The sequence below is a fragment of the Hymenobacter aranciens genome (assembly GCF_030580865.1).
Classification (GTDB): Bacteria; Bacteroidota; Bacteroidia; order Cytophagales; family Hymenobacteraceae; genus Hymenobacter; species Hymenobacter aranciens.
The window spans coordinates 229,951-344,298 of record NZ_JAUQSY010000006.1 but is presented as its reverse complement, the minus strand read 5'-3'; the positions used below and the strand labels follow the sequence as shown (position 1 = coordinate 344,298).

The 114,348-nt window shown below is 62.9% G+C and carries 93 protein-coding genes (2 of these 93 cut by a window edge); 37 read left to right on the top strand and 56 right to left on the bottom strand.

Annotation, left to right across the window (positions count from 1 at the left end; genetic code table 11):
• Positions 1-3,918 carry the 5' portion of a T9SS type A sorting domain-containing protein gene (locus Q5H93_RS11115; protein ID WP_305006603.1) on the bottom strand. It extends 1,416 nt beyond the left edge of the window, so the window shows 3,918 of its 5,334 coding nt (coding positions 1-3,918); it begins with the start codon at positions 3,916-3,918; the stop codon falls past the left edge of the window.
• Between the two features lie 132 nt (positions 3,919-4,050).
• Positions 4,051-4,683, bottom strand: a complete 633-nt coding sequence (locus Q5H93_RS11110; RefSeq protein WP_305006602.1) for a hypothetical protein — start codon at positions 4,681-4,683, stop codon at positions 4,051-4,053.
• A gap of 315 nt (positions 4,684-4,998) precedes the next feature.
• Between Q5H93_RS11110 and Q5H93_RS11105 the strand changes: the two genes are divergently transcribed.
• Together Q5H93_RS11105 and Q5H93_RS11100 are read left to right on the top strand one after the other, a co-directional pair.
• Positions 4,999-5,250, top strand: a complete 252-nt coding sequence (locus Q5H93_RS11105) for a hypothetical protein (RefSeq protein ID WP_305006601.1) — start codon at positions 4,999-5,001, stop codon at positions 5,248-5,250.
• A gap of 147 nt (positions 5,251-5,397) precedes the next feature.
• On the top strand, positions 5,398-7,716 hold the full coding sequence (locus Q5H93_RS11100) for a T9SS type A sorting domain-containing protein (RefSeq protein WP_305006600.1): 2,319 nt from the start codon (positions 5,398-5,400) through the stop codon (positions 7,714-7,716).
• Between the two features lie 126 nt (positions 7,717-7,842).
• Here Q5H93_RS11100 and Q5H93_RS11095 read toward each other — a convergent pair whose 3' ends face one another.
• The 6 genes from Q5H93_RS11095 to Q5H93_RS11070 form a co-directional block, all read right to left on the bottom strand.
• Positions 7,843-9,642, bottom strand: coding sequence for a T9SS type A sorting domain-containing protein (locus tag Q5H93_RS11095; protein WP_305006599.1), 1,800 nt, complete (start codon positions 9,640-9,642; stop codon positions 7,843-7,845).
• Between the two features lie 196 nt (positions 9,643-9,838).
• The gene (locus tag Q5H93_RS11090; RefSeq protein WP_305006598.1) at positions 9,839-11,545 is read right to left on the bottom strand and encodes an Ig-like domain-containing domain; all 1,707 of its coding nucleotides are present in this window, start codon (positions 11,543-11,545) and stop codon (positions 9,839-9,841) included.
• A gap of 144 nt (positions 11,546-11,689) precedes the next feature.
• Positions 11,690-14,281: a DUF8693 domain-containing protein gene (locus tag Q5H93_RS11085; RefSeq protein WP_305006597.1), complete on the bottom strand. Its 2,592-nt coding sequence runs from the start codon at positions 14,279-14,281 to the stop codon at positions 11,690-11,692.
• 30 nt (positions 14,282-14,311) lie between these two features.
• Positions 14,312-14,986: a helix-turn-helix domain-containing protein gene (locus tag Q5H93_RS11080; RefSeq protein WP_305006596.1), complete on the bottom strand. Its 675-nt coding sequence runs from the start codon at positions 14,984-14,986 to the stop codon at positions 14,312-14,314.
• Between the two features lie 206 nt (positions 14,987-15,192).
• Positions 15,193-17,175, bottom strand: coding sequence for an FG-GAP-like repeat-containing protein (locus tag Q5H93_RS11075; protein WP_305006595.1), 1,983 nt, complete (start codon positions 17,173-17,175; stop codon positions 15,193-15,195).
• A 63-nt stretch (positions 17,176-17,238) separates the two neighbouring features.
• Positions 17,239-19,791 carry an excinuclease ABC subunit UvrA gene (locus Q5H93_RS11070; RefSeq protein WP_305006594.1) on the bottom strand — a complete coding sequence of 851 codons (2,553 nt, stop codon included), beginning with the start codon at positions 19,789-19,791 and terminating at the stop codon, positions 17,239-17,241.
• Positions 19,792-19,872: 81 nt separating this feature from the next.
• Between Q5H93_RS11070 and Q5H93_RS11065 the strand changes: the two genes are divergently transcribed.
• On the top strand, positions 19,873-20,460 hold the full coding sequence (locus tag Q5H93_RS11065) for a Crp/Fnr family transcriptional regulator (RefSeq protein ID WP_305006593.1): 588 nt from the start codon (positions 19,873-19,875) through the stop codon (positions 20,458-20,460).
• Between the two features lie 69 nt (positions 20,461-20,529).
• Complete coding sequence (locus tag Q5H93_RS11060) at positions 20,530-21,432, top strand: alpha/beta fold hydrolase (protein WP_305006592.1); 903 nt, start codon at positions 20,530-20,532, stop codon at positions 21,430-21,432.
• On the opposite strand, the gene Q5H93_RS11055 is transcribed toward Q5H93_RS11060, so the two are convergent.
• Entirely contained in the window at positions 21,421-22,899 is a 1,479-nt protein-coding gene (locus Q5H93_RS11055; RefSeq protein ID WP_305006591.1) for an NCS1 family nucleobase:cation symporter-1, read from the bottom strand. The two genes, Q5H93_RS11060 and Q5H93_RS11055, sit on opposite strands and share 12 nt — an antisense overlap.
• A 125-nt stretch (positions 22,900-23,024) precedes the next feature.
• Positions 23,025-23,426, bottom strand: a complete 402-nt coding sequence (locus tag Q5H93_RS11050; protein WP_305006590.1) for a hypothetical protein — start codon at positions 23,424-23,426, stop codon at positions 23,025-23,027.
• 217 nt (positions 23,427-23,643) lie between these two features.
• On the opposite strand from Q5H93_RS11050, the gene Q5H93_RS11045 reads away from it, so the two are divergent.
• Complete coding sequence (locus Q5H93_RS11045; protein ID WP_305006589.1) at positions 23,644-24,141, top strand: DUF421 domain-containing protein; 498 nt, start codon at positions 23,644-23,646, stop codon at positions 24,139-24,141.
• 18 nt (positions 24,142-24,159) lie between these two features.
• On the opposite strand, the gene Q5H93_RS11040 is transcribed toward Q5H93_RS11045, so the two are convergent.
• From Q5H93_RS11040 to Q5H93_RS11025, 4 genes are all read right to left on the bottom strand, one after another.
• Positions 24,160-24,597: a nucleotidyltransferase family protein gene (locus tag Q5H93_RS11040; protein ID WP_305006588.1), complete on the bottom strand. Its 438-nt coding sequence runs from the start codon at positions 24,595-24,597 to the stop codon at positions 24,160-24,162.
• Between the two features lie 174 nt (positions 24,598-24,771).
• The gene (gene uvrB, locus Q5H93_RS11035; protein WP_305006587.1) at positions 24,772-26,814 is read right to left on the bottom strand and encodes an excinuclease ABC subunit UvrB; all 2,043 of its coding nucleotides are present in this window, start codon (positions 26,812-26,814) and stop codon (positions 24,772-24,774) included.
• Positions 26,815-26,933: 119 nt separating this feature from the next.
• Positions 26,934-28,700: a hypothetical protein gene (locus Q5H93_RS11030; protein ID WP_305006586.1), complete on the bottom strand. Its 1,767-nt coding sequence runs from the start codon at positions 28,698-28,700 to the stop codon at positions 26,934-26,936.
• Positions 28,690-29,337: an RNA polymerase sigma factor gene (locus Q5H93_RS11025; protein ID WP_305006585.1), complete on the bottom strand. Its 648-nt coding sequence runs from the start codon at positions 29,335-29,337 to the stop codon at positions 28,690-28,692. Before Q5H93_RS11025 ends, Q5H93_RS11030 begins: the two co-directional genes overlap by 11 nt.
• A gap of 402 nt (positions 29,338-29,739) precedes the next feature.
• Between Q5H93_RS11025 and Q5H93_RS11020 the strand changes: the two genes are divergently transcribed.
• Positions 29,740-32,157: a TonB-dependent receptor gene (locus tag Q5H93_RS11020; RefSeq protein WP_305006584.1), complete on the top strand. Its 2,418-nt coding sequence runs from the start codon at positions 29,740-29,742 to the stop codon at positions 32,155-32,157.
• A gap of 33 nt (positions 32,158-32,190) precedes the next feature.
• Here the strand turns inward: Q5H93_RS11020 and Q5H93_RS11015 are convergent, their stop codons facing one another.
• Together Q5H93_RS11015 and Q5H93_RS11010 are read right to left on the bottom strand one after the other, a co-directional pair.
• Positions 32,191-32,931 carry a shikimate dehydrogenase family protein gene (locus tag Q5H93_RS11015; RefSeq protein WP_305006583.1) on the bottom strand — a complete coding sequence of 247 codons (741 nt, stop codon included), beginning with the start codon at positions 32,929-32,931 and terminating at the stop codon, positions 32,191-32,193.
• A gap of 96 nt (positions 32,932-33,027) precedes the next feature.
• Positions 33,028-33,723 (bottom strand): DedA family protein, encoded by a 696-nt coding sequence (locus Q5H93_RS11010; protein WP_305006582.1) that lies wholly within the window; start codon positions 33,721-33,723, stop codon positions 33,028-33,030.
• A 128-nt stretch (positions 33,724-33,851) separates the two neighbouring features.
• Here Q5H93_RS11010 and Q5H93_RS11005 point away from each other — a divergent pair, with 128 nt between their 5' ends.
• From Q5H93_RS11005 to Q5H93_RS10995, 3 genes are all read left to right on the top strand, one after another.
• The gene (locus Q5H93_RS11005) at positions 33,852-34,775 is read left to right on the top strand and encodes a bestrophin family protein (protein WP_305006581.1); all 924 of its coding nucleotides are present in this window, start codon (positions 33,852-33,854) and stop codon (positions 34,773-34,775) included.
• 297 nt (positions 34,776-35,072) lie between these two features.
• Positions 35,073-37,418: a T9SS type A sorting domain-containing protein gene (locus Q5H93_RS11000; protein ID WP_305006580.1), complete on the top strand. Its 2,346-nt coding sequence runs from the start codon at positions 35,073-35,075 to the stop codon at positions 37,416-37,418.
• Between the two features lie 211 nt (positions 37,419-37,629).
• Positions 37,630-42,132: a beta strand repeat-containing protein gene (locus tag Q5H93_RS10995; RefSeq protein WP_501991643.1), complete on the top strand. Its 4,503-nt coding sequence runs from the start codon at positions 37,630-37,632 to the stop codon at positions 42,130-42,132.
• 113 nt (positions 42,133-42,245) lie between these two features.
• Here the strand turns inward: Q5H93_RS10995 and Q5H93_RS10990 are convergent, their stop codons facing one another.
• The 6 genes from Q5H93_RS10990 to Q5H93_RS10965 form a co-directional block, all read right to left on the bottom strand.
• A complete protein-coding gene (locus Q5H93_RS10990; protein WP_305006578.1) occupies positions 42,246-43,076 on the bottom strand; it encodes a phosphosulfolactate synthase in 831 nt (276 codons plus the stop codon).
• A 142-nt stretch (positions 43,077-43,218) separates the two neighbouring features.
• The gene (locus Q5H93_RS10985; protein WP_305006577.1) at positions 43,219-44,616 is read right to left on the bottom strand and encodes a tetratricopeptide repeat protein; all 1,398 of its coding nucleotides are present in this window, start codon (positions 44,614-44,616) and stop codon (positions 43,219-43,221) included.
• Positions 44,617-44,793: 177 nt separating this feature from the next.
• Positions 44,794-45,813, bottom strand: coding sequence for an NAD-dependent epimerase/dehydratase family protein (locus Q5H93_RS10980; protein WP_305006576.1), 1,020 nt, complete (start codon positions 45,811-45,813; stop codon positions 44,794-44,796).
• 76 nt (positions 45,814-45,889) lie between these two features.
• On the bottom strand, positions 45,890-46,675 hold the full coding sequence (locus Q5H93_RS10975) for a tyrosine-protein phosphatase (protein WP_305006575.1): 786 nt from the start codon (positions 46,673-46,675) through the stop codon (positions 45,890-45,892).
• 15 nt (positions 46,676-46,690) lie between these two features.
• A complete protein-coding gene (locus Q5H93_RS10970; RefSeq protein WP_305006574.1) occupies positions 46,691-49,204 on the bottom strand; it encodes a polysaccharide biosynthesis tyrosine autokinase in 2,514 nt (837 codons plus the stop codon).
• 58 nt (positions 49,205-49,262) lie between these two features.
• On the bottom strand, positions 49,263-50,165 hold the full coding sequence (locus Q5H93_RS10965; RefSeq protein ID WP_305006573.1) for a polysaccharide biosynthesis/export family protein: 903 nt from the start codon (positions 50,163-50,165) through the stop codon (positions 49,263-49,265).
• Between the two features lie 301 nt (positions 50,166-50,466).
• Here Q5H93_RS10965 and Q5H93_RS10960 point away from each other — a divergent pair, with 301 nt between their 5' ends.
• The 4 genes from Q5H93_RS10960 to hpf all read left to right on the top strand — a co-directional run bounded on the left by Q5H93_RS10960 (position 50,467) and on the right by hpf (position 53,380).
• Positions 50,467-51,606, top strand: a complete 1,140-nt coding sequence (locus Q5H93_RS10960) for an acyl-CoA dehydrogenase family protein (protein WP_305006572.1) — start codon at positions 50,467-50,469, stop codon at positions 51,604-51,606.
• Between the two features lie 111 nt (positions 51,607-51,717).
• Positions 51,718-51,912, top strand: coding sequence for a 30S ribosomal protein S21 (gene rpsU, locus Q5H93_RS10955; protein WP_190924805.1), 195 nt, complete (start codon positions 51,718-51,720; stop codon positions 51,910-51,912).
• Positions 51,913-52,082: 170 nt separating this feature from the next.
• Positions 52,083-52,964 carry a tyrosine-type recombinase/integrase gene (locus Q5H93_RS10950; RefSeq protein ID WP_305006571.1) on the top strand — a complete coding sequence of 294 codons (882 nt, stop codon included), beginning with the start codon at positions 52,083-52,085 and terminating at the stop codon, positions 52,962-52,964.
• Positions 52,965-53,080: 116 nt separating this feature from the next.
• A complete protein-coding gene (gene hpf / locus Q5H93_RS10945) occupies positions 53,081-53,380 on the top strand; it encodes a ribosome hibernation-promoting factor, HPF/YfiA family (RefSeq protein WP_305006570.1) in 300 nt (99 codons plus the stop codon).
• 141 nt (positions 53,381-53,521) lie between these two features.
• On the opposite strand, the gene metK is transcribed toward hpf, so the two are convergent.
• The 3 genes from metK to Q5H93_RS10930 form a co-directional block, all read right to left on the bottom strand.
• Complete coding sequence (metK, locus tag Q5H93_RS10940; protein ID WP_305006569.1) at positions 53,522-54,787, bottom strand: methionine adenosyltransferase; 1,266 nt, start codon at positions 54,785-54,787, stop codon at positions 53,522-53,524.
• A 180-nt stretch (positions 54,788-54,967) separates the two neighbouring features.
• Positions 54,968-56,173, bottom strand: a complete 1,206-nt coding sequence (locus tag Q5H93_RS10935; RefSeq protein WP_305006568.1) for a class I SAM-dependent methyltransferase — start codon at positions 56,171-56,173, stop codon at positions 54,968-54,970.
• Between the two features lie 29 nt (positions 56,174-56,202).
• Positions 56,203-56,757: a hypothetical protein gene (locus Q5H93_RS10930; RefSeq protein WP_305006567.1), complete on the bottom strand. Its 555-nt coding sequence runs from the start codon at positions 56,755-56,757 to the stop codon at positions 56,203-56,205.
• Between the two features lie 204 nt (positions 56,758-56,961).
• Here Q5H93_RS10930 and Q5H93_RS10925 point away from each other — a divergent pair, with 204 nt between their 5' ends.
• Together Q5H93_RS10925 and ahcY are read left to right on the top strand one after the other, a co-directional pair.
• Positions 56,962-57,726 carry a DUF4397 domain-containing protein gene (locus Q5H93_RS10925; protein WP_305006566.1) on the top strand — a complete coding sequence of 255 codons (765 nt, stop codon included), beginning with the start codon at positions 56,962-56,964 and terminating at the stop codon, positions 57,724-57,726.
• Between the two features lie 125 nt (positions 57,727-57,851).
• Complete coding sequence (gene ahcY, locus Q5H93_RS10920) at positions 57,852-59,168, top strand: adenosylhomocysteinase (RefSeq protein WP_305006565.1); 1,317 nt, start codon at positions 57,852-57,854, stop codon at positions 59,166-59,168.
• A gap of 70 nt (positions 59,169-59,238) precedes the next feature.
• Here ahcY and Q5H93_RS10915 read toward each other — a convergent pair whose 3' ends face one another.
• Both Q5H93_RS10915 and Q5H93_RS10910 read right to left on the bottom strand, forming a co-directional pair.
• Complete coding sequence (locus Q5H93_RS10915; RefSeq protein WP_305006564.1) at positions 59,239-59,907, bottom strand: T9SS type A sorting domain-containing protein; 669 nt, start codon at positions 59,905-59,907, stop codon at positions 59,239-59,241.
• Between the two features lie 75 nt (positions 59,908-59,982).
• Positions 59,983-61,026: an LLM class flavin-dependent oxidoreductase gene (locus tag Q5H93_RS10910; protein WP_305006563.1), complete on the bottom strand. Its 1,044-nt coding sequence runs from the start codon at positions 61,024-61,026 to the stop codon at positions 59,983-59,985.
• Between the two features lie 256 nt (positions 61,027-61,282).
• Between Q5H93_RS10910 and Q5H93_RS10905 the strand changes: the two genes are divergently transcribed.
• Positions 61,283-61,768, top strand: a complete 486-nt coding sequence (locus Q5H93_RS10905) for a hypothetical protein (protein ID WP_305006562.1) — start codon at positions 61,283-61,285, stop codon at positions 61,766-61,768.
• 334 nt (positions 61,769-62,102) lie between these two features.
• Here the strand turns inward: Q5H93_RS10905 and tnpA are convergent, their stop codons facing one another.
• The 4 genes from tnpA to Q5H93_RS10885 all read right to left on the bottom strand — a co-directional run bounded on the left by tnpA (position 62,103) and on the right by Q5H93_RS10885 (position 67,332).
• On the bottom strand, positions 62,103-62,564 hold the full coding sequence (tnpA, locus tag Q5H93_RS10900; protein ID WP_305006561.1) for an IS200/IS605 family transposase: 462 nt from the start codon (positions 62,562-62,564) through the stop codon (positions 62,103-62,105).
• Between the two features lie 304 nt (positions 62,565-62,868).
• Positions 62,869-65,088, bottom strand: coding sequence for a prolyl oligopeptidase family serine peptidase (locus Q5H93_RS10895; protein WP_305006560.1), 2,220 nt, complete (start codon positions 65,086-65,088; stop codon positions 62,869-62,871).
• A 75-nt stretch (positions 65,089-65,163) separates the two neighbouring features.
• Positions 65,164-66,267 carry a hypothetical protein gene (locus Q5H93_RS10890; RefSeq protein WP_305006559.1) on the bottom strand — a complete coding sequence of 368 codons (1,104 nt, stop codon included), beginning with the start codon at positions 66,265-66,267 and terminating at the stop codon, positions 65,164-65,166.
• Between the two features lie 60 nt (positions 66,268-66,327).
• Positions 66,328-67,332, bottom strand: coding sequence for a sugar phosphate nucleotidyltransferase (locus Q5H93_RS10885; protein ID WP_305006558.1), 1,005 nt, complete (start codon positions 67,330-67,332; stop codon positions 66,328-66,330).
• Positions 67,333-67,531: 199 nt separating this feature from the next.
• Here Q5H93_RS10885 and Q5H93_RS10880 point away from each other — a divergent pair, with 199 nt between their 5' ends.
• The 3 genes from Q5H93_RS10880 to Q5H93_RS10870 all read left to right on the top strand — a co-directional run bounded on the left by Q5H93_RS10880 (position 67,532) and on the right by Q5H93_RS10870 (position 69,669).
• Positions 67,532-68,110: a LemA family protein gene (locus Q5H93_RS10880; protein WP_305006557.1), complete on the top strand. Its 579-nt coding sequence runs from the start codon at positions 67,532-67,534 to the stop codon at positions 68,108-68,110.
• Between the two features lie 128 nt (positions 68,111-68,238).
• Entirely contained in the window at positions 68,239-68,688 is a 450-nt protein-coding gene (locus tag Q5H93_RS10875) for a TPM domain-containing protein (RefSeq protein ID WP_305006556.1), read from the top strand.
• Between the two features lie 147 nt (positions 68,689-68,835).
• Entirely contained in the window at positions 68,836-69,669 is an 834-nt protein-coding gene (locus Q5H93_RS10870; RefSeq protein ID WP_305006555.1) for a TPM domain-containing protein, read from the top strand.
• Between the two features lie 71 nt (positions 69,670-69,740).
• Here Q5H93_RS10870 and Q5H93_RS10865 read toward each other — a convergent pair whose 3' ends face one another.
• Positions 69,741-70,373 carry a DUF1684 domain-containing protein gene (locus Q5H93_RS10865; RefSeq protein WP_305006554.1) on the bottom strand — a complete coding sequence of 211 codons (633 nt, stop codon included), beginning with the start codon at positions 70,371-70,373 and terminating at the stop codon, positions 69,741-69,743.
• Positions 70,374-70,529: 156 nt separating this feature from the next.
• Here Q5H93_RS10865 and Q5H93_RS10860 point away from each other — a divergent pair, with 156 nt between their 5' ends.
• Positions 70,530-70,712, top strand: a complete 183-nt coding sequence (locus Q5H93_RS10860) for a hypothetical protein (RefSeq protein WP_305006553.1) — start codon at positions 70,530-70,532, stop codon at positions 70,710-70,712.
• 76 nt (positions 70,713-70,788) lie between these two features.
• Here the strand turns inward: Q5H93_RS10860 and Q5H93_RS10855 are convergent, their stop codons facing one another.
• From Q5H93_RS10855 to Q5H93_RS10835, 5 genes are all read right to left on the bottom strand, one after another.
• The gene (locus tag Q5H93_RS10855; protein WP_305006552.1) at positions 70,789-71,481 is read right to left on the bottom strand and encodes a sterol desaturase family protein; all 693 of its coding nucleotides are present in this window, start codon (positions 71,479-71,481) and stop codon (positions 70,789-70,791) included.
• Positions 71,482-71,538: 57 nt separating this feature from the next.
• Complete coding sequence (locus Q5H93_RS10850) at positions 71,539-72,072, bottom strand: shikimate kinase (RefSeq protein WP_305006551.1); 534 nt, start codon at positions 72,070-72,072, stop codon at positions 71,539-71,541.
• On the bottom strand, positions 72,069-73,127 hold the full coding sequence (locus Q5H93_RS10845; protein ID WP_305006550.1) for an ABC transporter permease: 1,059 nt from the start codon (positions 73,125-73,127) through the stop codon (positions 72,069-72,071). The genes Q5H93_RS10850 and Q5H93_RS10845 overlap by 4 nt, the downstream gene beginning before the upstream one ends.
• A gap of 104 nt (positions 73,128-73,231) precedes the next feature.
• Positions 73,232-74,404: a BT_3928 family protein gene (locus tag Q5H93_RS10840; RefSeq protein ID WP_305006549.1), complete on the bottom strand. Its 1,173-nt coding sequence runs from the start codon at positions 74,402-74,404 to the stop codon at positions 73,232-73,234.
• A gap of 259 nt (positions 74,405-74,663) precedes the next feature.
• On the bottom strand, positions 74,664-75,194 hold the full coding sequence (locus Q5H93_RS10835; protein ID WP_305006548.1) for a DUF1599 domain-containing protein: 531 nt from the start codon (positions 75,192-75,194) through the stop codon (positions 74,664-74,666).
• Between the two features lie 106 nt (positions 75,195-75,300).
• Between Q5H93_RS10835 and folP the strand changes: the two genes are divergently transcribed.
• The 3 genes from folP (at position 75,301) to Q5H93_RS10820 (ending at position 79,717) form a co-directional block, all read left to right on the top strand.
• The gene (folP, locus tag Q5H93_RS10830) at positions 75,301-76,176 is read left to right on the top strand and encodes a dihydropteroate synthase (RefSeq protein ID WP_305006547.1); all 876 of its coding nucleotides are present in this window, start codon (positions 75,301-75,303) and stop codon (positions 76,174-76,176) included.
• Between the two features lie 320 nt (positions 76,177-76,496).
• The gene (cdaA, locus tag Q5H93_RS10825; protein ID WP_305006546.1) at positions 76,497-77,306 is read left to right on the top strand and encodes a diadenylate cyclase CdaA; all 810 of its coding nucleotides are present in this window, start codon (positions 76,497-76,499) and stop codon (positions 77,304-77,306) included.
• A gap of 86 nt (positions 77,307-77,392) precedes the next feature.
• Positions 77,393-79,717: an ankyrin repeat domain-containing protein gene (locus tag Q5H93_RS10820; RefSeq protein ID WP_305006545.1), complete on the top strand. Its 2,325-nt coding sequence runs from the start codon at positions 77,393-77,395 to the stop codon at positions 79,715-79,717.
• 78 nt (positions 79,718-79,795) lie between these two features.
• On the opposite strand, the gene Q5H93_RS10815 is transcribed toward Q5H93_RS10820, so the two are convergent.
• The 3 genes from Q5H93_RS10815 to Q5H93_RS10805 form a co-directional block, all read right to left on the bottom strand.
• Entirely contained in the window at positions 79,796-80,731 is a 936-nt protein-coding gene (locus Q5H93_RS10815; RefSeq protein ID WP_305006544.1) for an SGNH/GDSL hydrolase family protein, read from the bottom strand.
• A 78-nt stretch (positions 80,732-80,809) separates the two neighbouring features.
• On the bottom strand, positions 80,810-82,009 hold the full coding sequence (gene kbl, locus Q5H93_RS10810; protein ID WP_305006543.1) for a glycine C-acetyltransferase: 1,200 nt from the start codon (positions 82,007-82,009) through the stop codon (positions 80,810-80,812).
• Positions 82,010-82,216: 207 nt separating this feature from the next.
• Positions 82,217-83,293, bottom strand: coding sequence for a patatin-like phospholipase family protein (locus Q5H93_RS10805; RefSeq protein WP_305006542.1), 1,077 nt, complete (start codon positions 83,291-83,293; stop codon positions 82,217-82,219).
• Between the two features lie 130 nt (positions 83,294-83,423).
• Here Q5H93_RS10805 and Q5H93_RS10800 point away from each other — a divergent pair, with 130 nt between their 5' ends.
• Positions 83,424-84,419 (top strand): NAD-dependent epimerase/dehydratase family protein, encoded by a 996-nt coding sequence (locus tag Q5H93_RS10800; RefSeq protein ID WP_305006541.1) that lies wholly within the window; start codon positions 83,424-83,426, stop codon positions 84,417-84,419.
• A gap of 53 nt (positions 84,420-84,472) precedes the next feature.
• Here the strand turns inward: Q5H93_RS10800 and Q5H93_RS10795 are convergent, their stop codons facing one another.
• The 4 genes from Q5H93_RS10795 to Q5H93_RS10780 form a co-directional block, all read right to left on the bottom strand.
• A complete protein-coding gene (locus Q5H93_RS10795) occupies positions 84,473-85,231 on the bottom strand; it encodes a TerC family protein (protein WP_305006540.1) in 759 nt (252 codons plus the stop codon).
• A gap of 71 nt (positions 85,232-85,302) precedes the next feature.
• Positions 85,303-85,848 carry a hypothetical protein gene (locus Q5H93_RS10790; protein ID WP_305006539.1) on the bottom strand — a complete coding sequence of 182 codons (546 nt, stop codon included), beginning with the start codon at positions 85,846-85,848 and terminating at the stop codon, positions 85,303-85,305.
• Positions 85,849-85,920: 72 nt separating this feature from the next.
• Positions 85,921-86,394, bottom strand: a complete 474-nt coding sequence (locus Q5H93_RS10785; protein ID WP_305006538.1) for a T9SS type A sorting domain-containing protein — start codon at positions 86,392-86,394, stop codon at positions 85,921-85,923.
• A gap of 53 nt (positions 86,395-86,447) precedes the next feature.
• On the bottom strand, positions 86,448-87,581 hold the full coding sequence (locus Q5H93_RS10780; RefSeq protein WP_305006537.1) for a hypothetical protein: 1,134 nt from the start codon (positions 87,579-87,581) through the stop codon (positions 86,448-86,450).
• A gap of 88 nt (positions 87,582-87,669) precedes the next feature.
• Between Q5H93_RS10780 and Q5H93_RS10775 the strand changes: the two genes are divergently transcribed.
• The 4 genes from Q5H93_RS10775 to Q5H93_RS10760 all read left to right on the top strand — a co-directional run bounded on the left by Q5H93_RS10775 (position 87,670) and on the right by Q5H93_RS10760 (position 91,898).
• Entirely contained in the window at positions 87,670-88,407 is a 738-nt protein-coding gene (locus Q5H93_RS10775; protein WP_305006536.1) for a DUF3891 family protein, read from the top strand.
• Positions 88,408-88,685: 278 nt separating this feature from the next.
• Entirely contained in the window at positions 88,686-89,657 is a 972-nt protein-coding gene (locus tag Q5H93_RS10770) for a YihY/virulence factor BrkB family protein (protein ID WP_305006535.1), read from the top strand.
• A gap of 90 nt (positions 89,658-89,747) precedes the next feature.
• Positions 89,748-91,058, top strand: coding sequence for a hypothetical protein (locus Q5H93_RS10765; protein ID WP_305006534.1), 1,311 nt, complete (start codon positions 89,748-89,750; stop codon positions 91,056-91,058).
• A gap of 3 nt (positions 91,059-91,061) precedes the next feature.
• Entirely contained in the window at positions 91,062-91,898 is an 837-nt protein-coding gene (locus Q5H93_RS10760) for a hypothetical protein (RefSeq protein WP_305006533.1), read from the top strand.
• Positions 91,899-91,916: 18 nt separating this feature from the next.
• Here Q5H93_RS10760 and rlmN read toward each other — a convergent pair whose 3' ends face one another.
• Positions 91,917-92,996 carry a dual-specificity RNA methyltransferase RlmN gene (gene rlmN / locus Q5H93_RS10755; RefSeq protein ID WP_305006532.1) on the bottom strand — a complete coding sequence of 360 codons (1,080 nt, stop codon included), beginning with the start codon at positions 92,994-92,996 and terminating at the stop codon, positions 91,917-91,919.
• Between the two features lie 112 nt (positions 92,997-93,108).
• On the opposite strand from rlmN, the gene Q5H93_RS10750 reads away from it, so the two are divergent.
• A complete protein-coding gene (locus Q5H93_RS10750; protein WP_305006531.1) occupies positions 93,109-93,669 on the top strand; it encodes a hypothetical protein in 561 nt (186 codons plus the stop codon).
• On the opposite strand, the gene Q5H93_RS10745 is transcribed toward Q5H93_RS10750, so the two are convergent.
• Positions 93,661-94,080: a thioesterase family protein gene (locus Q5H93_RS10745; RefSeq protein WP_305006530.1), complete on the bottom strand. Its 420-nt coding sequence runs from the start codon at positions 94,078-94,080 to the stop codon at positions 93,661-93,663. The two genes, Q5H93_RS10750 and Q5H93_RS10745, sit on opposite strands and share 9 nt — an antisense overlap.
• A gap of 19 nt (positions 94,081-94,099) precedes the next feature.
• On the opposite strand from Q5H93_RS10745, the gene mnmC2 reads away from it, so the two are divergent.
• The 3 genes from mnmC2 to Q5H93_RS10730 all read left to right on the top strand — a co-directional run bounded on the left by mnmC2 (position 94,100) and on the right by Q5H93_RS10730 (position 96,920).
• On the top strand, positions 94,100-94,834 hold the full coding sequence (gene mnmC2, locus Q5H93_RS10740) for a tRNA (5-methylaminomethyl-2-thiouridine)(34)-methyltransferase MnmC2 (protein ID WP_305006529.1): 735 nt from the start codon (positions 94,100-94,102) through the stop codon (positions 94,832-94,834).
• A gap of 234 nt (positions 94,835-95,068) precedes the next feature.
• Complete coding sequence (locus tag Q5H93_RS10735; RefSeq protein WP_305006528.1) at positions 95,069-96,328, top strand: DUF2157 domain-containing protein; 1,260 nt, start codon at positions 95,069-95,071, stop codon at positions 96,326-96,328.
• Between the two features lie 10 nt (positions 96,329-96,338).
• The gene (locus Q5H93_RS10730) at positions 96,339-96,920 is read left to right on the top strand and encodes a GDYXXLXY domain-containing protein (RefSeq protein WP_305006527.1); all 582 of its coding nucleotides are present in this window, start codon (positions 96,339-96,341) and stop codon (positions 96,918-96,920) included.
• A 46-nt stretch (positions 96,921-96,966) separates the two neighbouring features.
• Here Q5H93_RS10730 and Q5H93_RS10725 read toward each other — a convergent pair whose 3' ends face one another.
• The 7 genes from Q5H93_RS10725 to pheS all read right to left on the bottom strand — a co-directional run bounded on the left by Q5H93_RS10725 (position 96,967) and on the right by pheS (position 104,030).
• A complete protein-coding gene (locus Q5H93_RS10725; protein ID WP_305006526.1) occupies positions 96,967-97,809 on the bottom strand; it encodes an energy transducer TonB in 843 nt (280 codons plus the stop codon).
• Positions 97,806-98,348, bottom strand: coding sequence for an ExbD/TolR family protein (locus tag Q5H93_RS10720; RefSeq protein WP_305006525.1), 543 nt, complete (start codon positions 98,346-98,348; stop codon positions 97,806-97,808). The genes Q5H93_RS10725 and Q5H93_RS10720 overlap by 4 nt, the downstream gene beginning before the upstream one ends.
• 135 nt (positions 98,349-98,483) lie before the next feature.
• Complete coding sequence (locus tag Q5H93_RS10715; protein ID WP_305006524.1) at positions 98,484-99,068, bottom strand: 5-formyltetrahydrofolate cyclo-ligase; 585 nt, start codon at positions 99,066-99,068, stop codon at positions 98,484-98,486.
• Positions 99,069-99,072: 4 nt separating this feature from the next.
• Entirely contained in the window at positions 99,073-100,668 is a 1,596-nt protein-coding gene (gene bshC / locus Q5H93_RS10710; protein ID WP_305006523.1) for a bacillithiol biosynthesis cysteine-adding enzyme BshC, read from the bottom strand.
• Between the two features lie 89 nt (positions 100,669-100,757).
• On the bottom strand, positions 100,758-101,567 hold the full coding sequence (locus Q5H93_RS10705; RefSeq protein WP_305006522.1) for a phytanoyl-CoA dioxygenase family protein: 810 nt from the start codon (positions 101,565-101,567) through the stop codon (positions 100,758-100,760).
• A 6-nt stretch (positions 101,568-101,573) separates the two neighbouring features.
• Positions 101,574-102,890 (bottom strand): 30S ribosomal protein S12 methylthiotransferase RimO, encoded by a 1,317-nt coding sequence (rimO, locus tag Q5H93_RS10700; protein WP_305006521.1) that lies wholly within the window; start codon positions 102,888-102,890, stop codon positions 101,574-101,576.
• Positions 102,891-102,956: 66 nt separating this feature from the next.
• Positions 102,957-104,030: a phenylalanine--tRNA ligase subunit alpha gene (pheS, locus tag Q5H93_RS10695; RefSeq protein ID WP_305006520.1), complete on the bottom strand. Its 1,074-nt coding sequence runs from the start codon at positions 104,028-104,030 to the stop codon at positions 102,957-102,959.
• 134 nt (positions 104,031-104,164) lie between these two features.
• Here pheS and Q5H93_RS10690 point away from each other — a divergent pair, with 134 nt between their 5' ends.
• The 3 genes from Q5H93_RS10690 to Q5H93_RS10680 all read left to right on the top strand — a co-directional run bounded on the left by Q5H93_RS10690 (position 104,165) and on the right by Q5H93_RS10680 (position 105,929).
• Positions 104,165-104,584: a hypothetical protein gene (locus Q5H93_RS10690; RefSeq protein WP_305006519.1), complete on the top strand. Its 420-nt coding sequence runs from the start codon at positions 104,165-104,167 to the stop codon at positions 104,582-104,584.
• Positions 104,585-104,740: 156 nt separating this feature from the next.
• The gene (locus Q5H93_RS10685) at positions 104,741-105,154 is read left to right on the top strand and encodes a hypothetical protein (RefSeq protein ID WP_305006518.1); all 414 of its coding nucleotides are present in this window, start codon (positions 104,741-104,743) and stop codon (positions 105,152-105,154) included.
• 118 nt (positions 105,155-105,272) lie between these two features.
• Positions 105,273-105,929, top strand: coding sequence for a hypothetical protein (locus Q5H93_RS10680; protein WP_305006517.1), 657 nt, complete (start codon positions 105,273-105,275; stop codon positions 105,927-105,929).
• A gap of 153 nt (positions 105,930-106,082) precedes the next feature.
• On the opposite strand, the gene Q5H93_RS10675 is transcribed toward Q5H93_RS10680, so the two are convergent.
• The 3 genes from Q5H93_RS10675 to Q5H93_RS10665 form a co-directional block, all read right to left on the bottom strand.
• Positions 106,083-107,324 carry a M16 family metallopeptidase gene (locus Q5H93_RS10675; protein WP_305006516.1) on the bottom strand — a complete coding sequence of 414 codons (1,242 nt, stop codon included), beginning with the start codon at positions 107,322-107,324 and terminating at the stop codon, positions 106,083-106,085.
• A gap of 134 nt (positions 107,325-107,458) precedes the next feature.
• Positions 107,459-110,230 (bottom strand): TonB-dependent receptor plug domain-containing protein, encoded by a 2,772-nt coding sequence (locus Q5H93_RS10670; protein ID WP_305006515.1) that lies wholly within the window; start codon positions 110,228-110,230, stop codon positions 107,459-107,461.
• Positions 110,231-110,287: 57 nt separating this feature from the next.
• On the bottom strand, positions 110,288-111,730 hold the full coding sequence (locus Q5H93_RS10665) for a T9SS type A sorting domain-containing protein (RefSeq protein ID WP_305006514.1): 1,443 nt from the start codon (positions 111,728-111,730) through the stop codon (positions 110,288-110,290).
• Between the two features lie 323 nt (positions 111,731-112,053).
• Between Q5H93_RS10665 and Q5H93_RS10660 the strand changes: the two genes are divergently transcribed.
• Positions 112,054-112,746, top strand: a complete 693-nt coding sequence (locus tag Q5H93_RS10660) for a hypothetical protein (RefSeq protein WP_305006513.1) — start codon at positions 112,054-112,056, stop codon at positions 112,744-112,746.
• 406 nt (positions 112,747-113,152) lie between these two features.
• Positions 113,153-114,348 carry the 5' end (the start) of a fibronectin type III domain-containing protein gene (locus Q5H93_RS10655; RefSeq protein ID WP_305006512.1) on the top strand. Its footprint extends 2,671 nt past the window's final position, so 1,196 of the gene's 3,867 nt are visible here — the first part of the coding sequence; the start codon lies at positions 113,153-113,155; its stop codon lies off the right edge, out of view.

Below are 114,348 nucleotides of genomic sequence, written 5' to 3'. Positions count from 1 at the left end.
GCCGGTGACCGCCGCGTCCGATTCCAGCACGAAGTCGTTGCCGTTGGTCGTCAGGTTGGCCGTGAGCGTGAGCAGGCGGCGCACCGAGGTGCCGGCCGAGGTGCTCACCTGCGCGCCGTTGGCGCCCACCGTCAGGTTCCAGAAGCGCACGCGCGACGAACCCAGCATGTTGCTCAGGGTGGTGCCGCCCAGCCCTACCGTGCCGCCGGTGGGCGCGAAGGTGCCGTTGTTGGTCACGTTGCCGGCCACGTTGAGCGTGCCAGTACCTTGGGTCAGGGTAGCCCCCGAGTTGATGGTCAGGTTGCGCACCGAAGCCGTGCCGGCCGTGATGGCTGGCGAGTTGGGGCGGCCATTGGGGATGGTGGCGTTCAGCGTAGCGGTGGGCACAAGGGCAGGTGTCCAGTTGGCGGCCGTAAACCAGTTGGTGCTGGTATTGCCGTTCCAGGTCACGCTGGTTACCAAATAAGTCAGCGAGTAGGTGGCGGCGGCGGTGTTGCCGTTGCCGGCCGCATCCTGCACCACGTTGGCGGCAATGCTTACCGTGGTGGCGGTGCCGGGCGTGGTGGGCGTCACCTGGAAAGTATAGGTGGTGCCGCTGCCCGTCGGGCCGCTGGTCACCGTGCCATTGGTCACCGTGATATGGCCGGCCGCCAGGCCCGTCACACTTTCGCTAAACGTGGCTGTGAAGCTCAGCGGCGAGGTCGTGGTGGTGCCGCCCGAAGCGGTGCCGCTGCTCAGCGTCACCGTCGGGGCGGCCGTGTCGATGGTGAAGCCGTTGGTGTTGCTGACGGGGCTCACAAGCTCGCCGCTGGTTTGGGCCGTGGCGTTCACGGTGTGGGTGCCGTCGGCCAGGGCCGTGGGCTGCGTCAGGCTCCAGGTGCCGCCGGCCGTGGCCGTGGTGTTGCCGATGGCCGCGCCGTCCACGCGCACCGTCACCGTCGAGCTGGCGGGGGCCGTGCCCTCGTAGGTGGGAGTGTTGTCGTTGCTCAGGCTCACGTGGGCCGGAGCGGTTACCACCGGCGCGGCCGTCTGCGGCTGGGCGTAGGTGATGCTGAAGGGCGTGGCGGCCGTGTTACCGTTGCCGGCCGCGTCCTGGGCCACGTTGGCGGCCACGTTCACCGTCACGGGGCTGCCGCTGCTGGTCGGCGTCACTTGGATGGTGTAGGTGCTGGGGCTTAGTACTGTCAGACTGCCCGGCACGATGCTGCCGCCGGTCACCGTCACATCTCCCTGCCCGAAGCCCGTCACGCTTTCCGAGAAGGTGACCGTGAAGGGAAGGGGTGTGGTGCTGGTGCTGCCATTGTTGGCCCCGGCTGAGCTGCTGATGCTCACCGTAGGGCGCGTGTCGTCCACGTCAGTCAGGTTCACCGTGATGGTGGCGGTGGCGGGCGTGGTGCCGTCCGTCACCTGCACGGTGAGGGCGAAGCTGGGGGTGGTTTCGTAATCGAGGGCGGCGGCATTGGCCACGGTGAGGGCGCCGGTGCTGCTGTTGATGGCGAAGGCCCCGCCGGTGTTGCCGGCCGTGAGGCTGTAGCTGAGGCTGCTGCCGGTGGCCTGCACGGTGCCCACGGCGGTGCCATTGGCGCTGTTTTCAGGCAGGGTAAAGGCTTGGGCGGCGATGGTGGGGGCAACGGCATTAAAATCATAGGCACCGAAGAAAGCCATGGCCTTGCTGCCGTCGCCGACTGCCGTAAAGCGGCCACCCACGTACAGGCCATTGCTGCCGTTTAGCTGCAGCGCGTAGATAATCTCATTGGTTCCGGTACCTGCTACGGCGCTCCAGGTAGTGCCGTTCCAGCGCGCTATCCGGTTGGCCGGGACGCCCCCGGCTGTGGTGAAGCCTCCCACGACGTACAGGTTGCCTGCACTATCAAACCGCAGGTCTGTTGCACCATTATTAAGGCCCGTGCCCAGTGTGCTCCAGGTAGTGCCATTCCAGCGCGCTATCCGGTTGGCCGGGGCGCTGCCAGCCGTCGTGAAGCCCCCCGCGACGTACAGGTTGTTACTGGCATCAAATAGCAAGGCATTGACGAAATTATTGACGCCCGAGCCCAGGGCGCTCCAGGCACGGCCATTCCAGCGGGCTACCCGGTTAGCGGTTTGACCCCCGGCCGTCGTGAATTCGCCCCCAGCATACAAGTTGCCGCTGTTGTCCATGGCCAAGGCCAGGATAGGAGCATTCGTGCCGTTGGTATACCCCAGGCCCAGCGCGCTCCAGGAAGTGCCATCCCAGCGGGCTACGTGGTTAGCCGAAGCTCCATTAGCCATCGTGAAGCTGCCTCCGGCATAAATAGTATTGCCAGCGATGAGAATAGTAGCCACGGTGCCAGCCAAGCCCGTGCCTACCTCGCTCCAAGTGCTGCCATTCCAGCGGGCTATGCAGTACGCAGGACTACCACCGGCTTCGGTGAATCTTCCTCCCACATACAAGTTGCCACTGGCATCCAGAGCCATACCGACCACATCATCGTTCACGCCCAGGCCCAGCGCACTCCAAGCGGTGCCGTTCCAGCGCGCTACGTGACTAGCCGCAATGCCGCCCACAGTAGTGAATTCGCCGCCGATGTACACGCCCCCAGTGCCGTCGAGCACCATCATCCGCACCTGGCTGCTGACGCCCGGCCCGACCGGCCCCCAGGTGGTTCCATTCCAGCGGGCAAGAAACGGCAGGTAGATATTTCGGTCAGAGTAGGGGTTTTGAATGCTTCTCATTTCGCCCCCGGCATACAGGTTGCCACTGGCGTCCAAGGCCAGCGCCTTAATATCGTTAAGGGCATTTCCGCCTCGAAGGCTCCAGCTGGTGCCGTTCCAACGGCCAACCTGCGCGGAAGCATTGAAGCCACTTGAGAGTCCGGTTGAGAACCCAGCGCCTCCCACATACACGTTGTTATTTCCATCCACCGTCAGGGCATACACGACACCGCTCGCATTACCCAGCGCACTCCAGCTCGTGCCATTCCAGCTGGCTATTGCGGCGGCGGTGGTGCCCCCGGCGGTTGAGAAGAAACCGCCGGCGTACAAGGTGCCGTTGCTCGTAACAGCTAGGGTATAGATGGAACACAAGGGGTCATTGTAGTAAGAAAAGCCGCTCCCCAGCGTGCTCCAGGTGGTGCCATTCCAGCTGGCTATCCGGTTGGCGGTGGCCCCACCGGCCGTGGTAAACTCGCCCCCGGCATAGAGCAGGCCGCTACTGTTCACTGCCAAGGCGCGCACACTACCATTCATGCCCGTGCCCAAGGAGTTCCAGGTGGTCCCATTCCAGCTGGCTATCTGGCTGGCGGCGGTGCCACCAGCCGTAGCAAAGCTGCCGCCGGCATACAGCGTGCCGCCGCTGCTGGCCACGGCATACACGGGGCCGTCGACCCCGCTTCCCAGTGTGCTCCAGGCTGTGCCGTTCCAGCTGGCAATACGGTTAGCCGCCGTGCCCCCGGCGGTAGTGAACTCGCCCCCGGCATACAAGTTGCCGGTGCTTCCCACGGCCAGCGCGTGCACCGTGCCGTTGAAGCCAGTGCCCAGCGTGCCCCAGGCCGTACCATCCCAGCGGGCAATGCGGTTGGCAACCACATTGCCCGCAATGGTGAAGTCACCGCCCAAGTATAACACCGAGCCCACCCGAACCATGGCTCGAATGATGCCATTAGTACCCGGTAGGTCAAACCCATTTCGCCACTTCTCGTCGCCCGCGCCCTGCGTGCGCTTGGCACTCACGGGCCGGAACTGCGGCTGCCGGCTCCCGGCCACGTCCACCAGCTCATACCCCTTGGGGTCGAACGACCCGGCCATCCCGGGTTTCAGGGTGCCGTCGGCGTTCAGGGCCTCGGCCAGGGGGCGGCCGGCGGTGGGCGGGGTACTGGCCCAGACGGGGCGGCCAATTAATAACAAGACCAGCAGGGCCAGCAGGTGTAGCGGATTTCTCATCGGCGAAAAATTGAAAGAAAATAAGGTGTGAGTGATAAGGCGACAAAAGTAAGCAGGCCAGTCGCTGGGTAAGCTACTGGCCTGCGTCTTTTTCTCTTGGTTTTGTTGCCGGGCGCTAAACCCCGCCGCGCCCTACTGCCCGGGCCGCGAGCCCACCACCACGCTCACCGTGGCGCTCTGCTCGCCCACCTGCTGGTCCTTGTCCACAAACACGGCGTAGTAGTCGCGCTGCTCGGGCTGGCCGGGCACCCGGTTGGGGCGGCGGTCCTCGATGCGGTTGAGGCTAAAGCGGTCGATTTTGGTAAACTCGGTTTCGCCGGTGCGGCAGCCGTAGAGGTCGAGCATCTGGTGGCCGTGCTTGACGTACTTCAGCACCACCAGGCCCAACTCTACCGTCACTTTGAGCACTGGGGCCTGGGCGGCGGCGCGCTCCTGCGGGGCCTCGCCGCTACTGGTCAGTTCCAGGCTGGTCAGCACCTTGGTGGGCACGTTGATGATGCTCTTGATTTGCTTGGCGGCCGCCCGAATGGCTTTCTCGGTCAGGGGCGCCTGCGTCAGGCAGGCTTCCTGCGCGTCGTTGAGCACTTTTTGGGCGTCGCGGCGCACGATGTAGCAGTCCAGCCAGTTTTGGGCGGCTTCTTTGGCCACTGCAAACGTGCTGGCCGGCAGCTTGAGGGCGTCGGTGGCCGCGTCGATGTTGGCCACAAAGTTGGTGTAGAACGCAAACAGCTTTGCATCCTGAGAGGGTAACCAGTCCTGGTTCATGTAAAAAAGAAGTTAAGATGAAGGGTTGCCCGGCAGCTATCAAGCGCTGTGCCAGTTAGCTGCTTTAGAGGGCGCGTAACGGTCGAAAACCCCCTTCCTGCTGGCGCCAGCGAGGCTGGGCCCCTGAAAAAAGTTTTTCAACCCTGGCAAAAGGCCGTTTCTACGGTAGTTATCCGGCTCATTATGGGAAAATTGTCCCAATGCTGGAAAAATAGGAATAAGGCTGTCAGGGCCAGCCCTGGCGCCCCTTTCACCGGTCTTGGCCCGGGCAATGTGCAATTCGGTGACTGCAAGCCGGGCTGTAGCCGTCCCGAAATGAGAATCCGCACCACGCCGATACTCCTCCCGCTGCTGCCCAACGTGTATGGTAAGCACTGCGCGGGCAGTTGCGACGGAAGTGCAAGTTTTAGCACCGGCGGCGCGGGATTTCGCGCCGTCGCCGCGAAGCCCCGCGCCGCCACCGCGAAGTCCCGCGCCGCCACCGCGAAGCTCCGCGCCATTGCCGCTGAAACTCGCCTGAATGCTGCCAATGCCCGCCGGCAAACTGCTGCCAACGGCGCAAGGTAGGCGGCCGCTCCGGCCGTTAGCGCAGGGCTGCTATTCCAGTATTTTGGGCTTCTGCGTACTGGAAACGCCATTTTGCGCTACCTTGCCGGCTTTTACACTGGCTAAGTCAACCGGCAAACGGCCATTTTTTTCTTTCCTTCTGCTACTATGATTACTCGTTTACTTTCTGCGGGGCGCACCCGGGGCTGGGCCCTGGCCCTCGGCCTGCTGGGTGGGCTGGGCGCCGCTCCGGCGGCCCAGGCCCAGGCCTGGAACTACTACCCGGCACAGGCCACCAACACGGCCGGCTTTTACGCCTCCATCAGCGGCGGCACCGTCATCAGCACCAGCAACACCGACAACGCCAACTCGGCCCCGCAGAACATTGGGTTCCCGTTTTTCTACAACGGCACCACGTTCACGCAGTTTGTGCTGAACACCAACGGCATTATGCGCCTCGGCAGCAGCGCGCCCTCGGTGGCCAACCTCTACCCCACGTTCGAGGTGCAGCGCGCGGGCGTCGACCCCATCACCAGCCTCAGCCCGGACGATGTGAACCTGCTGGCCCCCTTCAACTTCGACCTGCAGGCCAGCACCGCCACCAACGCCGTGCCGCCCGAATACCGGGTGGCTACCACCGGCACGGCCCCCAACCGCGTCTGCACCGTGCAGTGGAAAAACGTGACCGACCGCCCGGGCGCCACCAACCAAAGCCAGTTCGGCAGCTTCGAGTTTCAGGTGCGCCTCTACGAAACCAGCAACGCCATCGAGTTTGCCTACAGCTTCGCTTCCTACACCAACAACCCGCCGGCCTCGCGCCCGGCGGTGGTGGGCATCAAGGGCCTGAGCAGCAACGAAGACATCCTGGCCCGCAAGTTTCTCATCAACGACCCCTGGAGCAGCGCGGTGTTTTTCCAGGGCACGTACAGCGGCACCAATTTCAACTTCCGCCTGGGCTACGGCCCCGACCGCGGCCGCACGTTCCGCTTTGAGCCCCGGGCTGCCACTTGCGCGGCCACCACGGGCAGCGTGGGCAGCATCACGGCCACCGCGGCCCAGCTCACGTTTGCGCCCGTAAGCGGGGCCAGCAGCTACAATGTGGTGGTGACGGCCCCCAACGGTACCACCGCCTTCAGCCAGACCGTGACCACCTCGCCGGTGAGCCTGACCGGCCTCACGGCCAACACCGCCTACAGCGTGAGCATCGTGACGAACTGCGCGGGCGGCACTACCTCGGCCCCCGGCCTCGTCAGCTTCACCACGGCCGCCGCGTCCGGCCTCGCCAACGATGAGTGCGCCGGCGCCATTCAGCTGACGCCGGGCGGGTGCGCCAGCCCCACCGCCGGCACCACCGTGGGCGCCACCCAGAGCTTGCCGGCCATCCGCTGCGGCAGCGTTTCGGGCACGGCCGACGACGACGTATGGTATAAGTTCACGGCCACCGGCACCAGCCACAACGTGACGGTGGTGCCCGGCACCGGCGTCGATGCCGTGATAGACGTGCGCGCGGGCACCTGCCCCGGCACCAACATCGGCTGCGCCGATGCCACCGCCGCCGGCGGCACCGAAACCGCGACGCTGGCGGGCCTCACCGTGGGCACCACCTACTACGTGCGCGTGTATTCCTTTCGCCTCGTCGATGACGGCCCCTTCACCATCTGCGTGAGCGGCACGGCGGCCCCCGTCTGTCCGCCCGTCGCGGGCCTGAGCGTGGGCGGCACCACGGCCACCGGCGCCACGCTCACCTTCGCGCCCGCCGCCGGGGCCAGCGCCTACACCGTGCGCCTGACGCCCGCCGGGGGCACGGCCACCGTCAGCACGGCCAGCGGCTCGCCCGTGAGCCTGAGCGGACTGCGCGCCGGCACCACCTACACCGTCAGCGTGACGACGACCTGCGCCGGCGGCCAGACCTCGACGGCCGCCACCACCACCTTCACCACCCCGGCCCCCGCGCCCACCGGCGCCACCGTAAGCAACATCACCGCCACCGGCGCCAGCCTCAATTTCACGCCGGCGGCGGGCGCCAGCAACTACACCGTGACCCTCACGCCCCCGAACGGCCCGGCTACCTCGTTCACCGTAAGCACCCTGCCCCTGGTGCTGAGCAGCCTGCTGCCGGGCACCAACTACACCGTCACCATCGTGGCCAACTACCCCGGCGGGGCTACCTCCGTGCCGCTCACCACCACCTTCGATACGGTGCTGGGCACGGCCACCCGGGCGGCCCTGGCCGGCGGTGTGGTCAGCGTGTTCCCCAACCCCACCCACCGCACCTTCACGCTAAGTCTGCCCGCCCTGGGCGCCACCCGCACCGCCCAGCTCACGCTGCTCAACGCGCTGGGCCAGACCGTGCTCAGCCAGTCCATCGCCCTTGCGCCCGCCGGCACCCAGGCGCCGGTGGCCGTGGCGGCCCTGGCCGCCGGCCTCTACACCGTGCGGGTGCAGGCCGGTGCCGAAACCGCCACCACCCGCCTGGCCGTGGAGTAGGCGCGCCCGGGCGCGCTGCCCTCTACTGATTGCCGGAATAACGACAAAACCCCGCCTGAATATCCAGGCGGGGTTTTTTGCTGGCTGATAACCATGTGCGGGCCCGGCCTGCGCCGGCAGCATACCCTACTCCACCAGCAGGCGCTGGCTGCGGCCGCCGCTGCGCACCAGGTAGAGGCCGGGGGCCAGCCCGGCGGGCAGCCGGAGTGTGGCCGTGCCGGCGGCATCGGCGGTGGTGTGCAGCACGGGGCGGCCCAGGGCGTCGAGCACGGTGACGGGAGCGGCGCCGGCCAGGCCGGTGGTGCGCACGGGAGTAGCGCCGGAGCTGGGGTTAGGGGCCAGAGCAAAATCGGGCAGCTGGCGGGGCGTGGTGGCCAGCACCGTGCCGCCGTTGAGGCGCAGGCTGGCGGTGGTGCCGGCGTAGTTGGCCGTGAGCAGGTCGAGGTCGTCGTCGCCGTCCATATCGGCCAGGGCCAGGTCGTAGGGGCCGCTGCCGGTGGCAAGGGTCGGGCCGTTAACAAACGTGTAGGGGCTGCTGCCGGTGGGGTTGCCCCCGTTCAGATGCACCGCTACGCTGCCACTCGGGCCATCGCCGTGGGTGGTCACCAGGTCGAGGTCACCATCAGCATCCAGGTCGCCCAGCTGCACGGCCGATGGGCCGTTGGCCAGGGGCAGCACCTGCCCGCGGGCGAAGTGCGCGGTCGGGCTGGCCAGCGCGCCGGCGTTCAGGTACACGGTGGCCGTGCTGGCATCACGGGCCGCATTCAACACGACCAAGTCGAGGTGGCTGTCGGCATTCACATCGCCCACGGTAAAGCCCGTCACCTGCCCGGTCAGGGGCAGGTCGTAGCCGTTGGTAAACTGGGCGTCGTTGGAGCCACTGGCGTCGCCGCCATTCAGGCGCACGCTCAGGGTATTGCTTACCGTATTGCTGGTCAGCAGGTCGAGGTCGCCGTCACTGTCCACGTCGGCCAGGGCCACGCGCTCGGGGCCCGCGTCCACGGCCACCTGGCGGCCACCCCCGAAGCTGCCCACCGTGTTGGGCAGGTTGGGCGCGCCATTCAGGCGCACACTCACGGTGTTGCTCACGTAGTGCGGCGTCACCAGGTCGAGGTCGCCGTCGCCGTCCACGTCGCCCACGGCCAGGTCGCTGGGCATGGCGCCCACCAGCACCTCCTGCGTGCCGCTAAAGATGCCGGTGCCCGAGCCGCTGGCGTTGCCGCCGTTCAGGCGCACGCTCACGGTGCCGTTGGTGGTAGCGTTGGCCGTCAGCAGGTCCAGGTCGCCGTCGTTGTCGATATCGGCCAGCAGCACGGCGCTGGGGGAGCTGCCCACCACCACGGTTTGGCCATTGCTGAAGCGGGCGGTGTTGGAGCCGCTGTTGTCGCCGCCGTTCAGGCTCACGTTCACCACGCCGGTGGTGGTCAGCAGGTCGAGGTCGCCGTCGCCGTCCACGTCGCCCACGGTCAGGCTGCGGGGGGCAAAGCCTGCCGCGAGCTCCGACGCGGCCCAGGCCGTGCCCCGCCCGGTGCCGCCCACGGCCGTGGTAAACTGCCCGATGCGGCCCGCCGGCAACGGGCCGGTAGCGTTGGCCACGGCCGTGGTCAGGCTGTACTGCAAGGTTTCGCCGGGCAGGTAGGGCCGGTCTGCCGGCGTAAACCGGAGCGAGTGCCCGCCTTGTACCGCTGGGGTGCGGTGGGTGCGCCGGCCGCCGTGCTGCTGGCTGAATACCTGGAGGCCATCGGTCACCCCCGGCAGCAGCGCCTGGTTGAAATTGATGTAGGGCCCGGTGGTACGAAAGGCGGTCAGGGCATTTGCCCGGGGATTAGTCCACAGAATAACCGGGCCCTGCGCGGCTACCGAACCGGCAGCAGTTACCAGCAGCCCAACGGCCAGCAAACGGGAAGGAGTAAAAAGAGGAAACATAGCGTGAAGGAGATGGTGAGTAAGAAAAGACGGCCCGCTCTTACCCAGCTGCCGGCCTGCCGGGTGACCGCCACCTACCCCAAAACGTTGCACGAAAGGCTCAGGGTGTCACTCAGCCACCTGAAGTACATCGCGCAGCGCCTTTGGCGCCAAGCACCCGCTCGCTGCAAAGTGCTTGCTTCCATACCAAACTGCGCTACTCCACCAGCAGGCGCTGGCTGCGGCCGCCGCTGCGCACCAGGTAGAGGCCGGGGGCCAGCCCGGCGGGCAGCGCGAGGCGGGCCGTGCCGGCAGCATCGGCCGTGGCCATGAGCACGGAGCGGCCCAAGGCGTCGAGCAGCTGCACGGGGGCGTGGGAAGTCACGCCGGTTAGCAGGCAGCTGCTGGTGGCTGGGTTGGGGGTGAGCCGCCAGTTGGCAGCGGCGGCGGTGGCGGTAGTGCCCAGGCCCGGCCGAGGCCCGTTCAGCAACAGGTGTACTTCGCTGACGGGGGTATTAGTGGTATAAAATAAATCAAGGTCGCCATCGCCGTCGGCATCGCCAGCCAGCACCTGCATTACCCCATGACGCCCGAAGACACTGGGGCCAGCCTGAAAGCTGCCACTGCCATTGTTGAGCAGCACGGTGATGCTGCTGCTATTCTGGCTGATGGTAACAAGGTCAGAGTCGCCATCGTGGTCCACATCAGCCACCACCAGGTTGTTGGTGGCCGCCAAGGTCAGCCGCACGGGCGCCGCAAACTGGCCGGTACCGTCGTTGAAGTGCACAATGGCCTGAAAATAGTTGGTACTCACCAGGTCGAGGTCGCCGTCGCCGTCAAGGTCGTCGGCCAGCACCCGGTAGCTGCCGCCGGGCGTTGGCAAGGTGCTGCCGACCTGAAACCCGCCCCGGCCATCGTTGAGCAGTAAGACAATTTCATAGGCTCCATTACCCGCCGACATAGCGGCATCCAGGTCGCCATCGTTGTCGAAATCGCCCACGACCAGCCCAAACGGCGGATTCCACATCCGAATGTTCGTGGCTGCTGCGGCGAAGCTCCCCGCCCCATTGTTGAGCAGCACGCTCAGCGCCTGAACCTGGCTATCGGCCAGTAGCACATCAAGGTCGCCATCGCCATCCACATCGCCCAAAGCCAGGGTCAGCGGATAAGCTGATACATTGCCCAGCCGGCCGGTGGTGGGGGAGCCGAAGACGCCCGCACCATTGTTAAACATTACCTGCACGCCGCCCGGCTGCGCCCCGGGCGGGTAGCTGGTCACCAGGTCGAGGTCGCCATCCCCATCAAGGTCGCCCAGGGCAACAGCCAAGGGCTGGCCGGGCAGGGCAATAGTAGCGCCGGCAGCGAACGCAGCGTTGCCATTATTGAGGCATATGCTCAGGTTGCTGTCGAGGTTGTTAGCCGTCACGCAGTCCTGGTCACCATCCCCGTCAAGGTCGCCCACGGCCAGCCCTTGCGGCTGGTTGCCTACAGCAGTGGCCGCTGCGGGCGCAAAGTAACCCGCACCGGTGCCGCCCGTGGCCACCGCGAACCGGCCCACCTGCGGGCGGGCCAGGGCTCCGCTGCTGCTGGCCGCAGCAGTGGTCACGCTATACTGCACCACCTCGCCGGGCTGGTAAGAAAAGGCCGTGGGCGCAAAGCTGAGCGTGTTGCCGCTCACCGTGGCCGGCACCGCCCGGGTGCGCAGCCCCCCGCGCTGGCTGCTGAATACCTGGAGGGCTGCCGCCGACCCCGCCGCCAGCGGCTGGCTGAAGCTGACCGTGAGCGGGGCCGTGGGAGCTACGCTGCCAGCATTGGCCATCGGCACCACCGCGGTGATAACCGGCGCCTGGGCCCCACTGAAGCCCACGACGGTGAGCAGCAGCCCTACTGTGGCCAGCGAACGGTAGAAGTAGTGGTGCTTCATAAGAAGTTGAAACTTTCTTTCAAAGGTAGCGGAGCCCCTTTTGTTGTCAGCACAAAAAAGGGCGGCCCACCGGGCCGCCCTTTTCATCTTAGTATAGTCAGCCCCGCCCTCGACGACTCTCCAATTGCCGGGGCGGGTACTGCGTTAGTTAACCAGGAGTTTCTTGGTAACAGTCCCTAGGTCGGTAGTCACGCGCAGCGAATACAGGCCGGCAGTCACGCCAGCCAGCGGCAGGGCGTGGGCGGCAGCGCCGGCCGGCAGCACGAAGCTGCGCACCGGGCGGCCCAGGGCATCGAGCAGCGTGGCCGTAGTAGCGGCGCGGCTCAGGGCTGTGGGCAATTCTACAAACACCTGCCGGCTGGCTGGGTTGGGGAACACCGCCACCTGGGCGCTCAGGCTGGCCGGGGCCGCGGCCAGGGCCGTTTGCGAGGTGAATACCAGCTCGAAGCGCGGGCCCGTGGAGGCCGCGTTCAGCTGGAAGGTGTAGCTGGGCGTGGTGCTCAGGTCGGTGAGGGTACCGGTTTGCCGGTCGCGCAGGTAGGCGTGGGTGTTGCTCAGGTTGAGCAGCTGGGCGGCGTGCAGGGTGTAGCTGCCGGTGGCGGGCACCCGCAGCTGCAGGGGCACCGTGAGGGCGGTAGCACCCATCAGCGGCAGGGCGCTGATGGCGAGGTTGTCGGTGCCGGCGGCGCTCAGGTTGAGGCCGTGGGTGTTGGGCAGCTTCACGGCGTCAAAGTCGGCATCGGTGCCGGCGGTGGCACCCTGCTCGAAGTATACGTAGAGCGGGTCGGCCAGGCCGGCGCCCTGCAGGTCGAGCTGCACCAGCGGGCGGGCCGGGGCGGTGCTGCGGCGCAGGCTGCGGTCGGTGTACTGGGTGCGGCGCTGGGCGTCGCGGAAGTTGAGTGTGCCGCTGGTCTGGCCGGCACTCACCCGCACAAAGAAGCCCTGGCCCACGGCCACGATGGAGTCGCCGCTGCCCACGCCATTAATATAGGTGCGGTACTGCCCGGTGTAGGGGCCGGTGCTCTCGAAAGTGTAGAGGGCCGCATCCAGGTTCTGGCGGTCGGCGGCGGCTACGCGGTTGTAGGCCAGCGGGGCGGGGTAGGGGTTGCCCACCAGCTGCCAGCCGGCGTCGGTGCCGTTGGTGCTATTGGCCGCGTTGCGGCTCAGGCTCCGGTTCACGGGGCCCGTGGTAGGCACGCCGGCGAAGTTAATAGTCACGCTGGCCGGCAGCTGCACGGTGTAGCCGCGGCCGACAGTGAGGGCCTCGCCCAGCGTCGCCGGCGACTGCCAGCCCTTGTCGAATACGGGCTGGTCGTTGGTGGCCGTAGCCAGGCGGCTCTGCTCGTAGCTGTACACGGTGGGGTAGGGCGTCACGGTGCCCGGGGTGGGCGAGGTGTTGTAAGCCGGGTTCACCACCGGGCTAAAGCCGTTGGTAGCCAGGCCGGCCACGGTCATGCCGCTCACCGGGCTGCTCAGCTGGCGGTAGCCCAGGCCCGCATTGAGGCTGGGGCTGATGTAGCGCTGCACGGTGGCCGCGCCCACTACCACGCCGCCGGCGTTGGTAATCATGGCCGTGCCGCTGGTGTCCGACAGCAGGGTGGCGGGGCGGTTGTTGGTCGTGAGGTCGCCGTTGAGCGTGAGTAGGCGCTGCACGGCCAGGCCGGCGGCCAGGGCGGTTTGCTGGGCGCCGGTGGGCGCCACGGTCAGGTTCCAGAAGCGGTTGAGGCTGCTGCCGCCCAGTACCACCGCCGGGGCCACGTTCGATTCGCTGCCCAGGGCCACGAGGCCGCCGGTAGCGGTGAAGGTGCCGTTGTTGGTCCAGGCCTGGTTGATTACCAGGTTGCCGGCGTTTTGCGTCACGCTGGCGCTATCGCCGATGATGAGCCGCTGGCCAAAGGCCGTGCCGCCCACCAGGAGCGGGTAGCGCGGCGCGCCGGCCAGCACGTAGGCATTGATGGTGCTGGTGGGCACCGTGGCGGGCGTCCAGTTGTCGGCCGTAAACCAATCGGTGCTCTGGCTGCCGTTCCACACCACATCGGTCACCACGGCCAGGCTGGCGGTGTTGGTATCGAGGGTGATGGCCCCGCCGCGCGACAAGCCGCGACCCGTCAGGCTGGCGCCCTCAATCATGTTGATGGCCCCGTCGGCGATGAGCGTGCCTTGGAACACCGAAATCCGGCCCATGTCCACGCGGCCCTCTACCTGCCAGAATACCCGGCTGGCCGAGGCACCGTTAATCAGCGTCACCGTCGAGCCTTCGCCGGTGGTGAGCGCGCCGCCCACCCGGATGAAGAAGGTGGCGTTGGGGTCGCCCTGGGCGTCCAGGATGAGGTTGCCGGCCAGGGTGGTGGCCTGACTGACGCAGTACTCGTTGGGCAGCAGCACCTGCGGCGTGGCGGGCGGGCCGCCCAGCACCGCCAGCGGCACCACGCACGGGATGGCCGACATCAGGCCGTAGGCCGTCTGCACGTCCGTCGCGGCCTGGGTCGAGAGGGTGTTGGCCACGTTGATGGTGCCCATAAGCTGCACCCCTAGCGGAAAGCCGCTGAAAGCGCCCGCGTTGGTGCCAATGTTGCCGCTAACGAAGGTGGGGCCTACGTTGTCGAACGCGCCCACGGCGGTGAAGAGCACGAAGCTGCTGGCAGCCCCCAGCGGGGGCGCTACCTGGGCAAAAACGGCCGTTGGCAGCGCCAGCGCCAGTCCGGCTAACAGGATGGTAAATAAGTTTTTGTTCATAGCTTATCGGGTCAGTGAGAGAAGGTTTTCTCACTCCTCAAAGGTCACCCTACGGGCCCCGACAAACCTTACATAATTACAGAAAGTAATTACAGAATTACCCGTGCTGCGTTTCGACCGCTGCGGCAGCCGCGTTTTTCTGAAGGCGCTGGGAGTGAGCCCGGTTACCTTTTTGAACTGGTTGGACAGATGAGCTACGCTGCTGAAGTTGAGCTTATAAGAAATCTGCGTCACGTTGAGCTCGTTATAGAGCAGGAGTTTTTGTGCGCACTCGATGCGGTACTCGATGATATACTGTTCGATAGTGCTGCCGGTGACCTCGGCGAAGAGCGCTGCCAGGGTCGCATAATTGTGCTCTAGTAGTCCGCTGAGGTATTCTGAGTGGGTCATTTTGGGCACCAGCTCGGCTTCCAGCACCAGCATGACCACGGCCGCCTTAATCTTTTCGACTAACCGGGCTTTTTTAGCGTCCACCAGCTCTAGGCCCGCGCTCAACAAGGCTAGCTGCAGTTGGTGATGCTGCTCGGAAGTAAGCGGCTCCAGTAGTGTAGCCTGGCCTAGTTCGACTTGCTCGCTACGGAGGCCCAGGGTATTCAAGTGGCCCAGCACAATGCCTTTACAGCTATTGCTGACCATATTTTTGATGTAGAGTTTCATTAACGCCGACAAGCGGCAGGGAACAACGGGTGAGGTGACATAAGGCATACGTAGATAGCGGGCTTTTCAACCAGCTATCTTACCCTTATGGATTCCCAAAACCTGTTCACATTCAGTATATAGGGGCTGAAGCGTCCGGCCGCTGCTCCTGCCATACTGCCGCCAGCGCTTCGCCCCGAACTTATCGGCCCGCGTCCGGCAGCTGCCGGGTCGGGCACTGGGAATGACAGCTTCTTCTCCGAGCAGACGGAGCGCTACTCCACCAGCAGACGCTGGCTGCGCCCGCCGCTGCGCATCAGGTAGAGGCCGGGGGCCAGCCCGGCGGGCAGCCGGAGCGTGGTCGTGCCGCCAGCATCGGCCGTGGTGGTGAGAACGGGGCGTCCCAGGGCGTCGAGCACAGTAAGGGGGGCCAGGGCCGCCGAGCCGGTGACGGTGATGGTGCCGCGGGCCGGATTGGGAAATACCGCGAAGGCCGGGCTGAGGCTGCCCGGACCGGGCACCAGACTGTTCAGCACGGGCGTCACGATGAAGGGCTGGGGGCTGGGCGCGCTGGTGCCGCCGGGCGTGGTCACGCTGATGGGCCCGGAAATGGCCCCGGCCGGCACCACGACGCCGGTAATCTGGGTGCCGGCTGCATTGACGGTGAAGCCCGTGGTGACCACGTTGCCGCCGGGCCCGGCAAAGGTGATGCTGGTGGTCCCGGTCAGGTTGGTGCCCGTCAGGGTGAGCACGGTGCCCACCGGGCCGCTGGTCGGGCTCAGGCTGGTGATAATGGGAAGCACCGGCGGCGCCAGCTGGTTTAGGTACAGCCCGATATTGAAGCTCTGCGGGTTGGGAATGGCCAGGTCGAGGTCGCCGTCGCTGTCGATATCGACCAGCGCAGCGTCGGAAGGGTAGAAGTCGGTAGTGATGTCGGCCGGCTGCCCGAAGGTACCGTTGCCGGTATTCAGGCCCAGGCTGGAAGTGCCGGCCGAGCGGTTGTTGGCCGTCACAAAGTCGAGGTCGCCGTCGGCATCAAGGTCGCCCAGCACCACGCGGCGCGGGTTGTTGCCCACGGTCAGGTCGGCGCCGGGGCCGAAGCCGGCCGCGCCGTTGTTGAGCCGGATGCTGACGGTGCCGGCGCTGGTGAGCGGGCCGCCGGCCGTCAGCACGTCGAGGTCGCCGTCGGCGTCCACGTCGCCCAGGGCCAGGCTGTTGGGCATGGAGCCAATGGTACTGGCAGTGGTGCCCGTAAACAGGCCCTGCCCGTCATTGAGCCGGATACTGAGCTGGCCCGGGCCGGTCATATTGCGCGTGGCGGCCGCCAGGTCGAGGTCGCCGTCGCCGTCGAGGTCGCCCAGGGCCAGGCTGGTCAGGCCCACACCGCTCAGGCTGATAACGCGGTAGTTGCCAAAATTAGCCTGCCCGTCGTTGAAATACAGCCAGGCCGTGGCCGGGTAGGTGCCGTTGGCCACCAACAGGTCGAGGTCGCCGTCGGCATCCACGTCGCCGAAGGTCACGGTGCCGGCATCGGCATCGGTAGCCAGCTGCTGCGTGCCCGAAAAAACGCCGGTGCCATCGTTGAGCCGGATATACACCGAGCCGAAGACCGAGCCGTTGTTGTTCGCAAACGCCAGGTCGAGGTCGCCGTCGCCGTCGAGGTCGCCCAGGCTCGGGGCCTGGGGACCCATGAAGGTTTGAATCTGGTTGCCAACGCTGAACCCGCCGCTGGCGTCCTGCAGGTGTAGCGATACCGTTTGGCCGCTGTAATTGGTCACCACCAGGTCGGGGCGGCCGTCGTTGTTGAGGTCGCCGGTGGCTACGTAGGTGGCAGCCCGCCCGGCCAGCGCCGGCTGCCGGGCCTGGAAGCCGCCCCGGCCCGCGCCGCCCGTCGCCACGGTAAATTGCCCGACCCGGCCGACAGTCGGACCGCCGCCTCCGCCCACCACCGTGTAGCTCACGGTTTCGCCGGGCTGGTAAGGCGCAACCGTGGGGGGGTAAGCCAGGATGTTGCCGCTCGGGGTGGTGACCGTGCGCCGGCCGCCGCGCTGGTTGCTGAACACCTGAAGCGTGGGGCCGACAGCCGGCAGCGGCTGGTTGAAGCTGACGGTGAGCGGCGCCGCAGGCGGTACCGCCAGCGCGTTGGCCATCGGCACCACGGTGGTGATGACCGGCGCCTGGGCCTGGCTGACAGTAACAAAGCCAGCCAGCAGGCTCACCAAAGCCGGGGCAGCACGCAACAGGTAGCGGAAGTACATAAGCGGAGAGTAGTAGGTACGGCCGCAAATGTATGATTCTGATGCCCTATTCCGGTGTTGCAGCTATTCTCCGCCCTCCTTGATTTCCCGGGCTATGAACCGGCGCAGGTAGGGGCCGGTCTTGCTGCCCGCCGCCGCTGCCACCGCCGCCGGCGGCCCCTGCGCCACCACGCGGCCGCCCTCCTCGCCCGCGCCGGGACCAATGTCCATGACCCAGTCGCTGGCGGCCACCACGCGCATGTCGTGCTCCACCACCACCACGGTATTGCCCGCATCAACAAGGAGCTGCAGCTGGGCGAGGAGGCGCTCCACGTCGGCCGGGTGCAGGCCGGTGGTGGGCTCGTCGAGCACGTAGAGGGCGTGGCCGCGCTGGGCGCGCTGCAGCTCGGTGGCCAGCTTGATGCGCTGGGCCTCGCCGCCGCTGAGCTCGGTGGCGGGCTGGCCCAGGCGCAGGTAGCCGAGGCCCACGTCGCGCAGCACCTGCAGGGGGCGCAACACGGTGGCGTCGTCGGCGAAGAAGGCGCAGGCGTCGTCCACGTTCAGGCCCAGCACCTCGGCGATGTTCTTCTCCTTGTAAGTTACTTCCAGGGTTTTGGCGTTGTAGCGGGTGCCGTGGCACACCGGGCAGGGCGAATACACGCTGGGCAGAAACAGCAGCTCCACCATCACGAAGCCCTCGCCCTGGCAGTGCTCGCAGCGCCCCTTGGCCACGTTAAATGAAAAGCGCCCGGCATCGTAGCGGCGCTTGCGCGCCTCGGGTGTGGCGGCAAACAGCTTGCGCACGTGGTCGAAGAGGCCGGTGTAGGTAGCCATGTTGGAGCGCGGCGTGCGGCCGATGGCCTTCTGGTCGACCTGCACCAGCCGCCTGATAACCTCCATGCCGGCCGCGATGCGCCCGCCCACCGGCAGGGGCGCGGCCTGCTCCAGCGGGTCGGTTTCTTCTTCCTCGGCAATGATTTCCTGCCCCAGTGCCGCGCCCACCAGCTCAACTAAAACCTGACTCACGAGGCTGCTCTTGCCCGAGCCCGACACGCCGGTAACGGTAGTGAGCACGCCGAGCGGAAATTCCACCGTCAGGTTGTCGAGGTTGTTGCGGCTCACGCCTTCCAGCCGCAGCTGGCCGCTGGGCTGGCGCACCGCGTAGAGCGCGGTAGGAGTTTGGTTTTCATTGAATAAAAACCGGCGGGTGTGCGAGGCTGCTACGTTGTTCAGCCCGGCGGGCGGGCCGCTGTAGAGAATCCGGCCGCCCTTTTCGCCGGCGTCGGGGCCCACGTCCACCAGCCAGTCGGCCTGCCGCACCACGTCGAGGTTGTGCTCCACCACGAAGAGGGAATTGCCGGCCGCTTTCAGGGTCTTGAGGGCCGTCAGCAGCGCTTCCGTGTCGGATGGGTGCAGCCCGGCGGAGGGCTCGTCGAGCACGTACACCACGCCGAAGAGGTTGGAATACAATTGCGTAGCCAGCCGCAGGCGCTGCAATTCGCCCGGCGAGAGCGTGGGCGTGCTGCGCTCCAGCGCGAGGTAGCCGAGGCCCAAATCGAGCAGCACGGCCAGCCGCGCCACCAGGTCGGCGGTGATGCGGCGGGCGGTTTCGACCTGCTCGGGGTGGGTGGCGGCCTGGGCATCGGGCCGCAGGGAGCCGTCGGCGTAGGGCAGCAGCAGCCCAGCCACCTGCTTGAGGGGCAGGCGGGTGAAGTCGGCAATATCGAGCCCGGCGAAGGTGACGGCCAGGCTTTCGGGCCGCAGGCGCTTACCGTGGCACAGCGGGCACTCGGTGCTGAGCATGTACTGCAGGGCGCGCTTTTTCATCAGCGGGCTCTGGGTGTTGGCGAAGGTGTGCAGCGTATGCCGCTTCGCGCTGCTGAAGGTGCCCATGTAATTGGGTTGCTCCTTGCGCTTGAGGGCGGCCTGGGTCTGGGCGGGGGTGTAGCCGGGGTACACGGGCACCACGGGCTGGTCGTCGGTAAAGAGAATCCAGTCGCGGATTTCCTGGGGCAGCTCGCGCCAGGGCCGGTCCACGTCGATGCCCATCGTCACGAGAATGTCGCGCTGATTCTGCCCGCCCCAGGCCAGCGGCCAGGCCGCCACCGCCCGCTCCCGGATGGTGAGCGAGGGGTCGGGCACCATGCTGGCCTCGGTCACCTCGTACACGCGGCCCAGGCCGTGGCAGGTGGGGCAGGCGCCCTCCGGCGTGTTGGGCGAAAAGCCCTCGGCGTACACAATGTCCTGACCCGGCGGGTAATGGCCCGCCCGTGAATACAGCATCCGCACCAGGTTAGACAGCGTAGTGACGCTGCCCACCGACGAGCGGGTAGTGGGCGTGCCCCGCTGCTGCTGCAAGGCCACGGCCGGCGGCAGCCCGTCAATCGAGTCTACCTCCGGCACCGCCATCTGGTGAAACAGGCGCCGCGCGTACGGCGACACCGACTCCAGGTAGCGCCGCTGGGCCTCGGCGTAGAGCGTGCCGAAAGCCAGCGACGACTTGCCGGAGCCCGACACGCCGGTGAAAACGACCAGCGCATCGCGCGGAATGTCAACGTCGATGTTTTTGAGATTGTGCTCGCGGGCGCCGCGCACGCGCACGGCGCCGGTCGGGTTTTGAGAAGAGGAAGATGCCATGAGGCCGGCAAGGAAAAATAGGTAGGGCAAACTGCTGCCCGCAATACGCAGCCGGCCAGCCGGCCGCCGTACTTTCGGCGCATGAATACCGCTACTGCTGCCGACTACAAAGTGTTTCTGCGCCGCTTCTACGCCGAAGTCGACGACGGCGCGCTCGACCTGCTGCTCGGGGAACTGCGGCCGCTGGCCGTCAGGAAGGGCGACTTCGTGCTGCGTGCCGGGCAGGTGCAGCGCGAGCTGCTGTTTGTGTTTCAGGGCGTGCAGCTAACCAGCTTCGACCACGACGGCGACGAGCACGTCATCACGTTTTCCTACCCGCCGTCGCTGGCCGGCATTCCCGACTCCTTTTTCTACCAGACGCCCGCCCAGGACAGCATTCGGGCCCTCACCGACAGCACCTTCGGCAGCATCTCCTTCCACCGCCTGCAGGAGCTGTTCGACCAGTCGCAGCCGCTGGAACGCCTGTTCCGCAAGATGGTGGAAGCCAAGCTCAGCGGCCTCATTATGCGGCACAAGGAGTTTCACGCCCTCACCATCAAGGAGCGGTTTCGGCGGTTTGCGCAGCGTAGCGCCCACCTGTTTCACCTCGTGCCCCACAAGTACATCGCCAACTACCTTCGCATCAACCCCACCAACTTCAGCAAGCTCTACAACTCTACCGCGTGGTAAGGTTGGTTTATACCAACACGGGGGCCGGCGCGGGGGCCGTGCTTTGTAGCCGATTACACCATCGCCCTCATGCACGCGCCTCACCACTCCTTTTTTAAAGACCAGCCCCGCGCCGAAGCCTTTTTCGCCCGCTGGGTTGGGCAGCTCGAAGCCCTGAACCACTGCACGTACCAGCGCCACCCGGTAAGCACTGTACTCGGCACCACCGTCGTCTGGAGTCTCAACGCCGAGCGACGCGACTGGCCGGCGCTGCTTATCCTGCCCGGGTTTCGCACCGGCGGCCTGTTCTGGGATTTCGACAACAACCTCGCGCCGCTCAAGGCCACGCACCGCATTTTCATGGTCGATGTGAACGGTCAGCCCAGCCTGAGCGACGGCCGCACCCCGCCCGTGAAAAGCCTCGACTACGGCCACTGGCTGGCCGACCTGCTCGACCGGCTCGGCCTCGACCAGGTAGCGGTGGCCGGCGCTTCCTTCGGCAGCCTGCTGGGAATCAAGCTGGCTCAGGTGGCCCCGCAGCGCGTGCGCCAGCTTGTGCTTATGAATCCCGGCTGCCTGCAGCCCTTCTCCCTGGCGCCCCGCAATCTGTATTATAACCTGTTGCCCCTGGCTTTCCCCAGCGAGGCCAATGTGCGGAAGTTCTTGCAAGCCGCTGTTTTGCACCCTCCGGAACATGGGCTGACGGCCCCGGCTCTGCAGCTGCTGGTTGATTACGAGCTGTTTGCCATCACCGAATACCGCGACCATACCCCGAAGCCCTACGCCATGCCCCCCGAAGAGCTGGCCCGCGTAACGGTGCCCGTCGATATGCTGCTGGGCGACAAGGATATCCTGTTTCCCTGCCAAAAGTCTCTGCGCGTGGCCCGGCGTCACCTGCCCACGCTGCGCACCGCCCGGGTGCTGCCCAACATTGGGCACGGCATCGAAACCAGCCCGGTGGCGATGGCCGCACTGGCCGCGCTACTTCGCTAGGGTCGCGGCCAAAGGCTGGGCTGGGCGCCGCATCAGTCCCCAGTACACCACCCCGGCCACCGCGAAGCCCACAAACCAGGCGTAGTTATACAAGCCGGTCAGCCAGGGCCATACCGCCGCCTTCTCCAGCACATTAATGGCCGCCAGAAAGCCCGGCACATTGGGCAGCACCCCGGCCACCAGCGCCAGCAGCGCCGCCGGGTTGTAGCCGCCGCGGTAGGTGTACTCGCCCTGATACCGATAGAGGTCCGCTACGTTCAACTGCTGCCCGCGCAGCAGGTAATAATCCACAATCATAATGCCGCCGATGGGCCCCAGCAACCCCGAATAGCCCACCAGCCAAGTGAACACGTAGCCCGAGGGGTCGGCAATAAGCTTCCAGGGAAAGATGAGCAGGCCGATAAGTCCCGTGATGTAGCCGCCGGTCTTGAAGGAAATGCGCGTCGGGTCGAGGTTGGCGAAGTCGTTGGCCGGACTCACGATGTTGGCCGCAATGTTGGTGGCCAGTGTGGAAAGCGCCACCGCCAGCATGGCAAAGCTCACCAGCAACTTGCTATCGAAGCGCCCCGCCAGCACCACGGGGTCCCAGATGGTTTCGCCGTAGATGATGAAGGTGGCCGAAGTCACTACCACGCCCACGAAAGAAAACAGCGTCATCGACGGCGGCAGCCCAATGGCCTGCCCCCACTGCTGCGCCCGCTGGCTCACGGCGTAGCGGGTGAAATCAGGAATATTCAGCGACAGTGTGGCCCAAAAGCCCACCATGCCGGTGAGCGAGGGGAAAAAGAAAGCCCAGAACGCCGCGCTCGAAGCAAATTTGGCCGGTTGCGCCAGGATAGGCCCCAGCCCATTACCCGCCCCAATGGCCCAGACGAGCAACGCCAGCGCCGCAAAAGGCAAAAAGAAAGCCTTGAAAACCAGCAGGTGCTTGATGCTGTCGACGCCCAGCTTCACCACGTACATATTCAAGGCCCAGAAAAGCAGAAACGTGATGGCCGGCCCCGTGGCCAGCCCCCACGAAGCCGGGAATATGGCCGGCAAAGTGCCCAGCCCCGGCCACCACAGCACGCCCATCTGGTAGAGGGCAAAGCCGCCAATCCACGTCTGGATACCGAACCAGCCGCAGGCAATAACGGCCCGTAGCAGCGCCGGCACATTGGCCCCGCGCACCCCAAAGCTAGCCCGCGCAAACACCGGAAACGGAATACCGTAGCGCGCCCCGGCCCGGCCATTGAGCAGCATGGGTACCAGCACAATGGTGTTGCCCAGGAAGATAGTCAGCAAAGCCTGCCACCAGTTCATGCCGCCGCCGATGAGTGAGCTGGCCATCATGTAGGTGGGAATGCATAAGCTCATGCTAATCCACAGGGCGGCGTAGTTCCAGGTGCCCCAGGTGCGGCGCTCGGCGGGTACCGGCGCGAGGTCTTCGCTGGTCAGGCCGGGGTCAGCGGTAAAATTCAGGTCCATAACAGTGTGCAGCGGAAGGTGAACTGCTAATGTAGGCAGAACTGCCCGGTAGTAACCAAGAACCTAGACAAATAAAAAGCCTCTGCCGGTGCCGGCAGAGGCTTTGGCGGGCGCCAACAGCCCGCTTATTTCGGCTTGCGGAACAAGTAGCGCGTCATGAAGATGCCTTGCGACGACTGCCCGCCCGTGCCGTTGAGCACCTGCGTGAGCGGCGTGGTCTGGTACAGCTCCCAGCCGTCGTTCGACATCTCGCCCAGGTAGCGCACAATGGCTTCTTCGTTGCTCCGCACGTTGCCCAGGTTGATGCCGGTCAGTGAAAACAGGTTTTCCATCGTTGTCTCCTTCGTGCCCTTCCACTCGGGCGTAAACAGCACCCGCGAGCGGCCCAGGCCGCCCGGCACTACGCTCTCAATGGTAGTCATCTGCAAAAACTGGTAGCCGGTGCTCTGGGCCTGCGCCGGCTGGGCCAGCAGGCTGCTGGCTACCAAGGCCATTAGCAATAAGAAACGGGTGAATGCGGAACGCATAAGCGGACAGATGAAGTGAGAAAAAAGTTGAGCAAGTAAAAATAGGAAGCGGCCGAATAATGTGTTGACACCCTTGCCCAATCATGGGCCCTGCGGCCGCGTGGAGCCAGCGGCGCTGCTGCTTTGACCTGACCCGGTCCGCAACGGTTGCCTCGCCCGACTCAGCAGTTTGCCACCGCGTCTGCGTACACCCAAACTCACACTCGTCTTGCCCGCTATGTCCGACTTCTTCGCCGACCTCATCGGCCTCCACGAAAACGCCCAGACTATCAGCGCCGGCCAGATTTCGGCCCGCACCGGCGTCGTTTTTCTCATTGCGCTGCTGCTGCTGCGCATCTCCGGCCGCCGCATCTTCGCCAGCAACTCGGCCCTCGACATGATTGTGAAGTTCATGCTCGGGGCCACGCTCAGCCGCGCCATTGCGGCCGATGCGCCGTTTTTTACCATCCTGGCCGCCGCCACCACGCTGGTGCTACTGCACCGCGGCCTGGCCTATGCTACGTATTTCTTCCCCGCCCTCGGCCGCCTGGTCAAGGGCGAGTCGAGCATCCTGGCCGAAGGTGGCGAGCTCAATAAGAAGGAAATGCGTATTTCCAGCGTCAGCGAAGAAGCCGTGCAGGCCGGCGTCCGCGCCGCCGCCAATGTGGATGACCTCAGCCAGGTAGCAACCGTACGGCTGGAGCACGACGGTAACATCAGCGTGGTGAAGAAGTAGGAATGATTTACCAGCCTCCTACTCCGGCAGATTTTCCAAATCCCGTAAATCCTGCGGCCGGCCGGTGGCTTGCTTCACGCTACGCAAAGCGGCCAGCCCGATATATCGCACTGGCACATCAGCAAATGTTAATTCCAATGCGCTAGCCTGGGCTACGCCAAATTCGACCCCCAGCACTTCCGTCATCAGGTCTATCCATGCCCCATTAGAGCAGAATGATAGGAAGTTAGGTGCAGTCGTAAAATCAGTTTCCTCAAATTCACCTTCGTTGTAGCCAAAGCGCGCTAGCGCCCGCACGGCCCGCAACGCGTTGGCAGGCGTGGGGTGCAGCCAGAGGTCGAGGTCGGCGGTGGTACGCGGGAAGCCGTGAGCAATAACGGCATAGCCACCCACCACCAGATATTCAACTCCTTCGGCGTGAAACAGGCGTAGTAGCTTTAAATACTCGTCGTCCATAGTCAGTAGCGGCTGAATTAATTGCATTAGCCGCGCCGATACGGCGCGCCTGCTCGTTGAGCCGCTGGGCCAGGGCTAAACGCTCGTAGGGCGTCAGCGACCAATAATAGCGGCGCTGGGCCTCTTCCGTAACAGCTTTGTCGGGCGATTTGATGACGGGACGCATAGCTAGTACTATTCGCGCTTCGTTTTCAGCATCTGCTTCAGCGCCGCCAGCTCGTCGCGCAGCTTGGCGGCCTGCAGGAAGTCGAGCTCCTTGGCCGCCGCTTCCATCTGCTTCTCGGTCTGCTTGATGAGCTTTTCGAGGCCGGCGCGGTCCATCATCGCCACCACGGGCTCGGCGGCCAGGGCCAGCACGCCGCCGTCGGCATCGGGGCCGACGTAGGCCTGGGGCTCCACGGTGCGGTAGTCGGCCAGGTCGGTCTGGCCCATAATCTGGGCGTGGCTCTTGCGCACGGTGCGCGGCGTGATGCCGTGCTCCTCGTTGTAGGCCAGCTGAGTAGCGCGGCGGCGGTTCGTCTCGTCCATGGCCCGCTGCATCGAGCCAGTGATGCGGTCGGCGTAGAGAATGACCTTGCCGTTCTCGTTCCGGGCCGCCCGGCCCATCGTCTGGATGAGGCTGCGCTGGTCGCGCAGAAAGCCTTCCTTGTCGGCATCGAGAATGGCGACGAGGCTTACCTCCGGCAAGTCAAGACCTTCGCGCAGCAGGTTCACGCCGATGAGCACGTCCACTTCGCCCAGGCGCAGCTTGCGCAGGATTTCCACGCGGTCAAGGGTTTTTACATCCGAGTGCACGTATTCGACCTTGATACCCAGGCGGTCCATGTACTTACTGAGCTCCTCGGCCATGCGCTTGGTGAGGGTGGTCACCAGCACGCGGTCGCCGGCTTTCACCCGCTCGTCCACTTCGTCGAGCAGGTCGTCAATCTGGTTGGCGCTGGGGCGCAGGTCGATAATGGGGTCGAGCAGGCCGGTGGGGCGGATAATCTGCTCCACCACCACGCCGTCGGCCTGAGCCAGCTCGTAGTCGGCCGGCGTGGCGCTCACGTACACGGCCTGCTGGTACATGCTCTCGAACTCGTTGAAAGTCAGCGGCCGGTTGTCCAGCGCCGAGGGCAGGCGGAAGCCGTACTCGATAAGCGCCGTCTTGCGGGCGCGGTCGCCGCCCCACATGGCCCGGATTTGCGGCATCGTGGCGTGGCTTTCATCCACCACCAGCAGGTAGTCCTTGGGAAAATAATCGAGCAGGCAAAAAGGCCGCGTGCCCGGCGTGCGCCCATCGAAATACCGCGAGTAGTTCTCGATGCCCGAGCAGTAGCCCAGTTCCCTAATCATTTCAAGGTCAAACTCTGTCCGCTCCAAAATGCGCTTCGCCTCGGCGTCGCGGCCCTCCTTTTCGAAGTAGGAGTGCTGCTGCATCATGTCGAACTGAATCTGCTTGATGGCCTCGTTCAGCGTCTCCTTGCCGGTCACGAACAGGTTAGCCGGGTACAGCGCCAGTCCAGTCGTCTCGTCGCTCAGCTTCTTGCCGCTCACCGGGTCAATCTTGTGCACGCTTTCAATCTCATCGCCAAAGAAGTAGATGCGAATAGCGTAGTCGGCGTAAGCCGGAAACACGTCCACGGTATCACCTTTCACCCGGAACGAGCCGCGGGTGAATTCCACTTCGGTGCGCGAATACAGAATCTGCACGAACTGGTAGAGCAGGTTGTTGCGCGAGTAGCGCATGCCGGGCTTCAGAAAGATGACGTTCTTGCTGAATTCCTCGGGGTTACCAATACCGTAGATGCACGACACCGAGGCCACCACCACCACATCGCGCCGCCCGCTGAGCAGCGTGGAGGTGCAGTGCAGCCGCAGCTTCTCAATCTCCTGATTAATGGCCATGTCCTTCTCGATGAACACATCGGTGCTGGCAATGTAGGCCTCGGGCTGGTAGTAGTCGTAGTAGCTGATGTAGTACTCGACGGCATTCTGCGGGAAGAAGGCCTTGAACTCGCCGTAGAGCTGAGCGGCCAGGGTTTTGTTGTGGCACAGCACCAGGGCCGGCTTGCCGGTCTGGGCAATGACGTTGGCCATGGTGAAGGTTTTGCCGGTGCCGGTGGCGCCCAGCAGCACCTGGGCGTGCTCGCCGTTTTCTACACCCTCAACAAGCTTGGCAATGGCCGTCGGCTGGTCGCCGGTCGGTTTAAATTCGGAAGTGAGTTGGTACTCCATCAACGGGCAAGTTAGGCCGAAAAAGCTCAGCCTGATTTAACCGCTGCCAGCAGGTTTGGGTTTCCCAGGTTTTGAGAAAACGAAGAGGGAAAAGTAAAAAAAGAACGTTAGCCTATCTCCTACTTCGCCGCCCGGCCAAATTCCATGCTCGCTTCTAGCCCCAGGCTATACGCCCGGCTCTGGCCAGCCAGTCCCTGTGCCGGGTGTGCATTCAACGACACGAGGCCGATTTCGGCCGTTGGCCCCAGGCTCACCGTCCAGTGCCCGACGGTGGGGCGGTACTGGGCACCCACGCCGCCGCGCACGTTGGCCAATACCCGACGGTACGGCCCTTCGGCAGCGATGGAATAGGAGCGGGTGGCTTCGGGAATACCTTCTACCTTAGCGCGCACGCCCAGCAAGGCGCTTACGGCGGCACCTACGCGGCCGTACAGGCTCAGGCCGCGTTTCACAGGGTCAGTATAGCGCAGCTCTACCGGCACGCTAGCCGTCTGGTAACGGAAATTGGTGGTCCGCATCGGGCCACCCGGGCTTTGGCCGAAGTCGGGCACCTGCTCGCCCACGAAGGCCAGGCTGCTGGCCGAGGAAGCCTGCTGTTGCGCCATTTCAACGCCAGTGCTGAGGGCTAGGCGGCCGCCCAGGCGGCGCGTAGCCCGCACCGCCAGCCGCTGGCTGAAGCCCGGGCGCAGGTTGTCACGGTATTCGGCGGCGGCAGCCTCCGAAAGCGCGGGCGAGTTGGGGCCCAGTGCCGGGTTGTAGTCGAATTCGGCAGCCCCGCCAGTCCGTGAGAAGTTGATATTGGGGTTGAAAACACCAGCCGCGTAGCTGGCGCCAAACTGCCACTTGCGCGCCGGGGGCGTAGCGGGCGGCGTGCCGTCGGCGGGCACTTCCACGGTAGCAAAGCTGGTGGGCAGGGCGGTAGCGTCGGCTAAGTTCAGGGCGGTGGTGCGGCTGGCCAGCAGGGCCAGCTCCATCGTGTGGTTATTGTTGAGGTTGGTAGCCATGTCGCTCGGCCGGTTGGCGAAGCTGCTGCCGGTGGCCGTAGCGCTGGTGCTGGCTACCGAAGCCGCCACGGCATTGCGCGCCGCCGAAGACGTCAGGCCTTCGATGCCGGTGTTGGCGCCAGCGTTGGCCAACGCACTCGTTGTGGCTGCACCAGCCGTAACGCCCGGCAGTTGCCCGGCCGGCTGACCAGGCAGGTTTTTGCTGGCGCCGGTAGCCGCTAAGGCCGCCATCGGGGTAGAGGCGGCGGCTTGCTTGTTGAATTGGCTGGCAATGCTACCGCTGTGACGGCCAGTTGCCGTGCTGGCGGCTCCCAGCGAGGCGTTGGAGCGGCTCTGGCCGCCCGGCGTGCCCGCCGAACCGGCGGAAACAGCACTGCCAGTCGGAATTATTGCCCGACCAGCCGAAGCCGAAGTAGCAGCGGCCGCGTAGCCGGTAGCTGTCAGGTTGGTAGCGCCGGCTTGGGTAGCGCGGTCAACCGCAGCTTTGCCTGCTGCGGTTGACCGCGCTACGTCCGGGTTGGCTTCAGCAGCCCGCTTGTTCAGACTGCCAGCGTTTTTACCGCGTTTGCTAGCTTCGGCCACTTCGATGCGGCGGGTGACGGCGGCCAGGTCGGCGCGGTCGTGCTCCAGGGCGTCGTGGGTGGCCCACCAGCCGGTGCCGGCCAGCGTGGCAATGGCAATGCTGGCGGCCGCCACCCAGCGCGTGGCGGTGAGGCGACGGCGGTACTGCTCGTTCTGCCGCTGCAGCAGCGAGTTGTCAATCTGCTCCCACACCATCGCGCGGGGCGGCACGGCCGCCTCCGCCAGGTGGTGGCGAAACAAGTCTTCCAGGCTGCCGGTGGGCTTATCGGTATTAGTCGAATCGATAGGATTAGCTGACATGACGACGCGGAGCACTCAGGCGCTCCAGTTTAGTTTGTAGAATAACGCGGGCCCGGGAATACTGCGACTTGCTGGTGCCTTCGGTGATACCCAGGAGCTCGCCGATTTCCTTATGGTTATACCCTTCGATAGCGTACAGGTTGAATACCATGCGGTAGCGCGGCGCCAGTTCCTGCACCATTTCCAGCAGCTCCTGAAAGTTGTAGTTGCTGAGCGTAAACTCCTCGCTAGCTAGTGTTTCGGGGTATTCGCCCTCGCTCACGGCCACTAGCGGGGCATTACGGCGGTGCTGGCGCAGCGCCGCGTTCACCATGATACGGCGAATCCAGAATTCCAGCGGGCACTCGCGGCGGAAACTGCCCAAGGTGCGGAATACGGTGATGAAGCCTTCCTGCAGCACGTCTTCGGCCTCGAAGGTGGTTTGGGCGTAGCGCAGGCACACGGCCATCATGCGGCCGGCGTACTTTTCGTAGAGCTGCTTCTGAGCCAGCTGGCTACCGCGCAGGCAGCCGTCAATCAGCTCGGCCTCGGAGGGGGCGGCGCTGGTGGTGCGGCTGGCCGTGAGGCGCGGGGTGCTGGTGGCTTCCTCGGCGCGGGGCGCAAACAACTGCCCCAGCGACCAGGCGGCCGCGCTCATGCGCCCGGCTGCCCCGCAGTAGGCAGCATGAAGGCCCGGCCAGCAGCAGAGCAAGTAGAAAAGTGCGTCATGGTGGGTAGGATAAGAGCCGCGAAACCGGCCCCGTGGCCAGCTCACAGAACAGGGAGCCGCCCACCCGGCAAAGGGTTGCAACAGCCGGTATCAGAAACTTGCGTTACTACCGCATTGTCCCGCTGCCCTAAAATTAACCAACTTATTTTAAAAGGCTTGGGGCCGCCCCAGAACAGGTTTACCTTTGTGCTTCTTACCGGGTAATAGGTTGTGAGTTATAGTATTTCGCTTTTTAGAAGTTTGTTAAAGGTGGGGCGGCTCGGGATGGTTGCCGGGCTGTTTGGGCTGGGGCTGCCCCACGCTGCGTGGGCGCAAAGCGCGTCGTCCGTAGTGGTTAAAAACGCCGGTAGCCTGAGTGGGATAGTGCGGGATAGCGCCACCCGCAAGCCCGTAGAGTTTGCCTCGGTGGCGCTGTTGCCTCCGACGGGCACGGCGCCCATAGCTGGCACTGTGGCCGATGAGCAGGGCCGCTTCACCCTGCGTGACCTGGCGGCGGGCAGCTACCGGCTGCAGGTCAGCTTCGTGGGCTACGCGCCGCTGCTCCGCGCCGTGAGTGTGAGCGAACGAGCTACTGAATTGAGTGATATTGTGCTGAAATCCAGTAATCAAAAGCTCGACGAAGTGACCGTGACCGGCACTAAACCCGTGGTAGAAGTGCTGCCTGACCGCTTGGTGTACAACGCCGACCGCGACCTGACCAATAAAGGCGGCGTGGCGGCCGACGTGCTTCGTAAAGTGCCCCTGCTCAGCGTAGACCTTGACGGCAACGTGCAGCTGCGCGGCAGTAGTAGTGTGCGCGTGCTCATCAATAACAAGCCCAGTAGCATCCTGGCCGGCAACCTAGCCGATGCGCTCAAGCAATTGCCCGCCGACCAGATTCAGAGCGTAGAGGTGATTACCGCGCCCGGCGCGAAGTATGACGGCGAAGGCACCGCCGGCGTTATAAACATTGTGCTGAAAAAGAACAAACTATACGGCGTGAATGGCAGCGTAGGCAGCGCCGCCGGCAACCGCGGCTCCAACGCCTACGCCAACCTGAACGTGCGGCGCGGCAAAGTTGGCGTGAATAGTAGCGCCAGCGGCTACGTAAACTACAGTCCCAGTGCCAGCAGCCTGGCTCGCAATAATTTCGACAGTGACGGCCTGACGGTTTCGACCCTGCGCCAGGACAGCCGCGGCTACGGTGTGGGCGGCAGCGGCGATGCCCGCCTGACCCTCGACTACGACCCCGCCAAGCACCATAACTTCACGCTGGGCCTGCACGGCAACCAGGGCCGCAACCATAGTACGAGCCGGCAAATCAATGACTTCGTTGGGCCGCGCCCGCAGCTATTCACCCGCGCCACCGACTCGCGCAGCAGCGCCCGCAGCTTCGACGTGAGCGGCAGCTACACGCACACCTTCGAGGGCCAGCGGCGCCGCGAGTGGAGTGTGCTGGCCCAGCACCTGCGCAACCGCAGCCTGCAGCCCTACAATCTCGACCAATATGATAACCGACGCACCGCCAGCGGCCTGCCGTCATACCAGGAAACCAGCCGCAACGAGCCCCAAAGCATCGAAACCACGCTGCAAACCGACTACGCTCACCCGCTGGGCGAGCGCCGCACGCTGGAAGTGGGCGGCAAGGCCATCCTGCGCCGCGCCCTGAGCGACTACCAGATTGACACCCTGCGTGGCGAAACCGGCCCCTTTCTGCGCGACCAGCGCCGCTCCAATGGCTTCGATTACACCCAGAACATCGCCGCCGGCTACGCCTCCTACAGCTTTGGCTTTGGCGGTAGCAAGCTGGGCAAAAAGCTCAACGGCCGCTTGGGTACCCGTCTGGAGCGCACCGACATTGTGGGCCGCTTCACGCAGTATGCCGAAACGCGCTTCAGTAGCGGCTACACCACCCTGTTGCCCAACGCCAACGTGAGCTTCACCCGCAAGCCCGGCAATACGCTGCGCCTGGCCTACGGCCGCCGCGTGCAGCGCCCCAACATCTCGTATCTGAACCCCTACGAAAACCGCGTCGATAAATTCAACGTGAGCAAGGGCAACCCCGAGCTGGCGCCCGAATTTGCGGACAACTACGACATCAGCTACAGTACGTTTGTCAATGATTCCAGCTCGTTCTGGAACGGCGCGGTGCTGAACCTTAGCGTGTTTTCGCGCCAGACTAACAACGCCATCGAGGCCGTGCGCACCCGCCGCGCCGACACCGTGCTCACCACCTACGGCAACATCGCCCGCAACGCCAGCTACGGCGGCAGCCTCTATGGCTCCTGCAAGCCCGTGCCCGGCTGGGATATCGGCAGCTCGGCCACGCTTACCTACGTAGTGCTCCGCTCCGGCGCCTTAAATACGACCAATGAAGGCCTGATATTCAGTTTGAATACCAATACGAGCTTCCGCTTCAGCGCCACCAGAATCAAAGCCCTGAAAACCTTCAGCGCCCAGGCCTTCGCGGGCCTCAACTCTTCGCGGGTGCAGCTGCAGGGCCGCGCCGCCGCCTGGAGCTGGTACTCCGTGGGCCTGCGCAAAACCATTCTGCACGATAAGGGCGACCTGACGTTCAACGCCGACAACTTCCTGCAAGCCCGCCGCGACCAGAAAACCGAGCTGCAAACGGCGCAGTTTGCGCTGGAGCAGCACAGCTACATTCCCTTGCGCAGCCTGCGTCTGTCCTTCGGCTACCGTTTCGGCAAGATTGATACCCGACCAAGCCGGGCGCGGCACAGTGTCCGCAATGATGATGCGAAGGAATGATAAATAATGACTGACGACGCATTCTGCATGTCGTCAGTCATTCCATATTTCCCACGAAGCCTCCGCCTGTAAGCGCAACATCTCAAAACCGTTTTTAACCTGGGCCCCAGCCGCCAGCCCTTTGCGCATAAAGAGCGTCTCCGCAGGATTATACACCACATCGTAGAGATAGTGCTGGGGCGTGAGGGCCGGGTAGGGAAGACGCGGGCACTCCTCCGCATTCGGGAAGGTGCCCAAGGGTGTGGCGTTGATAATCAGCCTGATTTGAGATAATAATTGCGGCGTCAGGTCGTCGTAGCTGAGGGCGTCACCAAGCGGATTGCGCGTCGCAAACTGGTGCGGAATGTCCAGGTCGCGCAGCACCACGGCAATGGCTTTGGCGGCGCCCCCCTGGCCGAGCACCAGCGCCCGGCCCTCCTCGCCCCGCAGCGGATAAAAGCGCCGCAGCGACTCGCGGAAACCGATGTAATCGGTGTTGTGGCCGATGAGACGGCCGTCCGGCCGGCGCTGGATGACGTTGACGGCCCCCACGCGGGCGGCGGTGGGCGTCAGCTCGTCGAGGTAAGGCATCACCAACTCCTTATATGGTACGGTCACGTTCAGGCCTTCCAGGTGCGGGTGCGCGGCCAGCAGGGCCGGTAGCTCGGCAATGTCGGCCAGCTCAAACAACTCGTAATGATGATTTTCGAGCCCCAGAGCTGCAAATTTCTGCGTAAAATATGCTTGTGAAAACGAGTGGCGCAGGGTGCGGCCAATCAAGCCAAACTGACGCATAAATAATGGGAAATCAAGTTGAAGAATCGCTGAAAAGTTAAAAGCCCCAGCCAGATGAGGCCGAGGCTTTTAACAGTAGCTAAAACAAGGCGGCATTTACAGCGGCCCGTGGGGTAAGTCGTCGGCTTCGGCGGGCTTGCCGCTCAGCTTCTGCTTCAGAAACTGCACCAGCGGCGGCAAAATGGAAATCAGGATGATGCCATAGATTACCAGCGTAAAGTTGTTCTTAACCAGCGGGATGTTGCCAAACAAATAACCCGCCAGGGTGAGCGAAACCACCCACAGCACGGCGCCGGCAATGCTGTAGGAGGCGAAGTAACGGTACGTCATGGTGCCCACGCCGGCCACAAAGGGCGCAAACGTGCGCACAATCGGCACGAAGCGAGCCATGATAATCGTTTTGCCGCCGTGCTTGGCGTAAAAAGCCTGGGTTTGCTCGAGGTATTTGCGTTTCAAAAATTTAAAATCTTCCCGAAATACCCGTGGTCCCAGATAGTCGCCCACAAAATAGTTGAGGTTATCGCCGATGAAAGCCGCCGCAATCAGCAGCGGAATCAGGTACAGAATATTCAGCAGCGGCTGGCCGGTGTCGGGGTTAGGTAGTGCGGCCAGCGTGCCGGCCACAAACAGCAGGGAATCACCGGGCAGGAAGGGAAAAACGATAACCCCCGTTTCGGTGAAGACGATGAGGAAGAGAATCAGGTAGGTCAGGTTGCCGTACTGATGCACCACGTCAATCAAGGTTTTGTCGAGGTGCAGTACGAGGTCGAAAAATTGCTTAAGCAGGTCCATGCGGAGCGGTTTGTGAAGTGCAAAGAAAACCCTCAGCCGCCGAAGTAGCCCGCTAGCAGGCGCTTCGCTCGCCGCGCTCAACCCGCACGCGAGCTTTGCCGTTGCAAGGTTGAAAATTTACCTTAGCCATGATAGTGTATCAGGGAGGCGACTGGTGGAAAGCCCTTTGGCATTTCCACACCTCCGAAGTTATCCGCTTGCTACTGAAGCGAGTGGCCTTGGTGGGCCTCTATGGCATAGCCGTGGCCATCAGCAGCGTCAAATTCCACATGATGAATGTGCATATTGGCCGCGATTACCTTTCCATTCTGGGCATCCTGCTCAGCCTGCTGCTGGTGTTCCGCACCAACACGGCCTACGACCGCTACTACGAGGGGCGCAAAGTGTGGGGCCAGCTAGTATCGCATTGCCGTGGTCTGGCCATGGAAATCAATGCTTTATTGCCCAAAGAAGCACATTCCAGCCGGCGTTACTTTGCCGCGCTGATTTCAAATTTCCCGTTGGCGCTGCAGGGCAACCTGCGCAACAACATCCGTTTCGACAAGCTCGAAGCCACGCCCGACATTATGGAGCGCTTGCGGGCGGCCGAAAACGTGCCCAGCACCATCATTGCCGTGCTGATGGAGAGCATGGAACAACTGCGTAAGGTTGAAATTTTTGACCCTACCCATCTGCTCAATATCAAGCACCATTACCTAGGCATGATGGCCACCAATGGGACATGCGAGCGCATCAAGGCCACGCCCATCCCATATTCTTACAGCTTCTTTATCAAGTGCTACATCACCATTTTTATCCTGATAATGCCGTTGGTCCTAGTTGAGTCGTGTGGCTACTGGATGATACCCATCACCATGATTGGGGCTTATGCCATGCTGGGCTTAGAAATGATTGGCAATGAAATTGAAAACCCTTTCGGTTACGACAGCAACGATTTGCCGATTACCCAACTATCTAATAAGATTCGCGTAAGTGTCCACGACTTATTAGGGGTAGAACTGCCTGCTGAAAAGAAAGCTCTGGCAGTGGTGCCTTATAGCATTGTGCACTAAGTGCTTTAAGCCACAACTGCCTTTGGTAGTTTACTTAGGCAAACGCGAAGCAACAAGCGTCAGCATCGCCAGCGGGCATACGCACAATCCACGGTTTAGTACAAAAAGGAACTAAAAAGCCCCGATTTTCGGGGCTTTTTAGTTCTTGATAGGGGAAGTAATTTTCATTTTAGAAGAAAAGTCAAAAAAAATACTTTAAAAAATCATACACAACGACCAACCTTCCTTTTGGCGCGTCGTTAAAGGCAGTAGTTCCAGCAACGGAGCTTCAATTTCTGACTTCAACTCTCCAATACAATGTTCTATAACCCTACTCTCGCAAACGGGCTGAACCGCGCCAAGCGCGGCATCGCTGCCCTGGTGGTGCTGGCACTCTGCCTGGGCACTGCTCCCCGTGCTCTGGCAGGCTCTGGTTTTTTCAATGATTACATCATCGTAACTGGCACGGGTACGCCAAACGCGGCTACTTACTATTACAACGCGAACGCTACTGCCAACCTGCCTTTCCAAGGTGCTAACCTGGGTACTTACGACCGCAAAACCGGCTCACTGATTTTGGAAGGCGGGCAGGTAAATACGTTTGAAAACAGCGGCGACGTTATCAAAGACTCGACGCAAATTTTCTTCCGCTTATACAAGCAGACAGCTGCTAACGGCGATGCCGGTCAGGGCTACCTGTTTCAGGGCTCGCGTCTGCCGCAAATCGGAGCCGCAGCTGGCAACGGTGACCGCCGGTTCGAAAACACGAACATTCAAATCACCCGTCCCAACACCGTTATTGCTCCGGTAAACCTGATAAAATTCACCAGCGGCCCGGGCGTATATGTGGTAGAGGTGTATTTCCGCGCAGTAGGTACTAACAACGGTACCCGCTTCCTTATATACGACTCCAACAGCAGCGCTAACTACAGAGCTACTTTCACGATTAGTGCTACTGACGCTGGCACGGGTACTGCGCTGATTGGTCAGCCTGCAACTACTTGGCTGGGCGGTGTCAACCCCGGTGCTGGCTGCGATCCCCTGAACCCAAGCCCCACGCCTACTCCTACCCAGGAAACGGCTGACCTGATTGCCGTTTCAGAATGGTTTGACCCACTGCTGTGGTCAGATGGGGTGCCTACCGAAGTGACCAACGTGACCGTGCCCAACTACAGTGGCAACAAATGCGTGGTTTATCCCAACATCCGGGCTAATGCCCAGACTGGCCCCGCGTATGCCAACAACCTCACGCTGGCAGGCAATAACAACACCGACCGTTCTATTCTGCGCTTGGTGAGCGGTGAGCTGCGTCTGCATGGCGACTTCTCCGATGTTGCTAACTCGTTTATCGGCCGGGCTAACACCACCTTTACGTTGGCCGGCGCTCGCAACCAGACCTTCAATGGCTCGGCTCTGTTCTACAACTTCAAAGTAGATAGCCCGAATGTGAACGGCGAACCCACTCGCAAAACCCTGGTGGGTAATATGATAATTAACCAAGTGCTGACGATGGTGAACGGCATCCTGGTAACGGGCAATGTTAACTCAGCCGCTACGCACGTTCGGTTGGCCACCAGCACTATGAACGACCCAGGCGGCCAGATTGTTGGCGAAAGCGAAAACTCGTACGTTGAAGGATACATGATTGCCAACGAAGTGGCTGTGAACGGTATCACCCAGGCTTTCGGCAATATCGGGCTTGACCTTACCTTCACTGGAGCAGGCACTCCTGGCCTGACTGAAGTAACGCGGGGTACCGGGTTCTCCGCCGCTGGTTTGCTCGGTGCTAAGCCGAGTGCCAAACGCAGCTTCGGGGTTCGTCCTACTAATGCAAACACTGAGGCCAATCCATTAGTAGCTCGCATGGGATTCCGGTGGCTTGACCGTGAGCTACAGCAGGTAAGCTCTAGCGGGGTTGGTCCAATCAACCTTATCGAAAGCCAACTTACCGTTTGGGTATCGAGCTCGGGAGGTAGCGGATTTGAGAATAAAGGTCGTGAGCGTATCAATCCCTCGGGAAACCGCTTGACTCAAAATATCATCAAGTCGTTCGCAACGTTCACGATTGGTGAAAACGAAACCCCCCTGCCAGTTGAGTTTACGTACTTCACCGCTGTTCGCGAACGTACTGGTGCCCTCCTGAACTGGGGAACTGCTATGGAGAAAAACAACGCCGGCTTTGAAGTACAGGTTAGCCTGGACGGCCGCGAGTTCCGCACCCTGACGATGGTGAACTCTAAAAACCCCAACAGCTCGAGTGCAACCCACTACAGCTACACGGATGCTACTGCTACCAGCGGTATTCGCTACTACCGCCTGCGGCAGGTGGATACCAACGGTGCCTTCGCTTACACTCCGGTGCGGGTAGTAGACTTCGGTGGTAAGTCGGACGCCGTGGTAAGCAGCACCTCCTCGGTGTTCCCCAACCCCTTCCGTGATGGTGACCAGCTATCGGTGAATGTGCAAAGCGGCGTGGCTGGCAACGCAGTAATCCAGGTAACCGACGCCATGGGCCGGGAAATTACCCGCCAAAAAGCAGAAGTTAGCGTAGGTTCTTCGACCATGCAGCTGCCTTCGCTCGACAACAAGCCCGCTGGTGTGTACATCGTGCGTCTGGCCCTGCCTAGCGGTACGACCCAAACCATCAAGATTCAAAAGCAGTAAACTTTGCAAGCTGCTCATATGCATAAAAAACGCCGGTCCTCGCAAGAGGCCGGCGCTTTTATGTAATAGGCTTGTGCTAACAAAGGTTAGTAATCTGTTAAAAAACCAGCTTCCAGTAAGCATCTAATGACCTTGAGTGGTTAATTACCTCCGCCAACTCCCGCCGGCTTTTTCTCTCTCTCTTTTGTCTTCTTTTTTCTTACCAACCCATATGAAACAACTTTCTCTCTCTGGGCCCCGCTTGCTATCAACCGCGCTACCTACCCGGATACGACGTGGTGTCGCTATGCTAGCTGGGCTATTTTTATCAGCTAGTGGCGTTCAGGCTCAAGCGGTAAATACTTATGCGTTTTCGCAGGGCAGCGAAACTTACACCCCTCTCACTGCCGGAACTGTAGTAGCCGTGGCCTCGGCTTCGGGCGATGACTTAGACACCTCGGTATTCCCAGGCTTGCCCATCGGCTTTACATTCCAGTTTGCGGGAGTTGCCTACACAAGTTTCACGCTGTCGTCCAATGGTTTCATCACCTTCGGCAGCACTCCTCCGAGCATTTTCGACACGCCTATTTCGACGAGTACGGGCTTTGATGGTTCCGTATCCGGCTTCGGAGCTGACCTGTATGGCAACATCTCGTCCGCTAATGGGGACGCCGGGGAGCTACGCTACCAGACCCTGGGCTCGGCTCCCAACCGAACCCTAGTAGTGCAATTCAAAAATTTTCAGCCTATCCGGGCCGATTTTACACTTCTCAACTTTCAGATTCGCCTAGAGGAAGGAAGCAACCGGGTAAATCTGGTTTACGGGGCGTTTCTGCCAGAGGCGGGGTTGAATTCCAACGGGGAAGTGGGATTGCGCGGCGCCGGCAGCAATGCGGCGTATAACAACCGTACCACCACTACCGACTGGGTTCAGTCGGTACCGGGGACTAACCGCTTTGCTACTATGCTGCTCACCCCGACGGTGAAGCCGCCGCTGGGCCTAGTTTACACCTTCACGCCGCCCAACAGCTGCGCTTCGCCCCGCAATCTGGGCGTTACCAACCTCACCGACAATTCGGCCCAGCTGACCTTTACGGCAGCTTCGCCCACGCCGGCCGGGGGCTATACCGTCACGACGACGCCCGCTTCTGGCGGTGGCAGCCAGGCCGTGAGCAGCTCACCCTATACCCTGACCGGCCTGACGGCGGGTACCACCTACACGGCATCGCTGGTAAGCAACTGCAGCGGCGGCGTGACCTCGGTGCCGGCTACCGTGACTTTTACCACGGTAGCTACCTGCACCGTGCCCACGGCCGTGAGCATCGGCAACATCGGCATTACCAGTGCCGATGTTAGCTTCACGGCTGGCAACGGCAATACCAGCTTTGTGGCAACGGCCACGCCGGTGGCGGGCGGCAATGGGGTCGTTACGGCGTCGGGCACTGCCTCGCCGCTGACCCTGACGGGCCTGACGGGCGGCATTCGCTACAACGTGACCGTGACCGGCACCTGTGCCGATGGCACGACGCTGACCTCGTCGCCCGCCGTAGCTTTTGTGACACTGCCGGCTAATGACGAACCCAGCGGGGCCCTGGCCCTGACCATTGGCGCTACCTGCTTGCCGACCAATGCTTCTAACATCGGCTCCACGACCACCGCGCCTATCGGCTACACCAACCCGGGCAACTGCAGCCCGGCGGCTAACCCGCAGGATGTGTGGTTCCGCTTTACTACGCCGGCTACCGGCGCTACGGCGGCGGGCGTGCGTATTGCGGTGGCGGGCACGGCAGCCGGCACGGTGCGCGTGTTTTCGAGCGCCGGCGGCGCGGCCGGGCCGTTTACGACCGTCGGTTGCTCAACGGGAGCTACCAACAATACCCAGGCCCCGGCCTTCGACGTGCCGGGCCTGACGCCCAGCACCACATATTACGTATCGGTGGCGGGCTTTGGCTCCAATGACGTAGAAAACACGTTTACGATTTGCGTGAGTACGCCCAATGGCTGCTCGACGCCGAACAACGTAGCCGCTACCAACGTCACCACCACCACGGCCAGCGTCAACTTCACGCCGGCCAGCGGCGCCGTTACTTACACCGTGACTTACACCGCCGCCGGGGGTACCGCCCAAACGGCTACCGGCAACACCACGCCTATCGCGCTTACCGGCCTCGCTCCGGCTACCACTTACAGCCTAACCGTGGCCAGCAACTGCGGCGGGGGCCAGACCTCGACCTCTGCGGCCAGCACCTTCACCACGGCCACGCCGCCGTGCATCGCGCCCACCAACGTGGCCGCCAACAGCGTGACGACCACGACAGCCAGCATTGCCTTCACGGCCGGCTTGAACGCTAACACCTACACGGTGAACTACACCGCCGCCGGCAGCAGCACTACCCAAACGGCCACGGGCACTACTTCGCCCATCGCCCTGAGCGGCCTGACGCCCACCACCACTTACAGCGTGACGGTGACCAGCAACTGCGATTTCAACCAGAACACTACTTCGGCCCCGGCCATCACCTTCACCACGGCTACCCCGCCGTGCGTGGCTCCCACCAACGTGGCCGCCAATAGCGTGACGACCAACACCGCCAGCATCGCCTTCACGGGGGGCGCGGGCGCTACCACCTACACCGTGACCTACACCGCTGCCGGCGGCACCGCCCAAACGGCTACCGGCACTGCTTCGCCCATCGCCCTGAGTGGCCTGACGGCCGGCACGAGCTACACGGCTACCGTGACCAGCAACTGCGGCGGCCCTACCGCCACTTCCTCGGCCATCAGCTTCACGACGCCGGTCCTGGCGCCCGGCGACCTGACCGTGACCAGTGGCCAGGTTATAACGGCCAGCGGCCCCTACAATAACATCACTGTGCAAGCCGGGGGCACGCTCGTCCTCACCGGGGCCACCACGGCTACCGGCGCGGTCACGGTGCAGGGCATTCTGGCTACCAATTGCCAGTCGCTGAGCGGCGCGGGCAGCTTCGCGCTGGCGGCAGGGGCCGAGCTGCGCATCTGCGACGCGGCGGGCATTGCGGCCAGTGGCAACACCGGCGCCGTGCAGCTCACGGGCACCCGCTCGTTTTCTGCTGATGCCAGCTACGTGTACTACGGTATCCAGGCCCAGACCACGGGCAGTGGCCTGCCGGCCCAGGTGCGCAACCTGACGGTGAATACCCCCGCCGGCCTCACCCTCTCGCAAGCCGTGAGTGTGCGCCAGCTGGCGCGCCTGCAAAACGGCAACCTGACTACCGGCGGCCGCGCATTCACCCTGCTGTCAGTAAGTGGCCAGGGCACGGCCGTGCTCGACAACACCGGCGGCGTGGTAGTGGGCGCGGGCACCATGCAGCGCGCCATCGACAACAACAACGCGGCCGGCATCGGCTACCGCCACTATGCGGCCCCGGTGAGCAACACCACCATCGGCGACCTCGCGGCGCCGGGCTTTACGCCGGTGCTGAATCCGGCTTATAACACCGTGGCCCAGCCGGGCCTCGTCACGCCGTTCCCCACCGTGTTTGGCTACGACCAGAACCGCGTAACGACCGTCACGTCTGATTTCACGGCCTTCGAGAAAGGCTGGTTCTCGCCCGCCGCCACCACTGATGCCATGCTGCCCAACCGCGGCTACACGGCCAACGTGGCCAATGGCGTGCTGGTCGATTTCACCGGTACCTTCAACAACGCGGCTCAGACGCCCGGCGCCCTCACCCGCAACCCGGGCAATGATACCGGCTGGCACCTGCTGGGCAACCCCTACCCGAGCCCGCTCGACTGGACCAGCGTAACCCCCGCCCAACGCCCGGGCATGGACGCGGCTATGTACATCTTCCAGAGCACCGGCCAGTACGCCGGCACCTACCGCACCTTCCTGCCGGGCATTAGCGACCCGCTTACCAACAGCCCGCTGGTGGATGCCGGCCAGGGCTACTTCGTGCGCGTGACCACCCCCGGCACCGCCGGCACCGTGAACCTGACCAATGCCAACCGCGTCACCACTTTCGGCCCGCAGCCGGCATTTGGGCGGGGCACGGCTTCGGCGCTGGTGCAGCTCCAGATTAGCACCGCTACCCAGGCCGATGATGCCTTCGTGTACTTCAATGCGAATGCTACTGCCGGCTTCGACGCCAGCCAGGACGCGGCCAAATTGAACAACCCCAGCGGCCTGAGCCTGGCCACGCTGGCCGGCACCGAGGCCCTGGCCATCAACGGCCTGCCGCTGCCGGGCGCCAACGAAATCCTGGTGCCACTGCGCCTGAGCGTGCCGGCAGCCGGCACCTACACCTTCCGGGTGGCGGCGCTGCCCACCATGCCCACCGCCGGGCAGTTCTACCTGCGCGACACCCAGGCCGGCACCCAGCTGGCCCTCAGCGCCGGCACCACCCACGCGGTGCAACTGAGCGCCGCCGGCACCAGCACCGGCCGCTTTGTGCTCGTGTACCAGGCCAGTGGCGCCCTGGCCACCCAAGCCGGCCTCGAAGCCAGCCAGGTCAGCATCTTCCCGAACCCGGCCCACGGCCAGTTCACGGTAGTGCTGCCGCCGGTGGCGGGCCAGACCAAGGTGCAGGCTAGCCTGCTCAACGCCCTGGGCCAGGTAGTAAGCACCCGCACCATCGGCCTCACGGCCGGCGGCGCTACGGCCGAATACCTCACCACGGGCCTAGCCACGGGCATCTATATGCTCCGCCTCGAAGCCGGCGGCGCGGCCATCGTGCGCCGCGTGGTGGTGGAGTAACGAAGCCCCGCATCAGCCACAAAAAAGGCCCGTACCAGTTGGTACGGGCCTTTTTTGTGGCTGATGGGATGGTGGCAAAGGGGCGGCGCGCCGCCCGCCCGGGCCGCTAGGCCTTAGCCCCGCGGCATGCTCGTGCCGGGCTTGCTGCTCTTAGCGGCCGGGTGGAACATCGGGTCTACCGCGTCCATGTCGAGGAAATGCGAGAACGTGTCGCCGCGCAGGCCTAGGCGGATGGTTTCGAGGCTTACCACCTCGTTGGGGGCAATGTTGCCGAGGTTCACATTGGCGCCGAGGAGCTTGATAAACCACACCTGCTGGGCTTTCTGCGGCGCTTCCCACAGAATTTTCTCGAACGGAATCTTGGTCAGAATTTCCTCTACCAGGCCCGAGCGCACCTCGCCGGTGCTGCGGAACAGGCCCACATTGCCGCCCTCCCGGGCCTCGCCGATTACCTTGATGGCGCCGGCTTCGAGCTCGGTTTCCATCTGCGAAATCCACTTGTAGGGCGGGATGATTTTCTCGGCGTCCTTCGAACCTACTTCGCTCAGCACGCGCACCGACTTGCTCAGCTCGCGGATGAATTCGCACTTGCGCTCGTGGGCCAGGTCGATGCTGCCGTCCGATACTTCGGCGTACTCCATGCCGTATTTGTCGAGCAGGCGGCGGTAGTCATCAAACTGATTGCGAATAATGAAGGCTTCGAACAGCGTGCCGCCGAAGTACACCGGGATGTTGGCCGCACGGTAGATTTCCAGCTTGCGCTGCAGGTTGGGCACCACGTAGGAGGTGGCCCAGCCCAGCTTCACCACGTCCGTGTATTCGCCCCCAACTTCCAGGAAGTCTTCTACCTCGCGCAGGCTCATGCCCTTGTCCATCACCATCGTGTAGCCCTGCTCACGGGGCTTGAGCGTACGCTCGGGAAGCTGAGAAATCGTGTAATTCATGCAAATAAGGCAGGCGCGAGGCCCGTTTCTGGTAAAGAATGCGCAAAAAAAACCTGCCCGCCGAAAAGCGGGCAGGTACAAAAGTAAGTCACGGCCGAATTGTTATCCGCCTCTATCGGGCCGGGCGGCCTGAGGCATCGACTTAGGGCCGAAATTGGTCGATAAGCCGCTGCAAAGCGGGCTGCTGCCGCAGCTCCGGGAAGTAGTCGAACAGCAGCGAGTGCTGCTCGTAATTCAGGCTGAGCGCCGTTTCCAGCTCGGCGTAGGCTTCGCGCAGGCGGCCATCGGCCAGCAAATATGCGCAGAGCATATAGTGGAAGTGCGACTCCAGCGGGTGCAATTCCACGGCGTGGCGCACCAAATCGGCCGCCTCGCCAAAGTGGCCCTGCTCGTAGAGAATGGCGCTCCAGTTCACCCAGGCCTGCACTTCTTCGGGCGCCACCTCGGTGGCTTTCTCAAAGGCTTCCAGGGCACTCACCACGTTGCCGACGTGGTTTTCGGCCATGCCCAGCGCCGACCAGTATTCGCCGCTGTCGCCGTACAGCTCCACTGCCTTGCGGAAGAAATGAATCGACTCGAACCAGCGGCCCTGCTCCTGCAAGATAACGCCCTGCCCGAACCAGGCCTCGTCCATCTGCGGGTTCAACTCAATGGCTTTGTGGTAAAACTTCCGGGCCGGCTCCCACTCGCGCAGCTTCTCGTAGCACTCGCCGATGTTGCACAGCGCCTCATCGGTCGGCTCATTGGGCGGGTAGCTTTGCTCAAACTCGGCAATGGCCTCGCGGTACTTCTCCTGGCACACGAAGGTGTCGGCCAGCCAGTGGTGGGCATCGTAAAAATCGGCACTGATAACCACCGCATAGTCAAAAGCCTCAGCGGCTTTGTCGTATTGCTCGCGCCGGTACCAGTACTGCCCCAGGTTATACCAGGCAATGGCCGAATACGGGTCGTCGTCGGTGAAGCGCTTAAAGAAGTCCTCGTGCTCGTCGAGCCGGTCCGAAATGGCCAAGCAGTGCAGCAGCTCCTGCACGCCGGTTTCATTGTCCGGCTGCAGGCGCAGGCTTTGCTTGTAGTGCTTGGCCGCGCTCTTGAATTTCTGCCAGCTCTGGTAAGCCAGGCCGAGGTTAAAATGAATATCCTCGCGCTCCGGCTCCTTTTCCAGCCCGGCCTGAAAGAACTCCACCGCCTGCGCAAAATCACCCCGCTGGGTGCAGATGATGCCGCGCGTCACGGCCACATCGGCGTTGGTCGGGTCGAGAGTAGCCACGTGGTTTATCTGGCGCTCGGCTTCCTGGTAGTCGCCGCGCATGGCCATCACCTGGGCGCGGTCAATCAATAGCTCGGTCGAAAATGGATACTGGCCCAGCGCCGCTTCGCAGGCCTGTAGGGCCTTGTCGAACTGCGTGCTGGTTACGTAGTGGTCGATGATGTTCTCAAAGTCCTCCAGGTCAAAAAAAACGGGCTCGTTGCTGTTCAGCATTCGCTCGAAACGGCGCACCGTGTCCAGCACGGCCCGATGATGCTCAAAATGTTCACTCATGCGCATAATACACAGATTCAGCCAGCTACTTCGGGAGCGGAAATGGCCGCGTCAAACCAGTCCGACTGGTCTTGCTGCTTTCCATTCCGCACTCGCGTTGGCTGGTCAATAGTAGTAACAATTGTACGCGAAAACCGTGCAATTGCCAAGAAAACTTCCCGCGGATTGGGGTTTATACTAAGATACAACAACTGCCCCGGAATGCTGCGGTTTGGGCCGCAGCCCGGCGGCGCACCAGGCAATGGTGTCGGCCAGCGGCCGGAAGGGCAGGCCGGTCGCCTGTTGCACCTTGGCGTTGGCATACACGGTGGGCTGCCGGCCCGCCCGCGCCGTGTCTTTGGTAATGAGCGGCCGGGCGCCCGTGAGCACCGCCCGGGCGTGCTCGGCGCGCCAGATTATTTCGGCCAGCCAGTCGGGCACGGCCGTGGTGGGTGGCCGCCGGCCCATGGCCGTGGCCGCCTGCTGGAAAAAATCGGCCAGCGGAATGGCCCCGGCGCTCAGAATGTACCGCTCACTGCTCAGTTGCGGCAAGTCCAGCGCCAGACGCAGCAGTTGGGCCACCACGTCGCGCACATCCACGAAGTTGATGAGACCGCGCGTATAGAAGCGGTGCTGCTCGTAGGCGTAGCGCAGCAGGCGGGTGCTGCTGCGGCTCCAGTCGCCCGGCCCCAGCACCACCGACGGATTGACGATGATGGCCGACAAGCCCTCGGCCACGCCCCGCCACACCTCCAGCTCGCCCAGGTACTTGGAGGTGGCATAGGCCGGGTGCGCCGCGCCCAGGTCCCAGGTGGCATTTTCGGCCACGCTCAGCGGGCCGGTGCTGCCTTCGGGCCGGGCGGGCGGGCTGCCCAGCGCCGCCACCGACGACACGTAGGCCAGCCGGATGCCCGGCCGCTCCAGGCAGGCGTCCACGATGGCGGCCGAGCCTTCCACGTTTATTTTTTGCAGCAGCTCTTCGTCCTGTGGGGCGTACGATACCAGTCCGGCGCAGTGAAACACGTGCGTCACGTCGGGCGTCAGAGCCTCACGCAGCAGTTCGGTATCAAGCAGGTCGCCTGGCAGCCACTCCACGCCGGGCACGGCAGCGGGCGGCACCGGGCCGCGGTGCAGGGCCCGCACCAGCAGGCCCCGCTCGCGCAGGCTGCGGAGCAGGTACGAGCCAATCAAGCCAGTGCCGCCGGTAACGAATATCATAAGTAGCGTGAAAGTGCTAAATCAGGCGAAGTGCTGGCCGGTCAGGTAGTCCGGCTACCTACCCTTGCGGAGGTAGCTAGCTGCTTAGCAATTGATTGTTGCGTAGCGGTAATTGCAGCAGCTTTTGCAGGTAAGGAGCGCGGAGCACTTTGGTTTGCAGCGTATTGGTATGACGCAGGTGGTGAGCATCGGAGCCCACAAAATCCACCAAACCGCCATCAACCAGCTGTTCGGCTACCTTCTGCGCTGCCGGCGAGTAATAGCCCACCAGCGAGTTGATATTAAGCTGCATCAACACGCCATACTCTTGGCGCAGCTTCTCAATCTCCGAAAAGCGGCCGTAGAGGTAGGTGTAGCGCTCCGGATGGGCCAGCACTGGCTGGTAGCCCTGCGACTTCAACTCAAATACGGTTTCCATCAGGTTCAGCGGCTCGTTCATATACGAGGTTTCGAACAGCAGATAACGCTTGTCGCCGCCGAAAGTGAGCATCTCGGTACCATCGGCCAGCTTGCGGCCCAGAAATTCGTCGAGGTAATACTCGGCCGCGCAACCCAGCTCCACATCGCCGAGGCCCGCGGCGGCGGCGGCTTCGGTAAGCAGCTTCAGGGCGGCCCTGATACCCTCGGGCGTGTTCTTGTAGAAGTCGCCCATAATGTGGGGCGTCATCACCAGCTTGCGGTAGCCTAGCGCCCGCATGGCCCGCAGCAGGTCCAGCGAATGCTCTATCGTCTCGGCCCCGTCGTCGAGGCCGGGCAGCAGGTGCGAGTGCATATCGGCGCCCAGCACCGCCAACGACTCCACGAGCGCCGTCGGGGCGGCCGATTCGCCACCCCCAAAAAGTTTGCGCCAGAACGAAGCCATTGCTGTGAGTGCGGGTTAGCTGAAGAAGCGTTTTACCTTTTGCCCAAACGTAAGCTCTTGCTGCGGAGCTTCTTCGTAGTAACCCTGCCCGTAAGAGCCGTAGCCATAGCCATAGCCGTAGCCATAGCCGTAGCCGTAGCCATAGCCGTAGGAACCACCCGATTGAGCATCGTTGAGAATGGTGCACATGCGCGTGAAGTGGTTGCTACGCATCAGGCGGTTCATGTTCTTGATGAAGGCTTTGCGCGAATAGCCGGCCCGCAGAATGTAAATCGGAATATCCGCCTTGCGCATCACCAGAATGCCGTCCGTCACCAGACCCACCGGCGGCGTGTCAATCAGAATAACGTCATATATTTTGTACAGCTCCTGCAGCATGACGTCGAACTTAGGGCTCAGTATCAGCTCTGAGGGGTTGGGAGGAGTGGGACCAGCCGAAATAAAGTTCAGCGCCTCAATCGAGGTTTTTTGAATGCATTCCTCTACGGTGTGCCGCTCAATCAGAATGGTGCTAACGCCCTTCACGTTCTCGGTGCCGAAAGCCAAGTTCACCTTGGGCTTCCGCATGTCAAGGTCGAGAATAACTACCCGCTGCCCCGACAGGGCAATGATGCCACCCAGGTTTACCGTTACGAAGGTTTTACCCTCCCCCGAGATGGTCGAGGTCACCGAAATAAGCCGTTTCTTCTTAGCCGAACTGATAAAGTCGAGGTTCGTTCGAATCGAGCGAATCGACTCTGAAATGGCCGACTTGGGGTTGCGGTCCACCACGAGGCGCGATACGTCCATTTTCTCCTTGTCGTAGGTCGGAATCAGGCCCAGCACTGCCGCTTGCGTACTCCGTTCTACCTCCCGGATGTTGGTGATGGTGTTGTGCATGAAGTAGCGCACGGCAATCAGCCCCAGGCCCAGGATGATGCCCCCGGCCAATCCTACGGCGTACACAATCAGCTTCACCGGGAAAATGGGGGCCGTCGGCAGCGAGGCCGGCGACAGAATCTGGAAATCGGCCGTCGTGCCTGCTTGGGCGATGGTGAAGTCTGACTTCTTCTCCATCAGCATCAGGTAGTTCTTTTCGAGCAGTTCCAGGGGCCGCTGCAGGCGCGACAGCTCGGTGCCTTTCTGCGGCAGGCTTTGCAGCTCGGTATTAAACTGGTCGCGCAGGTTGTTGAGCAGGCCCAGTTTCCCGCGCAACAGCTTTTGCTCTTCCTGCAGCACCCGCCGCAGGTTATTGCGCGAATAAGCCAGGTTGGCCTGCTGCTGCTGCACGGCCAGCGTCGTTTCCTTGTAGGAGCGCTGCAGGCGCTGCAGGTTCCACTGCGTGCTGTTTACATCGTTCAGCAGCTGAATAATCTGCGGGTCTTCCAGCGCGGCTAGGCCGGGCACGGTTTCCTCCACCAGCTGATTGTCTTCGCGGGTGATGCGGTTTTGATTGGCCAGCCGGGCTACTTCGTCCAGCAGGCGCAGCTTTTGCTCCAGTACTACCCGGTCTTCCTGCAGTTTCTCCAGCTTACCCGTGATGGCGGCCACGTCGCCCTTCACATCCCAGGTATGGCTTTGCTGCACAAATCCTTGCAGCCGGTCTTCGGCCAGCTGCAGGCTGCGGCGGTTTTCCTCGAGCTGTTGGTCCAGAAAGTTCAGGGTTTGCACCGTCGCTTCTTTTTTCCGCGCCAGCTTCTCCTGCAAATACACCGTGTCAATCTTATCGACGATGTGCTGGGCCTTTACCGAGCTATAATCTGCAAACGAAATCTGGATGGTATTGGCTTCAGGATTAACGATTTCAACCAGCAGGTTGCGGTCCAGAAAGCTGTTAACCGTCGGCTCATCCTGAATGGTGAAGTGATAATTCAGCCCCAAAGCTTCCGGCGTAAACCGCGGCGTAGTTGTTATCTGCAAAACAATGCCCGGCAGGTTGATAACCTGGCCCAGCCCGTACTCGGCGCTGGTAGTGCGGCCCTGGCCCACATAGCTGAGCTTAATGCGGTTGTTTTCCAGGAAGTTGATGTTGAACTTACGGTTATATAGCGCCGGGTCAGTAATGGTGTATTTTACCTGAAACGGCGACGACCGGTACAGCTCGGTTTCCAGCACCGTACCCTGCACGTAGTAGTTGACATCCAGCGCCAGCGAATCGCGCAGCCGCCGATAAATGATGCCCGATTTGATGAGTTCTACCTCACCGGCCAGCTTGTTACTCTTCGACTTGTCTGGTTTTGCATACTCAGGCAGGTCCAGAATCGCCTCGGTCTTCTCATCAATTTTGAGCAGCGAGGCCGATTTGTACACTGGCTTGGTATAGCGCAGGTATAGCCACGAAGCGCTGATTCCAAGAATAATAAGCAGGATAATCCACAGCATGCTGCGCCGCGCCACCAGTACCAGCGTGGCCACGTCCAGGGCCGCCGAGTCGCTTTCATCGTCGGCAGCATTGTTGGTGCCCAGCAGGGCGGGGGGCGGCAGTTCGCTGGTACCCGCCGTTGCGTTACGGATGAGCTCCTCTAGCTCGGCGTTTTCACTTTTAGCCATTGTATGGGAAAGCCGCCGGAGCGACCGTAAGAAACCAGTTAGTTAACAGAAAGCCCGGCTAGTTCGTGCGCGTGGCTATCATCAAGTTGACAATAATGGCCGTAGCGTTTAGCAGCAAAGCTGCCGCGCTGATGGCCGGCCCGGCATCGACCAAGGCATCCAGGAATGGCCGGCGAATGGGCTCCACGTACACAATATCGTTGGGCTCCATTTGCAGGTTCGCGCGCCGCATGCCGTCGAGCGTAGTCAGGTCAATAATTTGCACCTGCGGGTTCTTCAGGTCGCCCCGAATGATGCGGATATTGTTGGCTTTTCCGCCGAAGCGGTAGAGGGTATTGCCGCCCCCACCTTGCCCGTCGACGCCCCCCGCCAGCGCCAGGATTTCCAGCAGGTTCATGTTGTCGTTCACCAGAGGAATAACCTGCCCACCCGGCGCGCCCAGTATCATTACCCGGTTGTTGGTCACGTGAGTAGTCACAAATGACTCTTTGTAAAAGTCATTGTATTTGATTTTTAACACGCTGTCGGCTTGCAGAAGCGACAGGCCGCTTACTTTAACCTTGTTTGCCATGGGCAGCGTCACCGTTCCATCGGCTTGCACCAGAAACCCGGCCCCGGTAGAAGTGGTGCCCGCGCCAGCGCCCACATTGCGCTGGGCGCCACCGCCGCCACCGCCACTGGCACCGCCACTGCTCATTGTGCTCCGGCTGCCGGCCGAAGGGCTGGCACCACCGGGCTGGCCAAACGACAATTCTCCGTTCGGGTCGATGAGCCGCTCCCCTTTGTTGGTGTACACCCGCACCTCCAGGTAGTCGTTGGGTTGGATGATGTAATTGCGGGCCGCTCGATTGACGGCCGTGCGCAACTTGGTAGTATCTACCATGTTGCCTTTGTTGTCCGTCAGTCGGAACATGGTGCGCTGGTTGTAGTAGCGCTTGGAGCAGGACGATAGCAGTGCCATCGACAGGCACAGGAGGTATAGCCACCCGGAGCGGCGAAACGGAAAATTCGGCATGAAGGCCAGGAAAGAGCGAAATCGGGCGAAAAAGGCAGAAAAAGCGTCGGACAAAAGTGGCGCTACTCCTGAAAAAGCCTCAAAAGTAACGCTTTTGCCGGGTCTGTTCAAAATAAGGTGTGCCAGCCACTGGTCAGAATCAAGGTTTTCAAGTAGTAAAATCGTACTTTCGTGGGCCCAAAACCGCCCCTGACCGGTTTAATTCCTTTTCTGTCTTTTTTCCATTCCCACCCATTTTCCACTTTCCATGGAAGCCGTAGCCACCGAAAACCAGACCATGATTGCGCAAATGGTGCGCGATTTTGGCGCCCAGCATATCAAGCCCCACATGATGAAGTGGGACGAAAGCCAAGAATTTCCCATCGACGTTTTTCACCAGCTCGGCGAGCTAGGTTTGATGGGCGTGCTGGTGCCGCAGCAGTACGGCGGCTCCGGCTTTGGCTACCAGGAATACGTAACGGCCATTGCCGAGCTTTCCAAGATTGACGGCAGCATCGGCCTCAGCATGGCGGCTCACAACTCGCTCTGCACCGGCCACATCCTGCAGCACGCCTCCGAGGAGCAGAAGCAGAAATACCTGCCCAAGCTGGCCTCCGGTGAGTGGATTGGGGCCTGGGGCCTCACCGAGCCTAACACCGGCTCCGACGCCGGCAACATGCGCACCACCGCCGTGCCCGACGGCGACCACTACGTGCTCAACGGCGCCAAAAACTTCATCACCCACGGCAAATCCGGCCACGTGGCCGTCGTTATTGCCCGCACCGGCGAGGTCGGCGACTCGCATGCCATGACGGCCTTCATCATCGAGCGCAACACGCCCGGTTTCGCCGCTGGCCGCAAGGAAGACAAGCTCGGCATGCGCGCTTCCGAAACCACCGAATTAATTTTCACCGATTGCCGCGTTCCGAAGGAAAACGTCATCGGCAAGGTCGGCGACGGCTTCGTGCAAGCCCTGAAAGTGCTCGACGGCGGCCGTATCAGCATCGCGGCCCTCAGCCTCGGCATTGCGCAAGGTGCTTACGAAGCGGCTCTGCAATACTCCAAGGAGCGCCACCAGTTCAATCAGCCCATCAGCAACTTCCAGGGCATCGGCTTTAAGCTGGCCGACATGGCCACCGAAATCGAGGCTGCCAGCCTGCTCACTTACCGCGCCGCCGCCATGAAAGACGCCGGCCTGAACGTGAACCGCGAGTCGGCGATGGCCAAGCTCTACGCCTCCGAGGTGAGCGTGCGCGTGGCCAACGAGGGCGTGCAAATCTTTGGCGGCTACGGCTACACCAAGGATTACCCGGCCGAGAAGTACTATCGCGACGCCAAACTCTGCACCATTGGCGAGGGCACCAGCGAAATTCAGAAGCTCGTTATTGCCCGCACGCTGCTCAAATAAAGCGCGGTCGTCAAAAAATCAGCGTCATCCGTTTGAATTCGGCAAAATGCTGTTTATCTTTGCGGCCCGATTTACTCGGCCTTCCCGTAGCAATTCTCCTCACTTCTCGATATGATTATCGTTCAAATCAAAGACAACGAATCGGTTGACCGCGCTCTGAAGCGCTTCAAAAAGAAATTTGAGCGTACCGGCGTTCTGAAAGAGCTGCGTCGTCGCACGTTCTTCCAGAAGCCCAGCATCACGCAGCGCAAAATGAAGCAAAAGGCTGTTTACAAGCTCGCCACCTACGGCCAGCCGAACGAATAGTCCGCTTCCGATTTGAAGTTAAAAAGCCGGCTGGCTTGCCTATTGGGGCGAGCCAGCCGGCTTTTTCGCGTCCCTGAGGGTCGAAATTCATCGAAAAGTTTGGCGGCAATAAAAAATCCGCTACTTTGGCAGCCCGGTCTTCGTAAGGCCGGGCTTTTTGCTGTAGCGTCATGGAGGCTTTTTTCGATTTTCTGCGCACCGAGCTGCGGTACAGTCCGCACACGCTCACGTCGTACAAGAATGATTTGCGGCAGTTTGCGGCCTACTTACAGTCGGCCTACGAGCTGAGCGACCCCGCGCAGGCCCGCTACCCACTCATCCGCGGCTGGATTGTGGAGCTGATGAAGGACGGCAACGAAGCCAGCACCGTGAACCGCAAAGTGGCCTGCCTGCGCTCGTATTACAAGTTTTTGCTGCGTACGGAGAAAATTTCGGTGAATCCGATGCTGCGCGTGAAAGCGCCCAAGATGCCCAAGAAGCTGCCGGAATTTGTACCCGAAGAGGCCATCAATGGGCTGCTGAATAATTTCGAATTCACCCAAGACTTCGCCGGGGCCCGTGACCAACTGATTCTGGAATTGCTTTACGGCACGGGAATCCGGCTGTCGGAGCTGCTGGGCATCGCGCCTGGCGACATCAGCCTCTGGAATCAGACCATCCTCGTGACGGGTAAGGGCGACAAGCAGCGCTTGGTGCCACTCAATCCCTCGCTGCTGCGGTCGCTGGAGCGCTACCAGGCGCACCGCAGCCACAGTTTCGGCCCCACGGCGCCCGGGCCGCTGCTGCTCACCGATAAGGGCGAGGCGCTGTACGAGAAGTTCGTCTACCGCACGGTGAAGCGTTATTTGAGCACCATCACCACCTCGGTAGGGCAGCAGCACCCGCACACCTTGCGCCATGCGTTTGCTACGCATCTCCTCAATAAGGGGGCTGACCTGAACGCCATCAAAGAGTTATTAGGACATGCTAGCCTGGCCTCCACCCAAGTTTACACAAACTTGTCCGTCGAGCGGCTGAAATCCGTATTTGAACAGGCCCACCCGCGGGCTTAAGCTCTTTTCGCGCAATCAGCAAGGCTGGCCAGTTAATAATCCAAATAGGATGAGACGGTTAGATGGCCAGCCCGATGGTTGCGGTTTTTTATCCACTTTCTTACCAACCCCACCACATGAAAGTACAGATGCATTCGGTGCATTTCGACGCCGACCAAAAGCTGCTTGACTTTATCCAACAACGTCTCAACAAGCTCGAAACCTTCTACGACAAGGTGACGGACGGCGAGGTTATTCTGCGCCTCAACAACAAAGACGGTATCGATAACAAAACCGTCGAAATCAAGCTCTTGGTGCCCGGCACTACCCTGTTCAGCCAGGAGGACGCCGCTTCGTTTGAAGCCGCCGCTGATGCCGCCGCCGACAGCCTGCGCCGGCAGATTACGAAGTATAAAGAGAAAAATCTGGCCCACTAGTTTCTGGGCAACTGCTAGCTGAAAGCTAATAGCTGCTCGTTTTTGAGGCTTATTCATAAAAAAGACCCGCCTGATTTTCAGGCGGGTCTTTTGTTTTTGCCGCTGGACAAAGCTAATAGCCGGCAGCTTTCAGCTAACAACTTAATTCAAGCCAAACTCGGTAATAATCTGGGGTACGTAGTCAAGCTTCTCCCAGGTGAAGGTGTCGAAGGTTTTCACTTCGCCGTCCTTCATCGTCACTTGCACGGTACCGGGTTCGCGGCCCATGTGGCCGTAGGCGGCCGTTTGGCCGAAGATGGGGTTCTGCAGACCGAAGCGCTGCACGATGGCGTAGGGACGCAGGTCAAACAGCTTGTTTACTTTTTCGGCTATTTCGCCGTCAGTCAGAACTTTGCCGTCCGCGTCTTTGGCTTTGGTGGTGCCGTAGGTGGTCACGAATACGCCCACGGGCTGGGCCACGCCGATGGCGTAGGCCACCTGCACCAGCACCTGCTCGGCCACGCCGGCGGCCACCAGGTTTTTGGCGATGTGGCGGGCGGCGTAGGCGGCCGAGCGGTCTACTTTCGAGGAGTCTTTGCCCGAGAAGGCGCCACCGCCGTGGGCACCCTTGCCGCCGTAGGTATCCACGATGATTTTGCGACCGGTGAGGCCGGAGTCGCCGTGGGGGCCGCCGATGACGAACTTACCAGTGGGGTTGATGTGGTAGGTAATGTGGTCAGTGAAAAGCTTTTGCGTCTCTTCGCTGAGGCCAGCCATCACGCGCGGAATCAGAATGGCCTTGATGTCGGCCTTAATCTGGTCGAGCATGGTTTGCTCGTCGGCGTGGAATTCGTCGTGCTGCGTGCTCACCACGATGGTGTCGATGGCCTCGGGGTGGTGGTCGTCGGAATAGCGGATGGTTACCTGGCTTTTGGCGTCGGGGCGCAGGTAAGTCATCTCGCGGCCCTCCTTGCGAATGGCCGACAGTTCGCGCAGCAGGCGGTGCGAAAGGTCGAGGGCCAGCGGCATATAATTGGTCGTCTCGTGGCTGGCGTAGCCGAACATCATGCCCTGGTCGCCGGCGCCCTGCTCTTCGGCGCTGGCGCGCACCACGCCCTGGTTGATGTCGGGCGACTGCTCGTGCAGGCGGTTTTCGACTTCGCAGGTATCGGCGTTGAAGAGGTATTCGGGCTTGTCGTAGCCGATGCGGCGGATGGTGGCCCGGATGATGGGCTCGGCATCGACGTGCGCCGTCGACTTAATTTCCCCGGCCACGAGGGCAAAGTCGGTCGTTACCAGCGTTTCGCAGGCCACTTTGGCCGCGGGGTCCTGCCGAAGATACTCGTCGAGGATGGCGTCGGAAATCTGGTCGGCAACTTTATCGGGGTGGCCTTCCGAAACTGATTCGGAAGTGAACAGATAGGGCATTGAAGACTGATAAAAGCGAAAAAGACAAACAGCAAGCCGCCCGCCAAGCCGAAACCGGCGGGCGGGCGGACCACAAAACTACAACTTGGAGAGTTAGGAGTTTTGAGTTACGAGTTAGGGGTTATAAGTTGAACAAACGACCAGCCCGGAACTCAAAACTCAAAACTCTTAATTTAAAACTCATAACTCATTCGAAAGCTTGGCTTTCTCGCACACCAGCACCATCAGGCGGCCGCGCAGGTCGGTGGTGGCAAAAAGGTAAATGTCGCCGCCCTCGCGGATGCCAGTGCGCTTGCGGAAATCGGCCACCGAATCGGGAAAATTGCGGGTGGTGACGTGGGCGCGGGCCTCGGGGCCGAGGTGGACTTTGAGGGCGGCCCCGTCGGCTTTTTCCACTGCCAGCACCCGGAAGATGCGGCCGGGGAAGTCGGCCCGCAGCACGTCGGACGTGTAGAGGTGGCTGTGCTGGTGAAGCTTAAGGAATTCGAAGGCTGTGCCGATGCTGCGGAATGCACCGGCCTTGAGTACGGCCGCGTTGGGCTCGTAGAGGTACTGCTGGGGCTCGGCGTAGCGCGGAATAGCGCGGGCTTCGCGGGCCCGGTTGAGGCGGAACTCCTGCTGCGTGCCGTCGCGGCGCAGGTTGAGGGCGTAGCGCTCGGGGTCGACGGCGGGCTCCTGCCCCAACTCATAAAGCACTTCCTTTACCTCATTATCCACGGCCAGCACCCACAGTCGGCGCACCTGGCCCAGCTCCAGAATGGCCTGCTCGATGTCGAGCATGGGCGAGGTCTTCAGCAAAATCTTATCTGCCTTCTGCAGCAACAGAGGCATGATTTTGAGTATGTCGGGCTCGCAGTCGGCCAGGCGGAAGATTTTGCGGGCGGCGGTGTCGCGCCGGGCCGGGTCGAGGTAGAGCCAGTCGAAATGGTGCGGCGTTTCGTGCAGAAACTTCAGCGCCTCGGCGGCGTGGGTTGTCACATTCCGGATGCCGAGCTGGTGCAGGTTGTACTCCACCACGGCGGCCAGCTGCGCATTGCGCTCCACGTAGTCAACGTGCGCCACCCTTTGGGCGAAAGCGGCCGTATCGGCCCCGAAGCCACCGGTGAGGTCGGCCAGGCGCTGACCGCCCACCAGCGCGGCCTTGAAGGCAGCGGTGCGGGCCGACGACGCCTGCTCGACCGAGAGGGCGGGCGGGAAAATCAGGTCGGGGTTGTCGGCCCAGTCGGGCAGCTTGGTGCGCGCCTTCTGGCGGGCCTGAATCTGGCGCACCAGCTCCGGCACGGGCAGGCCGGGGTGGCGGCGAGCTTGCAGGGCCAGGTGAGCGGGGTCGTCGTGCAAGTGGGCGGCCACGTAGCGCCGGGCCGCCTCGGGCAAAGGAAAGTCCATTAACCAGCCTATACGGGAAAAACGGGCGCTTAGCGAAGCTCCCAGCGCAAGGCCAGCGTCGGCTGGCCCTGCAGTGTACTGCCTACCCCAACACCGCTGGGCTGCAAACGGTGCCACAGCGTACCCTGGCTTTTGCCGGCGTTGTAGCTGGTCACAGCCCGTTGGAAGTGCTGGTTGGTGTTGTTGTTGATAAAAATAGTAGCCAGGAGGCTGGTAACGAAAATGCCGGCCGCCACTTTCTGCACGTCGCTGAAATACTGCGGAAACTTGTCTTTTTCAAACACCTGCTGCCCGTACACACCTATGGCGCCTACGGCCACGATGCGGTCAATAAGAAACAGCGTTTTCTGACGGCGATAGTAGTTGAGGTGGGTCAGGGCTTCTTCATTGCCGGCCAGATAGGGGCGCAGCTTCTGGCCGAAGAACCCGGCATTCTGGTAGTTCTCGCCGGTGGCGCCGGGCGGCAGGAAGTAGAAGTTGTGCTGATTGCCGTTTTGCTGGCGCTGGGCATCCTCGGGCAGCAGCCGGATAGTGGCGGGCGTTTGCTGAGCCCGGGCGGCCGAAGTAGCGCCAAGCAGCAGCATAACAAACAGCAGATGTGGCCGCAGCCATTGAGGTGAGGTAGGCATCCGGCAAAGATACTGCCCGGCTAATCGGCCGACGAATGCCAACGCCTAAAACTTCCTGAAAGGCGCCTACTTAACCGTGGAGCCCTATCTTGCGTTCAGGTTGCGCCAGTGGGCGCGACCTGTTTCACTGACTTCATCACTCTTTTTCATTTCAATTTTATGCGTTTCTCCTCCGTTTTCCGTCGTTCGCTGTGGTTGGCGCTGCCGGCCATGCTGGCTTTCAGCAGCTGCTCCGACGACAGCGACCCTGCTCCGCAACAAGGACGAATCTATTTCCTCAACGGTGCCGCCAATGTGAACGTGGCCACCAAAGTGCTGATTGACGACGTAGAAAAAAACACCCTAACGTACGGACAAACGGCTACTTACCAGGCCGTGAACGTCGGTAGCCGTACCATCAAGATAAATGGAGGCACCACCACGCTGGTAACCCAGCCGGTAACCGTGGAGGCTAATAAAAACTACTCCTACTTCATCTATAATTCTGGCACGTCGAACGCTACGACGGGCCTGCTGCTCACCGATGACCTGACGGCCCCGGCTACCACCCCCTCGCCCGGCAAAGCCAAAGTACGCCTCGTGCACATCGCGCAGGGCCTGGGTACTCCTAATGGCCAGGGCACGGCCGTGCCCATCAACCTGAGCGAAGCCCTGACGGTAGGCTATGCCGACCGCATCCCGGGCGTAGCATTCGGCACCGGTTCCAGCTTCCTGGAAATCAACGCGGGCAATTTCAACCTGGCCATCACGGCGGGCTCGGCCCCTGCCAATCCGTTGGTATTCAATGTGGGCAATGGTACCGGAACGGGAACGGGAACGTATAACTACGTTGCCGGTAAAATCTACACCATCGTGGTGCGCGGTGCCGCCAGTAACCTGGATGCCACGCTGCAACCGAAAGTGTACGTCATTCAGAACAACTAAAGCACCCGCTTTGCGCGCGTTTGTCAAGCCCGAACCAGCTGGTTCGGGCTTTTTCGCGTTCGGGGCCGAACAAAAGGCGTATCTTTGTAGTTAGAAGCGACTCTAACCATTTAACTCTCATTCGAGTGGAAGCCACGACAAGCACGTACGTTCCGTACAAAGTAAAAGACATGAGCCTGGCCGAGTGGGGCCGCAAGGAAATTATGCTGGCTGAGGCCGAAATGCCCGGCCTGATGAGCCTGCGCGCCGAGTACGGCCCGCGCAAGCCGCTGGCGGGTGCCCGCATCGCGGGCTGTCTGCACATGACCATCCAAACGGCCGTGCTCATCGAAACGCTGGTTGAGCTGGGTGCCGAAGTAACGTGGTCGTCGTGCAACATCTTCTCGACCCAGGACCACGCCGCCGCCGCCATTGCCGCTGCCGGCATCCCGGTGTATGCCTGGAAGGGCATGAACGAGGAGGAATTTAACTGGTGCATCGAGCAAACCATCTGGTTTGGCGAGGAGCGCCAGCCGCTGAACATGATTCTGGACGACGGTGGCGACCTCACCAACATGGTGCTCGACCAGTTCCCCGAGCTGGCCGCCGGCATCAAAGGCGTGAGCGAGGAAACCACGACCGGCGTGTTGCGCCTGTATGAGCGGGTGAAAGTGGGCACGCTGCCCTTCCCGGCCATCAACGTGAACGACTCGGTGACGAAGTCGAAATTCGACAACAAGTACGGCTGCAAAGAGTCGGCCGTGGATGCTATCCGTCGGGCTACCGACGTGATGATGGCCGGCAAAGTGGCCGTGGTGGCAGGCTACGGCGACGTGGGAAAAGGCACCGCTGCCTCGCTGCGCGGCGCCGGCGCCCGCGTTATCGTGACCGAAATTGACCCCATCTGCGCCCTGCAGGCGGCCATGGACGGCTACGAAGTGAAGAAGATGGAAAACGCCATTCCGCGCGCCGACATCGTCATCACCACCACCGGCAACTGCGACATCATCCGTGAGGAGCATTTCCGCGCCCTGCGCGACAAAGCTATTGTGTGCAACATCGGCCACTTCGACGATGAAATCGACATGGCCTGGCTGAACAAAAACTACGGCCACACCAAGGACACGGTGAAGCCGCAGGTGGACCTCTACACCATCGACGGCAAGCAAATCATCATCCTGGCCGAAGGCCGCCTCGTGAACCTGGGCTGCGGCACCGGCCACCCCTCGTTCGTGATGTCGAACTCCTTCACCAACCAGACGCTGGCCCAGCTGGAGCTGTGGGAAAGCGCCGACCAGTACGAAAACCAGGTGTACACCCTGCCCAAGCACCTCGACGAGAAGGTGGCCCGCCTGCACCTCGCCAAAATCGGTGTGGAGCTGGACGAGCTGAGCGCCAAGCAGGCCGACTACATCAAGGTGCCGGTGGAAGGTCCGTTCAAGTCGGATTTGTACCGCTACTAGGCACTGACTGCTAGTTGATAAACAAGAAACCCCGGCCAGTAATGGTCGGGGTTTCTTTTTGGGGTGGGCCTTACTGCAATACCACGCGCTGGTTTCTGACGGCGCCGTTAGCTGAGTGCACCCGGAGCGTGTAGGTGCCGGCTGGTAAGGCCGGTAGCTGCAGCTGGTGCTGGTTGTCAGGCTGCGTTAGTCTGGCGGCGGGGTGGGCGTAGCACTCGCGGCCAGCCATATCGAACAGCTTGATAGCTTGCAGCGACTCCCGGGCCGGGGCTTGCAGCTGGAGCTGGCGGCCGGTGGCGGGCACCGGGTACAGCGCCCAGCCGGGGGCGGCTGGTTGGGTGGCCAGGGTTCGGGTGCCAACCTGCACGGTGGTGCTGATGGAGTTACGCCGGGTTTCATCGCACTGCTGCGGGTCGCGCGACATGCGCCCGACGAAGACGATAGTGTAGCTGCCGGTAGGTAAGGTGCCCACGGTCACCGTGTCGCTGAAGTGCTGCATTACTGCCGTTGGGCCATTGAAATAGCAGGCGGTATAGCGCAGCGTGTCGGCGGAGCGCACGAACTCATCGTTGACCTTCTGGCCCCAGCCGGGCGTGTTAACTTTAAAAACCAGCCGGATAACCTCGCCCGGCTGCGGGTTGGCGGGCAGCATCTGCACCGGCAGCATGTAGGGGCAGCACTGCGAATAGGCCGTGAGGCGCAGCAGGAGCAAGAAGCAGAGCGTAAAAAGATGCCGCATAGTACAGTGGCTTAACGGTGAATAGCTGCTAAGGTAGAGCAAAAACGCAAACCATCAGCTGGTTGTTGCTACGCGCTAAACGGCGGCCAGCCGGAGCTTTTCGCGCACGGCCGGAGCCACTACTTTGCCAAACAGCTCAATCGAGCGCAGCACCTTTTCCGGGGCAATGTCGCCGAGCACCAGCTGGGCCAGGTAGCGGGTATTTTTGAACAGACCGCTGATGTAAAGTAGCTTGTCGATGATTTCCTGGGGGCTGCCCACGAACAGCGGTCCCTGCGGCCCGCGCAGGTACTCGAACTGCTGCCGCGACATGGGCGACCAGCCCCGCTCGCGGCCGATGCGGTTCATGATGGCCGAGTAGGGCGGGAAAAACTCATCCGAGGCCTGCTGCGAATCCTCCGCAATGTGGAAGTGGCAGTTGATGGCAATCTGCTGCTGGGCTTCGTCGTGGCCGGCCTCGCGGTAGGCCTGGCGGTAGAGGTCGGTGAAGGCCACGTACTGGGCGGGCGCGCCGCCCAGGATGGCAATGGTGAGCGGGAGGCCCAGCTGCCCGGCCCGGACTACCGAGGCGGGGGTGCCGCCCACGCCAATCCACACCGGCAGCGCGGGCTGCAGGGGGCGTGGGTACACGCCCTTGGCGTTGATGTCGGGGCGGTGCTTGCCTTTCCAGCTAACTACTTCGTTTTTATTGATTTCCAGCAGCAGCTTCAGCTTTTCGATAAACAGGGAATCGTAGTCCTTGAGGTCTTGCCCGAAGAGCGGAAACGACTCGATGAAGGAGCCGCGTCCGGCCAGGATTTCGGCCCGGCCCTCGGAGATGAGGTCGACGGTGGCGAAGTTCTGGAAGGTGCGCACGGGGTCGACGGAGCTGAGGACGGTGACGGCGCTGCTGAGGCGGATATTCTTCGTCTGGGCGGCCACGGCGGCCAGCACTACTTCGGGGGCCGAGATGACGTAGTCGGGCCGGTGGTGCTCGCCGAGGGCCAGCACGTCGAGGCCGACTGCATCGGTGAGGCGGCCGATTTCGAGCAGCTCCTGCATGCGCCGGGCGGCGGCGCGGTCGAGGCCGGGGAGGTGAGACGGGGCGACTTCGCCGAAGGAGCTAATGCCTAATTTCATGGGTAAAAAACAACTGATTGATGGGGGAATAAAGCTACGGCGGGGCAGAATGTTTGGCGACCCGGCGCGCCAATACGGAGTGGGCGGATGCTTGCGGGACCAGAAAAACGGCTATAAGCTTGACCATCGTGCTGGTTAGGTGAAGTTTTACGCGAGGTTTCCCCGCCTTTTTACTACCTTGCCGCCACTTCCACGGCCCGGCTCGGTAGCGGGTGCCCGATGGCAGTAATTTTCTCACCATTATTCCCTTACTCTCATGCAAGATTTGTTTCAGGGCATCATTCCACCCGATAAGGCCGCCGAGGCGCTCGGCTTTTTCCAGAAGGGCATGGCCATCCTCACGCCCTACCTGACGCCGCGCACGCCCGAGCAGCGCCAGGATATGCTGAAAATGGGCCCGGCCACGGTCGATTTTATTGCCAAAGCCCATGGTTACGCGACAGCCAATGAGAAATTCCGGCCGGTGATTCTAGACATGGAGGAGTTCGATGCGGATGCGGCGTCGCTGGCGACGCTGGCCCCCCTGCACCGGCTGCTGGGTGGTATCGACCTCGACGTGGACTCGACCATGATGACCAGCGGCTCCGATTCGTATGCGGCGGCCCTGATGGTGTATAACAACGTGAAAATGCTGGCCAAAGCCGGTTTCCCCGGCGCCCAGGCCGCCTACGACGACATGCGCGCGAGCCTGCCCAACGGCGGCAAAGGCGGCGCCCCCAAGAAGCCCAAGCCGCAAGGATAGTTATTGGTCCCTGGGGGGAAGTTATTGGGCCTTAAGGGGGCAATAACTCCCCTCCGAGGACCATCAACTATCCTCTGGGGACTTATAACTTACCACCGATGACCAATAACTACCCTTCGAGGTCGGATAACTACCCTCGGAAGGCCAATAACTACCCTCTAGGGGTAGTTATTCTAACCAAAAAGGCCCTTAGAATCACCGGGGAGGTGGTTTTAAGGGCTTTTTGGGGTAAATGGGAACTTCTTGCCTGCGTGGTCGACCAGCCGCAAAGCGGCGCCACGTTGGTAGTTAATAGAGCGCCCAGTGGGATAGAGCCGCAAAGCGGCGGCACTTCTTATTGGTTGTCGTCTACCAAATAACGCGGGTCGTAGGAGATGCCAAATCGGTCAAGCAATGCCTGGTATTCTTCCCGAAAACTCCGGGTAGCGTGATGTAGCTGCTGGTTCTGGATGTAGCGAATGACCTGGTCGAGGTGCGAGGCGGAGTAGGAGAAGGCCCCGTAGCCCCGTTGCCAGGAAAATTTGCCGGGCACCCAGCGCTGCTCATTAATAAAGCGGGAGGAATTGGCTTTTATGTCGCGCACTACATCGGCCAGCGCCGATTCGGGCCGTAAGCCAATGAGCAGGTGCAAATGGTCGGGCATGCCATTTACCGCTAACACCTTCTGGTCTTTATTGGCGATGATTCCCGTGATGTATTGGTTGAGCTGTTCCTGATGTTTTGCCGGAATGGCATTGGTCCGGCCTGCCACGGCGAAAACTACCTGAATGTGCAGTTGGGTGTAGGTGCCAGCCATTGAATCAGGAATGAGCAGACGAAAAGTGCCGCCGCTTTGCGGCTCGGTGGTTTAAGGAGCAACGGTTTTGCTACCAACGTGCCGCCGCTTCGCGGCTCTGGGTTGGGGTGTGTTGTGGGGCTATCAACGTGCCGCCGCTTCGCGGCTCTGGTTCGATAGGTGGGCGTGAATACTACCAACGTGCCGCCGCTTCGCGGCTATTCAGAGCAGCCGCGAAGCGGCGACACGTTGGTAGCAATTAGCGAATGAGAAAGGACTAGAGCCGCGAAGCGGCGGCACTTGTCCCTGGCAACCATATAAAACCCTACTTCACGTTCGGCACCACGTTCATATTGGCAAAGCAGAAGCTCCACACGTCGGCCCATTCGCCGATTTGGAGCTGGGTGCTTTTGCCGGCGCCGTGGCCGGCGTTCACGTCCACCCGGATGAGCTGGGGGCGGGGGCCGGTGTTGGCGGCCTGCAGGGCGGCGGCAAACTTGAAGGAGTGGGCCGGCACCACGCGGTCGTCGTGGTCGGCGGTGGTAATCATGGTGGCGGGGTAGGCGGCCGGGCGCAGGTTGTGCAGGGGCGAGAACTTGTAGAGGTTCTCAAACTGCGCCTTGTCCTTGCTGGTGCCGTACTCGGGGGCCCAGTTCCAGCCGATGGTGAAGTCCTGGTAGCGCAGCATGTCCATCACGCCCACGGCGGGCAGGGCCACCTGGCAGAGGTCGGGGCGCTGCGTCATGGTGGCGCCCACCAGCAGGCCGCCGTTCGAGCCGCCCGCGATGGCGAGGTGCTCGGTGTTGGTGTAGTTGTTGATTTTAAGGTATTCGGCGGCGGCGATGAAGTCGTCGAACACGTTCTGCTTGTTGGGCGTCATGCCGGCCTTGTGCCATTCCTCGCCGTACTCGCCGCCGCCGCGCAGGTTGGGGATGGCCAGGATGCCGCCATTCTCCAGCCACAGCATGCGCGCCACCGAGAAGCCCGGCGTCACGCTCACGTTGAAGCCGCCGTAGGCGTAGAGGTAGGTCGGATTCTTGCCGTCCAGCTGCAGGCCCTTCTTGTGGGTGATGAACATCGGGATTTTGGTGCCGTCCTTGCTGGCGTAGAACACCTGCGTGGTCACGTACGCGGCCGGGTCCACGTCCACCTTCGGCGCCCGGAATACCGTGCTGGTGTTCGTGGCGAGGTCGTACTTGTAAATCGTGGTCGGGTAGGTGAACGAGGTGAAGGCGTAGTACACCTCCTTGGCCTCGCGCCGCCCGCCGAAGCCGCTGGCCGTGCCGATGGCGGGCAGCTTCACATCGTGCTGGAAAGTGCCCTTCTCGTCAAATACCTTCACCAGCGAGCTGGCGTCCTGCAGGTAGTCGGCAATGAGGTGGCCGCCCACCTGGCGCACGCCGGAGAGCTTGTTTTTGCCCTCGGGGATGATGGTTTTCCAGTTGGCCTCTTGGGGTTTCTGCGGGTCGATGCCGACAAGGCGGTAGTTGGGCGCCTTGTAGTTGGTGTACACCAGGAGCTGGCTGCCCACGTTGCCAATCACGGAGTTATCAAATTCGTAGGAATTGATAATCGTGGTCCACTTGCTGGCTTGCTTGGCGTCGCGCAGGTCGCGCACCAGCAGGCGGCTGCCGTCGGCCTTGCCGTCGGTGAGGTAGAGGCTCAGGAATCGCTCGTCTTCGCTGGCCCCGGCCATGCGGAAGCCCAGGGCCATCTTGGGGTCTTCGTACACCAGCTTGTCGGCGCTCTGGGGCGTGTTCAGCTTGTGGTAGTACACTTTGTGAAACTCGTTTTTGCCCGCCAGGCTGTTGGCGCCGGCCTTCGGGGCGTCGTAGCGGCTGTAGTAGAAGCCGTCTTTGGTCCAGGAAGTACCCGATACCTTCACCCACTCCAGGGTTTCGGGCAGGGGCTTGTTGGTTTGCAGGTCCAGGATTTTCACCTTGTGCCAGTCGGAGCCGCCGCCGCTCATGGCATAGGCCAGGTAGCGGTGGTCGTTGCTGAACTCCATGCCCGCCAGCGCCGTCGTGCCGTCGGCCGAGAACTTGTTAGGGTCGAGCAGCACCATCGGCTCCTGCCCGGGCTTCTGGATGTACACCACGGCTTGGTTCTGCAGCCCGTCGTTCTTGCTGAACACCAGGTTAGCACCCACCTGCTCGGGCACGCCGTAGCGCTCGTAGTTCCACATCTTGGTCAGCCGCTCGCGGATTTTCTCCCGGAACGGAATCTGGTTCAGATAGCCAAAGGTCACTTCGTTCTCGGCCGTCACCCAGGCTTTGGTTTCCGGGGTGTCGAGGCTTTCGAGCCAGCGGTAGGGGTCGGGCACTTTGGTGCCGAAGTAGTCGTCAACCTGGTCGGTTTTGCGGCTGGTAGGGTATTTCAAGGGCGGGGGGGTAGGGGCCTGGGGCTCGCGGCTGGGCGTGCCGTTTTCGGCGGTGGTCATTTCCGTTACGATGACGTGGCTCGGCAGGGTGTTGGCCGGCGGGTTGGTGGCGCGGCAGGCGGCCGAGGTGGCCAGCAGCGCGGCCAGGGGCAAAATGGATTTCATGGAAAAGAGGAAACGGTTTTTCGCGCAAGGTTGCGCAGGGTGAGACGCGGGGATTTGCAGGAGACGTTGCCTGCCTTATTTATCGTCGTCGCCAATCGGCCCAAACTCTGCCTGGGCAGCGGCTTCAGCGGCGTGCGGTGCTTCGGCCTCCGGTGCCGCTGGCGTTTCTCTCGCCGGACCAGCCACCGCGCTAGCTACCAGCTCCGGCAGCTGCGCCCGCAGCCAGCGTAGCTCCTCATCCACCCGCTGGCTCACCAGGCGCTCCACCTCCAGCCGCTGGGCGGGACTGAGCTGGGCCAGCGCGGCAGGCGGCGTGGTTTCGTCCGGCGTGGCGGCCAGCACCAGCGCTTCGGCGCGCTTCACGCGGGCCTGGGCGTCGGCCACGGTGGCGTGAGCTTCGGTGAGGGCCGCCTGGGCCTGCGCGGTAGCGGCTTTGGCCGCGTTGGCGGCGTGGGTAGCGGTGAGGGTTTCGCGGCGCTGCTGGCGGCGCCACTGGCCCAGCGTCACGCGCAACATGATGTAGAGCACCAAGCTCAGAATGCTCAGAATAAGCGCCAGCGGAATGGCAAAGCGCTCCAGCAAACTCTTGGTGGTTTCGGCTGGGCCGTTGGCGGCGGGCGCGGCTTCGATAGCTTGGGCCTCGGCCATTTCGGCGGGGCCGGGGGCGGCGAAGGCGTCGGCTGTGGCGGTGTCAGGCGCTTCGGGGGCCATGGCCGCCGCTACATCGCCGAGGGGCGTGCCGCTGGTGGCGTAGTTAGTCAGGGCCGTTTCGAGGGCGGCCAGGCGCTCCATGCGGGCCGGGTCGCGGCGGCGGGCGGGCGAGCTTTTCAGCTTCGCCAAGATGGCCTGGGCCAGCGCTGTGATGCGGGCGGGGTTGTCCTTTTTGCCCTTGTAAATGTTGCCTTTCTCCTCAATCGGCTGGTACAGCACGCTGTATACCCGCAGGCTATCCATCCGAATGCTGGCCGCCAGCGCCGGCAAATCGCCGCCGCTGCACTGCACGGTTTCCTTGAGGTTGGGCCGCCCGGCATCGTCGTACACGAAGCGCACCGCAGCGCACCAGATTTGCACTTTGGATTCGTCGAGCGAAGGCTGGCCCAGCGGGGTTTGGGCCCGGATGGAAGCTGTGGGGAGCAGAATAGCGACCAGCAACGTGGCCCAGGCAGCGCGAAAAGTCATAAGCGGCGGGAATTTGGCCGGAAAATACGGCGCTGGGCACGACTTTAGACTTTTTCGGGCCTAGCTGTAATCAATTTCCGTGTTATCCCCAATATTCAGTGAGTGGTTCATGCCCCGAAACGAGGCGTCCGAGCCCACGATGCAGTCGTGCATCACCGCCGAGCGCAGCTCCGAGTAGGAGCCGATGATGGAGTCGCTGAGGATGGTGGTTTCGATGATGGTTTTGTCGCCGATGGCCACGTTGGGCCCAATGATGGACTGCGAGATGCGGCAGCCGCGCCCGATGCTCACGGGCGGAATAATCACCACGTCCGGAAATTCGGTGGCGTAGTCGCGGCCTTCCAGAAACTCGGGCTGGTTGAGCAGGCGGGCGTTGGCTTCGAGCAGCGTCTCCTTGCGGCCGCAGTCAAACCAGTTGTCGACCGGCGCCGTGGTCATGGTTTCGCCCTGCTCGATGAGGTGCATCAGCGCGTCGGTGAGCTGGTACTCGCCGTGGGTGCGCAGCTCGGTGGTCATGAGCCACTCCAGGGCCAAGGCCAGCTTTTCGGGGTCGGCCAGCTTGTAGAGGCCCACCAGCGCACTGTTCGATTTCGGGATTTTGGGCTTTTCGACCACCTTGCGCACCTGCCCGTCGGCCCCGGTTTCGACGATACCGAACAGGGCCGGGTTTTTTACTTCCTTCACCGCCAGCACCGTGCCGGGTAGCTGCAGCAGGGCCGGCAGGTCTACGTCCACAATGGTGTCGCCCAGCAGGATAAGTACACCGTCGGGCTCGTGGCGAAACTCCTCGCGGGCCAGCCACAGGGCGTGGCCCAGGCCTTCGCGGGGCTCCTGCACCACGAAGGTGGCCTTCAGGTTGGGGTAGTGGCGGCGCACGTAGCGCACGATTTTATCGCCCAGATACCCGATAATAAACACAAAGTCGGTGAGCCCGGCCCCGAGCAGCCGGTCGATGATGTGGCCCAGAATAGTATTGCCGGCCACTGGCACCAGGCTTTTGGGCTGGGTGTGGGTGTGGGGCCGCAGGCGCGAACCAATACCGGCAACGGGAATAACGGCTTTCATTTTAGATGCTGAAAGAAGACAAGAAGCAAAAGCGAAGGCCGGGGGCCAGCCATTCAGGGTGCTAATTACGGCTTTTTGGGTTGCTCACAACTGCGGCGGCGTATCTGCGTACCTTGCGCCGGGCGGAGCCTAACCCCGGCAGTGGGCCCAAGGTTTAAGCCGCCGTCCTGCATTTCTCACCATATTCTTACTTTTCCTGATGAAACGCCTTCTTTTCTATTTCCTGGGCCTGGTAGCGCTGCTCACGCAGTCGTCGTGCGGCTACAACGGCATGGTACAACGCGACCAGGCCGTGAAAGCCCAGGCCGGTAACGTGCAAAGCGCCTACCAACGCCGCAACGACCTCATCGGCAACCTCGTGAATACCGTGAAGGGCGCCGCCAAATTCGAGCAGGGCACCCTCACCAGCGTCATCGAGGCCCGCGCCAAAGCCAGCAGCGTACAGTTGAATGCCAACGACCTTACGCCCGAGAACATCCAGAAATTCCAGGCCGCCCAAAGCCAGCTTTCCAGCGGCCTCGGCCGCCTGCTGGCCGTGTCCGAGAGCTACCCCGACCTGAAAGCCAATGCCAACTTCCAGGAACTGCAGGCTCAGATTGAAGGCACCGAAAACCGCATCAACGTGGAGCGCAACAAGTTTAATGCCGTCACCAACGACTACAACACGTTCACCCGCTCCTTCCCCAATAATTTGTTCGCCAACATGTTCGGCTTCCCCCCCAAGCCCTACTTCGAAGCCGACCCGGCCGCGAGCAAAGCGCCTACGGTGCAGTTCTAATCGTCTGTCATGCTGAACGCAGTGAAGCATCTCATCTGCGTAACTAATCCTACTAATTTGGATTTACTGCCGTAGGCGAGATGCTTCACTGCGTTCAGCATGACGTTCTTTTTGTTGCCTGATTATCCATGCCCTCTCCCCTCACTCCCGCCCAGAACGAGTCCTTAGTAGCTGCCATCCGCCAGGCCGAAATCACGACTTCGGGCGAAATTCGGGTGCATCTGGAAGATACCTGCCCCACCCCCGAGCCCCTCGACCGTGCTGCCCAGGTATTTGCCGAGCTTGGCATGCACCGCACTGCCCAGCGCAACGGCGTACTCTTCTACCTGGCCTGGCAGAGCCGGCAGTTTGCCGTCATCGGCGACTCGGCCATCAACTCAGCCGTGCCCGACGACTTTTGGGAGATGACTAAAGAGGAGATTCTGGCCCAGTTTCGCAACGAGCACTACGTCGAGGGCCTCGCCAAAGGCATCAAGCTGGTGGGCGAGCAGCTGCAACGCTACTTCCCCTACGACAAAACCACCGACGAAAATGAGCTGGATGATGCCATCTCGTTTGGCGGTGGCATGAGTGCGTGATATAGAACGCCATGCGCCATCTGTCATGCTGACGAAGGAAGCATCCTTTCACGCCGGTACGATTTCGTTCGGACGCGAGAGGATGCTTCCTTCGTCAGCATGACAGACGACAGCCGTTCTACCACTATAACTTTTAATTCTGCCTCTATGGCCACTGGTTTCTTTCCCATTCGGGTAGCTGCGTGGCGCCCCGCGCTGCTGGCGCTCCTGCTGCTGTGGCTGCCGCTGCTCTCGGCCCTGGCCCAGGGCATCCCGCCGCGCCCCAACCCGCCGCGGCTCGTCAACGACCTGGCGGGGATGATGCAGCCCGGCGAAGCCGACGCGCTGGAGCGCAAGCTGGTAGCCTACGACGACAGCACCTCCTCGCAGATTGCCGTAGTGACCGTGAACAGCCTCGATGGCGACGAAATTGCCAACTACGCCCAGCAGCTTTACGAAAGCTGGGGCATCGGCCGCAAGGGCAAAAACAACGGCATTCTGGTGCTGGTGGCCAAGCAGGAGCGCGCCGCCCGCATCCAAACCGGCTACGGCCTCGAAGGCGCCGTGCCCGACGCCATTGCCAAGCGCATCATCAGCAACACGCTGGCCCCGGCCTTCCAGCAAAACCAGTATTACAGCGGCCTCGACCGCGCTACCGACCAGCTCATTGCCCTGGCCAAGGGCGAGTATAAAATCGACCCGGGCGAGTCGCGCTCGGGGCAGGCGCGCAGCCAGGGCCGGGGCCGCTCAGGGCCCTCGTTCTGGGTGATTCTTATTGTGCTGGTCATCGTCCTTATTTTCCTAAACCGGCGCGGCGGCGGGCGCGGCGGGCGCCGCAACCGGGGCTTCGGCGGGGGCTTTATCCCGCCCATTATTTTCGGCGACTTCTCGGGCGGGCGTGGCACCTTCGGCGGCGGGGGCGGTGGTTTTGGGGGCGGGGGCGGTTTCGGCGGCTTCGGCGGGGGCAGCAGCGGCGGCGGCGGCGCCAGCGGGAACTGGTAATTGAGCATAAAACACCGCGCCCCGGCTTCCATAAAGAGGCCGGGGCGCGGTGTTTTCGGCTGTTTCCGGTCCTAGTGGTCGCTCTGCACCCCTGCTGGAATGGCGATGCTCAACCGGTTTTCGGCCGGTGGCACGGGGCAGGAATACTGGTGATTATAGGCGCACGAGGGGTTATACGCTTGGTTGAAGTCCAGTTGCATAACCGTACTTCCAGCGGGCGGAATGCGCAGGTCGAGGTAGCGGCCGCCGCCGTAGCTGCCGTGGCCGTTGGTGAGGTCGGTGAAGGGCACGAATAAATAATCAGCAAAGCCGGGGCGCTTCATCAGCTCCAGGTTCTGATACACAGCCAGCTGCTGAGGCTGCCCGTTCAGCACGAAGCGGAGCGTGCCATACTTGCGGTAGAGCGGGCGGCGGGCCGTGCTGGTCACCATCTCGAAGGGCTGGGCCAGTGAATCGCGCAGCAGGGTGGCTTCCACGTAGTATTCGTAGCTAGTAGGGTAGAAGGGTAAGGTCTTAAAATGCTTGCGCTCATCAGCCGTCAGCGGCGACTCGGCGGGGTTGCTAAACTCCTTATTCAGCGTTTCCTGAAAATGCAGCACGCTTTGCTGATGCGCGGCTGGCGAGAAGTGCTCGGGGGGCGTTTGCTGCGCCAGGGCAGGCGGCGCCAGTAAGCTCAATAGCAATAGGAGAGGGCGGTAATTCATCTGTCAAAGCTACTAGCCGCGCCGCCAGAATTAATTAAAAACCTAATAACACTAGCCATACTCAACCTTTTCAGGGTGGGAAGAGTAACACCAAATAGCTTCGTTATTCACCTGCGAAGCTCACCATTTTTCTCTTTCACCTCACGCCACTCCACCATGAACTCCTTTCGCGCTCCGCTCTTCCTGCTCCTGACCTTTTTCACCTTCACCCTCACCAGCTGCGATGCCATCATGGGCATCTTCAAGGCGGGGGCTTACACGGGCATCATTGCCGCCGTTATCGTCATTGCCCTGGTGTTATGGCTGATTAGCAAAATGCGCGGCGGCAACCGCGTGTAATAGGTCGCATTGCAATAAAAAAAAGGCGCGGCTCCCGAACGGGGGCCGCGCCTTTTTGGTGGGTTGATTGAGGCTTTTAGTGGTTGTGCGCCGCGTCGGCCTTGGCCTTGTCGCGCTGTTCGGGCATGGTGCCGATGATGTGGTCCCAGAGCGTGGTGCTCACGCCGAAGGCCACCTCATCCTGCCGGTAGTGGTGCTGGGCGTGGTGGTGCCACCAGAATTTCAGGAAATTCTTGGGCGGCGAATAGACGTGAATGGCGTAATGCACAAATAGATACAGCGCGTAGCCAAACACGAAGCCCGACAGCAGCCCGAAGCCCGCATTGCCGAAGGTGAAGTAAAAAATGAAGAACAGCAGTGAAGCCACGAACACCGTCAGGATGGGCGGCATGGCCAGGCGGGTCTTGTCTTTGGGGTACTCGTGGTGCACCCCGTGCATGGTGTACTGAAACTTGGCCTTGCCCGGCGTGTCAGTATCCATGTGGTACACGTAGCGGTGCATCAGGTACTCGGCCAGGGTGAAGAGCAGCCAGCCCCCCAGAAACAGCCCGAAGGCCGTCATCCCCGTAAGCAGGCCGCGGCTGAGGCTGTAGTACAAACTCACGGCGGCCACGCCGAAGAAAATGCTGAGCGGCCCGGCAATGTGCGTGTGGGTGAGGCGCTCCAGCACCGGGTTCTGAAACAGCTGGGCCGAGCCCTTGTGCTTGGGTTTCACGGCGGCGGGCCGGGGCTTCACCTCGGTAGGCGCAACTTGGGAAACACTATCCATAGGGTATAATCAGTAGTAGTCAACAGCCTAATTGGCTGCAAAAATACGCCCCAATACCTACACGGCGGGCGGCGGAAAACCCGCTGCTGCCAGCCGCGGCAGCAGGGCCGCCACGGTGCAGGCATCGCCGGCGCAATGCAGTTGGGCTTGCTGGTAAAACTGCGTTCGGGCGGTCAGGGTTTCATACAGCCGCGTTTCGAGGCCTGCGGGCGCCTGGCTTAGCAGCGGGCGTTGGGCAGTTTCGGCTGCCTGCAGGCGGGCCAGCAGCGTGGATACCGGCACGTCGAGCCAAAGCGTGATACTGTGCTGGTTGAGTGCGGTAATGCCGTTGTGAAAACAGGGTGTGCCGCCGCCCGTGGCCAGCACCAGCGGCGCGGGCCGGGCCAACACAGCGCGTAGCGTATCGGCTTCCAGTTGACGAAAATCAAGCTCGCCGCGCTGCGCAAAAATGCCGGGAATGCTTTGGCCGGCGCGGGCCACAATCTCCGCATCCAAATCAACGAAAGGCAACCCGAAATACGCCGCCAGCGCCTGGCCCAAAGTGGTTTTGCCCGCGCCGGGCATGCCGATGAGGCTAAGGTGGCGGCTCATTGCACCTTCACCCGCGGGTCGAGCGCGGCGTAGAGCAAATCGACTACGATGTTAATGAGCACGAACAGCGCCGCCACGAAAATGGTCGCGCCCATGACGAGCGGAAAATCCAGGTTTTCCACCGCTCGCAGGGTCACCGTGCCCAGGCCTTTCCAGTTGAAAATGTATTCGATAAAGAAGGCGCCCGCCATGAGCGAGGCCAGCCAGCCCGACACGGCCGTGACCACGGGGTTCAGGGCGTTGCGCAGGGCGTGGCGCAGCACGGTGGCGCGGCGGCTCAGGCCCTTGGCGCGGGCCGTGCGGATGTAGTCCTGGCTCAGCACGTCGAGCATGCTGCTGCGGGTGAGCTGCGTGATGATGGCCAACGGCCGCACGCCCAGCGCGATGGCCGGCAGCAGCAGGTTGCGCAGCACCAGATGCCGCTCGCCGGTGAAAGGGTCGGTTTCGTAGAGTTGGCCGGTGAGGCTCAGGCCCGTCCAGTGGCTCCAGTAAAAGCCGAAGGTGGCCGCAATGGCAATAGCCGCCACGAACGACGGTACCGAAATACCCAGCACCGAGGTCGAAAGCAGGGTTCGGTCGAGCCACGACTGCGGGCGTAGCGCGGCCAGCACGCCCAGCGCCACGCCCAGCCCGCTGGCCAGCAGCATAGCGGCCAGCGCTAGCCACATGGTGCCGGGGAAATAATCGAGCAGAATGCGCAGCACATCCTTGTTGCTCTGAAAAGAGCGGCGCAGGTAGGGCTTTTTCAGCACCAGGGCCTTATCACCCAGCGGCAGCACGCTGAGGCCGCCGTAGCGGGCCACGCCGGCCGAGTCGCGCGGGTGCAGGCCCAGTGGCGACACATCATTCAGGTAGCCGAGCAGGCGTAGCGGCAGCGGCTGGTCGAGCCCCAGGTCGGCGGTGATGGCGGCTTTGGTGGCCACGTCGGTGCGCTGGCCGGCCAGCAGGGTGGCGGGGTCGCCGGGCAGCACGTTAAAGAGCAGAAACACCGTGCAGGCCACCCCGATGAGGACGAGCAGGCCCTGACCTAGGCGACGGAGAAGAAAGGTGAGCATGGATTGTAGCGCGGACTTTGTAGTCCGCGAGTATGAGTTCGTTAAACGTTCTGACTCGCAGACTACAACCGAAGGTCAGCGTAGCTAAAGTCCGCGCTACGATTTTACAGTGCCTTCTCCAGCTCAAACAGCTCCGGGATGTCGTGGTAGTGGTATTTGCCTTTTACCACGCCGTTTTTCAGCAGCATCAGGCCGGGGTTCGAGCGAATCATCGACTTGAGCACCGTGGCGTCGGCAAAGTAGTAGGGGCCCGCCAGATTCACGTCGTGGCGGAAGGAGTCGAACTTGGCGGGGCTGGTGCTGGTGAGGGTAACGGCCGTGATTTTCTTGCGCGACTTGCTGGCGGCTTCCATCAGCTTATTGATTTCCAGAAAACGGTCGCGGTCGGTTTTATTGGTGTTCTGAATGATGAGCACCAGCTTGTTGCCGGTGAGCAACTCCTGGGTGTAGGCGTCGCCGTTCACGTCGGTGATGTCGAAGTCGGTGATGACGGGGCGCGAGGCTTCGGCGTTGATGGCCGTCATGGCCTGGTACTTCCAGGTGGTGTCAGTGGGGTAGGCGTCGAACTCCTTGGTTTCGCCGTTGCGCGTCATCGTGTAGCGGAATTTGGCCTGCTCCTTCGGCTTCATCAGCTGGCCGATGTTGTTGCCCACTTTGTAAGGCAGGAAGTCGAAGTAGGGCAAGTGGCCCAGCGCCCGCATCCCGATGCCGATGGCCACGGCCGCCGTGATGGTCATAATCATGATGCCAAAGGTGCCGCGGGCAAAGGAGCGTCGCAAAAAGCGCTGGTTCATGAAGATAACCAGCCATAAACCTAGCAGAAACATGTCCTTGGCAAACGAGGTCCAGGGCGTGAGCTTGATGAAATCGCCGAAGCAGCCGCAGTCCGTCACCTTATTAAAGGCCGCTGAGTAGAAGGTGAGGAAGCCGAAGAATACCAGTAGCGCCAGCAGTATCCACAGCGTTTGGCGCAGGTACCAGCGCAGCAGCAGCGCCACCCCCAAAATGACTTCCATCGAGCTGAGGGCGATGGACATGGTGCGCGAAATATTCTTGAAATACAGGAAGAACGAGCCAAACTCCTCGGCAAATACGTCGAAGTATTCCTCCAGCTTCAGGGCCGTGCCCACGGGGTCGTTGAGCTTGACGAGGCCGGAGAAAATGAACAGCGCGCCCAGCAAAAACCAGCACACGCGCACCAGATTGCGGCGAATGTGGGACGAAGAGGGCGCACTAAGCGGCACCGAGGCCGAAGGAGCAGAATTAGCAGCAGTCATAACGGAGGTGTTGGGCTTTGCAAACCCGGACAATACGGCAAAGTTCGGTGGAAGAACGACAAACTCCCCTCCTTGGAAAGGAGGGGATGTTTTCGCGCAGCGAAAACGGGGGTGGTTAAGCCGGTCGCGCCGGTAGGGCCGTCTGGAGTTTTACCGCAATGAAAAAGAATTACTGCGTCGTTCTGACGTTTCAACCACCCCCGTTCGCTGCTCAGCGCAGCTCACATCCCCTCCTTTCCAAGGAGGGGAGTTGGTCGTTCTACTCCGACAGTATCAGGGCAAATACGGCGTAGTTCAGCATGTCGCGGTAGCTGCCTTCCACGCTTTCGCTGACCAGGGCGGCGCCGCCGATGTTTTCGAGCTGCTTGACGCGGTGCAGCTTCATCAGAATCAGGTCGGTAATGCTGCTTACGCGCATCTGGCGCCAGGCTTCGCCGTAGTCGTGGTTCTTGGCCAGGAGCAGGCGACGGTTTTCGGCGGCTTCGTGGTCGTAGGCGAGGGCCACGGCGGCGGGCGTCATGTCGGGGGGGGTGTCGGCGGGCAGGTGCAGCTGCATCAGGGCGATGAGGCAGTAGTTGATGATGGCCACGAATTCGCCGTTGACGTCGTCGGCCACCAGCTGCACGCCGGTTTCCTGGATGGTGCGGATGCGGTTGGCCTTGATGAAAATCTGGTCGGTGACGGAGGGCAGGCGCAGGATGCGCCAGGCCGTGCCGTAGTCGTGCGTTTTGGCCAGAAACAGCTGGCGGCAGCTGGCCAGAATGGCGTCGTATTGGGCGGGGGTGTCCAAGTTGGGGGCGTGAGGGTAGGAGGGTATGGGGGTAGGAGGGGGCGCCTGGGCTGCAAGTTCGCTACCGCTGTTGGATATTGAGCCTTTCATCAGCACGCGACCCGGTATGGCTACCTTATTCACTCCTGCCCTCACACCCTCTTACCCTCTCATCCTTAAGAGCCCCCACGGCCGCCTGCTCGACCTGCGTCAGCCGCAGGTGATGGGCATTCTCAACCTCACGCCCGATTCGTTTTTTGCCGACAGCCGCGTGACGTCGGAGCAGGACCTGCTAACCCGCGCCGAGGCCATGCTCACCGTCGGCGCCGCTACGCTCGACCTGGGCGCCTACAGCACCCGCCCCGGCGCGGCCGATATCCCGCCGGAGGAGGAAAAAGCCCGCCTGCTGCCCGCCATCGCGGCCCTGCGCCGCGCCTTTCCCGAGGTGTTTTTATCCATCGACACCTTTCGGGCCAGCGTGGCCGCCGCCGCCCTTGAAGCCGGAGCCGACCTGGTGAACGACGTAGCCGGCGGCACACTCGACGCCGACATGTTTGCCACCGTGGGCCGCCTGCGGGCGCCCTACGTGCTGATGCACATGCGCGGCACGCCCCAGACCATGACCACCCTCACCGACTACCCCGACGACCTCGTGCTGACGCTGCTGCGCCAGTTTCGCGACCAGCTGGTGGCCCTGCGCGAAGCCGGCGTCACCGACGTGCTGCTCGACCCCGGCTTCGGCTTCGCCAAAACCAGCGCCCAGAGCCACGAGCTGCTGCGCCGCCTGCCCGAGCTGGCGGTGCTGGGGCAGCCCATCCTGGCCGGGCTCTCGCGCAAGCGGCTGGTGTATCAGCCGTTGGGCCTCACGGCCGAGGCGGCACTCAATGGCACCACGGCGCTGCACATGCTGGCTTTGCAGGGCGGGGCGCGGCTGCTACGGGCGCACGATGTGCCGGAGGCGGTGCAGGCGGTACGCTTGTTTCAGGCAGTATTTCCGGCGTAAAACGACAAGCTCCCCTCCTGCCAAGGAGGGGATGTTTTGCCGCTGGCAAAACGGGGGTGGTTAGGCAATCTGCGCCGAAAGAACGAAGCCCGAACAAAACTATTCGCCCATTCCAGGCAGCCTGCGCGCCTCAAAAAAGGTCATTTATTTACCAGCGCCAGGTAATTCTCTGCCGGCGCAATCGTCGTTCGTGCCTCTCGTGCGGACGGCGCGGACACCCTAACCACCCCCGTTCGGCGCTCTTCGCGCCTCACATCCCCTCCTTGAAAAGGAGGGGAGTTTTGTCCTATCTTCGCCCATCCCACCCCAGCACTTCCCGCATGCCCGGCCCCTTCCCCATCAACTTCCTGCGCTTTGGCTGGATTGACGCGGCCGACGTGTTGCTGGTGACGGTGCTGCTGTACCAGCTGTATAAGCTGCTGCGCGGCTCGGTGGCGCTCAATGTGGCGCTGGGGCTTATTTCGCTCTACGTGCTGTACCTGGTGGTGAAGGCTACGGGCATGGAGCTGCTGACCAAGATTCTGGGGCAGTTTATGAGCGTGGGGGTGCTGGCCAGCATCATCCTCTTTCAGCAGGAAATCCGGCGGTTTTTGCTGAACCTGGGCAAGGCTACGGCCCTGGACCGCATGCGCGGCTGGAGCTGGCGGCGGCCCGACCAGGCCGCGCCGCTGGCCGTGGGGCCGTTTGTGGAAGCCGCCAAAAGCCTGTCGAACAAGCTTACCGGGGCACTGATTTGCTTTACCCAGGTGTCGGACCTGGGGGCGTATGCCGAGTCGGGCGACCGGCTCGATGCCGAGGTGAGCAAGCGCCTGCTGCTGTCGATTTTCAACAAAACCTCGCCCTTGCACGATGGGGCGGTGATTATCGCGGGCGGGCGCATTCAGGCGGCGCGCTGCATTTTGCCGGTGAGTGAGAACCCCGACGTGCCGGCCTCGCTGGGGCTGCGGCACCGGGCGGCCATCGGCCTGACGGAAATTACCGATGCCGTGGTGCTGGTGGTGAGCGAAGAAACCGGCGCCATGAGCCTGGTGCACCACGGCACCGTGCACCGCGACCTGCCCACCGCCGAGCTGCGCGCCCGCCTGAATGAGTGGCTGCTGGCGGGCAGCACCCCGGCCAAGGCGTCGTAGCGCGGCGGTTTCTAAGCCGCATTCTGCTATTTTGCGGTATTAACCAGCTGTATTGTATGCGAAGCCGGCTTCATCTATTCCTGTGGTTGCTGTTAAGCTGGGGGGCGCTGCGGGCGGGGGCGCAGGTCCGCCGCCGGGCGGTGCTGCCGGAAAAGCGCCCGGCAGTGGCGACGAGAGTAGATAGCTTGTTTCTGCGTGATGCCGCGCCATACCCTTTCCAGCAGCAGGATTCGCTGCTGCTGGCCGCCGCTACCAACGACGTACCCCTGGCCCGCCGCCTGCTGGCTCGCGGTGCCCAGGCCACCCAGCCGTACGACGACACGCTGAGTTACCCTAAAAGGTGGCTGACCCTACCCGACTGGACCCAGGTGATGCCCGGCGAAACCCCGGTGCTTGTGGCCGTGCAGCGAGGCCACCTGGCCATGACCGACCTGCTGTTGCGCCACAGCCCCGACCAGGGGCGGCCGGCGGCCAAAGCGGTGCTGTGTGAGGCGCTAGGCTACGTGCCCAACCAAGTGGCGATAGTGGAGCGCCTGCTGGCCACCGGCCTGCCGCCCGACAGCGTGCAGTGCAGCCCCAGTCCGTTGTCGGCTATCATCGGATATAATGCGGTGATGCGGCCGCAGCTGGTTGCCGCCCGCACCAGCCGGCCAATTAACATGAGCGCCCTGCGCCGGCAGCGCCGCTACATGATGGGCGCCCGGCGCTATGAACCGACGCTGCACCCGCTGCGGCCCGACTCAGTTAACTTGCATCTGCTGCGCTTGCTGCTGGCGGCCGGTGCCCGGCCCAAACCGGCCGACCTGCACCAGGCCATCAGATGCCACGAGCCCACCCTGGCCCGCTACCTGCTCACGCACGGCGCGGAGGTGAATGCCCCCGACCCGGAAACTGGCCGCACGGGCCTGCACCTGGCCGTGGCGCTGGCCGATACCGTACTGCTGCAGCTGCTGCTGGCCCAGGGTGCTGCCTCAAATACGACTGATAAACAAGGTAATGCCCCGCTGCACCTGGCGGCCCGGCACGCCAGTGCACGCCCCACGGCGCTGCTGCTGGCGGCCGGCGCGGTGGCTAGCGGGCGGCCCGCGCCACCGAACTGCCCCGATTGCGCCGATGGCCAGGGCAGCACGCCGCTGCATCAGGCGGCCGGGGCCGCCCGTCCGGCCACGGTGCGCCTGCTGCTGGCCGCCGGGGCACCCGTGAATGCCTGTGATGCCGAGGGAAAGACGCCCCTGCACTTGGCCACCGGGGACTACGCGAGTTACTACCGCCGTAGCGCGGAGGGCGACGGCTGGGGCACGCCGGCAGGGTCGGAGGGGGCGTCCCAGGTAGCCACCCGGGCCGAGGGCGAGGCGGTGCTGCGCTTGCTGCTGGCCGCCGGGGCCAGCCCCCGGCTGACGGACCAGTTTGGCAGCAGCCCGCTACACGCGGCCGTGGCCAACGACGATACCGCCCGCGTAGCGCTGTTGCTGCGGGCTGGGGCCGACCCCAACCAGCCCGACCAGCAGCAGCGGCCGCCCCTGACGGACGTGCGCTCGGTGGCCATGCTGCGGCAACTGCAGGCGGCCGGGGCACGGTTTGGGCATTATGCTTCTACGGTGCTGCTCAATCCGGTGGCGTTCAATCAGCCGCTGCCGCTGGCCATTACGGCGGCGGCGCTGGCCGATGGGGGCGACCTGTGCGAAACCACTATCGACGGCGACACGCCCCTGCACTTGGCCGCCGCCCATCCCGATGCCGACCTGGGCACCGTGGCGCTGTACCTGGCCCACGGCGCCGAGTTGGAGGCCTGGAATAGAATCGGCGAAACGCCTTTGGCCAAGGCCGTAGCCAGCGGGCGCCCGGCCATGGTGCAGCTGCTGCTCGACGCCGGGGCGCGGGCCGATGCCGACCCTTCCCTGCTGCCCATTGCTGCCCGCAACGGCAGCGAGGCGCTGGTGGCGCTGCTGCTGCGCTACGGCGCACGGGTGCGGCACCCCGACCAGCCGGCCGACTACGCGGCTCTGTTGGAAGCGGTGCAGAGCTCCTACGCCAGCCCTGGCCTGGTGGCCCGGCTGCTGGAAGCCGGCGCCGACCCTAACGTGGCCGACTCGCTAGGACACTCGGCGCTGCACCTGCTGGTGCGGCGGCAGCCCGAGGTGCTGGCCCGCTCGCAGCAGGTGGAGGAGTGGCTCGACCTCAGCCCCGAACAGGAGCAGGCCCGCACACTGGCCAATCAGGCCGCCGCCGCTGCCGTGGACCAGCGTCTGCTGACGCTGGCCCGCCTGCTGCTGCGCCACGGCGCCCGCCCCGCCAGCCGCAATGCGGCTGGCGAGTCGGTGGCCGATGCGTTGCGGGCAACCGACTCGCCAGCCTGCCGGCAGCTGCTGGCCGAGCTGGGGCAGGGCACGCCGCCTAATAAGTTTCGCTAAATGAAAAATTCTGCCCAATAGAATGTTATGCGTGGGCGGCAATCAGCCGATTTACGCATTACTTTCTCTATGACCTCATCACTTTGATGTGCCTGCCCGCACTTGCTCCCACGCCACCCGCTGCAGCGCCACGGCCTGCGTCGGCGCAATGCCCAGTGCGGCAGCCGCCTGCTCCTGGCCGCCGAAGCGGCGCGGGTCGCGGCCGGTGATTTGGCCGAAGAGCACGCAGGCGTTGAGGTAGGCGCCGGCGGGGCTGGGGTGGTAGTTGTCCTTGTTCCAGAGGTTGATTTTGCTGGCGTCGCCGGGCTGGTAGGGGTTGCGCAGGGCCACGCCGGTTTCGATGGCGCGCAACCAGGCATCGCCGGCCGGGGCCACGCCGGCGAAGTGGCCGTTTTGGGCGGCTTCGCGGTAGTAGGCGCGGTGCAGGTCGGCGGTCATCGAGTCGATGGGCAGGCCGGCGTAGCCGCCGGTAGCGGGGTAGGTTTGGTCGGCGCGGGCCCAGGTTTCATACAGGTACACCTGGGCTTTGGGGTTGGCGGTGTGGATGGCCCGCTCCAGGCGGTTGGCATACTCCACGAAGCGGGCGGGCTGGCCGCCGTGGCGGGCGGGCACGGGGCCGGTGCTGTAGTCGTGCAGCACCACGGCATCCCACTTGGGCTGCTGGATGATGGACAGGGTGCTGTCGTAGTGGAATTTCAGAGCCTTGCCGCTGAGGGCTTCAATATGCACCTCGTAATTCAGTCCCGCCTCATCGGCCAGCTTCTTGAAGATGCCGGGGATGCCGCCCCAGGGGCCGGGCTCGTGCAGGTACTGCTGGCGGCGCTGGCCCTTGCTGGTGGGCGTGAAGTTCTCATCGGTGACGTTGGCCGCGTTGTAGCGCAGCACGGGCATCGCCGCGCCGTGGAAGAAGCTGTTGCCGACGAAGAGGATGACGACGGGCTTAGCGGGCGGGCGCGCCTGGCCTAGTAGCGTGAGGGCTAGTAGGACGGCGACGAGGGTGGGGCGGGGCGGCATGGAGGCTATTTAAAATTGGAGTCTGGTGCTAAAAGAACTGTCATGCTGAACGCAGTGAAGCATGACAGTTCTTTTAGCCTATGCTTTCAGCACCCCCAGCTCGCCACCCACTTTCGTGAAGGCGGCAATGGCCTTGTCGAGGTGCGCCCGCGTGTGCGCCGCGCTCAACTGCACCCGGATGCGGGCCTTGCCCTGCGGCACCACGGGGTAGTAGAAGCCCACCACGTAAATGCCCTCGTCGAGCATGCGGGCGGCAAATTCCTGGGCCAGCTTGGCATCGTAGAGCATAACGGGCACGATGGGATGCTCGCCGGGCGTGATGTCGAAACCGGCGGCGGTCATCTTTTCGCGGAAGTATTTGGTGTTTTCTTCGAGCTGGTCGCGCAGCTGGGTGCTTTCCGTCAGCAATTCCAGCACGCGCAACGACGCGCCTACAATGGCCGGGGCGAGGGTGTTGGAAAACAGGTAAGGGCGGCTGCGCTGGCGCAGCATGTCGATGATTTCGCGGCGGCCCGAGGTGAAGCCGCCCATCGCGCCGCCCAGGGCCTTGCCCAGCGTGCCGGTGATGATGTCGACGCGGCCGAGCACGTTGCGGTACTCGTGGGTACCCCGGCCCGTTTTGCCCAAAAAGCCCATCGAGTGGCATTCGTCAATCATCACCAGGGCATGGTACTTGTCGGCGAGGTCGCAGATTTTGTCGAGCTGGGCGATGGTGCCGTCCATCGAGAACGAGCCGTCCGTCACGATGATGCGGTGGCGGGTTCCCTTGGCCTGGGCATCCTGGAGCTGCTTTTCCAGGTCGGCCATGTCGTTGTGGGCATAGCGGTAGCGCTGGGCCTTGCACAGGCGCACGCCGTCGATGATGGAGGCGTGGTTAAGGGCGTCGGAGATGATGGCGTCCTGCTCGTTGAAGAGCGGCTCGAACACCCCGCCGTTGGCGTCGAAGGCGGCGGCGTAGAGAATGGTGTCTTCGGTGCCCAGAAAATCGGCCAGCTTGGCCTCCAGCTCCTTGTGAATGTCCTGGGTGCCGCAGATGAAGCGCACCGACGACATGCCGTAGCCGTGCGTGTCGATGGCCTCCTTGGCGGCCTTGATGACTTCGGGGTGGGAGCTCAGGCCGAGGTAGTTGTTGGCGCAGAAGTTCAGCACCTCGCCGGCTTCGCGGGTTTCAATCTCGGCGCCCTGGGGCGAGGTGATGATGCGCTCCTTTTTGAAAAGGCCGGCATCTTTGATTGCCTGGAGCTGCTGCTGGAGGTCGGGCTGGAGGGTGGCGTACATTTTTTAAGGGGTATGAAGGTGGGCAGGTATGGGGGCAGGAGTGACTACAAAGAACGGCATGCGGAGCATCTCGCCCAGCGGAACCTCACCCCCTGACCCCCTCTCCTGCGGAGAGAGGGCACCGGTTTTGCTCCGGATTTGAATCGTTCGGCTCCCCTCTCTTTTGGGAATGCGCATTAAGCATTCTTCGGGGTTGGGGGTGAGGTTTCACCGCCGCGCCTGCGGCCGGGCCAGAAACTGCTGCGCCCCGCGCCGCCCGCTTTCGATGAGCTGCTGCTTTTGCAGCAGCGGCACCCGCTTCACCTTCGGGCTGAAGCCCAACGTGCTGATGCTGATGGTGCGGGGCCAGTCGGCGGGCTCGGCGGGGTTGAGGTTTTCGAGGGCCACGGTGTACAGCGCGCCGAGGTAGCCGTTGAAGTTGGTGATGGAGCGGGGCGCCAGGGCCTGCCGGCCGCTGGCCAGGGTGTCGAGGGCAATCTGCTCGTCGCGGTCGAGGCGCAAGCCCAGGGTTTCGGGGTTGGTGGTAGTGGGGCAGCCGGTGGGCAGGTAGCGCGGCTGGTCGAAGATGCGCAGGGGGTAGTTGGCCAGCAGGCCGCCATCGACCACCACCTGCACGCGCTGGCCGGGCAGGGGCTTACCGGGTACTACGTTGCCGGTGCTATCGAGCAGCACCGCCCGGTAATACAGCGGGATGCTCATGCTGATGCGCACGGCGTCGGCCACGCGCATGGTGGGGTTGGTTTCGTAGCTGAATACCTGGCTGCGCTGCAGCGTGAGGTTGGTGCCGGTGGTGTAGAGGTCGCGGAAGCGGCCGGGCTGCTGCTGGGCCAGGGCGTGCAGCTCGCCCAGGGTGAGGCCGGGCTTTTGGGTTTTGCGGGCCACCAGCTCGCTGAGGTAGGTCGTGAATTCGTCGCCGCGGTACCAGCCGTACTGTTTGAGCAGGCGCGAGCTGCTGCCCACAAACATGAAGCGGCCATCATTGAGCCGCTGCACCGGCGTGTGGTTGATAACGTCCACAATCTCGTCGGGCGAGTAGCCCACCGCCAGCAGCGCCGCCTGAATGGCCCCCGCCGAGGTGCCGCCCACCCGCTCAATGTGCTGCAGAATACCGTGCTTTTCCAGTTCCTGCAGCGCGCCGCCGTAGGCAATGCCGCGCACGCCGCCGCCTTCCATCACGAGGTTGCGGTAGCGGGGCGGGGCTGCGGCGGTTTGGGCCGCGGCGGCCGAAGCGGTAAAAAGAGCCGTGGCAAGTAAGCAGCTCGCCAGAAAAAAGCGGTTCAGCATAAGGCCAAAGATACTGGCGGAAGCACGCTGGCGGCTGGTCACTGGCCGCCCTTTCCCCACCCGGCGGCCCCGTACCCGGTATCTTTGCAATCCCATCTTCCCACCTCCCTCCTCCATTTTCATTTTTCGCATGGCCACCCCTCCCAGCGACACCCCCACCAGCCCGGCGCAGCCCGGCACCGTCCTCGTCATCGGCGCCTGCGGGCAGCTGGGCCTGGAACTCACCGCCGCCCTGCGCCAGCGTTATGCTCCGCAGCAAGTCATCGCCGCCGATGTGCGCCCGCCCAAACAGGCCGGCCTGCTGGAAGGCGGCCCCTTCGAGCTGCTCGATGTGCTCGACCTGCCCCGCCTCGAACAGCTGGTGCAGCAGTACCGCCCGCAGCAGGTGTACCACCTGGCCGCGCTGCTCTCGGCCACGGCCGAAAAAGACCCCATGTTTGCCTGGAAGCTCAACATGGACGGCCTGCTCAACGTGCTGAACACGGCCGTGAAATACCAGGTGGCCCAGGTGTACTGGCCCAGCTCCATCGCCGTGTTCGGCCCCGACACGCCCCGCGAAAATACCCCCCAGCTCACCGTGATGAACCCCAACACGGTGTACGGTATCAGCAAATTGGCCGGCGAGCAGTGGTGCGAGTGGTACCACCGCAAGCACGGTCTCGACGTGCGCAGCCTGCGCTACCCCGGCCTCATCGGCTACAAGAGCCTGCCCGGCGGCGGCACCACCGACTACGCCGTCGACATCTACCACAAAGCCGTGGCCGGCCAGGACTACCAGTGCTTTCTGGAAGAAGACACTTACCTGCCCATGATGTACATGCCCGACGCGCTCAAGGCCACCCTCGACCTGATGCACGCCCCGGCCGACAGCATCAAGGTGCGCACCAGCTACAACCTGGGCGCCATGAGCTTCTCGCCCAAGGAAATAGCAGCCAGTATCCGGCAGGAAGTTCCCGATTTCCACATCACCTATGCCCCCGACCAGCGCCAGGCTATTGCCGACTCCTGGCCCGCCAGCATCGACGACTCGGCTGCCCGCCAGGATTGGGGCTGGCAGCCGGAGTACGACTTGGCGAAGATGACGCACGACATGCTGGCGCATTTGCGCGAGCCGGTGACAGCGTAAATATTGAACGTCATCCTGAGCGCAGCGAAGGGATGACGTTCTTTTTCAAGTGTTCAGCTCATCCGCCGCGGCCAGTTAAATAGCTTCGACGTGGCCCAGGGCACTACGAACAGCGCCACCGTAATTACCGTCAGCCCCACCTCGGCCGCTTCGCTCTGCAAAAAGAGACTGAACGGGTGCGTGGGGTAAAAATGCTCGGCCAGCGACAGGATTAGCTTGATACCCAGCAGGCCGATGACGATGAACGCCGCCGTTTCCAGAAACGGGTACTTGCCCATCAGCACCACGAAGGCCTGGGCCACCAGCCGCATGGCCAGAATGCCGATGAACACGCCCGCACAAATCAGAATCAGATTGTCGGTGTAAGCCACCACGGCAAAGACGTTGTCGATGGAAAAGGCCAAATCCATGAGCTCAATCAGCGCCACGGTGGCCCAGAACTTGCCCAGAAAGCCGATGGTGTGGCGGTAAAACCAGCTGCGCTGCTTGTCGATGGTTTCGTCTTCGTGCTGCCGATTGGGGATAAACTGCTTGGCCGACAGATAGAGCAGGTACAGACCGCCGAGCGGCTTCAGAAACCACAGCTGCACCAGGTAAGCTGCCAGCACCAGGCAGATACCCCGGAAAATATACGCCCCGATGATGCCGTAGCGCAGGGCCTTCTGGCGCTGCTCGCGAGGCAGGTCGCCCACCATGGTGGCCAGCACGGCGGCATTATCCACCGACAGCAGGCTTTCGATGATGACGAGGTTGCCCACCACGGCCAGGGCCGCCAGCGGGTTATCGAGAATTTCTTGGACGTGAACGTTCATGGCAGACGGAGGGCGGAAAGCCGGATACGAAACTACGGCCCCCGGCGGCGACGAACGGCGTAAGGGGTGGCTTAGCCCACAAACTCGGCACGCAGGGCGGCTAGTTCGGCCTGCCGCTGCTGGTAGGCCGGGTACTTGCCAAACAGCTCCTGCCACTCGCGCTGGAAGCGAGCAAAGTAGCCCAGCGTTTCGGCAATGTGGGCATCGTACACCTCGGCCGGCACCCCGTTTAGTTCAACCTGGACCCGCCGGGCTTCGTCGCCGAACGCGTGGAGGAAGGAGGAGGCAATGAAGTCGTTGGCCGTGACGATGGCCAGCACATCAGCCATGGTAAGCCGCCAGGCAGGGCGGTCGTCATTGTCGGCCGGTGGCTCAAAGTCAGGATTTTCGGCTTCGGGCACCGCCTGGCGCAGGGCCTGGCCGGTGGCCAGCAGGTGGTGCAGGTGCGCGGGGTCGAGCAGGCCGCGCGCCTGCACGGCATCTTTCAGGTCGGAGCTTAGCTCCGCGCTATCCAAGATGTGCAGCGCCATGCCCAGCGTAGAAAGCAGAAAGGGCGTCATGTCGCCATCGGCGAAAATGCTGATAAGAACCCGGTCTGAGGCAGCAGGAGCAGCCATGGGAAAGTGATAGCTACGAATGAGTGGATGACTAGCCCGCTAAGGAAATAAATTCTAGCCAAATAGTCGGGGCTACTCCACCACCAGCCGCCCCACGGCGCTGCCGCAGCGCACCAGGTACAGCCCTGGCGCGAGGCCCGTCAGGTCGAGCGTGGCCTGGGTGGTGTGGGCGGGTAGCACCTGCTGGCGCACGGCGCAGCCGAGGGCATCGAGCAGCTGCACGGGGCGCGGGGTGGCGCTGGGGCTGGGCCAGGTAAGGCGCGTGGCGGTGGTGGCGGGGGTAGGGGCCAGGGTAAAAGCCGGAACAGTCTGGATGGCGCGCCTGCTGGTGACAAAGCCGCCCAGTTGCGCGGTGAATACCAGCTGCTGCGAATTGTTCTGGGCCAGCGAAAAAGAACCTAGCTGCAGGGTCGGACTGCTGCTGGTGCCCGTTACGATGGTGGCTCCGTTCGCCACCGACAGCGACGTGGGAAAGTCGGACCCGCTACCAGCGGCCTGTACGCCGGCAGTCCATTGCCCGGCTGTGCTCAGGCGCGCTACCACCATATCCGAACTGGCGCCGGTCGGGTCGGAATTGCTAAACGTTAAACTGCCCAGGGTCAGCGTAGGCTGGCTAAAGGGCCGGCTACCAGCACGTCGCCATTGCCAGCCGCCTGGGCGGCCCCAATGCCGAGGCCATTGATTGACTGGGCTTGCGTCCACTGGCCGGCCGCAAGGCGGGCCACAAAGGTGCGGCCTGTGCTGGACAACAGGGTGGTAGAGCCAAAATTACAAGTAGAGCTGGCAAAGTTGCCGGTCGCCACCACCTGGCCATTCCCATCAAACGACACCGTGCTTAGGCCCTCATCAAAGAAGCCCCCTGCAGCGGTGGCCTGCGTCCATTGCCCGGTGCTGGTGAGTCGGGCCACGAAAATATCGGTGTGACCAGCGCTGACATTGCGGACAGTCTGATTGCCAAAGCTTATATCATAGCCCAGGAAAGAGCCTCCTATCGCCAGTTCGCCGGTACTACGGCGCGCCAGTGCACGTACCTGGTCACTATCATGGCCCCCGGCGGCCACGGCCTGTGTCCACTGGCCGGCCCGGTCGAGCCAGGCTACAAAAATGTCACTGCCTGCCCCACCAGGTGAGCGGTTGGTAAAGCTGGTGCTGCCGAGCTGAATACCCGCGCCGCCAAAATTACCCGCCACTACGCAGGTGCCATTGGGCTCGAGGGCCACGGCTACAACCTCATCGTTGCTGCTGCCGCCCACACGTACTGCCTGCACCCACTGGCCGGCCGCGCTCAGGCGCGCCACAAAGCCATCCAATTGGCCGGCCCGGGCATTGGGCAGCGTAAAAGAGCCCAGGGTAATGCTGGCGCTGGCGAAGCTGCCGCCTACTATGGCGTCGCCATTGCTGTCGAGCGCCACCGCCAGGCCGTAAAAATCAGTATGAGAAGCGCCGGCCACCTCAATCGCCTGCGTCCACTGGCCGGTGGCACTCAGGCGGGCTACAAACAAGTTGGACTGCCCGGCGCCTTGCAGCGTGTAGCTTCCCAAGGTCATGCGCCCGCTGAAGTAGCCAGCCACCACGAGGTTGCCGGCGGCATCGCTGGCATGCCAGGCAAAAGGCGGAAAGCCGGTGGTATCTACCGGGCCCGCCGCCGCCCATTGCCAGGCTGGCTGGCAATGGGCCGCTTGCGCCAGCAGGAAAAAGAGCACGAATAAGCTACTGAACTTGATATTGCTCATGGCTGCGAATAGAAAATAAGACTGCAATGATACGCAACAGGGCTGTCGCTGCGTATGAGGTGCCGGTATCTGTCCGGCACCCCTTGTTATGATAGTCAATCCCGCCCCCACCGGCTGGCAAGTCATTTACCAGCAGGCCCACGCCCTGCTGGCGGCGCAGCTGCTGTGGCACTGGCCGCCCGCCCTGCCGCCCGAGCGCTGGGTAGGCCTGCTGGCCGCCACCGCCCAGCACGATGACGAGCAGGCCGCCTGGCACGGCCGCGGGGGCCACTACGGCCTCACGCCCGCCGGCGCCCCGGCCAGCTTCACCCAAAAGGAGTTTTCGCTCGAGCAAGCCACCGGCGTGCTGGCCGCCGCCCGCTTCCAGGGCCGCTGGCGCAGCCTGCTCACCAGCCTGCACCTGAGCTGCCTGTATGAAAGCCTGCGCGGCCAGTCGGCCGAAATAACCGCTTTCCTAGACGAGCTCAAAGCCCGGCAGCAGCGCTGGCGCCGCGCCCTGAAACTGACCAAAGCCGAAGCTGACCAAGCCTACGCCCTGCTGCACTGGGCCGACCGGCTGTCGCTCATTCTCTGCCGCCACGAGGTGCCCGAAATGGGCCGCGCCCTCGAGATTCATCCCGTGGCCGGGCAGCGCTACGAAATCCTCCGGCCCCGGGCCGATGGCCCGCTCACGGTGCGGCCCTGGCCGTTTGCGGCGGCGCGGGTGGAAGTGAGCGTGGAGGCGCAATTGCTGACGCAGTTGCAGTTTCGGGACGATGCGGCGCTGGCGGCCGCCTTGCGGGCGGCGCAGGTGGAGGAGCTGCGGTGGGTGCTGGAACAGGAATAGAGCGAAAAGCTCCCCTCCTTGGAAAGGAGGGGATGTTCAGCCGCAGGCTGAACGGGGGTGGTCGAGCGGGACCGCGCCGGTCGCGCCGACATGCAGTAATACCATCAGCAAATTACACCTTCAAAACGGCACTGACGGCGCGGCCGGGCGAACCACCCCCGTCAAGCCTGCGGCTTGACATCCCCTCCTTTCCAAGGAGGGGAGTTGGTCGTGCTACCGGCCCAAAACCAACGCCTGCGCTCCCTTGCCCGTAAGCCTATCTCCACCACATTCTGCCAATGGCCACGCACTACACTTTCGCCGACATCGTCAAGATTCTTAAATCAACGGCGTCGGAGTTCACCGATAACAACTCGTTTCGCCACGCGGCGGCGCTGTCGTATTACACCATCTTCTCGCTGCCGCCGCTGCTGCTCATTGTTATCACGGTAGCCAGTGCAACGTATGGTGGTGAAGCGGTTACTGGGCAGATTTACGGCCAGTTGCGGGGGCTGGTGGGGCCCGAGTCGGCCGAATTTCTGCAGAATAGTATTGCCGAGTTTACGCTCAAGCAGCAGGGGCCGGTAGCCACGGCCATTGGTATTGGGGCACTCATTTTTGCCGCCACCACCTTCTTCGTTACGCTGCAGGAAAGCATCAACGACATCTGGAACCTGAAGGTGAAAACCCAGGGCATCGGCATCGGGCAGTTTCTCAAGAAGCGGCTGCTCTCGTTTGGCCTCATCCTGAGCGTGGCGCTGCTGCTGCTCATTTCCTTTGTAATAAGCGCCGTGCTCAGCGCCTTCACCGGCCAACTCCAGGCCTGGTTTCCCGAGATTGGCGTGGTGGCCATCAAGCTCGTCGATTTTGTGCTGTCGCTGAGCGTCACCACGCTGCTGTTTGCGCTCATCTACAAGTTTTTGCCCGATGCCATCATCCGCTGGCGCGACGTGGGTGTGGGCGCCTTTATCACGGCCGCGCTGTTCGTGCTGGGCAAGTTTTTGATTGCCTTTTACATCGCCAAGTCCAACCCCGGGTCGGCCTTTGGGGCGGCGGGCTCGGCCATTGTGCTGCTAGTGTGGGTCAACTACTCCTCCCTCATCATCTTCTTCGGAGCCGAGTTTACCCAGGAGTTTGCCGACGCCTTTGGGCAGAAAGTGCAGCCCAAGGCCCACGCCGTGCGGGTGCACCTGTGCGAAATACCGCCGGGCGAAAGCGAAGAGGAAAAAGCCACCGGCCGGCCCCACGCTACGGGCAGCTGGCGCAAGTAGCCACGCAAAAGCGGCCCGTGCCGCGTTAAGGATTGGAAAAGACCAAAGAATGACGTTCTTTGCGTTAGCTTCCACGCCTTGTCGCCCAGCATGAAATCCATTCGCTACCCGCTTGTTGCCCTTGCTTTGCTCACTGCCCGCTTTGGGCTGGCCCAAACCACCGCGCCCACGCTCGAGCGCCCGCTGGTGGTGAGCCCCGCCGTGGGCGAAACCATCGACCGGGCCGAAAAAGCGAAGTATGGCCTGTTCATGTTCTACTCGGCCGACGACTACGGCGAGGCCACCTTCTACCGCTCCCTCAGCGCCGACAGCCTCATCACGCTGCGCGTGCGCCTGGCCGATGGCCGCACCGCCGCCCGCCCCTACACCCAGGCCGAATTTCTGGCCGTGCGCGACGGCATCGAGCGCCGCATCAAAGAGTTGGGCGAACCGGTGACCAAGGCGCCCGCCCAAGCCGCCGGCATGCCCGCCGCCTCCCTCTCGGCCCCCGACTACCCCTTCCAGCTCGGTCAAAGCTACCGCCTCGAAACCCGGGATGGCAGCTTCAGCGGCGTGCTCTTCAGCATGAGCCTGACCAACGTGGAGCTAAGCACCCCCGATGGCACTAAAGTAAGCGTGCCGCGTAGCAGCATCGTGCGCGTGGTGCCCGCCGATGGCAGCACCCCCGCCGCCTCCCGGGTGGGCGTCAACCGGTCTGGCAGCTATTACGATATCGGCAATGGCGACCGGCTGTTTTTCGGCCCTACGGCCCGCGGCCTGCGCAAAAATGAGGGCGTTTTTCACGATGCCTACGTGGTCTTTCCCGGGGTCAGCTACGGCATCACCAACAACTTTTCCGTGGGGGGCTACCTCTCCCTTATTCCCTTCGTGCCGCTCGAAGACCAGGTGCTTATTCTGACGCCCAAAGTGAGCCTGCCCCTCAGCAAAAACCTGCATGCGGGCGCCGGAATCGTCTATCTGCGTGCTCCGTTCAGCAGTAGCTCCTACTACGCGGGCATCAGCTACGGGAACCTGACGGTGGGCAGCGCCGATAAAAACCTGACCCTGGGCGTGGGCTATGCATTTGCCAACACCGATGACTACAGCTTCGACACGAAAACTTCTGTCGTGCTTCAAATTGCGGGGCAAACCCGGATTTCGCGCCGCATCTCGCTGATAAGCGAAAACTATGTGGTTGCCGATTCCCGCCCCGTGATATTGGGGCTGCAAGGCGTGAAAATCAACTGGCCGCGCGTGAGTATTGGCGCCGCCGCGCTACTCTTCTATGAATTCCCGTACGACGTGGACTACGGTGGGGGATTCATTGACCGTCAGGGCGGCCAGGGCTTCTTTGCGCCAGCCTACATCGATGTCTCCATTCGTTTCGGCAAAGGCAATCCTAACCAAGTGCCCCAAAAATAGATTATGGCCAATTTAATAGCGTGGGTGGCGACTGCGCTGGCCCTGCTACCCGCCGGGCTGGTGGGAGCGCAAAGTGCCACTCAGGTCCCCACTGTAGCCGATACTATTCCGGGCCAGACGCTGCTGTTGCGCCGGCTGAGTGCTTCGATGTGCCAGCACCTCACAGCCGCTCACCAGCACACCGATTTTAGCAAGCTGAAACCTGCTGCTGTCCAGAAGCTCCAGCGCGACATTACGTACCAGAGCCTGCTCGACAATGCCGCCCGCTTTGAGGTGGTGCAGTCACTCAGCTCGGATGAAGAAAAAATGGGCCATTGGCTGACGCAGGAGGCCACCTTGCAATGGGCCGAAACCTGCCCGTTGGCCCGCCCGTTGCTGTCGCTGCATGGCACGCAGGCGCTGGGGCTGAGCGTCAGTCTGTCGGCCGCCGAGCGTACCGCGCTGGCCCCGCTGGCTCAGGACGTGTGCCGCTGCCTCGATGCCGAAAATGCCCGGCAGCCCTTCACCGGTCTGGAAGTGAGTGCACGCGGGCTGGCCGTGCAGGTAGCCATGCAGGCCGCGGCGCAGGCAAGCATTGCCGCGAATGCGGCGGTCCTGACGCCGCTGTATGGCGCCGAAGCACAACGCACTCCCAACCAAACCACGCAGCTGCGCATGAAAATCGGGCAACTGGTGTACGAGCGGTGCCCGGTGTACCTTAACCATATCAGTCGCAGCCTGCTACCGGGGCCGCCCCCGCCCGGACCGATGCTGGATATAGAAGCCCCACCGCTGCTGCTGCCCGGCGGCGAACTGCCGCCTCCGCCCCCACTGCCGCCCGTCGCAAAACCACGGAAATAGCCCGGCAGAATCCGGGTTTTAAGCCGCCGTATTCGGCTCCTTCACGGCCAGCTGCCCGCAGGCGGCGTCGATGTCCTTGCCGCGCGAGCGGCGGATGTTGGTCTGCACCCCGCGGTCGGCCAGAAACTTGTGGAAGGCCATGATTTTGTCGTCCTCGGCGTTCTGGTAGCTGGCGTTTTCGATGGGATTGTACTCGATGAGATTGACCTTGCAGGGCAGCCACTTCGAGATTTTGAGCAGCTCGGCCGCGTCGTCCAGTCCGTCGTTAAAGTTCTCGAATACAATGTATTCATAAGTGACTTTGCGGCCGGTTTTCTCGTGGTAGTATTGCAGGGCCTCCTTGAGCGCCGCCAGCGAGTTGGCCTCGTTGATGGGCATGATTTCGTTGCGCTTGGCATCGGTGGGGGCGTGCAGCGAGAGGGCCAAGTTAGCCTTCACATCGTCGTCGGCCAGCTTCTTAATCATCTTGGCAATGCCGGCCGTGCTGATGGTGATGCGGCGCGGGGCCATGTTGAGCCCGTCGGGCGCGGTGATGCGGCGCACGCTTTCCACCACGTTGGCGTAGTTGAGCAGCGGCTCGCCCATGCCCATGTACACGATATTGGTGAGCGGCGTACCATACTGGGCCTCCGCTTGTTCGCGGATGCGCACCACCTGGTCGTAAATCTCGGCCGCGTCGAGGTTGCGCTTGCGGTCCATGTAGCCGGTGGCGCAAAACTTGCACGTGAGCGAGCAGCCCACCTGGCTGCTGATGCAGGCCGTCATGCGCGTATCGTGCGGGATGAGCACGCCCTCCACGATGTTGCCATCGTGCAGCCGGAAGGCCGATTTGATGGTGCCGTCGTTCGAGAGTTGCTGGTTTTGTACCGCCACGCCATTGATGACAAAGTGCTTGGCCAGCAGCTCGCGGGTGGGCAGCGAGATGTTATTCATCTCCTCAAACGAGCCGGCGGTGTTCTTCCAGAGCCACTCCTGCACCTGCTTGGCGCGGAAGGGCTTCTCGCCGTTTTCCACCATAAAGGCCTTCAGCTCGTCGGGCGAGAGCTTACGGATGTCACGCTTTTTAATCTCCGGGGCAAGGGGTAGTTCGAGCAGCATAGTGCAAAGATACAAACGAACAAGGCCTTAAGTTTCCGGTAGCTCATTTATCGGTGTCACACAGTTAGCTTGCGGAAAATAGCCGTTAGTTGTTTGTTATTCTGAGTTCCTCATGCGCCCCGAAACCGACTGCACACCAGAAGCCCGCTACTTACAAGCTGATGCGTATTGCTCGGATGATGCACTAAATGCCTTGCAAGCCAAGTGTGTACATCACCGAAACCTGGAAAATGGCGATGCTTACGAGCGGTTTATGAATTGGAAGCGTCAGGCTAATGAAATACTGGTCTTAACCTGGAATGCCTACGCCGACCTGATTGTCCCGAAAAAATTTGACTGCATTTTTTGTCTTGCTAATCCTCAGGATTATACACTGGTAAACTATGAGCTCACGCAGTCGATTTTACTATTGGGCGACCTCTACCCTATCAATAGCATAGAGCAAGGGCACAAGCACTTGGGCGTGCTCACCTTCGAGCAGGAAGTGCCAGCTATTTTTGGATGGTTGCACCAGGAAGATGGCAGCTATTGTAAGCCCATCGAGAATCGCGAAAAGCTGGGTTTCTGCATGGCGCACGACCTGCCAGCCATTACCGAGCGCCTGGAAAAAGTGGCCAAATTGCGGTCCCAATATGGCAGCGAGTGGTGGAAATATGATGAGTATTCAAACTAATTGCCCCGCCAGCTCCGCCGGCAGCCCGCGCAGCTTGCGGGTATTGTAATCGAAGCAGAGCATGCCGGTTTTAGCGTTGGCAATGGCGCGGCCTTGCTGGTTCTGCACCCGGTACACCACGTCGAAACCGTACTTATGCACGTCGGCGGCGGCCAGCTCGAACGTCAGCACGTCACCGTGGAAACCTTCGCCCTTGTACTCGATGGCCACATCGGCCATGATGAAGCCCAGCTTCGTGGCCGGGTCGAACTCGGCCGTGCCCAGCGCGGCCAGGAACTGCACCCGGGCCTCGTGGAGCATGCCCAGCAGCGAGTCGTTGCCGAGGTGGGCGCCGTAGTTAAGGTCGGTGATGCGTACGGGCAGGGTGGTTGAGAAGGAAAAGCTCGCGGGCAGGGCTACTTTTACACGCATAAGCAATGAGCGATTAACAATGAGCAGTGAACAATTGGCAGTGGGCGACGAACACTATTCGGCGAGTGAGGCAAAGGTAGAAGTGCGCGCCACGGCCGACGGCTCGGCTACGCTGTTCGTGCCCGCGCTCAACGAGCATTACCACTCGCGGCACGGCGCCCGGCAGGAGTCGAAGCACGTCTTCATCCGGCACGGCAGCTGGCCGCGCCTGGAAGCCGGCGAGGGCCTCGACCGCCCCCTGCGCATCCTCGAAGTGGGCCTCGGCACCGGCCTTAACGCCCTGCTGACGCTGGAAGCCGCCGTGGCCCACGGCGCCGAAGTAGCCTATGACGGCCTCGAAACTTTCCCCTTGCCGCCCGCCGTGGTAGCTGCCCTGCAGCCCGAGTGGGACCAGTACGGCGAGCCGCTGGCCACCCTTTTCTCCGCGCTGCACGCCGCGCCCTGGGGCCGCAAAGCCGAGCTGCAACCCGGCTTCACGCTGCAAAAAATCCAGGAGCCGCTGCAGGAAGTTGTTCTCACGCCCGAACATTACGACGTCATCTATTTCGACGCCTTCGCCCCCGAAAAACAGCCCGAGCTGTGGACCGAGGCCATTTTTGCCAGACTCTACGCCGCTGCGGCCGCCGGCGCCACGCTGGTGAGCTACTGCGCCCAGGGCCAGTTTCGGCGCAACCTGCGGGCCGCCGGCTGGCTCACTGAGAAGCTGCCCGGCCCCCCCGGCAAGCGCGAAATGACGCGGGCTTTGAAAGGGTAGGGCTGTAAGAACAAAGCTCCCCGGCTGCCAAAGAGGGGATGTTGTAGGGCCGCTGCAACGGGGCGGGTTAGGCCGCCCGCGTCGGTTGCAGTCGTTCGCATTGCTATTTCTGTCGGATATTTCCAGCGGTGCGCAAGCCCTGCCGACGTCCAACCACCCCCGTTTTCGCTACGCGAAAACATCCCCTCCTTTTCAAAGAGGGGAGTTTATCGTTCTACTTTCATCCTGCCAGATTTGTCCCGTAAATTTCTCGAAACCGAAACCCCCGCCTGGGTTCAGGATGGCCTCATCACGGAGGCGCAGCGGCAGCAGTTGCTGGCCCGCTACCCCGCCGAAGCTGTGGCCGCCATTGGCCTGCTGCCGCTGCTGGGCAGCCTGCTGCTGGGCCTGAGTGTGCTGAGCGTGCTGGCTGCCAACTGGCAGGCTCTGCCGCCCACCGTGCGCCTAGGCCTGATGCTGGGCAGCTTGCTGGGCGCCTACGCCGCTGGCAACTACTTCCTGCGGCGCGGCAACCGGAGCGTGGGGCAGGGCCTGCTGGCGTTGGGTTTGCTACTGTTTGGCGTCGACATTATTCTGACCAGCCAGCTCTACCAGCTGGTGGGCTACGATGCCAGCGGCCTGCTGGCCTGGGTGGTGGCGGGCGTAGCCCTAAGCTTTGTGTACGAAAGCAGCTGGCTGGCGGCGCTCACGCTGGGCATTGCAGCGGCGGTGCAAACGTATTATGCCTGGGTGCTGGGCAGTTTCAGCTACGCTACGGCGCTGCTGTCGCTGGGCGGCATCGGGTATTACTGGGGGCGGCGGCCGTCGGTGCTGCTGGGACAGGTGCTGGCCACGGTGGTGCTGTGGCAGGCGGCGGCGCTGGTGGCGGTGTCGCACAGCAAAATCACCTGGTTTTTCATCCCGGCCATGCTGCTGTATGCCGTCGGCGACTGGCTGCCGCGCGCCCCGGCGGCGACGCGGGCCCTGCAGGGGCCCTCGCTGGTAGCGGCTTACCTGTTTACGCTGGGCTTGGCGTTGTTTGGCGAAACCGACCAGTATGCCGGCCTGCTGCGGCCGCCGCTGCTGGCTTACCTGGGGGCTTTGGCCGGGGTGTTTGTGGTGTCGTTTATCGGCAAGCGGCGGCAGGGCCGGCTGGCTTCGCTGCCCGACTGGCTGTTGCTGCTGCCGGGCTTCTACCTGCCCGGCGGGCTGCCGCTGGCCGTGGCCACGCTGGTAGTGCTGTATTGCTACGCCGGCGCGGTGCTGCTGCGGGCGCAGCGCGCCACCGACGGCAGCGGCCCCGAGCAGCTCACGCTGGGCGCGGTGCTATTCGTAGTGGCTACGATGGTGGCCTACTTCCGCCTCACCTGGGCATTTCTGGATAAGTCGTTGTTTTTCCTGCTCGGCGGGGTGCTGCTGCTGAGCCTGAGCTGGTACCTGCGCCGCCGCAATGCCCAAGCGCTGGCCAATACTCCACCCGCGCCGGACGAGCGGAAATTCCCGCCCACCACGTAAGCCGTTTCGTATGCCTATCACCATTCTATCGGCGGGCCGCCGCCGGCTGTTGCAGCTGCTGCTGGCGGCGCAGGTGCTCTACGTGCTGGGCGTGGCCGGGGCGGGCTACGCCACCAGCGCCCTGGGCCAGCACCTGCAGCTGCGCGCCGCCCCCATCAACCCCGCCGAACTGCAAACCGGCAACTACGTGCGCCTGAGCTACGACATCGGCAACGTGCCGCTGACCGCCTGGCGCGCTACCACCCCGCCCCAGCGCCGCCAGCAAGTGTACGTGCTGCTGCACACCGCCACCCCCGACAGTGCCGCCACCGTGGCCGGTGTGTATGACCAAACCCCGACCGCCAGCACTGGCCAGGCCGTGCTGCGCGGCTGGGTAGAAACCGTGCAGCCCCGCCGCCTGCGGCTGCGCTTCAACCTGGAGCGCTACTACGTGCCCGCCGCCAGCCCCCTGCGGCGCGAAAAGCCCCGCCGTTTGCACCCCCTGCTGGTGAGCGTGAGCGTGGCGCCGTGGGGACAAGCCCGCATCACGGCGGTGCAGCTGCGGCGCACAGAGCCCCGGCCCGACACTGCCCACACCCAGTTGCAACACTGAGGCAAGCAAGTCAGACCGGGGCTCTTCGGCCACGCTCGGCTGGTCGCTATTTGATGTTGAAGGACACCGGCACGGTAAACGACACGCTCACGGGCCGCCCATTTTGCTTGCCGGGCCGGAAGTGCGGTAGCATCTTGATTGCGCGGATGGTTTCTTCGTCGATGCCGAAGCCCAGGCCCTTCACAATTTGCACGTTGCTTATTTCGCCCTCGGCATTAACGGTAAAGTTAGCGTATACTTTCCCCTCTACGCCAGCATTCAGGGCAGCTGACGGGTACTTAGCTGCCTTCTGGATGGCGGCCACGATGGCGGCCATGCCGCCGCCGCTCATCAGTTCGGGCATCTGCTCCACGTAGGTATAAATCTTGGTGTCGACCACTTCCGTAAGCGGGCCGCTGGTGTGGCTTTCCAAGTCGGTGAGGGATGGCTCGGTGGTTTGCTGGCCTACTGCAGTGGTGAGGCCGGGGTTAGTGGTAAGCAACATCTCGTGGTCGGGTACGGGGTCGGTAGATGCTTTTTCGTCGCGGTCCACTTTCATATTAGTCGTGAACCTGACCGATGCCACCGGCTCGGCAGCTGCAGGCGGCGGCGGCGGGGTTACGGGGGGCACAATGGGCGGCGGGGGCGTTACCCGCGAAGGGTCCTGGATGTCCTGGATTTCTATTACGCCGGTGGTTTTAATTACCGGCGCCGGAAACGCATCCGCCATTAGCCGTGATACTACTGGGTACAGCAGCAGCAGCAACAGCACCACACTCGCCCAGGCCAGGGCCTGCTTTACGTGGCGCTCGTAGAGGGCGCGCAGCTCGTAGGCGCCGTATTCTTTGTTCCGACCATCGAACACGATGTCGTTGAGGCTGGCGGTGGCCAGCTGGGCTTGGGTCATCATAACGCAGCAGTTTGGAGGAGGTGGGAGTCGTCTTTAGAAAGCTGGACCAGCGCGTACTTTTTCTGGTTGGTAATCGTCATTTCGTCGAGGATGTCCACCATGTCGCGGTACTGCGCGTCGGGGGTGGGCTTGATGAGCACCACGGTGGCGGGCTGCTGCCGCAGCCGGGCCAGCAGCGCCTGCCGGATACCGTTGGCCGCGAAGCTGGTAGCGTGCAACTCCGGCACGGCCACCGACTTATCGGCCGGCGCATTCAGCCCGAAGTAGTAGAATACCCGATGGTCTTTACCCAGCAGAATGGTCATGGCTTCCGTCAGGGGCACCACCGATTTGTCGGGCGAATCCACCGGCATGTTCAGCGCCATCACGTTCGGCTTGGCGAAGGTGGTGGTGAGCATGAAGAACGTGAGCAGCAGAAAAGCCAGGTCCACCATCGGCGTCATGTCGAGGCGGAAGCTGCGTTTGGCGGCTCGGGGCTTAGCTGACGCTGACCTTTGGTTCTTGCCGGCGGGGCGGGCGGATTGCTGAATTTCGGCCATGAGTGAAAGCCAGTTAAGGTTGACTGGACTTTCAACGACGGGGCCCGGCGTATTATTGTGCGCGGCGGGGACAATTTTTTTCGCGCAAGGTTGCGCGAGGTTAAAAAAGGTTTCGCAAGGTTTTTTTTCGGTGGGCTAAAAATACCACACCTGGCTTGGCGTGATGCAGGCCGTGAGCGGCACATCGGTCGGCAGTACATCAGCAATGCGCTCAATGGGCGGCACATCAAGCAAATTAAGACCGATAAACGGTGTGCCCGGCCGGCACTGCGCCAGAAACCTATCGTAGAAGCCGCCACCGTAGCCCACGCGCTGGCCGGTTTTGTCTATGGCTAATAAAGGCACCAGCACGGCATTGAGCTGAGCGGTAAATACTTCGAGCGCCGCCGCCGGGTCGGGCTCGTCGATGCCCCAGCGGTTGCGCAGTAGCGGCGTTTCGGGTGTCAGCCCGTAGTGTTTCAGCGAGATGCCATCGGGCTGCACTACAGGCACTGCGAGATGCAGCGGCAGCTTTTCGCGCCACACCCGGTGGATTATTTGCCAGGTGTCGGGCTCGTTGCGCTTCGCCAGCGGCAGAAACAGGTGCAGCCACTGCCACTCAGCCACCGGGAAGTGGCGGAATAGCTGCTCGCCGAGCTGTTCGGAACGGTTGGCTACCTCGACTGGAGCCAGCGCCAACCGGCGGACCAGGGCAGCGCGGCGCAGGTCGGCTTTCAGCATTGGTCTATTCCTCCGTCAGCACCGCAAACTCCAGCGCCAGCGGCTCGAAGCACGTAATCAACTGCCGGATAAAGTCCGGATTGTTAATCAAAATACTAAGCACGTTGTCGCTACGCTCCTGCAAGCCGCCTTCGGGAAACAGCTTTTCCTTGATAGAAGCCAGCTGCGCGTAAGCCGTTTCGTGCTTGGTTTCGGCGGCTTTGCTGAGGCGCTTTTCCAAGCCGGCCAGGCTGCCAGCGGCCTTGCTGGCCTCGGCGGCCACGGTTTTTACCAGCGTAGGGTCAAGGCGCTGGGCCAGGTCCTGCACCTGTTGGAAGGCAGCCGCCAGCGCCTGCTGCTGCTCGCGGAGGCTGATTTCCTCCTGCCCCAGCGTAGCTCCTACCTGCTTTTTCAACTCCGCCAAAGGCTTGAAAATGTCGGTGCTACTCAGGCCCAGCTTGCGCAGCTTGCCCGCATTAGCCCGGCTGATATACATCGCCGAATTGCGCGGCAGCACCATCGGAAACGGCACGCCGTAGGCTGCAAACACGTCTTTCAGCTGAAACCAGTACGCCACCTCGGCCCCGCCGCCGATGTAGGCCAGGTTAGGCAGCAAAATTTCCTGGTAGAGAGGACGCAGCACCACGTTGGGGCTGAACTGTTCGGGCTGCTGCCGGGCCAGGGCCAGCAACTCTTCGCGGTTGTGGCAGCGGGCCGTGTTGCGGATGGTCACTTCCACACAGTCGGCCCCGCTGGCGTCGGGCTCCAGGCGCTGACGCTGGCCTTCAGCCGTGAGGAAGAATAAGTTGAGCGGGCGCGAATACACCTGCGGTTTGTAGCCAGCGGCCGTGAGACGGGCGTTGGTAGCCTGCACGGCGGCGTTGGAAGCCTGTTCCTGAATTTCCTTTTCCAGCACCGGCACTAGGGCCCGCTTCAGGGCCGGGTGGTCGGCGTCCAGTGTCAGCAGGCCAAACTCGCCAAACAGGCCATCGGCCAGCCGACGCGTGGCCTCGGCCAGCGTGGCGGCACTGGTGTAGGCCTCACGAAACAGGGCCGGAACTTCGGGTGGCAACTGACTCAGCAACTGCTCCTCCAGGCCATCGAGCGCCAGACGGCCGACTGGGCCGCCGGTGCCACTGGCTTCCCAGGCGTAGGCTTTGCCGAAGAGCGAGAAATGATTGATTTCGGCAAAATCGTGGTCCTCCGTCGCCATCCAGTACAGCGGCACGAAATCGTACTGCGGATACGCCGCCTTCAGCTCCTGACTGAGCCTGATGGCCGAGACAATTTTGTAGATAAAATACAGCGGCCCGGTGAGCAGATTGAGCTGATGGCCAGTTGTAACCGTGAACGTAGTGGACTGAGCCAGCAAGTCCAGATTAGCCGCAATGGCTGCCGGCACCTCGCCCGAATACTGTTCCCGCAATGCCGCTACCAGTCGCTGCCGGGCCTCGGGCGAGTACGCCGCCTGCTTCTCCTCAATTTGGGCCGCGAAGTTTTCCAGCGTCGGAAAGTGGTGGTAGAAGGGCGCCAGGGCGGGGTTTTGGGCCAGATAATCAGTCAGCAGGCTCGAAAACGCGCCGGTGGCCGCGTACGACAGGGTGCTACAGTGGGTGGGCATGGATTGGGTATGAAGGCCGTGAAGGTCGGATGCGGCCGCAAAAGTCCGCACAAAACCCGGCGTAGGCCGAAAGGTTGTCTGGCGGGCGTTTATACCGCCCAGAAGCGCATTTCGAGCGAGATGCGCGTCTGGTCGGGGTTTAGATTAACGGCCCCGCCGTGCAGCAAGTAGGGCGAGAACAGCAGCACCTCATCGGGGCCCGGGTTGGGCCGAATGAACTCTAGTGGTGTAGTGGCGCTGGCCAGCGCTGGTACGCTGTATTGGTTACCATTGTACACGGCTCCAGCCTGGGTGCGACTGGTCTGGCTTTCAGGCCACCAGTGGCTGCCAGGCACCAGCGGCAATGACGAATCGGCGGTGCTGCCCGCCACCGGAAAGTAGATGTTCAGCCCGTGCCGCAGGCGGTCGAGCCAGGTGTCGCGGTGCGGCGGGTTGTTGTCGGTTATCTGCGGCCGCACGATGCGCAAATGAAAGGCTTGCTGACCGTTGGCCGGATTGTGCACCCGCACCTTGCGGCCGCACAGCTCGCTCACCCGCGCCTCCAGCACCGTCACCGGCAGCGGCAGCGCCGTCAGCGGAAATTCCTTGGTTTGGTTAACTACAGCCAGGTGCCGCGCTGCATCGGTGCCCACCACGCGGTGGTAGTTGGTTACGTCCCAGTCGGCGGCGATTTCCAGACCAGTATTGCGCAGCGCCGCCCGCACCAGCTCGGCCAGGCCGTTGCGCAGCAGCTCGTTTTCGTTCTTCGTCAGCCAAGGCGCCACCACGTAGCCGGCAGTAGCCCAGGCGTTACCGGCCGTCAGGTCGGTATCGGCCGCCAGCTGCACGCCCGCCTCACCCGGACTGCTGGTACCTTCAATCCGGTAATCAACTTCCTGCTGGTTAAGGCGGGCCTTCATCACTGCTTACTTCACTAAAATGCCGTAAAGGTCGAAATCGGAAGCGCTGTTAATCTTCACGTTGGCGAAGTCGCCCAGGCGCACGTGCGTATCCTTGTCGGCGGGCACCAGCACTTCGTTGTCCACTTCCGGCGAGTCGAATTCGGTGCGGCCCACAAAATGCCCGCTTTCCTTACGGTCGAACAACACCTTGTACGTCTGGCCCACGCGCGCCTCGTTCAGCTCCATCGAAATGCCCTGCTGCAGCTCCATGATGGCGTCGGCGCGCTCCTGCTTTACCTCGGCCGGCACGTCGTCGGGGAGGGTGTGCGAGTGCGTGTTTTCCTCGTGCGAATAGGTGAAAATGCCCAGCCGCTCGAAGCGCGTCTGCTCCACGAACTCATACAAATCCTCGAAATCCTGCTGCGTCTCGCCGGGGTGGCCAGCGATGAGCGTGGTGCGCAGGGCAATGCCCGGCACGCGCTGCCGAATCTGGTCCACGAGCTCCACAGTGCGGCGCTTGCTGATGCCGCGGCGCATGATTTTGAGCATGTTATCCGAGCCGTGCTGCAAGGGCATGTCAAGGTACTTGCAGATGTTCGAGCGCTCGGCCATCACGTCCAGCGCGTCCATCGGAAACTGCGACGGGTACGCGTATTGCAAGCGAATCCACTCGATGCCGTTCACGTCGGACAGGTTGCGGAGCAAATCGGCCAGCTTACGCTCGCCATAATGCTGCAGGCCGTAATAAGTTAAGTCCTGGGCAATGAGAATCAGCTCTTTGGTGCCCATGCTAGCCAGGCGCTTGGCTTCCTTCACTAGGTCCTCAATGGGCCGGTCGACGTGCTTGCCGCGCATCAGCGGGATGGCGCAGAACGAGCAGGGCCGGTTGCAGCCCTCCGCAATTTTGAAGTAAGCGTAGTGCTTGGGCGTGGTAATCAGCCGCTCACCGATGAGCTCGTGCTTGTAGTCGGCGTTGAGCACCTTCAGCATCTGCGGCAGCTCCAGGGTGCCGAAGTAAGCGTCCACCTGCGGAATTTCAACCTCCAGCTCGTCCTTGTAGCGCTGCGACAGACAGCCGGTTACATACAGTTTCTCCAGCTTGCCGGCCTGCTTTTCATCGGCGTAGCGCAGAATGGTGTCGATACTCTCCTGCTTGGCATTGTCAATAAAGCCACAAGTGTTGATAATGACGATGTTGGCGTCGTTTTTTTTGGCTTCGTGGGTCACGTCGAAGTCGTTGGCACGCAGTTGGCCCATGAGGACTTCGGAGTCCACCAGGTTTTTGGAGCAGCCCAGCGTAATGACGTTGACCTTGTTCTGGAGTTGATTTCTAACTTTCACGAATAATGAATATTAACGGATTGCGTAAAATGGGAAAACCGGAGAATTAGTTCGAAGCAGCGCGGCCTACACCGCCTCGAACTGCCGCAAAAACCGCATGTCATTCTCCGTGAACAGACGCAAGTCCTTAATCTGGTATTTGAGCATGGCAATGCGCTCGATGCCCATGCCCCAGGCGTAGCCGGAGTATTTCTCGGAGTCGATTTTGGCGTTGTCGAGCACGGCGGGGTCCACCATGCCGCAGCCGCCGATTTCGACCCAGCCGGAGCCTTTGCAGATGTTGCAGCCCGCGCCCTTACAGATGAGGCAGGTGATGTCAATCTCGGCGCTGGGCTCGGTGAAAGGGAAGAAGCTGGGACGGAACCGGATGTTGATGTCCTGGCCAAACAGCTCCTGCACAAAGTAGTACACCGTCTGCTTGAGGTCGGCGAAGCTCACGCCTTCGTCGATGAAAATGCCCTCCACCTGATGAAACATCATGTGCGCCCGGGCCGAAATGGCCTCGTTGCGGAACACCCGGCCCGGCATCACCCGGCGGATAGGCAGGGGCTCGGTTTCCATCACGCGCACCTGCACGGTGCTGGTGTGGGTGCGCAGCAGGTGCGGCACATCGGGCGCGCCGGAGTCGGCCGCGTCGAGGGGGCTTTTCGCAGCCGGAGCCACAAAAAACGTGTCCTGCATGTCGCGCGCCGGGTGATTATCGGGGAAATTGAGGGCGGTGAAGTTGTGCCAGTCATCCTCGATTTCGGGGCCTTCGGCCACGGCGAAACCGATGCGGGCGAAGACGCGCAGCATTTCCTCGCGCACCAGCGAGAGCGGGTGGCGGGTGCCCAGCGCATTGGGCACCGTGGGCAGGGTGTAGTCGAAATCGGGGTTAGCCGGGGCGTTGTCGGCGGCGGCTTCGAGGGCGGCCTGCTGCTCGTCGAGGCGGGTCTGGGCCAGTTGCTTGAGGGTGTTAAGCTGCTGGCCGACGGCGCGTTTCTCGTCGTTAGGCACGGTTTTGAGCTGCTCAAACAGGTCGGCGATGACGCTGTTCTTGCGCCCCAGGTATTTGATGCGGAAGGCGTCGAGTTGCGCGCTGGTACCCAGGTCGTAAGCGCTGATATCGGCCGCGACGGCGGCAATGGTTTCCTGTAGCATAGACTACAAAGGTACGGCCGGCGGCGCACCCTCCGCCAGCCATTTCGCGTATGCCCCGCCGATGGCCCCAAGCCCAGCCGTGCGGCGCGGGCGGGTTCATCAGCATTCTTTCACCTTTTTTTCGTTTCTCGTTCATGCTTCGCTCCCTGCTTACCGGCCTGCTCGTGGTGCTCACCACCGCATTAGCAGCGGCCCAAACGGCTAACACCACTGCCGCCACGTCCACCACCGTCACCAAAACCACCAAAAAGCCCGCCCGCACCACCGTCAGCACCCGCAGCAGCTCTAGCAAGCGCGTCGCCAAGGCCGGTGCCACCAAAAGCCGCACGGCCGTAGTGCTGCCCGCCAAACCCGAGCAAAAGCCAATGCGCAAAGGCCCTGCCGGCAACGGCGCCACCGGCTCGCGCGCTAGTGCCGATGGTGCCGGCCAGGGCGCCTACGCCGCCCCCGGCGAGGCCATTCAGCCCGCCGCACCCACGGGGCAGTCGTACGACGGCCCGGCCCCACGCCGGGTGAAGTCCGAAAATACACTCGCTCCGTCTTCGTCAAAATAGTGGGTTGAAAAACAGTGCGTTTTCACAAGCAAGCGGCCCGGTTTCGTCAGAAGTCGGGCCGCTTGTTGGTTGCTGAAACGTGAGCGGCCGGAAAAATTGGCACGGTTTCGGAATTACTCCCGACATCCAACCACCAATTATTTTCCGGCCTACCCCATGTTCCGCTCCATTTTTGCCCTCGCCCTGTCGCTGTTCATCGTTGCCGAAGCCAGCGCCCAAACCACCCCCGCCACCGCCAAAAAAGCCACGGCCAAAGCCAACGCCCGCCAGGCCAAGCGCGCCACTAAAAAAGCCGAGCGCGTGGCCCGCAAAGCCACTCCCGCCCCTGCCGTAGCTCAGGCCTCGCTCACCGACGACGGCTGGCCCCCCATCGAACCCGTAGCCGCTGCCCAGGCTCCCGCTCTGCCCGCCGAAACGCCGGTACACCTGCGAGCTGAAGATGTAGTGTATGCCGGCCCCGGTATGGCCGTGAAGGTGCAGCCCAGCCGTCTGCTGCCCTACAGCATTCGCCCGCCGCGCAAGCCCGCCAGCACCGGCACCACGCTCGAGCCTGTGGCGGCCAGTTGGTAAATTCTTTTCAACGCTGCTGTGAAAAATCCCCGTTGGCGCGAGCTGGCGGGGATTTTGGTTGTTGGGACGAGAAAATGTTTGGGGCAGGACAACATTTTTTTGCGTAATTTTATCCGTTATGAAACGCACGATTCTCTTTCTGCTCCTGCTGGGTGGCGTGGCCACTACCGCTGCCGCCCAATCCGGGTGGGAAACCGACAACTCCTGGGGCGCTCCGGCCCCCAAGAAAGCCGCGAAAAAAACGACGCCCGCTGCGGCGCCGACCAAGGCCAAAGCTGATGCTCCGGGTGCCACTGCGCCCGCTGCTGCCCCGGCCGAGGCCCCGGTAGCCGATGCGCCCGCCGCCACTCCTCCCGCCGATGCGGCGGCTGGGGCTAAGCTGGGTGGCGCTCCCGCCCCCCGCGAGCTGGCCAAAGCCGGCGTGTACGTAGCGCCGGGCCAGCCCGTGATTCTGCAAAACGGCCACAGTGCCACCTATGGCGGTTTCGAGAGCCGCGAGGCGCGCGACGAAGCCCGCATGGCCAAAGTGCGGCAGCGCGCCGCCCGCGCCGCCAATATTGCGGCGGCGAAGGCAGCTCCGGCGATGGCGCCGGCTGCCGCCGCGGCCCCCGCCCCAGCGGCCGAGCCCGCCCCGGTAGCAGCCGAGCCGGCTGCTACTCCCGCCACACCAGCTGCCAAAACCGCGGCGCCAACCAAAGCGGCTGCCCCCGCTAAAAAGGCTGCCCCGGCCAAGAAAGACTCAGGTTGGGGCTCGGGTGGTAACTCAGGCTGGTAGTTTTTTGTAATCCATTTTAATCTAACCAACAGCGCCCCCGGCCAGTAATGGCCGGGGGCGCTGTTGGTTATAATAGTAGCGCGGATTGGGTAGTCCGACAGTCAGGACGTTCAACGAACTCCACTCGCGGACTACCCAATCCGCGCTACTGCGTTACGCAGCCTGGGCTTCGTAGTAGAGCGTGCTGCAGTTTTCGGGGCGCAGCACGAGCTCGGCGGCGGCGCGCACGTCGGCCACGCTCACGGCGCGGATGCGGCTGCCTTCTTCGTTGACCAGGTTGGCGTCGCCCTGCAGCTTGCTGTAGGCCAGGTTGAGGGCGCGGTTGAGGAGGTCGATTTCGCCGAAGACGAGGCTGCTTTCGGCCTGGTTTTTTACTTTTTCGAGTTCCTGGGCGTCCACGTCGGCGGCCAGCAGCTCGGCCACTACGGCTTCTACGGCGGCGTCGGCGGCGGCCAGGTCCACGCCCGCGTTGAGCTTGCCGCTGATGACGAGCAGACCGGGGTCGAGCGAGCCGGTGACGGAGGCCGAGATGTTGTTGAACAGCGCTTGCTCCTTCACCAGGCGCTGGTGCAGGCGGCTCGATTTGCCCCGGCCCAGCACGTCGCTCAGCACGTCCACGGCGTAGTAGCGCTGGTCGGCGCGGGCGGGCATGTGGTAGGCTTTGTAGAGGGCCGAGAGGGGCACGGGGGCGCTGGTGCGGGCCTGGCGCGGGGCCGTCTGGGCGGGCTCCTGGGGGAGCTGGCGCTGGTAGGCGGGGCCACCGGGGATGGGGCCAAACCATTTTTCAGCCAGGGCTTGGGCGTCGGCGGTGCTCACGGCGCCGGCCACTACCAGAATGGCATTCTGCGGAGCGTAGTGCTTCTGGAAAAAGCTGCGCACGTCGTCCATCACGGCGTTTTCGATGTGCGCGATTTCCTTGCCGATGGTGTTCCATTGGTAAGGGTGCTGCTGGTAGGCGAGGGGCTTCATCTTGAGCCACACATCGCCGTAGGGCTGGTTGAGGTAGCTCTGCTTGAACTCCTCGACCACCACTTTGCGCTGCACATCAAGGCCGTTTTCGGAGAAGGCCAGGTTGAGCATCCGGTCGCTTTCAAGCCAGAAGCCGGTTTCGATGTTAGTAGCGGGCAGCGAGAGGTAATAGTTGGTAACGTCGCTGCTGGTGAAGGCGTTGTTTTCGCCGCCCACGCGCTGCAGGGGCTCGTCGTAGCTGGGGATGTTCACGGAGCCCGAGAACATGAGGTGCTCAAACAAGTGCGCGAAGCCGGTGTGGTCGGGGCTTTCGTCGCGCGAGCCCACGTCGTACATCACGTTCAGCACGGCCATCGGGGTGCTGAAATCTTCGTGGACGATGCAGCGCAGGCCGTTGGCAAGGGTGAATTCGGAGAAGGAAATCATATTTTCAATGGGCAATTAGCAATGAACAATGAGCAATTAATGATGGTGATGCCGTAATAGCCCGTTTGCAATGACAAATGAACAACAATCAAAACGCGAATTGCTCATTGCCCATTGTTAATTGCTCATTGAAATTAGAAACCGGCGCTCACGCCCAGCAGCCAGGTGCGGGGCACGGGCGTGGCCCCATAGTCGAGCCCGGCTAGGGTGGGGGCGGCTCCGCCACTGCTGATGTTGGGGTCGTAGCCGCGGTAGCTGCTGAGGACGAATAGGTTTTGGCCGCCGGCCCACACGCTGATGTCCTGGGTGGCGGTTTGGCGGAGGCGGTAGGTGAGGGTGAGGGAAGACAGGCGAACGTGGCTGGCGTTTTCGACCAGGTAGTTGGTCTGCGGAACGAAGCCGCCGATGTTGAGCACGTTGGTGGGTGAGCCGGCCACCGGGATGTTCGTGTTGGTATTGGTGCGCGTCCAGCGGTCGAGGGCGGTGGTGGCGCTGTTGAGGTAGCCGCTGGGGGTGTCGAGGTAGCTGAGCTGGTAGTTCACCATCTGGTAGCCAAACATGCCGTCGAGCTGCACGTCGAGGGCCAGGCGGCCCAGGCGCAGCTGCTGGCTGAGGCTGGCCAGCTGCGGCGGAATACCCGTGCCCAGCAGCGCCCGCTGGTAGCCACCATCGCTGGCGGGCACGAACTGCAGGGCGCCGTTGGCATTCAGGCCATTTTGCAGGAAGCCGTAGAATGAGGCCGTGGGCTGGTTGTCGAACTGCGGGCCGAAGACAGTGGGGTTGTCCACCAGCAGGCGGTTGCGGTTGAGGCTGCCCACGAGGCGGGTGCTGCCCTGCAGGCGGCCGCGCTGCCAGTCGGCGGTCAGGGTCAGCTCCAGGCCCAGGTTGCTGATGGTGGCTTCGTCGTACACCACGATGGTGTTCTGCAAGTTGCTGCCGGTGGGGACGCTGAGCGACTGATTTAGTAGGGTGTGGTAGGTACGGCGCTGGTAGCCCACCAGCTGCCCCGAGAGCTGCCCGCTGCGGCTGGCCAGGCGCAGGCCCAGCTCGGCCTGGTTGGTGTATTGCGGCTGCTGGTAGCGCGGCTCGGAGAAGGGCATTCCGGTGTTGAAGCCCGAAATCAGCCGCAGGGGGCCGGAGGTGCCGTAGCCCACCCCGTAGGTGCCGGTGCGGGACGCCCCGGCCCACAGGCGCAGCTCGGCGGCGGGCAGGGCGTGCCGCCAGCTCAGCTGGGCGGCGGGGTAATACTGCGTTTCGAGCGTGCCCCGGTAGCTGGCGTAGCTGAGGCTGGCTTCCACGGTCAGGGCGCTGTCGAGGGTGTAGTGCAGGCGGGCCCAGGGGCGGTGCAGACGCATTTCGCCGGTGGTGCGGTAGTAGCCGTAGCCGCTGAACAGGCTATTGGGAAGGCCATAGCCGGTGTTCGACCACACATCGAGGGCCTGGTACTGGTAATCAAGCTCGGCCCCGACGGCGTGGCGCTGCCCCAGCGGGCGCAGGTAGCGCAAAGCCAGCTGCCCGGCCCACTGGCTGGCGCGGTAGCTCTGGGTGGTGAAGGGCGTGGCGCTGCCGGGCGCAATCAGGCTGTTGTCGCGGCTTTCTACTATGCCCAGGTAGCCGGTGGCGGCCAGCACGGTGCGCTGGAAGTTGGCGCTGGCCTCCAGGGTGAGGTGGGGCAGCACGGTGTAGGTGGCACCCAGCTGCGCCAGCAGGCGGCGGGTGCGCGGGTCGCGGTAGCTGTATTCGGCCCCGGCCAGCGGGTTGGCGAAGTTGAGCGTGGCGCTGGGGGCGAAGCTGTACGAATAAGGTCCGTAGCCGGTGTAGGTGCCGTTGGCAGTGCGCACGGGCTGGTTGGGCGGGGCAAACAGGGCGCCGCGGGTGGGGCTGCCGTCGCCCTGGGTGTAGGGCAGGCGCTGGTCGGTCTGGCCCAGAGCCAGGGTGCCGCGCAGCTGCAGCCGGGTGCCCAGCTGGCGGCCCAGCGCCAGGCGCAGGCCCAGGCGGGTGAGGTCGGAGTTGGCCAGCAGGCCGGCCTGCTGGCGGTAGTCGGCGCTGAGGCGGTAGGTGGTGGCCCCCAGGCTGCCGTCGAAGCTGAGCTGGTGCTGGTGGAGCAGGGCGGGGCGGAAGGTTTCGGCCTGCCAGTCGGTGCCCGCGCCCAGCGCCGTGCTGGGGAAGGGCGTGGCCACCGTATTGCCGAAGCGCCGGAAGCTGGCCTCGTTGGCTAGCTCGGCATACTGGCTGGCATCGAGCAAATCGTAGCGCTGGCGCAGCTGCTGCAGGCCCGCGTAGGCGGAGTAGCGCAGGTGCGGGGCGCGGCCCCCGGTGGCCGGCCGGGTGCGAATGCTGACCACCCCATTGGCCCCCAGCGCCCCGTAGCGGGCCACGGCGGCAGGCCCGGCCAGCACCTCGATGCTCGCCACGCTTTCCGGCGGCAGCAGCTGCAGCGGGTTGGCCCCGATTTCGGCCTGCTGCTCGGCGAAGTTGGCCTGGAAGCTATTGTCGGCCCGGTACTGCCGGATGGAGAAGGCCCCCAGCACGGCCCAGCCCTGGCCGGGCGTGAGGTCGTCGTTGAGCGCGGGCAGGCCGTCAATCACATACAGCGGCTGGCCGAGGCCCTGGGCCGTGTTGGCGCCCCGAATACGCACCACCTGGCCGCTGCCGGGCGCGCCGTCGTAGGGCGTCACCTGCACGCCGGCCACGGTGCGCAGCTGGTCCTGGATGGTGAGGAAGGGCCGGGCGGGCTGCGCCTGGCCATTGAGCAGCAAAGTGCCGCCGGGGGTGGGGGCGGCGGCCAGCGAATCGGGCAGCAGGCCCCGGAAGGGCGGGCGCGGCCGGGCGGTGTCGGCGGGGGCCTGGGCGACGGCGGTGCCGGCCGTTAGCAATAAGAGAAACGCAAAGTAGGGGTGGGCCATACGCTGGGGTAGAAAGCAGCCGCGAAGGTAAGGCCGCCTGCTGCCGCCGGCCCGGGCTTAGTGCAGCACTACGCGCCGCGTCAGCGCCGGGCCGGTGGCGGGCCGGAGCCGCAGGGTGTACACGCCGGCGGGCAGGCCGGTGGTGGGCACCGCTACCTGGGCAGGCAGGGCCTGCTGCCGCACCACCTGGCCCAGAGAGTTGAGCAGCTCGGCCTGGGCGGGGCCGAAGCCGGCGGGCAGCCGCACGGTAAACTGCGCCTGGGCAGGATTGGGATAAATATCGACGACGGTGGCGGCCGCGGTGGCGGCGGCGGTGGGGAAGCTATTCAATAGCACCGAGACGGTGGTGCTGCGGTAGTTGCTGGTCACGGCATCGGGGCGGCCGTCGCCGTTCACATCGCCCAGGGCTATGCTGAAGGGGCCCAGGTCGCCGCTGGAGTAGGTGACGACGGCGCCGAACGTGCCCGGCTGGCCCGGCAGGCCGAGCAGCACGCCCACCGAGCCGGGGTCGGGCGCGGCGCCCTCATTGCCCACCACAATGTCGGCGCGGCCGTCGCCGCTCACGTCGCGCACGGCCAGGTAGCCGGGGTAGCGGCCGCCGCTGGAGTAGCTGGTGGCGGCCCCGAAGGCCCCGGGCAGGCTGGCCTGGTTGAGCAGCACCAGCACGGCGTCGGTGTAGCTGTCGGCGGCCAGGATGTCCAGGCGGCCGTCGCCGTTCACGTCGTGCAGCACCACATCGGCGGGGCCGGAGGCGACGTAGGTGGTGGGGGCGCTGAACTGAGCCGCCTGCGGCGCGGTGCTCAGCAGCACGCCGATGCCCCCGCCGCCAAAGCTGCCCGTCACGATGTCGGGGCGGCCGTCGCCGTTCACGTCGCCCAGGGCCACGCCGGTGAGGCGGCTGACGCCCCCGTCGAAGGTAGCCACGGCGCCAAAGGTGCCGGGCAGCCCGGCCTGGTTGAGCAGCACGCCCACCCGGCCCGTCACGAAGTCGCCCGTCACGATGTCGGGGCGGCCGTCGCCGTTCACGTCGCCCAGGGCCACGGTGGTAGGCTGGGTGCCCCCGCTGCCGTAGGAAGTGGGCGGGGCGAAGGTGGCCGACTGCGGGGCCAGGCTCAGGAGCACGCTCACGTTGCCCCCCGCCGCATTGGCCGTCACAATGTCGGGGCGGCCGTCGCCGTTCACGTCGCCCAGGGCAATGCCGCGCGGCTGCCCGCCCCCGGTGGGGCAGCGCAGCGGTGTGCCAAAGGTGCCCGCGGCTGCGGGCTGGTTGAGCAGCACACTGATGGCGGCTCCGCTTTGGTTGCCCGCCACAATGTCGGCGAGGCCATCGCCGTTCACATCGCCGAGCACCACTTTGGCCGGCAGGTTGCTGCCGCAGGGATAGGGCGTGCCGGGGGCAAAGCCGGTTTGGGCCAGGGCCGGGGCCGCCGGGGCCAGCAGCAAGGCCAGCAGGAGGCGGCCGCTGCGGAGCCGGGCCGCGCAGGAGTAGGGAAGGAGCATGCGGATAGGAAAAGCCGGGGAAACTGCGACGCAAGCGGCAGGCCGACAAATATAAGGTGGTTTGTGAGGCCCGGTGATGGGGCGGGCCACCGGGGCCGACAGCCTCAGCAGTAGCGGCTCCAAAAAAAATATTTTGGCTGCCGGAGCGCAAGCCGTGCCGCCTAAAACGCGGCGCACGCTGCGGCCAGGGCCATTTTGGTGCGGCGGGGCCACCGGGCGGGGCCGCCGGGGGCGGGCGCGGTTAGTACATATATCAGATTCTTTTCCCACTTTCGGGCCGGCAATTTAACGCCGCTAACAACTAACCCTTAACCCCCTACCCCATGGCTGCCATTTACGCCGACAAGTACGACAACCACTTTCTCAACATCGAGTGCGGGCGCAAGCGCTTCACCGATTTTGCCACCTACACCCTCAATGCCCTGGAGGTGCCCGGCATGCCGGCGCTGCTGGCCGCCCTGGCCACGCCGCTGCGCACGGTGCTGGCCTCGTTTAGCGACAAAGTGGTGGCGCGCGTGGGCACCGACGGCAGCACCCAGGACAACACGGCCGACGAAGACGACCGGTGGGATGACATCCAGGAGTTCATCACTGAAACCGATGTGAAGGTGGTACGGCCCGCGTTCTACAAAAAGTCGGGCCTCGACAAGATTTACCCCAATAAGCTCAGCGGCCTCACCCAATCGAAAAAGCCCGACCGCCTCACCAACTTCGAAGCCTACGTGAAGGCCCTGGAAGCGGCCAAAGAGCAGCTGACCGACGCCCCCGGCAAGGCCGCCCGCCAGCTGCTGGAAGACTACCGCAAAGTGGCCATCACCAAAGACCAGGGCGAAAGCCAGGAGGCTACCCTCATCGAGCTGCTGGGCCCCGAGGCCGACGACCTGTGCTGGGCCTTGTGGGATGTGCACTGCACGGGCCTGCAGGTGTATTCGCGCCAGCCTGACCAGGCGGCGGCCTTGTTCAACTATGGCATTCTGCCGCGTAAAAAACGGCCTTCGAAGAAGAAAGCAGCCTAACGCCTGCCGGACACGCCCGGTGCCCTCGTCACGGGGGTAACGGGCTTACCGGACACGTCCGGTGCCCTCGTCACGGGGGTAACGGGCTTACCGGACGTGTCCGGTGCCTCACTCACGGGGGTAGCGGGCTTACCGGACGTGTCCGGTGCTTCCCTCACGGGGGTAGCGGGCTTACCGGACACGTCCGGTGCTTCCCTCACGGGGGTAGCGGGCTTACCGGACGTGTCCGGTAAGCCCGCTACCCCCGTAGCTTTTCAGGCGGCCATTCGGGTGGTACTCCCAGCCAGGCAATGCCTGCCTTGGTGCGTTGGGGAAGGAGGAGACGCTGCATGCACCCGCAAATTGCCGGCCGCTTATTATGTTTGCTCTCACCATTTATCTTCTCACCATTATTCCCTTACCGCTTATGCATAGTTCTACTCTGCAACCCGGCCGCCGGACCCGCCGCTGGCTGCTGGCGCTGGCCGCCACGCTGGGCCTGGCCACGGCCGCCCAGGCCCAGGCCCCGGCCAACGACGACCCCTGCGGGGCCGTAACCCTCACGCCCCAGGGCAGCCTCTGCACGGCGCCCACCGTGAGCACCAACCTCAACGCCACTACCACCGTGCCCAACGGCTACGGCAACACGGGCAACCCGCGCGATGTGTGGTTTAAGTTCACGACGGCGGCCACGGGGCCGGCCAGCTTCGGGGCCACCATCACCGTGAATGGCAACCCGGCCACGTTCGTGCAGCTGTTTGAGGCCACCTCGTGCGCGGGGCCGTTCACGCCGGTGGCCTTCTCGTCGTCGAACCAGGCCAACACCACCGCCCCGCGCCTGGTAACGGGCCTGCTGGTGCCCAGCACCACGTACTACGTGCGGGTGTCGGGCAACCCGTCGTTCAACGACGCGACCGGGCCATTTACCATCTGCGTGAGCGACGGACCGGGCACCGCCACCTGCGCGCCCATCAGCATCAACAGCGTGACGCAAACGGCCCCCGGCACGCTGGCGGTGGTCTTCACGCCGGGCCGCAACAACGTGGGACCCTACACCTACCGCTTCACGGGCAACGGTGGCAACCCCATTACGGGCACTACGGCGGGCTCGCCCTTCACCATCACGGGCGCGCCGCTGGGGCCCTACACGCTCACCATCAGCGGCAGCTGCCCCAGCGGCGGCCAGGCCACCGGCGGCACCAACAGCACCCTGAACGTCATCAACGACGAGGCCTGTGGCGCTATTCAGCTGCCCTTTAGCGGGGCCACCACCTGCGCCACCCCCACCACCGGCAACTTTGGCTGGGCCACCGGCTCGGGCTTCGGCGCGCCCACCAGCAGCTGCTTCGTGGGCGGCACCCAGGCCGCCGACGACGTGTGGTACCGCGTGACGACCACCGCCAGCGGCCCTGGCAGCACCAGCCTCACCCTCACCCTGACGGGCGGCGGCGTAGCCGCGCTGCGCCTGCTGCGCGGAACGAACTGCAGCCCCAACCTGCTGTCGGAGGTAAGCTGCATGTCGGGCCTGGGCCTGCCCACCGTGCCGCCGCTCACCGCCACCGGCCTCAGCCCCAGCACCACCTACTACGTGCAGGTGGTCGAGAACGAGAACTCCCCCACCAG

Excerpts from the sequence above, each read along its gene's own strand:
- Q5H93_RS11110 (WP_305006602.1), bottom strand. The coding sequence starts at position 4,683 with ATGAACCAGGACTGGTTACCCTCTCAGGATGCAAAGCTGTTTGCGTTC.
- Q5H93_RS11105 (WP_305006601.1), top strand. The coding sequence starts at position 4,999 with ATGAGAATCCGCACCACGCCGATACTCCTCCCGCTGCTGCCCAACGTG.
- Q5H93_RS11100 (WP_305006600.1), top strand. The coding sequence starts at position 5,398 with ATGATTACTCGTTTACTTTCTGCGGGGCGCACCCGGGGCTGGGCCCTG.
- Q5H93_RS11095 (WP_305006599.1), bottom strand. The coding sequence starts at position 9,642 with ATGTTTCCTCTTTTTACTCCTTCCCGTTTGCTGGCCGTTGGGCTGCTG.
- Q5H93_RS11090 (WP_305006598.1), bottom strand. The coding sequence starts at position 11,545 with ATGAAGCACCACTACTTCTACCGTTCGCTGGCCACAGTAGGGCTGCTG.
- Q5H93_RS11085 (WP_305006597.1), bottom strand. The coding sequence starts at position 14,281 with ATGAACAAAAACTTATTTACCATCCTGTTAGCCGGACTGGCGCTGGCG.
- Q5H93_RS11080 (WP_305006596.1), bottom strand. The coding sequence starts at position 14,986 with ATGCCTTATGTCACCTCACCCGTTGTTCCCTGCCGCTTGTCGGCGTTA.
- Q5H93_RS11075 (WP_305006595.1), bottom strand. The coding sequence starts at position 17,175 with ATGTACTTCCGCTACCTGTTGCGTGCTGCCCCGGCTTTGGTGAGCCTG.
- Q5H93_RS11070 (WP_305006594.1), bottom strand. The coding sequence starts at position 19,791 with ATGGCATCTTCCTCTTCTCAAAACCCGACCGGCGCCGTGCGCGTGCGC.
- Q5H93_RS11065 (WP_305006593.1), top strand. The coding sequence starts at position 19,873 with ATGAATACCGCTACTGCTGCCGACTACAAAGTGTTTCTGCGCCGCTTC.
- Q5H93_RS11060 (WP_305006592.1), top strand. The coding sequence starts at position 20,530 with ATGCACGCGCCTCACCACTCCTTTTTTAAAGACCAGCCCCGCGCCGAA.
- Q5H93_RS11055 (WP_305006591.1), bottom strand. The coding sequence starts at position 22,899 with ATGGACCTGAATTTTACCGCTGACCCCGGCCTGACCAGCGAAGACCTC.
- Q5H93_RS11050 (WP_305006590.1), bottom strand. The coding sequence starts at position 23,426 with ATGCGTTCCGCATTCACCCGTTTCTTATTGCTAATGGCCTTGGTAGCC.
- Q5H93_RS11045 (WP_305006589.1), top strand. The coding sequence starts at position 23,644 with ATGTCCGACTTCTTCGCCGACCTCATCGGCCTCCACGAAAACGCCCAG.
- Q5H93_RS11040 (WP_305006588.1), bottom strand. The coding sequence starts at position 24,597 with ATGGACGACGAGTATTTAAAGCTACTACGCCTGTTTCACGCCGAAGGA.
- uvrB (WP_305006587.1), bottom strand. The coding sequence starts at position 26,814 with ATGGAGTACCAACTCACTTCCGAATTTAAACCGACCGGCGACCAGCCG.
- Q5H93_RS11030 (WP_305006586.1), bottom strand. The coding sequence starts at position 28,700 with ATGTCAGCTAATCCTATCGATTCGACTAATACCGATAAGCCCACCGGC.
- Q5H93_RS11025 (WP_305006585.1), bottom strand. The coding sequence starts at position 29,337 with ATGAGCGCGGCCGCCTGGTCGCTGGGGCAGTTGTTTGCGCCCCGCGCC.
- Q5H93_RS11015 (WP_305006583.1), bottom strand. The coding sequence starts at position 32,931 with ATGCGTCAGTTTGGCTTGATTGGCCGCACCCTGCGCCACTCGTTTTCA.
- Q5H93_RS11010 (WP_305006582.1), bottom strand. The coding sequence starts at position 33,723 with ATGGACCTGCTTAAGCAATTTTTCGACCTCGTACTGCACCTCGACAAA.
- Q5H93_RS11005 (WP_305006581.1), top strand. The coding sequence starts at position 33,852 with ATGATAGTGTATCAGGGAGGCGACTGGTGGAAAGCCCTTTGGCATTTC.
- Q5H93_RS11000 (WP_305006580.1), top strand. The coding sequence starts at position 35,073 with ATGTTCTATAACCCTACTCTCGCAAACGGGCTGAACCGCGCCAAGCGC.
- Q5H93_RS10995 (WP_501991643.1), top strand. The coding sequence starts at position 37,630 with ATGAAACAACTTTCTCTCTCTGGGCCCCGCTTGCTATCAACCGCGCTA.
- Q5H93_RS10990 (WP_305006578.1), bottom strand. The coding sequence starts at position 43,076 with ATGAATTACACGATTTCTCAGCTTCCCGAGCGTACGCTCAAGCCCCGT.
- Q5H93_RS10985 (WP_305006577.1), bottom strand. The coding sequence starts at position 44,616 with ATGAGTGAACATTTTGAGCATCATCGGGCCGTGCTGGACACGGTGCGC.
- Q5H93_RS10980 (WP_305006576.1), bottom strand. The coding sequence starts at position 45,813 with ATGATATTCGTTACCGGCGGCACTGGCTTGATTGGCTCGTACCTGCTC.
- Q5H93_RS10975 (WP_305006575.1), bottom strand. The coding sequence starts at position 46,675 with ATGGCTTCGTTCTGGCGCAAACTTTTTGGGGGTGGCGAATCGGCCGCC.
- Q5H93_RS10970 (WP_305006574.1), bottom strand. The coding sequence starts at position 49,204 with ATGGCTAAAAGTGAAAACGCCGAGCTAGAGGAGCTCATCCGTAACGCA.
- Q5H93_RS10965 (WP_305006573.1), bottom strand. The coding sequence starts at position 50,165 with ATGGCACTGCTATCGTCCTGCTCCAAGCGCTACTACAACCAGCGCACC.
- Q5H93_RS10960 (WP_305006572.1), top strand. The coding sequence starts at position 50,467 with ATGGAAGCCGTAGCCACCGAAAACCAGACCATGATTGCGCAAATGGTG.
- rpsU (WP_190924805.1), top strand. The coding sequence starts at position 51,718 with ATGATTATCGTTCAAATCAAAGACAACGAATCGGTTGACCGCGCTCTG.
- Q5H93_RS10950 (WP_305006571.1), top strand. The coding sequence starts at position 52,083 with ATGGAGGCTTTTTTCGATTTTCTGCGCACCGAGCTGCGGTACAGTCCG.
- hpf (WP_305006570.1), top strand. The coding sequence starts at position 53,081 with ATGAAAGTACAGATGCATTCGGTGCATTTCGACGCCGACCAAAAGCTG.
- metK (WP_305006569.1), bottom strand. The coding sequence starts at position 54,787 with ATGCCCTATCTGTTCACTTCCGAATCAGTTTCGGAAGGCCACCCCGAT.
- Q5H93_RS10935 (WP_305006568.1), bottom strand. The coding sequence starts at position 56,173 with ATGGACTTTCCTTTGCCCGAGGCGGCCCGGCGCTACGTGGCCGCCCAC.
- Q5H93_RS10930 (WP_305006567.1), bottom strand. The coding sequence starts at position 56,757 with ATGCTGCTGCTTGGCGCTACTTCGGCCGCCCGGGCTCAGCAAACGCCC.
- Q5H93_RS10925 (WP_305006566.1), top strand. The coding sequence starts at position 56,962 with ATGCGTTTCTCCTCCGTTTTCCGTCGTTCGCTGTGGTTGGCGCTGCCG.
- Q5H93_RS10915 (WP_305006564.1), bottom strand. The coding sequence starts at position 59,907 with ATGCGGCATCTTTTTACGCTCTGCTTCTTGCTCCTGCTGCGCCTCACG.
- Q5H93_RS10910 (WP_305006563.1), bottom strand. The coding sequence starts at position 61,026 with ATGAAATTAGGCATTAGCTCCTTCGGCGAAGTCGCCCCGTCTCACCTC.
- Q5H93_RS10905 (WP_305006562.1), top strand. The coding sequence starts at position 61,283 with ATGCAAGATTTGTTTCAGGGCATCATTCCACCCGATAAGGCCGCCGAG.
- tnpA (WP_305006561.1), bottom strand. The coding sequence starts at position 62,564 with ATGGCTGGCACCTACACCCAACTGCACATTCAGGTAGTTTTCGCCGTG.
- Q5H93_RS10895 (WP_305006560.1), bottom strand. The coding sequence starts at position 65,088 with ATGAAATCCATTTTGCCCCTGGCCGCGCTGCTGGCCACCTCGGCCGCC.
- Q5H93_RS10890 (WP_305006559.1), bottom strand. The coding sequence starts at position 66,267 with ATGACTTTTCGCGCTGCCTGGGCCACGTTGCTGGTCGCTATTCTGCTC.
- Q5H93_RS10885 (WP_305006558.1), bottom strand. The coding sequence starts at position 67,332 with ATGAAAGCCGTTATTCCCGTTGCCGGTATTGGTTCGCGCCTGCGGCCC.
- Q5H93_RS10880 (WP_305006557.1), top strand. The coding sequence starts at position 67,532 with ATGAAACGCCTTCTTTTCTATTTCCTGGGCCTGGTAGCGCTGCTCACG.
- Q5H93_RS10875 (WP_305006556.1), top strand. The coding sequence starts at position 68,239 with ATGCCCTCTCCCCTCACTCCCGCCCAGAACGAGTCCTTAGTAGCTGCC.
- Q5H93_RS10870 (WP_305006555.1), top strand. The coding sequence starts at position 68,836 with ATGGCCACTGGTTTCTTTCCCATTCGGGTAGCTGCGTGGCGCCCCGCG.
- Q5H93_RS10865 (WP_305006554.1), bottom strand. The coding sequence starts at position 70,373 with ATGAATTACCGCCCTCTCCTATTGCTATTGAGCTTACTGGCGCCGCCT.
- Q5H93_RS10860 (WP_305006553.1), top strand. The coding sequence starts at position 70,530 with ATGAACTCCTTTCGCGCTCCGCTCTTCCTGCTCCTGACCTTTTTCACC.
- Q5H93_RS10855 (WP_305006552.1), bottom strand. The coding sequence starts at position 71,481 with ATGGATAGTGTTTCCCAAGTTGCGCCTACCGAGGTGAAGCCCCGGCCC.
- Q5H93_RS10850 (WP_305006551.1), bottom strand. The coding sequence starts at position 72,072 with ATGAGCCGCCACCTTAGCCTCATCGGCATGCCCGGCGCGGGCAAAACC.
- Q5H93_RS10845 (WP_305006550.1), bottom strand. The coding sequence starts at position 73,127 with ATGCTCACCTTTCTTCTCCGTCGCCTAGGTCAGGGCCTGCTCGTCCTC.
- Q5H93_RS10840 (WP_305006549.1), bottom strand. The coding sequence starts at position 74,404 with ATGACTGCTGCTAATTCTGCTCCTTCGGCCTCGGTGCCGCTTAGTGCG.
- folP (WP_305006547.1), top strand. The coding sequence starts at position 75,301 with ATGGCTACCTTATTCACTCCTGCCCTCACACCCTCTTACCCTCTCATC.
- cdaA (WP_305006546.1), top strand. The coding sequence starts at position 76,497 with ATGCCCGGCCCCTTCCCCATCAACTTCCTGCGCTTTGGCTGGATTGAC.
- Q5H93_RS10815 (WP_305006544.1), bottom strand. The coding sequence starts at position 80,731 with ATGCCGCCCCGCCCCACCCTCGTCGCCGTCCTACTAGCCCTCACGCTA.
- kbl (WP_305006543.1), bottom strand. The coding sequence starts at position 82,009 with ATGTACGCCACCCTCCAGCCCGACCTCCAGCAGCAGCTCCAGGCAATC.
- Q5H93_RS10805 (WP_305006542.1), bottom strand. The coding sequence starts at position 83,293 with ATGCTGAACCGCTTTTTTCTGGCGAGCTGCTTACTTGCCACGGCTCTT.
- Q5H93_RS10800 (WP_305006541.1), top strand. The coding sequence starts at position 83,424 with ATGGCCACCCCTCCCAGCGACACCCCCACCAGCCCGGCGCAGCCCGGC.
- Q5H93_RS10795 (WP_305006540.1), bottom strand. The coding sequence starts at position 85,231 with ATGAACGTTCACGTCCAAGAAATTCTCGATAACCCGCTGGCGGCCCTG.
- Q5H93_RS10790 (WP_305006539.1), bottom strand. The coding sequence starts at position 85,848 with ATGGCTGCTCCTGCTGCCTCAGACCGGGTTCTTATCAGCATTTTCGCC.
- Q5H93_RS10785 (WP_305006538.1), bottom strand. The coding sequence starts at position 86,394 with ATGGTGGTAGCGCGCCTGAGCACAGCCGGGCAATGGACTGCCGGCGTA.
- Q5H93_RS10780 (WP_305006537.1), bottom strand. The coding sequence starts at position 87,581 with ATGAGCAATATCAAGTTCAGTAGCTTATTCGTGCTCTTTTTCCTGCTG.
- Q5H93_RS10775 (WP_305006536.1), top strand. The coding sequence starts at position 87,670 with ATGATAGTCAATCCCGCCCCCACCGGCTGGCAAGTCATTTACCAGCAG.
- Q5H93_RS10770 (WP_305006535.1), top strand. The coding sequence starts at position 88,686 with ATGGCCACGCACTACACTTTCGCCGACATCGTCAAGATTCTTAAATCA.
- Q5H93_RS10765 (WP_305006534.1), top strand. The coding sequence starts at position 89,748 with ATGAAATCCATTCGCTACCCGCTTGTTGCCCTTGCTTTGCTCACTGCC.
- Q5H93_RS10760 (WP_305006533.1), top strand. The coding sequence starts at position 91,062 with ATGGCCAATTTAATAGCGTGGGTGGCGACTGCGCTGGCCCTGCTACCC.
- rlmN (WP_305006532.1), bottom strand. The coding sequence starts at position 92,996 with ATGCTGCTCGAACTACCCCTTGCCCCGGAGATTAAAAAGCGTGACATC.
- Q5H93_RS10750 (WP_305006531.1), top strand. The coding sequence starts at position 93,109 with ATGCGCCCCGAAACCGACTGCACACCAGAAGCCCGCTACTTACAAGCT.
- Q5H93_RS10745 (WP_305006530.1), bottom strand. The coding sequence starts at position 94,080 with ATGCGTGTAAAAGTAGCCCTGCCCGCGAGCTTTTCCTTCTCAACCACC.
- mnmC2 (WP_305006529.1), top strand. The coding sequence starts at position 94,100 with ATGAGCAGTGAACAATTGGCAGTGGGCGACGAACACTATTCGGCGAGT.
- Q5H93_RS10730 (WP_305006527.1), top strand. The coding sequence starts at position 96,339 with ATGCCTATCACCATTCTATCGGCGGGCCGCCGCCGGCTGTTGCAGCTG.
- Q5H93_RS10725 (WP_305006526.1), bottom strand. The coding sequence starts at position 97,809 with ATGATGACCCAAGCCCAGCTGGCCACCGCCAGCCTCAACGACATCGTG.
- Q5H93_RS10720 (WP_305006525.1), bottom strand. The coding sequence starts at position 98,348 with ATGGCCGAAATTCAGCAATCCGCCCGCCCCGCCGGCAAGAACCAAAGG.
- Q5H93_RS10715 (WP_305006524.1), bottom strand. The coding sequence starts at position 99,068 with ATGCTGAAAGCCGACCTGCGCCGCGCTGCCCTGGTCCGCCGGTTGGCG.
- bshC (WP_305006523.1), bottom strand. The coding sequence starts at position 100,668 with ATGCCCACCCACTGTAGCACCCTGTCGTACGCGGCCACCGGCGCGTTT.
- Q5H93_RS10705 (WP_305006522.1), bottom strand. The coding sequence starts at position 101,567 with ATGAAGGCCCGCCTTAACCAGCAGGAAGTTGATTACCGGATTGAAGGT.
- pheS (WP_305006520.1), bottom strand. The coding sequence starts at position 104,030 with ATGCTACAGGAAACCATTGCCGCCGTCGCGGCCGATATCAGCGCTTAC.
- Q5H93_RS10690 (WP_305006519.1), top strand. The coding sequence starts at position 104,165 with ATGCTTCGCTCCCTGCTTACCGGCCTGCTCGTGGTGCTCACCACCGCA.
- Q5H93_RS10685 (WP_305006518.1), top strand. The coding sequence starts at position 104,741 with ATGTTCCGCTCCATTTTTGCCCTCGCCCTGTCGCTGTTCATCGTTGCC.
- Q5H93_RS10680 (WP_305006517.1), top strand. The coding sequence starts at position 105,273 with ATGAAACGCACGATTCTCTTTCTGCTCCTGCTGGGTGGCGTGGCCACT.
- Q5H93_RS10675 (WP_305006516.1), bottom strand. The coding sequence starts at position 107,324 with ATGATTTCCTTCTCCGAATTCACCCTTGCCAACGGCCTGCGCTGCATC.
- Q5H93_RS10670 (WP_305006515.1), bottom strand. The coding sequence starts at position 110,230 with ATGGCCCACCCCTACTTTGCGTTTCTCTTATTGCTAACGGCCGGCACC.
- Q5H93_RS10665 (WP_305006514.1), bottom strand. The coding sequence starts at position 111,730 with ATGCTCCTTCCCTACTCCTGCGCGGCCCGGCTCCGCAGCGGCCGCCTC.
- Q5H93_RS10660 (WP_305006513.1), top strand. The coding sequence starts at position 112,054 with ATGGCTGCCATTTACGCCGACAAGTACGACAACCACTTTCTCAACATC.